Consider the following 96,432-nt stretch of genomic DNA (forward strand, 5'->3'; position numbering starts at 1 on the left):
CCGACGGTTCCCCCGGCTGAGGCCCGGTCGGTGGCGGCGTGGAGGCCGCCGGCGGAGCCAGTACCGCCGCCGCCTCCTCGATCGCCGCGACCAGCACCGGGTGCAGCCAGGTCCCCGGCGTCAGCGGCATGACTCCCTGGGAGACGGCGAGCTGCTGCGGCGTCGGCCGGTCTCCCGGGGCCTTGGCCAGGCAGGCCGCGACCAGCAGCCGTACCCCGCCCGGCATCGCCGTGAGGTCCGGCTCCTCGCTGACCACCTTGCGCAGGACCTCCAGTGCATGCCCGCCGTCGAACGGCCCGGTCCCGCCGGAGGCCGCGAACGCGAGGGTCGAGCCCAGCGAGAACACGTCGCTCGCCGGGCTCACCAGGTCCCCCATCACCTGTTCCGGCGACATGAAGGCGGGCGAGCCGATGATCGCGCCCTCTTCGGTCAACGCGGTGCCGTCGGCCGCCCGGGCGATGCCGAAGTCGATGATGTGCGGCCCGTCCAGCGCCAGCAGCACATTGCTCGGCTTGAGGTCCCGGTGGGTCAGGCCGACCGCGTGAATGTTCCTCAGCTCCTCGGCGATTCCGGCCGCCAGGATGCGCAGGACATGCTCGGGGAACGCGCCGACCAGCCGCACGGCCTCGTCCAGCGCGACCCCCGGCACGAAGGCGGTGGCCATCCACGGGAGGGGCGCTTCGGTGTCGGCGTCGACCACCGGGGCGGTGAAGGCCGACGAGGCGGCCCGGGCCGCCGCCACCTCGGCCCGGAAGCGCGCACGGAAGCTCGGGTCGTCGGCCAGCTCCGGCCGGATCAGCTTGACTGCGACGGTCCGCCCGCCGGCCGACCGGCCGAGGTAGACCGTCCCCATGCCTCCGGCGCCCAGCCGGCCGAGCAGGGCGTACGGGCCGATCCGGGCAGGGTCGGTGGGATCCAGCCGGCGCATGTTCAGGCCCCCTTCGCGGGTAGCGAGGTGATCGTCTGGGTGGTGGTGTCGGAGACGCAGAGCCGCCCGGCGCCGGCCGTCCAGGCCAGCTTCGACGGGTCCTTGCCCTTCAGCCCGGAGTACTTCCAGCGGGCCTTCCCGTTCGCCGGATCGAGGGCCCACAGCACAGCGTCCGCGCCCATCCGGTAGACGTTGCCGTCGGCGCACAGCAGGCGGGCGCCGGCGGCGCCGCCGGCCGGGCCGTCGAGCACCAGGGGCGTCCTTGGGCCGGTCCGGCCGTTCGCCGGATCCAGGGTGCCCAGCGAGAACCCTCCGTCCGCGTCCTTCCATAGGCAGTACAGGACGCTGCCGTCCTCGCTGGTGGGGAAGCCGTCGCCGCGCAGGGAAGCCCCGAGGACGCCGTTCACGGTCCACGCCGGGCTGCCGTCCTTCGGATCCAGGGCGATCAGTGCGCCGGCCGTGTCGGGGGCGAGGAAGTACTGCCCGGCGGCGGCGACGCCGAACGCCGCGAGCTTGCGGGTCCAGGCGACCTCGCCCTTGGCGTCCAGGGCCTTCAGCTGGTCGAGATTGGAGATCACGACGCGGTCGCTGCCCGGCAGCAGCGCGGCCTGGGCCACGAGGGCGTCCTCGCCGTGGAACCAGAGGGTCCGGCGGGCCGTGAGATCCACCGCCCAGACATGGCTCCCTCCCGCCAGGAGTCCACGGTCCGAGCCGTCGCCCATGCCGAGCAGGTAGGCCTTGCCGGCGCGGATACCGGTGAAGGAGATCTCGCCCAGGGAGTTCTTCTGGTTCTGCGCCACCTTCCAGTCGAGCTTCCCGTCGGCCAGGTCGAAGCTCAGAAGTTCGGGCGCCAGCGCCGTCCCCCCGGAGACGTAGAGCCGGCCGCCGTCCAGCTGGGCGACGGGCCGTGGGGTGTTCGGGTCGATCGCGAAGACGCTGCCGGCGGCGGCCCCGTCCACCGTCCACTTGGTCCGGCCGCTGTCGTCCACGCCCCAGATCTGCTGGATGGAGACGCACACCACCACGCCGTCGGCGGAGAGCACCTGCGGGCAGGGCTTCTGCTGGGTCACCTGCCAGAGCGGTCGGGCCTCGGGGACATCGGTGCCGGACGGGCGAATGAGGGGAGCCGACGTGCCGCTGGTCGCGCCGGTGTCATCGCTGCCGGTCAGCAGGGCGCTCGCGGTGGCGGCCCCCGCCGCGAGCACGCCGCCGCCCATGCCCAGCAGCACCGCCCGGCGGCTCGGGCGGCGGCCGGGCGCCACGTCCTCGGGTGGGCGGCCCCCCGGGAACGGCGGTGGCGGGCCCTCAGGTGAGTCCTTCGGCGGGTCCTCCGGTGGGCCCGGCGGCGGTTCGGGCAGCGCGGTCAGGACGCCCCGGAGGACGACCACGTCGGACGCGACGGCCGGCGGGAGCCAGCCGCCCGCGGGGGCCGGGCGGCCGATCCGCTCGACGAAGTCGACGAGCTGGTGTGGTTCCGGGCGGTATGCCGGATTCTTGGCCAGGCAACCGGCGACCAGGTGCCGGACGCTGTCCGGCAGTCCGCTCAGGTCCGGTTCGGTGTTCACCACGCGGAACAGCACGGCCGCCCCGGCGCCGTCACCGAACAGGCGGCTGCCGAGCGCCGCGTAGGCGACCGTCGAGCCGAGCGAGAACACGTCGCTCGCCGGGGTGAGCGGCTCCCCCAGCGCCTGCTCCGGCGACATGTACGCCGCCGAGCCGATGACCGCCCCGGTGGTGGTGAGCCCGGCGCCGTCGGCCGCGCGAGAGATGCCGAAGTCGATGACGTGCGGCCCGTCGAGCGCCAGCAGCACATTGGCGGGCTTGAGGTCACGGTGGATCAGCCCGGCCCGATGCACCTCGGTGAGTGCCTCCGCCAACCCGGCCGTCAGCGCCCGCACGGTCTCCTCGGGCAGCGGGCCGTGCCGGGCCACCGCCTGCTGGAGCGAGACGCCGACCACGAACGCCGTCGCCATCCAGGGCGTCGGCGCCTCGGTGTCGGCGTCCACCACGGGCGCGGTGAACGCGCCGGAGACCTGACGTGCCGCCGCGACCTCCTGCCGGAAACGCGCGCGGAAGGACCCGTCCTCGGCGAGATCCGGCCGCACCACCTTGACCGCGACGGCCCGCCCGCCGACCGACCGCCCGAGATACACCGCACCCATGCCACCGGCCCCGAGCCGCCCGACGAGCGTGTACGGACCGACCTGTCGTGGGTCCGCGGCCCCAAGTTGCTCCAACGCTTCCCCCTCGAGTGAGCCCTCACAGGCTAGGGCGAACACAGCGGGTACGGCAGGCGATCACCGCATTCCCGTGCCAAGCCCGACGGGGAGGGGAGCCGGCCACCCAGACCTGTCCGCCCGGCCCAGTGGCCGTCACCGGTGAGGGCCGCCCGGCCGTCGCGCCGGTCGCACCACCGGTGGCCCTGGGCGGCGGCCGTGCCCGGGGCACGCATCCGGCGGGTCGAGGGACGAACGACACGGGTGGTGAGGGCGCACCGGCCGTGCCCGGCCACCAGGGGCGATTGCTCACCAGGGGCGTTCGGTGCCGCAGACCAGGGCCCACTCGTCCCCGTTGAGGTTCGCGCACCACAGCCGGCCGTCGTCGAGTCCGTGCTGGTACCCGGCGAGGCTCCTGTTCACCGGTGCGCAGTCGGTGGGCCCGGCCGGATCGAACGCGGGACACTTCCCGTTCTCGTTCACGAGAATGTGGGCGCGCCACGCGTCCACACCCATGTCGAGCACGCCCGGGTCGGTGCTCGGCATGAAGCGGTCGGCCGACCAGGAGGCGCCCATCGCGGCGAACAGCGCCACGGCGCAGACCGCCCCGGCCGCGAGCCGATCGGTGACGGCCGGCAGCACTCGGATTCCGGCCTGTGCCTGCGGCGCCGCCCGTCCGCCGGCCTGTGCCTGCGGCGCCGCCCGTCCGCCGGCCTGTGCCTGCGGCGCCGCCCGTCCGCCGGCCTGTGCCCGGACTCCGGCCTCGGCCTGCTCCGCAGCCTGCTCGCCGCCGTCCCGCAGCAGCGTCCCGGCCCAGGCGATGGCCCGGTCCGCGGCGAACATCAGGCCGAGCACCGCGAGAATCATCAGGCTGTACAGGATGAGCCAGGTGGTCCGCGGGAAGAGCTGGACGGCCTTCTCCTGTGCCATCTGCGAGGCGAACCAGAAGCGCAGCAGCCAGGCGCTGATCAGGGTCGCCGCCACCGTACGCACCGCGATGCTGCTGCGCAGCCCCAGGCCCAGCGCCAGGGCCGCCCCGGCGAGCAGCAGCAGCGTGTAGGCGCTCTGCCCGGCGAGCTCGCCGCGCCACGGCCAGTCGTGATACGTCAGCCGGCCGGCCCGGTCGGAGGCCCAGCCCATGATGTAGGCCGGGTCGACGTACGCCGAGATGTAGGCGTACCGGTCCTTGGCCTGGGCGCCCAGGTGCACCAGCTGGTACAGCAGTGGCGCCGCCACGACACCGGCGCTCAGCAGCGTCGTGCCCGCGAAGAGCAGCGCGGGCCTGAGCAGCGCGGCGCCCTTGTGCCACGGGATCAGCAGGAGTGTCAGCACGAGGACGCCGGGTGCCGCCCAGACGAACCAGCCGGAGTACCAGAGGAACATCAGGCCGAGTGAGACGCCGAAGCCGGTACTTCGCAGCAGATTCGTTCGCAGCGCAAGCTCGTCCGCCCGGTGCAGCTCGCGCAGGCAGGCGGCCAGCAGCGGGACCATCACCAGCAGGGTGCCGTGACTGTAGGGGCGGATCGGGTCGAGGAAGAGGATCGCGCTCGGTACGGCGATCAGCAGCGCCCAGAACGGGCGCAGCAGCAGCCGCCAGGCGAGGTAGGCCATCGGGCCGACCAGCGCGCTGCAGATCAGCTGGAGGTCCTTCATGGCGTAGCCGACGCCGCCGATACCGCCGTGGAAGAGCTTGCCCCAGATCGCCAGCGCGGCGGGGAACCCGGGCGGGTAGACGCCGGGCAGGCCCTTGCCGCGCAGCATGTCGTTGGCCATGCCGATGAGGTTGCCCGGGTCGCCCTCCTGGCCGCCGAGGCCCCACTGGGTGCCGTTCAGCGCGACGGCGATGCCGCCGGCCACCGCGCCGGTCGCGAACCCCGCGACGGCGGCGCAGACCAGCCGCTGGACGAGCTCGTGGCGGCGCAGGTGGCCGCGGTACGCGCTGTACAGCAGTACCGCCAGGATGGGCAGGCCCACGAGGGCGGCGTACTGCTGGAGCGCGGCCAGTCCGCTGACCTGGCCGATCCGGTTCAGCGGGTTCACGTTGATCCGGGTGCAGAGCAGCGCGAAGCCGAACGCCGCCGCGACCGACACCGCGGCCTCGATCGAGCGGACCAGCAAGGGCTTCGCCAGTAGGCCCCTGCTCGCGGAGTCCGACGCGTCGGCCGGGTTCTCCTCCGGATCGGAGTCGCCGACCAGACGGGGAGCCAGATCAGTCATGTCAGTTCACTTCCACGAGGTGGCGCCGATTGCCCCGCGAGCACGCGGCGTCGGCTCTGGCGCGAGCCGGTGACGTCCTGGAGGGTCTTGGGGAGCGGTGGTGCGGTGCGGGTGAGGTCCGGCCCGGTCGCGACGGCCCGACGATTCAGCTGCCCTGGCCGGCCGGGGGTGCGGCCGGTTGGCCTGAGGCGAAGCGGGGTGCGCCGGCGGAGCTGATCGGGACGGAACGCGGCCCAACGGCTGGAGCACCCGTAGGTAACCACGTCGACCGCTTCGATCCGAGCCCTGTCCTCGGCCAGGTCATGCGGTCCTCGGCCGAACGGGTAGCGAGTCCACCCGGCTGGCGGAGGTCAGGCCCTCGGCGGACCAGCCGGGATCCGGGCGGGTGGGCGGAGCCTCACCGCCTGGACGAACGGCGCCCTCGGACGCGACTCCTGGCGCGGCCCGCGCGACACGGCACGCGCCACCCTCACCGTCCCACCTGCGGCGCTACGCTCACCGGATGGGCCGACCCGATGAGCGCGCCGAAGGCGCCGGACCGTTCACCACCAGGCTGACCTGGCGTCCGGTCGGGGGCGGTTCGGCGATCTGGGAGTCCCGCCTCGCCCGCAAGCGGGGTGTGCTCCGGATCCGTACCGAGCGGGGCGGCGAGCACCGGGCCGAGCCGGCCGACACCGCGACGCTGCGGCGGCTGGGCCGGCTGAACGCGATCGCCGCCGCCGCGTTCACGGTCGGCGGCGCCCTGTTCGCGCTCGGCGCGGCGCTCACCCAGCTGGACTCGGTGAGTGCGCGGGAGAGCGCCACGATCTACTTCGCCGGGGGTCTGTTCTTCAACACCGGCGGCTACGTCTCACTGCTTCAGGCGGTCAACGCCCCGCGTCCGGGCACCGGGACGGACGCGCTGGTGTCCGCCGGATGGCGGTGGTGGAGCTACGAGCCGATGCGGATCGACTGGCTGAGCACCTTCGTCCTCTTCGCCGGAACGCTGGTGTTCGGCGTCAACCTGCTGGACTCCTTCCTCACCGGGCTCACCACCCAGCAGGTGAACCGGCTGATCTGGGCGCCCGACATCATCGGCTGCGCGCTGTTCCTGATCTCCGGGCACCTGGCGATCACCGAGGTCTGCCACCGCGGCCCGTGCCGGGGGCCGCGGAGTCTGGCCTGGTGGATCGTGATGGTCAACCAGCTGGGCTCGGTGCTCTTCCTGGTCTCGGCGCTGGCCGCGTTCACCCGCCCGGAGACCGGCAGCCTGGTGAACGAGGGCATCGCCAACTGGGGCACCTTCGCCGGGGCGCTGTGCTTCTCGGTCGGTGGTGTGCTGCAGTTCTTCGAGCGGCCTTAGCTCCCCGGGGAGGGGGACAGATCGGGTGCCGTCAGGTGCCCGTGCTCTCGGCGGAGGATGACAGGGCGACAGTTGGTGTGCGGCGCTGCACCCCGCGCGTGATCACCACATCAACCACGCAGCGCAGGGGACCGGGGTGTCCGCATGAACGACGAAGCACGGGCGGGTGAACCCGGACCTGACCGGCGGATTCGCCGCGACCGGCCGGGTACGCCGCCGGCCCTGGCCGCCTGCGGTATCGGCGTGGCCCTGCGCGTCGGCCGACCGGACGGCGCCGCCGGCTCGCGGCAGACCATCCCACCCCGATGACGGAGCCGGCCGGGTCCGCGACCTGGTGCGGCGTCACGGCAGGAGCGCCACCCGGTTCTGGTGGGGGCTCGGGCCGGGCGCAGGAGCGGCCTCGCCGGAACGCAGGCAGGCGTGGGCCGCTCACGGGGGCGTGCCGCCCCGCAGTGACCATCCGGGTGTGAGATCCGCCCGCACAGGTGTGACGGCCCCGCGGCGGGAAGAAGAGAGGCATGCCCGGTGTACGCGAAACAGTGACCGAAAGAGTCCGCAAGGGTCTCAACGACCCGGTCGTCCACCTGACGATCCGCGCGACGGCGGCGTCGACCCTCGCGTACGTCGTCGCGCTCCAGCTCAGCAGCGAACCGGCGCCGCTGACCGCCCCGCTGACGGCACTGCTCGTCGTCCAGGTCACCCTGTACTCCACCCTGACGACGAGCATCCGCCGGGTGAACTCGGTCGTGGTCGGCGTCATCATCGCCATCGGCTTCAGCTCCGTGATGGGCCTGTCCTGGTGGAGCCTGGGCCTGATCATCCTGGCCTCGCTGACCATCGGCCAGTTCGTCCGTGTCGACGAGTTCGTCAACGAGGTCGCGATCAGCGCGATGCTGGTCCTCGGGGTGACCAGGCTCGCCTCCCAAGCCTGGGACCGCGTCCTGGAGACGCTCATCGGGGCGGGCGTGGGGCTCCTGTTCAACCTGCTGTTCGCCCCGCCCGTCTGGGTGGACACGGCGGGCGAGTCCATCGAGGACCTCGCCCGCCGCGCCCGCCACCTCCTGGTGCGCATCGGCGAGGAGCTGAGCGGCCCCACGCCGGTCGAACGCGCCGCCGCCCGCCTCCACGAGGCCCGGGAACTCGACCAGGCCATCGCCGAGGTCGACGCGGCCCTCCGGCAGGCGGAGGACAGCCTGCGGCTCAACCCCAGGATCAGCGAGGGCCTGCTCTCCAGGCTGGTCCTGCGCACCGGCCTGGACACGCTGGAGATCTGCGTCGTGGTCGTACGCGTCCTGGCCCGCTCGCTCACCGACCTCGCCAAGCGCCGGGAGCAGGGCGAGGAGCTGTTCGAGCCCGCCGTGGCCCTGGCGCTGGAGGAACTGCTCACGCACGTCGGCGGAGCACTCGTCAGCTTCGCCGTCCTGGTGACGACCCAGGTGAGCAGCAACGCGGAGGAAGCGGAGAGCCGCCTCACCGCGGAGCTCTCCGCCGCGCTGGCGAGCCGGGACAAGGTCGCGGACATGCTGCTCCGGAAGATCCAGGAACATCCGCGGGCGTGGCAGCTGCACGGCGCGCTGCTGGCGGAGGTCGACCGCATCCTGGACGAACTCGACCTGGAGCACCGCTCCAAGCGTCTGATGGAGGAACTCGACCGGGCCTCCGCCGCCAACCAGGAGCGGTTCACCCGGCTCGGCAGGCTCCGGAGGTTCGCCCGCGGCGAGCGCCTGACCGGCGTCGACGAGTCCTGAGGCCGGCCAACCCCACGCCGCGCGGCGGGGGCCGTGCCGCCTCGCCCCCTCTTCCTTCTCCTCCCGCCTCCGGCGTCATCCCGATGGCCCTGGCCCGGCCGCGCCGGCCCGCGCCGGACCGGTGGTACGCACCGTCGCCGAATGCCTGCACGCCGTGGTGTGGCAGGGCGCCGTCGGCATCCCTGACCGACTACCCGGCCAGCCGGGTCGTCCTGGCCTGGCCCGCGGCCGCCCCCGACCCCACGGTGCTGGCCTTGGTAGCGGCCGCCGTCACCGCTGCGCCCCCCGCGCGGCCGGCCGCCGGCGAGATCGCCTGACGGTGAATAGGTGGACGGCACCGCTCGGGGGGTCCGTCTGACTCCTCGCCTCAGCGGCAGTCCTCAGCCCCCCGTCGCCTGTAGGTGCAGGTGCCGGGCGAGCGCCTCGGCGTACGGTTGCGGGCGGCGGCGCCCGGCGCGGGCGATGCCGAAGTGCCGGGTCGGGCGCGGTGGCCGGACCGGCACGACCTGGGTGCCGGGCAGCGCCGGGTCGAGCGCCACGTACGGCACCAGGGAGACACCGACACCGGCGGCGACCAATGAGCGGGCGAAGAAGTAGTCGGTGGTGGAGCCCGCCACCTGGAGTTCGAAGCCCGCCAGGGCCGCATGCCGGCGCAGGAACACCTCGGTCTTCAGGCAGCCCAGCACCCAGCGCTCATCGGCGAGTTCGGCGAGGTCCACGGCCTCCCGCCCGGCCAGCCGGTGCCCCTGCGGCAGTACCACCGAGAGCGGGTCGTCCATCAGCGGCGTCCAGTCGAGCCCGGAGCGGTCACCGGGGAGCACCGGCAGCGGCCCGTCGAAGTGGTACGCGAGCGCCAGGTCGGCGACGCCCTCACGGACCATCGGCAGGCTGTCCTCGGGTTCCCGCTCCAGGATGCGCAGTTCGACCTCCGGGTGCTCGGCCGCGAACCGGGCCAGCGCGGCGGGCAGCAGATGCCGCCCGCCGCTGGTGACCGTGGCGAGCGTGAGCAGGGGACGGGCCGCGCCGAGCCGGCCGATCTGCTCCTGTGCGTGCCGTAGTTCGGCGGAGATCGCGGTGGCCGCCTCCACCATGAGCCGCCCGGCCTCGGTGAGCCGCACCCCGCGGGTCGAGCGCTCCACCACCGGTGTGCCCAGACCCCGCTCGAGCGCCGCGACCTGCTGTGACACGGCGGAAGGCGTGAGCAGCAGGGCGGCCGCGGCCTGGTTGAAGCTCCCGTGCTCGGCGACCGCCTGGAGCACCGTGAGGCGTCGGATGTCGATCACGGCACTCTCCGGTCAACAGCTGTTCTGATGACGTGTTCAGTAGATCGGTAGTTCTGCTGATGACGATACGCCAGCAGAGTGAGGGCCATGAGAAACGTCTGCGTCATCGGCGGAAGCCGCTACTTCGGCCGGCACCTGGTCACCCTGCTGCGGGACTCCGGCACCCGCGTCACCCTGGTCAACCGCGGCTCCGCAGCGCCGCCGCCCGGCGTCGAGCACCTGCTCGCCGACCGCTCGGACGAGACGGCGCTGACCGTCGCCCTCGGCGGCCGCACCTTCGACGCGGTGATCGACCAGGTGCTCTACACGCCCGTTCAGGCCGCCGTGGCCCGCACGGTGTTCGCCGACCGGACGAATCGGTACGTGATGACCTCGACGATGGAGGTGTACGACCCGGCGACGTCGCCTCTGGTGCGCACCACCCCGGGCGTGCCGGTGGCCGAGGAGGCCGTCGATCCGTCCCGCTGGCCGGTGGACCCGGCCCTGCCGTGGCAGGACCCGGAAGCGCTCGCCCGCCGCTTCGACGAGGCGACCCGGTACGCGGAGGGCAAGCGGCAGGCCGAGGCGGTACTCGCCCAGGACCCGCCGTTCTCCTGGGCGAGCGTGCGCAGCGCCCACGTCCTCGGCGGCGGCGCCCGGGACTTCACCGGCCGGCTGGCCCACTACGCGGAGCGGATCGCGGCCGGCCGCCCGGTCGCCGTACACGCGAGTCCCCAGCCGACGTCCTTCGTCCACCACGAGGAGATCGCAGCCGCCCTCGCCCACGCCGCCGGCTCCGACGCCGTCGGCGCGGTGAACGCCTCCTCGGGCGACACGCTGGACGCGGTCGCGCTCGCCGAGCTGGTCGCCGACCGCCTCGGCATCACCGCGCGCTTCGTGGTGACCGAGGGTACGGACGTCTCGCCGTTCTCCTTCGACCGCTGGTACCCGATGGACAACCGGCGCGCCACGGCTCTCGGCTTCCGCTTCTCGCGCCCGGCCGACTGGCTGCCCGCCGCGGTTGCCGAGGCCGTGAGCGGAGCCGTGACCGAGGCCGGGTCAACGACCACCATCGTTGGAAAGGCGGCCTGACATGCGACAGCGCACCATGGGCGGTCTTCCATCGGATCGCCGCCGAGCGCGGTGTCTCACCCCAACAGGTCGGCCTCGCCTGGCTGCTGGCCCTTTCGCCCACCGTCATCCCGATCCCCGGCGCCCGCCGCGTTGCCAGCATCCGTGACTCCGCAGCGGCCGCCTCGCTCACACTCGACCCGGCGGAGCTGGCGGCGCTCTCCGAACCGCTCAGCCAGCCGCGTACCTGATCGCCCGCCGGACCGCGGCCCGTGTCACCGGGCCCGGCGTCCGCACCACCGACCTGATCGCCGATCAGCCAGCGTCGGCTGCTGTCCCCCACGTGGAACGGAGTTGCGCGTGGACGTCGCCGGCTTGGCGCAGACCCGCCTGGTAGGCCGGTTCCCAGGCGGCCAGGTCCCCCAGGTCCGAGCCGAATGCGAGCACCGACGCCGGATCGGGGCCGATGGTCACCACGGTGTCCGCCCCCACGGCCGCCAGCTGGCGGTCGAGTGGCTCGCGGGGAGAGAGGTGAGCCATCGGCTCGACCACGACCAGCGTGCGGGCACCGGCCGCGAGATCGGCGTTGGGGCCCGCACGCAGCGCGCCGTCCATGTACCGTCGGCCGTCGATGGCAACGGGCGGCGCGGCCCCGGGGAAGGCGCTGCTCGCCGCCACCGCGTGCACCAACGGCACGCCGCTGTCGCGGTCCCACGCCACGGGCTCACCGGTGGTCGCGTCCACGGCGGTGATCACCAGTCGCCGTTCCGGCCACGCGTCCGCGCGGATCAGGGCGGCGCGCCCCGCAATCAGCGCCTCATCGGCCTCCGGGTCGGTGCCGTCGAGCGCGAGCCGGCCGACGCGGCGCCTGGCCTCACCGGGTTCCAGGCTGCGGTCGCCGAGCACGGCGAACACCGCGCCCATCCGCGCGGGGTCCGCCTTGGGCCGGTGAGCGGCCGGGCGAGCCGAAGTCGCGAGCCGCCCCGGGTCCTGCCCGGTGGCGAGCAGCGCTCCGACGATCGCGCCGGCCGACGTGCCGACGGTCAGGTCGGCTTCGCCCAGATCCACGCCGTCGCGGCGCAACCCGTGTGCCAAACCGGCCATCCACGCCGTGCCGGCGTGGCCCCCGGGGCCCAGGACGAGTGCTCGGTCGAATGTGTGCATGGTGTCTCCCCCTCGTTGTTGAAACAGTCGTACCATATACTCGCTGGCGCTGTTCAGGTCCGAGTTCCCGAGAGGAGATCCACCGTGGGGCGACCCGCAGATCCCGCCCGGCGCGAGCGCACACTGGCACGGGCGACCGACTACGTGCTGGCGCACGGCCTGGCCGGGCTGAGCCTGCGACCGCTGGCCGCGGCCCTCGACACCAGCCCACGGATGCTGCTCTACGACTTCGGCAGCAAACAGGAGTTGGTCGCCGCTGTCCTCGCCGAGGCCCGTCGCCGAGGTGCGATGCGCCTGGCCGGACACCCTCCGCCGCACGCGGCCTCCGTGCAGGAGCGGCTGCGCGGCATCTGGGCGTGGATCAGCGCGGACGAGCGTGCGCCGTTCGTCCGGCTGTTCTTCGAGGTGCACGCCGACGGCCTGGTCCACCCGGAGACCTACCCCGACCAGGGCGAGGCGATCACGGACTGGTTCGACACTCTCGGTGCCACCTTCCGCGACGTCTCCACCGGCCCCGACGACACCGTCACGCCCACGTTGGTCATGGCCGTGGTCCGGGGCCTGCTGTTCGACCTCACAGCCACCGGGGACCGCCGGCGCACCGATCGCGCGCTGGACCGCTTCGCCGAACTCCTGGGGCAGTGAAGCCGCTCAGCTTCCACAGCAGCGCTTCGCGGGTGGCGGTCGAGATCCGCGTCCTTCGGCCTGCCCCCTCGCTGCCCGGACGCACGACGTTGCCCTGACCCAGGACCGGTGACCGCGCACCCGCCCGCTTCCACCCGGGCGGGTGCGCGGTCACTCCGGTGGGCGGTCCGCACGCCAGGCCTCTGCCCGGTGCGCGGACCGCTCACAACCTCGCGCAGGGCGGCCACAGACGACGGCTGCCAGCGGGTGGTCCCTGCTCCGCCGACCCGCGTGGCGGTGCCGGTCCTACCCGGCCGCGACGGTGCTGTCGGTCCCGTTGTACGAACCGACCGCGTTGTCGCCGCCGACGTTGAAGATGTCGCCCCCGGCGAGCTGGTTCCCGTCGCCGATGACGATCGCCCAGGGCGCGGGCGTGGCGTAGTAGTTGATGTCGGCGACGGCGACCCCGGACAGAGCGGCCGTACCCGCGGCGGTGGCGGCCACGACCAGAGCCAGCTTGATGATGTGCTTCACGATGTTCCCTTCGTCGACGGTGTCACGGTGACAGTAGGGTTCACGCCGCGCACCGCCAGGGAACCTCCCCGCCTGGCGTGTCGACCATGATCGGCACCCGCAGGACGTCAACGCGCCTTTCCTCCCAGGGGTGTTCACCCACTGCTCCGCTCCACGTCGGGGGCCGCAGGGCGAGCGCGACCACCCGCCCGGCCGACGTCCCGCGCGCAGGAAGACGCATCCACGGCCGGCGGAGGACCCGGGAGTTCCGGGTCCGTCCCGGGCGGAGCAGGAAGCACGGACCCCGCGCTCCTCGGTCACGGTGGCGAGAGCCCGTTGCTCTGGGCGGTCCTCCCGGGGCGAGGCCTACCCGGTGCGGCCGCGGGTACGGCCGTCATCCGACCCCACCGCGCCAGATGTTGTCGAAGGCCGCGTCCTCGATGGCCCGGCGCCGCCGGACGGCGTCCAGTTCCCTGACCGCGTCGTTGACGGCGGCGAGCACGGTCGCCGCGGCGTCGTCGGTGACGTCCGGCGAATCGCCGGTTCGGGTGTCGTCGATTCCGGCGGCTGCCGCGAGTGCGGTGAGGACGGGGTCACGCGACGTCCAGCGGTCCGCCGCCGCGCGGTGGGCGGGGGCGTCGGCGGGCACCCCCTGACCGGCCCTGAACGGCATCCTGTGGCGGCGTTGCCGGCTGGGCTGTCCTTCGGCCGCAAGGGCGTCCAGGTAGGCCGCTGCCAGGCCCCGGCCTCGGCGCCACAGCCATTCGTCGACCGATTCGTACGGCGCCTGTCTGACGAGTGATGACGCGGCTTGGTCAAGGAGGCGGTCCGTGATCGTCGGCCGGTAGCCCGGCACGATGTGATCGTCGTCGTCCAGCCGGACGGCCTGGGCACCGAGAAGGTCGATCAGCTCGGCCCCCGCGAGCGCGAGCGACAGCTCGCCTTGTTCAGGAGGATGACCGGACTCCGCGTCCAGGGCGACGATCAGCAGATCCTGCGGTGTGGTGGTCATGGGCGGCCCAACGTCCGGGGCATCAGCGGTGATGTGTCGACGAGTGGCGGTCCGGCACCCGGTTGTGTGCCGCCGAGGGCTGGCGCACATCCTCGGCCCGCGCTCCCGTGCCCGCCGCGCGCGGGACGTGGCAGGCCTGCCGCCGCCGTGGCGAGCGGCCGCAATCCGTGCCGCTGAGATCGGACGGCCACGTTCGGACGGCCGGCATGTTGCCAGGCTACGACCGCTCGGGCCGAGCCGCAGGCCGGGCGGGCGGCGGCACTGCCGGCAGGCCCCGGGCCACCGGGGTCATCCGGCACACCGGTCACCGTGCTCGACACCGGCTCCTTCGCGACCGTCCGGCAGAGCGAGGTCACCGGTCACCCGACGATGTCCACCGACGGGATCGGCTTCGTCCTCGGCGCGGCCGGCAGGGTCTCCCGGAGCACCGTCACCGGCAACACCGGCCGCCGTTCGGACAGCCGGTGCGGCCCGGGCCCTGGCTGACGATCAGCATCCCGGGGCGAGCTGCCGGTGCCGGTGATGAACGTCGCCGGGAAACCCGCTCGACGTGACTGCCTCGTTGCGGAGATCATGCGGGCATGGAGTTCTTCGCTCACCACCGCGACCGGCCCGGCTCCGAGGGGCTGCGCGAGGAACTGCTGGAGGATCACTGGTCCTACATGGACCGGTACGCGGCGGAGATGATCGCCCGCGGCCCGACCCTTGCCGACGACGGCGGCACGCCCACCGGCAGCGTGCACATCGTCGACCTGCCGGATCCCGCCGCCGCCCGCGCGTTCGCCTTCGACGAGCCCGGCTACCAGGCCGGCGTCTACCGGGACGTACTCCTGCGGCGGTGGCGCAACCTGCTGGGGCGCACCATGTGGGACTTCCCGGGTGGCCGAACCGGCGGCAAGCGGTACCTGGTGCTCGGCCTCGGTTCGGGGCGGGCCGCCGACCTCGCCGTGCCGTCCGACCGGGACGAGTTGATCGCCTACGGCCCGCTGCTGTCCGACGACGGCGCGACCTGGCTGGGGACGGCGGTGTTGGTCCGGGCGCCGGATCCGCTGACGGCACGCGCCATCCTGACCCCCGGTCGGTATGCCGACATCGAGGTGCACAACTGGCAGTTCGGCGGACGGCCGTCCTGATCGGAGAATGTCCGGCCGCCGTCGCCGAGGCCGTTCGGGTGGCTCAGCATCCTGTTTGACCCGGACACGCGGATGCGTCGGCGTGACGCGTGGCAGTGGAAGGGTGGGTTCGCGCGCTGAGAACCGCGGTGAAGACCGCCTCGGGCACGTCACGGTCGGCGGGTGGCCGGCGCGATGTCACGAGTGGATCAGGAACGCGGGCTGCCACCTCGTTCGCCCCTGCCTCGTTCCGTGCTTCCATCCTGCCCCGCGTGCGGCGCTCCGGCATCGGTCCACGGCCCACAGGTCCCCTCCGGACTTTCGGGATCTCCCGGCCCCGGCGAGCATGGAAGGGAGCGAGAACGCGCCGAGTCGGTGCACCCGAGCGTGGCCAGGGGCGCCCGGTGACGTGCTGCTCAGGAGGTGATCGCCCATGGTCGCGACCGATTCGCCGCCGGTCCGGGTCGAAGCCCGGCTCGACGCACCGCTCTCGCGATGGCTCTGGCTGGTGAAGTGGATCCTGGTCATCCCGCACTGGATCGTCCTGTGCTTACTCTGGGTGGCCTTCGTCCTGCTGACCGTGGTCGCGTTCTTCGCGATCCTCTTCACCGGGCGGTACCCACGCGCGATCTTCGACTTCAACCTGGGCGTCCTGCGCTGGTCCTGGCGCGTCTCGTACTACTCGTACGGGGCCCTCGGCACCGACCGCTACCCGCCGTTCAGCCTCGGCGAACACCCCGAGTATCCGGCGACGTTGGACATCACCCCACCGAAACAGCTCTCGCGCGGCCTGGTGCTGGTGAAGTGGTGGCTGCTGGCGATCCCGCAGTACCTGGTGGTGGCGACCTTCGTCGGGGGCTTCCACGAGGGCTGGGGCGGTGGCGGCCTGATCGCGCTGCTGACGTTGTACGCGGGTGTGGCCCTCGCCGTCACCGCCACCTACCCGGCCGGCATCTTCGACCTGCTGGTGGGCATGAACCGCTGGGTGTTGAGGGTAGCCGCCTACGCCGCCCTGATGACCGACGTCTACCCGCCGTTCCGCCTGGACCAGGGTGGCACCGAACCGGTGCCCGGAGCGGTCGGCCGACCTGGCCCGTGAACCCGCCGCGCCGTCCCGGCCGGACGTGGCGGACATGCGCCGTCCCGGCACAGCGCCCGGCGCAGGCCTGGGGCAGGGCCGACCCGCGCCTCGGCCGAGCAGCACGACCTCCCGCCGGTGCCCGGTGCGGCCGAGGAGATGGAGCGCCTGCACGCCTGTGGGCCCGTCACCTTCGGCGGCAGCGTCACGGCCGGGGCTCCCGGGTTCACCGCGCACAGCCTGGTACGGCACGGGAAGGGCGGGGCTTCCGCAACCCCGAGCACATCCGCCGCTGGGCCCACGAAGGCGCCGGCCGACCCGCTCTGTGCCGGGCCCGCGCCGTCACGGGCGCCGGCCGGCAGCCCCGGGGCCGTCCGCGCGGATGACACGGCCGGTGATCGAGCGCGGGCTGATCCGGACCCAGATGTCGCGGGCCTCGTCCCCCACCCACGGGCGGGGGTCCGCGTGCCGGCCGAACCAGACGACGGACTCCGCCTCGGTGACCTGTCTCGCCGGGCCGACGAGGAGCACGCTCCACCCGTGGCTCAGCGCCTCGTCGAGATGGTCGACCTCGAAGGCGACCGTGTGCCCGAGGGCCCTGGCCGGAGTGCTTCCCGCGCGTGTGCGGTAGAGCACGGCGCCGTCCAGGGTCCGGTAGTTGACGGGGATCACCCGAGGTCCGTCGGGCGTGGTGAGAGCCACCCGCCCCACGCCGCCGGGGGCCAGCTTCGCCCAGCATTCCCAGGGCTCCAACTCCGCGAGCACGGGGACGGCAGCCGGCGCGCCCTGCCCCGGCGGACCGTCGAGGCCACCGCCCAACAGATACCGGACGGACGTGTCCAGGGCGCCTGCCAGCCTGGTGACCGTCCCGGTCTCGACGGTGTCCGGGCACGACTCCAGGTACTCGATGTAGTTGGCCGCCATACCGGCGCGGTCCGCCACCTCCGCAGCGGTCAGGCCCAGCTGCTCACGGCGGTGAGCGACCCTGCGGCCCACATCCCCCGGACCGGTCGGTCCGGCCTGCGGGTATCTGCTCCCCGTGCTGAACATGAACATGTCGGCCTCCCGTCGAGCCGCCGCGGAGCCTCCCGCTGAGCCGGCGCGGACTCCTTCTCCACCCACGCTGGTACGTCCGCAGGGGCAGGGGGAGGGCCGAACGGACCCTCCCGTGGGGTCTGCCGGCCCGATCGCCGGCGGGTGGGCAGGCGCGCGGTCCGGTCGGCCCGGCCTTGCGGGCCGACCGGCCCTGTCCACGGCCCCCGATGGAGGTGAGCCTGGAAGCCACGAGGTGACCAGGGTGCCCGGCGTCCCCTGGCCGGACCGAGGGAGCGCACGATGCCCACCACCGAGTACCCGCCGCCCACCGCCGAGGCGCTGCTGGCCGACGGCACCACCGCCATCATCCGCCCACTCGGCCCGGCCGACCGCGACGCGGTCCTTGAGCTGCACTCCGCCCGGATGTCCGAGGCGAGCCGCCGCCTGCGGTTCTTCGGTGTCAGCCGCCGCGCGCCGGAGCTGGCGGCCGACCGGCTCTGCGGGCCACCACGGCCCGGGCTGCTCGCCCTGGGCGCATGGGTGGGAGCCGACCTGATCGGCGAGGCGGACTGCGAGACCACCGACGGCCGGGCCGACACCGCCGAATTGGCGCTCGCGGTCGCCGACACCTGGCAGCACCACGGAGTCGGGACCCTGCTCGTCGAGCATCTCGTCCACGCCGCCCGCGAACGCGGAATCCGCGAACTGGAGGCCGACACACTGGTCGGCAACCGGGCGGTCCACAAGCTCTTCTCCGACCTCGGTCTGCCCGTCCACCGCCATCTCGACCAGGGTGAGCTCAAGGTCCGCGTCCCGCTGGACGAGAACGACGAGCACTACCGCGAGGCCGTCGACGAACGCGGCCGGGCCGCAGGCGTCGCCAGCCTCACCGCGTTGCTGCGGCCCCGATCGATCGCCGTGATCGGCGCCTCCAGGCGGTCGGGGTCCGTCGGGCAGGCCGTCCTGCTGAAGATCCGCGAAGGCGGTTTCACCGGGGAGCTCTGGGCCGTCAACCCCTACGCCGACGAGGTCGCGGGCGAACCGGCCTTCCCCGATCTCTCCAGCCTGCCCGGCACGCCCGATCTCGCCGTGCTCGCCGTGCCGCCCGTGGTGGTCCCGGGCGCGGCACAGGAGTGCGGCCTGGCCGGCGTCCGCGCCCTCGTCGTCCTCACCTCGAACCTCGACGGCGGCCAGGCACGTCAGCTGATGCACGCCTGCCGCCGCCACAGCATGCGCCTGGTCGGCCCCAACAGCCTCGGCATCGCCCAGACCGACCCGGTGGTGCGGCTGGACGCCGAGTTCGGCGGAGCCCTCCCACTGCCGGGCACCGCCGGGATCGCCGTGCAGTCCGGGGGCGTCGGCATCGCCCTGCTGGAGCGGCTGGCCCGGCTCGGCATCGGCGTGTCCAGCTTCGTCTCGCTCGGCGACAAGTTCGATGTCAGCGGGAACGATCTGCTCCAGTGGTGGGAGAGCGACGGCCGCACCGACCTCGCCCTGCTGCACCTGGAGTCCTTCGGCAACCCGCGTGCCTTCTCGCGTACCGCCCGCCGGGTCACCCGGCGCATTCCGGTGCTGACCGTCGACGCCGGACGCTCCGTCGCCGGCCGCCGGGGCGCCGCCTCCCACACCGCGGCGGCGGCGACCCCGACCGTCACCCGGGAGGCGCTGTTCCGGCAGGCCGGCATCACCGCGACCCGCAGCATCGCCGAACTCGTCGAGACCGCCGCCCTCCTGCACGCACAGCCGCTGCCCCGCCCACGCGGGAACATCGCCGTGCTCTCCAACGCCGGCGGCATCGGCATCCTCGCCGCCGACGCCTGCGCCGAGGCCGGCGTCCCGCTGCTCGAACTCCCCTCGGAGCAGGCCGAAGAACTGCTCGACCTCCTGCCGGACGGCGCGAGCACCGGCAACCCGGTCGACACCACGGCGGCAGCCACCGCCGAGCACCTCCGCGCGTGCGTCGACCTGCTCGCCCGGAGCCCGGCCATCGACGGCCTGATCGTCTGCCTCGTCCCCACCGCGCTGGCCTCCGAGGACGGACCGGAAGCCATCCGGGCGCTGCTGGAGGGCCCCGCGCGCAGGCGCATCCCCGTCGCGATCGTCCAGGTCGGCCAGGAAGCGCCCGTGCGGTGTCTGAGCTGCGCCGACGGTGGCACACTGCCGTCCTACTCCGACCCCGCCGCCGCGGCCCGCGCCCTGGCCCACGCCCGCGACCGTGCCCGCTGGCTCGCCGAACCCCACCCCGAGCACGGCACGACCGCCACCGCGGACACCCCCTCCGCGGACACCCCCTCCGCCCGGCGCCTGACGGCGGACTTCCTGCGGAGCCGTCCGGAGGGTGGCTGGCTCGACCCGAAGGCCACCGCCGACCTCCTCGCCTGCTACGACGTTCCGCTCACCACCTCGATGTGGGCGCGGAACGAACAGGAGGCCCTGCACGCGGCCCGAACGCTGCGCCCCTACGGCCATGACGGCAGGGTCGTCCTCAAGGCCTACTGGCCCGACCAGGTCCACAAGAGCCGGGCCGGCGCCGTCCGTACCGGCCTGGCCACCGATGCCGACGTCCGCACCGCTTACTCCGGGTTCACCACGAGGTTCGGCGCTCGCATGGACGGCGCCGTGGTCCAGCCGATGGCCGCCCCCGGACTGGAACTGCTCGCCGGTATCGTCCAGGACCAGGTGTTCGGGCCCCTGGTCGTCCTCGGGCTCGGCGGGACCACGACCGACATCCTCGACGACCGCTCCGCCCGGCTCGCCCCACTCACCGAGCGCGACCTCACCACCATGGTCACCGAGCTGCGCGGAGCAGCCCTGCTGACCGGCACCCCCGTGGTGCCACCGGTCGACACGCAGGCGGTTCGGCACGTCCTCGCCGCGCTCTCCCGGATGGCGGCGGACCTGCCGCAACTCACCGAGGCGGACCTCAACCCGCTGATCGCCTACCCCGGCGGCCTCATCTGTGTCGATGCCCGCGTCCGCCTCGAACCCCGGCGCCCCTTCGACCCCTACCTGCGGCGGCTGCGCCGCCCGGCGATCAGCGAGGAGCCCTGAGATCAGCGAGGGCCCTGAGATCCGTGAACCACAGCTCCTCGACGACGCAGAGGGAGGAATGGAGGGATGACCACCGCTCGGCGGGCACGCCGACCGGCCCACCCGGGGCCGGCGGCTCTGATCGACGCCCGCCACACCGAGGGCGTCGTCATCGACACCGATGCCGTGCTCACCGACGCCCTGCCGCTGCGCAGCGCCGCCTGGGCCGAGACCATGCAGGCCTTCGCGGTGCAGTACGCCCACGTCACCGGCGACCGGCGGGCCCTGCGCCGCCCCGCGCAGCTGCCTGCCGACCGGATGGGCCAGCTCGACCGGGACATCGCCGCATCCCTGCTCCGGTTGCAGGGCGGCCGCATCGACCTCGCGGCCCAACACCTCGGCCCGTCCGAGGAAGACCTGATCTCCCTGTTGGCAGCTGAGAGCGACCGGCGTCTCCTGGACCTCGCGACCTCCCGTCCGGTGCGCTGCCGGCCCGGTGCCCGGCGCCTGCTTCGGGCGCTCCGCGCCGAGGCGGTGGCCGTGGCCGCGGTCTCCACCACCCGTCAGGGGGCTGCGTTGCTGCGTCGCTCCGGCCTGGCGGAGCTCGTCACGGTCTGCGTCGACGCCCGGGACGCCGAACACTACGGCCTCGCCGGACCACCTGGTCCCGCCATGCTCCGCTTCGCCCTGACGCTGCTTCACGCGCGGGCCGTACACGCCGTTTCGCTGGCCGGCACCTCGCTTCACCAGGCGGCTGCGCAGGAGGCCTCGTTCAGGCTCGGCATCCTCGTGCAGCCCGGCGACCGTTCGCCCTGCCCGGGCCCGGATCCCGCCGGTCGCGCGTGGGTGGAGCGACTCGACGAGGTCGTGGTCGGAACCCTTCGGTAGCAGGCGGCTGAACCTTGCGACCGAACCCGCGACGGTCCGGTTCAGCCGATCGGGACCACGGTCACAGACACTCCGCGTGCTGCACGACAACCTGGATCGCCGAACCGCAACCCGGCGGAGCCGCGACCTTCCGGGTGACTGCATGGCGCTCCGGGGCGGCCCGCGCACCGGTGCGGGACTGCCCGGGGCCGCGCAGAATCGAAGGAGACCGCATCTCCGCATCAGGGAGCCACCGATGGAACCGACTCGCCCCGGTGCACCCGAGGAGCCCGTGCGGGTCTTCCTCCTCGACGACCACGAGGTCGTGCGGCGCGGCGTGCGGGACCTGCTGGAGGCGGAGCCCGACATCGAGGTCGTCGGAGAGGCGGGTACCTGCGCCCAGGCGCTGGCGCGGGTACCGGCGCTCAGGCCGACGGTGGCCGTGCTCGACGTGCGACTGCCGGACGGAGACGGTGTGGGCGTCTGCCGCGAGCTGCGTGACCGGATGCCCGGGCTGGCCTGCCTGATGCTGACGTCCTTCGACGACGACGACGCCCTGCTGGACGCGATCATGGCCGGCGCGGCCGGGTACGTCCTGAAGCAGGTCAAGGGAGCGGACCTGGTCAGCGCCGTACGCACGGTGGCGTCCGGGCAGTCGATGCTGGACCCCGCCACCACCAGGAAGCTGATGGAGAGCCTTCGCCACCACGAGGAGAGCGACACGGACGCCCTCGCGCACCTGACACCGCGCGAACGCGAGATTCTGGCCCTCGTCGGTGAGGGGAAGACCAACCGCCAGATCGGCCGGGAGCTCTACCTGGCCGAGAAGACCGTCAAGAATCACGTCTCGCGCCTGCTCGCCAAGCTCGGCGTGGAACGCCGGCTCCAGGCAGCGGTGCTCGCGGCTCACGCCGACACCGAGCATCCGCCCAGGGGGGCGCACTGAGTCCGTCCGGCCCGGCGGAACAGCCGTTCGGCCCCTCACCTCCCACGGTCGTCGGCGCGGGGGCGGGCGTGCAGGCACGGGCGCCGTGCCGTCCGCGACGTCCTGGACGTCAGCGGTCCTTGAGCGGCACCCGCCACACCAGCCGGGTGCCGCCGTGCGGCAGCCGCTGCGGGTCGAAGGAACCCCCCAGAGCGGTGGCCCGATCGGTGAGGTTGGCGAGCCCGCTGCGCCGGCCCCCCGCCGGCAGTCCCACGCCGTCGTCCGTCACGGTGACGACCAGCTCCGGTCCGGCGTCCAGGGTCACGTCGACGCGGTGGGCGTGAGCGTGCCGGGCTGCGTTCGCCAAGGCCTCCTGGAGGACGGCCAGCGCCTCGTCCGCGACGTCCGGCGGCACCGCCACGTCCAGCAGTCCCGTCATCCGCAGGGCGGGGGAGAAGCCGAGGGTCGCGGCGGCCCGCTCGACCGCCTCCACGGCCCGGGCCCGCAGGCCCTTCGCCTGCGGGCCCCGCTCGTGGACCCGCAGGCCGAAGATCGTGGCGCGGATGGTCTTCGCCGTCTCGTCGAGGTCGTCGATCGCCCGCAGCACCCGGTCGGCGGCCTCGGGGTGGTCGATGAAGCGGGTGGCGCCCTGCAGGGTCATGCCGGTGGCGAAGAGCCGCTGGATCGCCAGATCGTGCAGGTCACGGGCGATCCGGTCGCGGTCCTGGAGGAGCCGGACCTGCTCCGAGTCGCGGCGCCGCTCCGCCAGCTCCATGGCGACCGCCGCCTGGGCCGCGAAGCCCGCCAACGGAACGGACTCGTCCTCCTCGAACAGCGGCCGGCCGGATGCCCGGGCGAGCATCAGCACGCCCCGGACACCGCCCTCGGCGGTCCCGATCGGTACCGCCACGGCCGGCCCGAGACCGGCCCAGCGCGGCGGCCCGGCGGTGATCCGTGGGTCCTGCTGCACATCGGTGCTCACCACCAGCCCGCCGCCGCGGACGGCCGCGCCGACGAAGGAACCGTCGACCGGCAGGACGAGGCCGCCGTGCTTCTGCGCATCGAGGCCGACCGCGATGCTCACCTCCAGCTCCTCGGCGCCGGGGACCGGCAACGCGACCACGGTGAGGTCCGCGTCGGCGATCTCGCCCGCACGCGCCACCAGGAGGTCGAGCACCTCCTGCTCCTGGCTGCCGGCGAGCAGCCGGTGGGTGATCTCGGCGCTCGCGGTCAGCCAGCGCTCGCCCAACCGGGCCCGGGAGTACAGCCGCGCGTTCTCGATGGCGACGCCCGCGGCGACGGCCAGGGTGGTCAGGACGGCCTCGTCCTCGGCGTCGAACTCGCGGCCGCCGCGCTTCTCGGTCAGGTAGAGATTGCCGAACACCCTGTCCCGTACCCGGATCGGCACACCCAGGAAGCTGTGCATCGGCGGATGACCGGCCGGGAAGCCGTAGGACGACGGGTGCTCCGTGATCTCCGCCAGCCGCAGCGGCTCGGGGTGGCGGATCACCTCGCCCAGCAGCCCGTGCCCGGACGGGAACGGACCGATCCGGCGTACCTGCTCGGCGCTCACCCCGACCGGGACGAACTGCGACAGCCGCCGGTCCTCCCCGATCACCCCGAGAGCCCCGTACTCGGCGTCCACCAGCGTCACCGCCGCCTCCACGATGTGCCGCAGCACCTGGGACAGCTCCAGATCCCGTCCGACCGACAGCACGGCCTCCAGCAGGCTGTGCACGCGGTCCCGGGCGCCCCTGGCGGCGTCCAGCCGCGCCTGCAACTCGTCCAGCAGATCATCCAGACGAAGCTGCGGCAGAGGCATCGAACCTTCTCCCGACGTGCTTCCCACCGGCTCCTCCGAGGATCGCCAGGTACTGGTCACCATCGCCAAGCCTAGATGCCGCGACGAGGACAGGACCGCAGCCGCGAGCGAGGTCGGGCCCGTCGGCCTGGGCCCATCGGCCCGGCCACAGGCCCGGCCGGCCCATGCGGCGTCGTGGCCCGCGGCGCACCCTGGAAGAGACCGGAGCAGCGGAGCCCAACCCGCACCGGGGTCGGACGGGAGTGAACGCCATGAAAGCCCTCACCTATCACGGCCCCGGACGCCGGACCTGGGGCGAGGTGGCGGAGCCCGACATCCGCGACCCCGAGGACGCGGTCGTCCGGGTGGACGCCGTCACCATCTGCGGCACCGACCTGCACATCCTCAAGGGGGACGTCCCCGAGGTGACCGACGGACGCATCCTCGGGCACGAGGCCGTCGGCACCGTCACCGCCGTCGGCCCCGGCGTGCGGACCCTCGCGGCGGGCGACCGCGTGCTCGTCTCCTGCATCTCCGCCTGCGGCCGCTGCGCGTACTGCCGCACCGGCACCTACGGCCAGTGCACCGGGGGCGGCGGCTGGATCCTCGGCCACCTCACCGACGGCACCCAGGCCGAGTACGTCCGCACCCCCTTCGCCGACAACTCCCTGCACCGGCTGCCCGACACCGTCACCGACGAGAGCGCCCTGCTGCTCGCCGACATCCTCCCCACCTCCTACGAGGTCGGCGTCCGCAACGGCCGGGTCGGCCCGGGCGACACCGTCGTGATCGTCGGTGCAGGCCCGATCGGGCTCGCCGCCATCACCACCGCCCGCCTCTTCAGTCCGGGCCGCATCATCGCCGTCGACCTCGCTGCCGCCCGCCTCGACGCAGCCGAGCGCGCCGGTGCGGACGAGGCCCTCGACGCCTCCGGCAGCACCGCCGACGCCATCCGGGCAATGAGCCCCGACGGTCTCGGCGCCGACGTCGCCATCGAGGCCGTCGGCATCCCCGAGACCTTCGAACTCTGCACCCGCGTGGTCCGCCCCGGCGGCCGCGTCGCGAACGTCGGTGTCCACGGCAAACCCGCCACCCTCCACCTCGAGGACCTCTGGATCAAGAACGTCACCATCACCACCGGCCTCGTCGACACCCACAGCACCCCGCTGCTCCTCGGCATGCTGGCCGCCGGACGGCTGGACGTCGCCGGACTCGTCACCCACCGGTTCGGCCTCGACGAGATGCCGGACGCGTACGACGTCTTCGCCGCCGCCGGCGATACCGGAGCCCTCAAGGTCGCACTCTTCCGAGCCTGATCGTCACTGTCGAGCCCGATTCGTCACGAGCGCAGAGAGGAAGCCCGCCATGGTGGCGAACCCTCACTCCGGCATCCCTGCCGAGCAGATCGACATGCGGGCGGTCCGCCGGCGGATCGCCGACCGGCGCGATCAGCTCGGCCTCAGCGAAGCAGCCCTGGCGAACCAGGCCGGCATGTCCCCGCTGTATCTGAGACATCTCACCGAGGCCGGGCCGCCGTTCGACGCCGGCGGCCTGATCAGGATCGCCGCCGTCCTCCGGATGACGTACCGCGAACTGCTCGACGGCCCGGCCGACGCGCCGCCCGGGCAGTCCGAGGCCCCGGCACACCCCGCTCTCGTCCACCTCACCGAGACCGAATGCTGGGAGAAGGTCGGCGCCCGTGGGGTGGGACGGATCGCGGTACCGGCCGAACCCAGCCCCGTCGTGGTCCCGGTCAACTACACGGTCGACGCCCGGACCTTCGTCTACCGCACCGCCCCGCACGGTGTCGCCGCCGTACCGCACGGCTCGCCGCTCTCCTTCCAGGTGGACCGGATCGACGACCGGACGCGCGAGGGCTGGAGCGTCCTCGTCACCGGTACCGCCGAACACCTCACCGACCCCGAAACCATCCGACGGCTGGAAGACCGGCCCGGGGCCGAGCCGTGGGCCGGCGGCAGCCGGCCCCTGTGGATACGCATCCGCCCTGAGGGCATCACCGGCCGCCGTATCGGCACGATCGCCCCGGACGGTCACGTCCACTGAGGACGGAGGTGCTTCAGGCAGGTGCATCCGGGGGTTCAGGTGCCGTGCGAGGGTGCTGGGCGAGCCGGTGAGCCTCGGCCGTGACCTCGGCGTCGACCTGCGTCGGTGCTCGGCCGCCGCCGTAGTCGAGGCTGTCGTACTCGTCGTCGAGCTCAGCGAGCCGTTCAGTCAGGGGAAGCTCGTATCCGAAGCGCTTCTGGATCCGGCAGGCGAGCTCCCGGGGAGTCAGCTCACCGGCCAGCATCCGGCGTGCGAGTGCTCGTACGACGGCTTCCTGGCCGGCCACGCTGTCGACCGGGTAGTAGTAGAAGGTGAGGTTCAGCTCGTCGAGTGCCGCAGGCAGAATCTCGGGCACGTCGTGGTCCGCCTCAGCGCGTGTGCGTGCGGCCAGTGCCCGCAGGGCCGGACTGTCGAGTCCGGCCACGAGTGCATCGCAGGCTGCTCCGACGACATCGCCTGCCCGGATCTCGCCGATGCTCCAGAGAACGGCGTGATCTTGAAGTCTGCGGGCTGCTGACTCGGTGGACTGCATCCGCCCATGATCTCGTCGCGGAGGTGGTCGGGGCGAGTGGTTTCACAGCTGGTGCTGCTCATCGGCCCGTTCCGGGAGGCGGCGGTCACTCGTTCGGTGCCCGGCCGTTGGCGGGCGGCTCGTTCCCCGCGACAGGCCGCAGAAGAAGGCGTCACGGGACCTGGCCGCTCGGGCCTGACCAGGATTCACACCTCGACACCTGACCAGGATTCACACCTCTACAACCCGGTGGGCCACCGGGCACCTCACCGCCTGCGTGAGGACGCGGTCAGGCCGGCTGCCACAGCTCGATCCGGTTGCCCTCGGGGTCGGTGACCCAGCCGAATCGACCGACACCCTCCATGTCCTGCGTCTCTTCGGCCACGTCCGCTCCCTTGGCGCGCAGTTGCGCGAGCATCGCATCCAGGTCGCGGACCCGGAAGTTGAGCATGGTCTGCTGGGCGCGGGCCCCGAAGTAGTCGGTCTCGGACTCGAACGTCGCGAACACGGTCGGCCCGGCTCCCTGACGCCACAGGCCGTTCTCATCGGCGTCCAGGCCCAGGCAATCGCGGTACCACGCGCCCAGGGACCCCGGGTCGGCGGCCCGCATGAAGTATCCACCGATTCCAAGCACACGTTCCATGCCGTCATCTTGCCAGGACGGCGATCGGGCCGCCCGCCACCGGCTCCCGCTTGTTGCGCCCGGCCTCCGGCCGCCGCCCCTCCGTCAAGGGGCGTCAGTCTCGGCGGGACACCATCGGCCGCAGCACGGCCACGTCAGGCCCGAAGGCGACCACGAAGCGTCCGTCCGGTGCGGCCGCAAGCGTACCGACGGGGAGCGGAAGCAGGTGGCTGCTGCGCGCCTCGGACTGCACGGCCAGGTCGAGGAACTCCACCGTCCGCCCATGGCCCACGGCCGCGACCGGCCGCCCGTCGTTGCCCACCGTGACAGCCAGTGCCGCGTTCGAGCCCGGCTCGGCGGTGTGGACGCCGATCTGCTTCATCCTGGTCAGGCTCCACTGCCGGACGGTCCCTTCCCGGCCCCTGCTGATCGCGACGGGTTCGCCGTCGATTGTGGTGGTGGCCAGCGAGGTCACCCAGTCGGTGTGGCCGGTCAGCGGTGCGCCGACCTGCCGACCGGTCGCGAGGTCCCAGACGCGTACCGTCTTGTCCCAGCTTCCTGTGACCACCACGGGCCGTCCCTCCACGACGACGGTGCCGACGGCCGTCACACGGCTTGAGGGACCGACGAGAGGCTCGCCGAAGGGCTGCCCGGTGGCGAGATCCCAGGCACCCACGGTGCGGTCGCTCCCCGCCGTGACGGCGACGGGCCGGCCGTCCACGGTCGCTGCGGCCATGGACAGCACCCTGCCGTGGCGGCTCAGGACAGGGCGGTGGATGCCTCGGCCGGTGGCCGGATCCAGGACCTGCACGGTGGCGTCAGGGCCGGCGGCCACCACGACGAGCCGTCCGTCCAGCACCGCCGTCGTCATGACGGACACCTCGGCTCCCAGCCCCTCGGCGACCTGCTGACCGGTGTCCAGGTCCCACGCGCGCACGGTGTGGTCGGCGCCCGCGGTGAGGGCAACCGAGCTGCCGTTGAAGACCGCCGCGGCGATCGCCAGGACGGAGCCGGTATGCCCGCCCCGGTGTCGGCCGGCCGGGGCGGGGGAGAGGTCCCAGCTGCGCACCGAGTGGTCCGCACCTGCGGTAACGGCCACGGGACGTCCGTCCATGAGCGTGGCGGCGACGTCCCATACCCGCCCGGTGTGGCCGGTCAGTGGTCGGCCCCCGGGCGATCCGTCCGCCGTGTCCCGTACGGTGATCGTGCCGTCCTCCTCGGCGGTGAGGGCGACGGTCCACCCCCGCGGGTCGAGGGTCCGGGCCCCGGCCTCGGCTTCCACCGTGCTCCCGGCGTCGAACCGGCCCGCGCGACCGGAGATCAGCTCCCACAGGGATGCCCGCCCGCCCACCTCGGGGGACAGGGAGAGCAGTTGCTCCCCCGGGCCGATGGTCCTGATGGTCCGTACGTCGTCAGGCTGCTGGGCTGTCAGATCCCAGACGCGCAGTGTCTGATCCACTCCGACGGCGAGCGCGACGCGACGGGTGCCCAGGACGGCGGTCTGCCATCCGCGGATGGAGGTGCCGGCGGCGCGGCCGGCGGCAAGATCCGCGACCAGCTCCGGTTCGTCCTGGTGGTCCAGCGTCATGGCGACGACACGATCGCCGACCACCGTCAGAGCTGACAGACCCGAGAGCGGCCGGGCATGCGGCGGCCGCGGGTCCGCCAGGGCGGCGGGCCCGACCGGGTGGCCGGTGCTGAGGTCCCAGAGGGAGGGCACCTTGCCTTCCCGCCCGGCGAGGGCGAGCGGCTGCTGCCCTTCGAGCAGGAACGAGGCCACGACCGGCAGGCACTCGCCGACCTGGAGGTTGGCGGCCAGATCCCACACCTGAACCGGTTGGTCCGGCTCGGCGGTGACGGCGACCTGGCGCCCCTCCAGTACACCGATGTCCGCAACCGATGCGAACGCGCCGAGTCGGCTCCCGGTGGCCAGGTCCCACACCTGCAACGCCCGGTCGGCCCCCACGGTCAGGACGGCACTGCGGCCGTGCAGGGCCGTGCACGCCACCACCCTGACGAGTTCTCCTGCCGAGCGTCCCGTCCGGGGATCCCACACGCGCACCGCCTCGTCCGCATGCAGGGTGAGGGCCAGGGCACGCCCGTCGACCTCCGCCGTGGCCAGGGAGACCAACTCGGGCGTCATCGACGACAGCGGGTCGGTACGGCCTGCCACCAGCTCGTGCAGCTGTCCTCCCGTCGCCAGGTCCCACACCCGCACCGCCGTGTCCCGGCTCCCCGAGATGACAACCGGTCGGCCGTCGACGACCGCCGTCGCCACCGCGATCACGGGGGCCTGGTGACCGATGAAGGAGCGCAGGAACCGAGGGTCGGTCGTGGCCCCGCTCGCCCAGTCCACACTCCACCGCGCGCCGGGCTGCCCGGACACGTCGGCGCTCTCGAACCACGCGGCCAGCTCCAGGTCTCCCGACCGGGCGGCGTCCATCGCCAGCACCTGCCGACGCTGCACCGGCGTAGCTGCCCGGTGCACGGACGCCGAAGCCCGGTACACCGAGGCGACGGACCGGGCTCGCGCATCGTTCGCCCGATCCAACAGTTCGAGAACCCGGTCCTGTTCGGTGGCGAGGAGGAGCCCGGGATCTGACAGCAGGGAGCGGATCTGGTGCTGCACATCATCGTGTGGTTCGGTCACGGTGCCGAGACTACGAGCCGGCACTGACAAGGCTGCTACTGCGCATCGGCGCGGGTGCGTGCCGGTGCGGGGTGCGAGGAGGTCTCCGGCGCAGCGGCCCCGTCGGCCTGTACGACACCGCGAAGGCGTCCTGCCGCGGACCCTTGCGGGCCATGACGGAGGGTCGGGCCCGCCCACCCGGGCCGTGGCAAGCTTGACCCGCCGACGAAACGAAGACGGCGTCGCTCGAACGTCCGGAGGAGAGCAACGATGTCCCCCACCGACTCGGTGCATCTGCTGGCAGAACTCTCCGCATGCATCGCTGGTGCCTCCCCCGAGCAGCGCGGTGCACTGTGGCGGCTGGCCGAGCCGGGGCGGCAGCTCGACGCCAACCTGGTCCGGCTGCCGGCCGACGCCGCCGTCGAGGAGCATTCCGAGCACGACCTGGACGTCCTGCTGCTGGTCGCCGGGGGCAGCGGCACCCTGCTCGGCGGCGCGGAGGAGGTGGCGCTCGCCGTCGGCACGCTGGCCTGGCTGCCCCGCGCCGCCCCGCGCGGCCTGCGCGCCGGGCCCCAGGGACTGGTCTACCTCACCGTTCACCGTCGTCGTCCCGGCCTGACCGTCCAGCGCAGCCGGACGGCCGAGCCCGTCGACGAGGGGGGTGAGGCCGCCTGCCTGCTCCACCGGACCTGCCCGGCCTGCGGCATGGTGCCCGACGGCGCGGCCCCCGCCTACTGCAGCCACTGCGGTGCGCAACTGCCGACCGACTGACGGGCCGGGGGATCGGGCACCGAACGCGGGATCAGGCCACGGTCGCTCCGCACGGGGACGGCGGTGAGCCTCCTCACGGACCTCTTCACGGACCTCCTCCACGGGCCCGTTTCACGGGCCCTGTTCCTGGCCGGTCAGGGCCCGCCAGGTGGTGTCCGCGAGTTCCTCGACGTCGGTGTCGGTGAGATCGCCGGAGACGAGCCACCGGTAGAAGATCGGGCCTGCGAGCAGGTCACGCGCGGTGGCCGGAGACGTGTGGGGTGGGAGGTCGCCGCGGTCGACGGCACGGGCGATGACGTCGGTGATGGTCTCCAGGCGGGGACGCAGGTACAGGTTCCGCAGCGGCACGGCGAGGTCCTGGTGCCCGAAGCTGTCGGCGTGGACGGCAAGGATGATCCGTGCCAGGCCGGTGCGGATGAGCCGGTCGACCAGGCCGCGCGCCAGGTCGTGCAGATCGGCGCGGAGGTCGCCGCTGTCCGGCGCGGGTGCGACGGGCACCGTCTGGGCCAGGGCGTCGACGACGAGGTGCGCCTTGTCGGGCCAGCGCCGGTACACGGTGGGCCGGGTCACGCCGGCGCGTGCCGCCACAGCCTCGATGGACAGAGCACCGTAACCGCTCTCGCCCAGCAGCTCGACGGTGGCCTGGAGGATCCGCGTGTCGGTCTCCGGCCGTCGCGGGCGACCTCGACGGCCGCTTTCGCCGTTCACGTCGTTCACGCCGTTCACGCCGTTCCTCTTCTCATTTACGATCCGACTCGTAAACTATATCCCCATGACGCCGAATCAGAGCGGGAACCTCCCCGCATCCGCCACCTGGGGCCTGCTGGCAGCCTGGGCGATCCACGACAGCGAAGAGTTCGTCACGATGGGCGGCTGGCTGGACCGCGCCCGGCCACGCCTGCGGAGCCGGTTCCCCCGCGTGCCCGAGTACGTGTGGGAGCAACTGCGGGTCAGCCCGGCGCAAGCGCGCATCGCCGTCGGAGCGATGGGCGCCGTGATCGCCGCCGCCGCGGTGCGAGGGGCACGTACGGGCGGGAGCAGCCGGTTCTACCAGGCGACCGTGGTCGGGTTCGGTCTCCACGCGGGCGGCCACATCGCCCAGGCCGTGGCCACACGCGGCTACACCCCAGGGGTGGTGACAGCGCCGTTGGTGGCCGCCCCGTACTCACTGTGGGTCTGGCGCCGCCTGCGCGCGGCCGGCGTGCCCCTTGACAGCCGCGCTGCGGTGACCGGCGCCGCCGTGCTGTTACCCGTTGCCGTAGTGACCTGTCAGGCGGGGGCCCGCGTGCTGGCACCGCACCGAACACACTGAGAAGGAGGACACCACTGTGCTGACGATGAAGCAGCGGTGCGAACGCTGCAACGAAGGCCTTCCCGTAACCGCCGAGGCATACGTGTGCAGCTACGAGTGCACGTACTGCCCCAGGTGCGCCAAGGCCCTCTCCGTCCGCTGCCCGAACTGCGGAGGTGAACTGGTCCGCCGCCCGCGCCGTACGACCGGACTCCCCGCCATCGCGGTGCGCACCCCGGGTCGGATCGTCCGGCTGCTCCGGCGACCCGCCAGGCGGCGATCCGGGCAGGCTCGCTGACGGTGCCGGCGGAGCTGGTCCGTGCCCCGTCCTGCATGCTTCCCCGCTTGCTTGCCGCGATCCGGGCGTCGAAGTCCCGGTGACCCGTCCGCGGATGGTTTCGTACACTGCGGCTGATCCATGCCGAGCGACGGGGGACGACGACGTGGACACACCCGAGGAGCTCACCCTGGACCAGCGGTTGTCCGTCCGGTTCCGGCTCAACTGCTTCGCCGCCCTGCTGCCCAGGGAGCTCCGCCCGGCCGCACTGGACGCCTGGGCCGGCCTCGATCCGGCGCTGTTCGTCCTCGGCCTCCACGACCCGCCGGCCCGGGTGAGCGAGAGCGTGCTCGCACTGGGCAGCAGCCGGGTCCGGGCGGCGCTGGCGACGGCGGTGCGCGACCCCGAGATCCCGGACGCGCTGGTCGATCTGGACGACACCGCCGTCGACGTCGCCCTCGGCGACAACGCCTGGCGGTCCTACGAGCTGGAGTGCCGGGTGCGGCTGCGGAACCCGGTCGCCCTCACGACAGGCCGCTGGTACCGCAGGGACCATCCCAGCCGGGCCCTGCTGTCGGCCGATCCGGACCTCGCGGGCGCGGCGCTCGTCGACCCGACCGAGGCGGGAGAGCCGACCGTCCGGGCCGCCGCCTGGAGCACCGTCCTGCGCCACGGCGGGATGTCCCAGGCCCGCGCCGTGGCGTCCGCCCTCCCGAGGGATCCGGACCCGGTCGGCAAGGAGGTCCTGGAGGCTCTGGCCGAGGCCATGCCGGAGCCCTTCCTGGACACCGCCCTGGAGCGCCGCATCGGTACGGGAGCCCTGCTGCGACGGCTCAGGGCCCTGCCCCCGCAGTCGCCGTGGGGCGCCTTCCGGGCGGTGCGGAAGGTCCTGGACGAGCCGTACCGGATCGACTGGGCGCTGCTGGCCGCGGCCCGGCTCGGCTCGGCGGACGGCTGCCGCGCGCACGGCTGCGCTCGTTCTGGCCGGGCGTGCGGACTGCCCGCCCGAGGTGGCCGTGGTGCTGCGGGCCGGGCGACCCGCGCGAGCCGGCCAACCCCTGCCCCCGCCCCGGCCCGCGCCGGTGCCTGCGCCGGACTCCACTCCCCGCGCTGCGCCCCGGCGGCAGGCTGCGCGCCGGTCGCCCGAGTGGCGACCGCCCGGCCCGACCGGTCCGCTGGGGGACACCGCGTGTTCCGCGCGCCACGCCCTGCGCACCGTGCCGGTGTCCTCGCACCGCACCCCGGGCACGGTGACACTCGATCACCTCGCAGCGATCACCGAACGCGGGCAGCTGGCTGCGGCCGATGGGCGCAGCTTGCGCACCCGGCGCACGTGGTGGTCTCGTGGGTGGGCGAGGAGGCGGGGTGCGCCGACGTGGCGCGAGCGTCATGGCGCGGGCGCGCCGCGCTGCACGTGGCGGTCTCCGCCCTGCTGGCGCGCTGGGCCGCGGGCGAGGTCCCGGCCGAGCGCTGGGCCGTGATGTACCCGCTGATCCGGCTGTTCCCGGGCTCGCTGCCGGAACTGCTGGACGCCGTGGACGCGGCTTCGCCGGAGTCGAGCCGTGTGCGGCGGGGGAAACATGAAGCGCATAGGCGCGACCGCGATGGTGAGCCTTTCGATCGCCTTGCTGTTGGCCGGGCGCGGCGGTCCTTCGGCGCCGGGTGCGACGGCGGCCACCTCCGCTTCCACGACGTACGGCTGCCTCACCGAGGAGCAGGGCCGTAAGGGTGCTGTGACCGTGCAGGACAGGGAGCACGCGAACAAGGCGTACTTCCAGGACGCGGACAGCGGTGGTGCCGAGGTGGCGCTGATCTTCTGGCACCAGGACGGGGGCTCCCTGTGCGACTGGGTGCCTTACCTCGGCAGCTTCACCAAGGCCGGCTACGCCGTTCTCGCCTTCACCAGCAGCGGGGACTTCTTCAATGATCTCGGTCCGGCCGACCATTTCCTGGCGGGCAGGGGCTTCTCCAAGATCGTCATGGTCGGCGCCGCAGGTACGGCTACGGCACTGCTGGACAGGATGGCTTCACCGGTCGAGGGCCCGGTGAAGTCGGTTGTCGCGTTGAGCCCCCTCCCGGCGCTCCGGCAGTTGGGATGCGGCCAGGATGGTCCCGCTCGGCAAGCTGCCCGCGTTCTTCGCCGCGGAGAGCGAGGACCTGTCGGCCGGAAAGGATGCCCAGGCGCTGTACGAGGCGTCGTCGAGCCGCGGTAAGCAGCTCAAGATCTACCCGGGCGACCGGAAGGGCGCGGATCTGCTCAAGGAAGGCGCACTGCCGGATGTTCTGGCCTTCCTCGCCACGTACACGCCTCCGAAGAGCTGACGCTCCAGGGTCGCTGCCCGCCCGCCACGGACCACCGCGGTGGCGCCAGCCGCGCCCGCAACCAGCAGAAGAACCGGGATCCACCAGTGCGCGAGCAGCCCCCGGAGCGGCGCGAGCGGCAGGCCGGCCACGATCACGGCTCCGGCCGGCAGGTCCAGGCCGCGGCGCCCCGCGCTCCCGGTTGCTGCGTCGATGCCGGCTCATGAAGAGGTGACGGCCTGCTCCAGCAGGCCGTGAAGGACGCGCTGCTCCTGCGGGGTGAGGCCGGACAGCGGGGAGTCCACGGCGAGGAGCTCCAGGAGGCGTTCGCGCAGTGCGGTGCCCTCGGGAGTGAGGAGGAGGTGCTTGGCGCGGCGGTCGGTGGGGTGCGGGTGGCGCTCGATCAGGCTCTGCTTCTCCAGCTTGTCGACGACGAAGGTGGTGTTGGAGGGCTCGCAGCTCATGCGTTCGGCGAGGTCCCGCATGGTCATCGGCCCGCTCATCTCCCGCAGCGCGGTCGCCTGGGATGCGGTGAGGCCCAGGGTGGCGGCGCGCTCCCGTACGTGCTCGGCGATCCGCTGGGCCAGTCCGTTCACCAGACCGCACAGCTGTCGCTCGGCGATGGCCTGCGGCTCGGGGAGCGTCGTCATGCCACCACTCTAGCAAGTCCGTGAAGACAGAATATTTACAGCTTGAATGATTTGAACTTGATGCTTATGGTTGGCGTCGTCGCCGCAGGAACGCGGTGGCGACCTGATGACGACTCACAGGAGAGAACTCATGGCTGACCTGACGGTGGACCAGGGCGTGCGACTGCGCCGGCCGGCGGGAATCCGCTCGATACGGCTGGGCGAAGCGAAGGTGTCGTACGTGCCGGACGGCGACGTGCGGCTCCGGCCGCTGCAACTGCTCCAGGACACCACCGACGAGGTGTGGGCCGCGCACCCGGAGTACCTGGACGCCACGGGCCACCTGGTGGGGAGCGTCGGCGGTCTGCTGGTGGAGCACGGCGACCGCGCGCTGCTGATCGACGCGGGCTTCGGCCCGCAGCAGCACGAGGCTCCGGACGGCCCCCTCGGCGCGATCCACGGAGGTGCGCTCACGCACAGCCTCGCCGAACTCGGTCGCCGCCCCGAGGACATCGAAGCGGTGGCCTTCACCCACCTCCACGCCGACCACCTCGGCTGGGCCTGCCATCCCGCCCCCGGCGGTGACGAGCCCGTGTTCGCCCACGCCGACTACCTGATCTCCGAGCCGGAGTGGGACCGGCGCGACCTCCTGGAGGACCAGGGCATGACCGAGCAGGTCGCGGCCCTCGCACCGCGCGTCCGTACGATCACGGACGGGCAGGAGATCTTCCCCGGCGTACGGGTGCGGATCACCCCCGGCCACACCGTCGGGCACGCCGAGTACGTCATCACCGGGGGCGGACGGCGTCTGATCGCCTTCGGCGACGCCGTGCACTCGCCGATCCAGATCGACCACCCGGACTGGTCCTCGGCCTTCGACCACGACCGCGCCCGGACCGCCGACCACCGCCGCCGCCTCGTCGCCGAGCTGGCGGAGCCCGGCACGATCGGCTTCGGCGTCCACTTCGCCGACGTGGTGTTCGGACACGTCCAGCAGGACGGAGCCGGCCCGGCCTGGCGGCCCCTGGACGCCTGAACCGCCGGGGCCGGGTGCCACCGGCGGACCGGACGGCGGCGTCCTGCCGATCGCCCGGCGGCTCCTCGAAGGGACCGCCGTACGCCCCCGGTCCCCGCTGCCGGTCGCCTCCGCCGGTGATGCGGTTGTTGGGCTGTCGACGATCCGCTGGGTCAGCGGCGGTGGACGAGGGGGCGGTGGGCGCCGAAGTGCCGTACCTGCTCGATGTCGCCCGGGACTGCGCGCGGCAGCGACTCGTTCGCCCGGGCCCACAGCCACGTCTGCCGGGACAGGCTCACGCTGCCGGTCATCGTGAGTCGGCCGGTCCCGTCGGGCTGCTGGCTGACCGCGGGCCGGTGCCGCAGCGTGTCGTCCAGCCGTCGGTCCCACCGTAGGTGATGTGGCCGAACGACCGCAGGGCCTCGTACCAGAACTGGGCCTCGTCGGGGAACAGCAGGGGCTTCATGGCCGCTCCTCGGAGTGATCGGAGTGTGAGGGGTGTCCGGCACCCCGGGGGACGAGCCGTGAGCGTCCCCCGGGGTGGGTGGTGGTGTTCAGTCCTGATTCCCGTCGAGAGCGGTGTCGGGGATCCAGGAGCCGTGGAGTCCGGCGCTCACCCGGTGGGGCAGGTGGACGGTGGCGATCCGGTCGAGGCCGGCGGCGTCGAGGACGAGGAGCTGGGAGGCGTCCTGCTTGAGGTCGGAGATCACGGTGAGCAGGTAGCCGTCGTCCTCGCGGGTGGCGTCGGCGGCGGGGACGTAGACGGCCTCGCTGGGCATCCGGGCGTCGCCGACCTGGTGGATGCGGCGGGCGCCGGTGGTGCGGTCGTACTTGACGACGCCGTAGCCGCCGAAGCCCTTCTCGTCGGGGAAGGAGATGGCGTAGTGGTAGCGGTTCTCGGCGCCCAGGTACTCCTCGTTGAGGGTGGGGAACTCCACCGGAAGGTCGTCGACGATCTGCTCGTCGACGGTGCCGGCCGCCGTGTCGAGCACCCAGCGGCGGGTGTACGAGCGGGCGACGGGCTCGGTGCCGCGCCCGGGGGCGCCGATCCACCAGTTCCAGGAGAGCCGGAACCCCTCGTGGTCCACAGTGGGGCCTTCCAGGACGATGCGACCCCGGCCGTCCTCGTAGGCGTTGGCGACGTGCAGCATGCTGCCCGGTTCGATGGAGAACCAGCGGACGCGCCGGGCTCCGTCGCCTCCGCGCGGCACGACGCCGATGCGGGCGGGCTGCGCGTCGCTCCAGCCGTAGGGGATGCCGGAGTGGTCGGTCGGGTCGAAGGTGACGCTGCCCTCGACGAAGACCACGTGGTGGCGGGTGATCGCGAAGTCGTGCTTGAGTGAGGCGCTCGCTCCCGGGATCTCGGCGCTGTGGACGATCTCGCCCTTGGCGTCGGCGACGTAGTACACCAGGTGGGGCGGGAAGGGCGAGGAGCCGAAGAAGTGCAGCTCGCCGGTGACCGGGTCGGTCTTGGGGTGCGCGGTCATCGCGGTGCGGAGCTTGCCGTGGAAGTCGTGGGCGCCGACCGTTTCCAGCTCCGGGGTGAGTTCGAAGGGGAGGTTTGCCTCGCAGAGGGCGAGCAGGCGGCCGGCGTGCTCGATGACGTGGGTGCCGGCGGTGCTGGCGGTGAGGTCGGGGCCGTGCTCGGTCATGTAGGGGGCGCCGTCGAGGGCGGGGGTGTGCACCCAGCGGTTGCGGTACCACTCGGCGCGGCCGTCGCGCAGGCGGATGCCGTGCACCATGCCGCTGCCCTTGAACCAGTGGGTGGGGGTGATGCCGGGCTTGGGGTTGTGGCCGTTGCGGATCAGCCGGCCGGTCAGCTCCGGGGGCAGGGAGCCCTCGACGGTCAGCCCGGTGGCGGTGATCTCGTCGGCCACGGGGGTGAAGTGGCCGGTCAGGTACGGTTTGGCGGTCATGATGAGTGCCTCGTTTCCGGTGGTTTCTTCGGGTGTTTCGGGTGGTGTTCCGGCGGGGGCCGGTCGGGGGCGGGCGCGCGGGTCGCGGTCAGCCCTTGTGGATGGCGGCCGGGACCGACCCGACGGTGACGGCGCCGGTGCGCTGCTTGCCGAGGCAGCGGGTCAGGCCCCAGGCGAGGACTGCGGTGCCTGCCAGCACCGCGGCCGAGACCGCGAAGGCCGTTCGGTAACCGGCGGTCAGCGCCTCCAGGTGGGGCTCGTGAGTGGACGCGTGGGCGGTGACGGTGCCGGCGAGGGTGGCCAGGGCGGCGAGGCCGATCGCGCCGCCGACCTGGCGGGTGGTGTTCACCAGACCGCCGGCCAGGCCCGCGTCCCGGGGCGGGACGCCCTCCACGGCGAATGCGGTGAGCTGGACGAAGGCGATGCTCAGGCCGAGGCCGATGAGGAGGCTCGGACCCAGGACGTCGGCGAGGTAGCTCCCGGTAGGGCTGATCCGTGACAGCCACAGCAGTCCGGTGGCCTCGGTCAGCAGGGCGACGGTCACGGTCGCGCCCGGACCGAGCCGGCGGACGACCCGGGGCGCGAGCGCGGACCCGAGTATGTTCGCCCCGGCGAGGGGCAGTTGGCCCAGGCCGGTGACGAGTGGGCCGGCGCCGAGGACCTGTTGCTGGTAGAGCGGCAGGAAGAAGAACAGGGCGATCCAGACGGAGCCCAGCAAGGCCATCAGCAGGTTGCCCGCAGCCACCCGGCCGGTGGTCAACAGCCGCGGCGGTATCAGCGCGTTCGGCTGGCGGAGCTCGATCACGGCGAAGGCCGCGAACAGCGCGGTGGCGCCACCCAGGGCGCCGACCACCCGGACGTCCGTCCAGCCGGCGCCGCGTGCGGTGGTCAGTCCCCAGACCAGGCAGGTCAGGGCGAGGGTCACGGTGGCGGTGCCGAGCAGGTCGAACCGCCCGGCCTCATGGTTGACCGCCCGTGGGAGGAGGGCCGCCACGGCGGCCAGGACCAGTGCCGCGCCGAGCGCGACGGAGTAGAAGATCCATGGCCAGCCCCACGCCTGGGTGAGCACACCGCCCAGCAGGACGCCGCCTGCTCCTCCCGCGCCGGACACCGCGCCCCACACCCCCAGTGCCCTGCCGCGCCCGGCGCCGGACGGGAACAGGCCCATGGCCAGGGCGAGCGCGGCCGGGGCGATGGCGGCGGCACCGAGGCCCTGAACCGCGCGGGCCGCGATCAGCACGCCGGGGGAGGCCGCCAGTCCCGCTGCCAGCGAGGCAGCCGCGAACACCGCCAGGCCGGTGATCAGCACCCGGCGGCGACCGAGCAGGTCGCCCGCCCGGCCGCCCGCCAGCAGCAGTGCTCCGAACGCCAGACCGTAGGCGTTGACCACCCAGGTGGTGCCGCTGTCCGACAGGCCGACCCCGGCCCGGATCTGCGGCAGCGCGACGTTCACGATCGAGGTGGCGAGCATGACGGTGAACTGGGCGGCGGCGAGCACCGCGAGGACGGCTGCGGGTCGAGGGGCAGGCGGCGCGTGCCCCGGCTGTGTGCGGTGGAGGTTCATGGCGCACAGCCTCGTGCCCGGCGGTGTCCACTATCCAGGCCCGGCAGGGGCGGTGACTGTCCACTCCTGTCCGCACCTGCCCACCCGCTCCGGCCGCAGTCGTGCGCGCCGTCCTCATCGGGGGCCGTGCAACTCCTGCTGCCAGAGAGCTTCACAGATCAGGTCCAGGCCCTGGCGCAGGTGACGCCGGTAGGTGCCGTACGGAAGGCCGAGCCGGCGGGCGGCGGCCTCCTGGGTGGGCGCGCCGGAGAAGTAGCCCGCCGTCAGGGCCTCGCGGGCGCGCACGCCGCGCGGGTCGAGGGCGAGGTCGTCCACGGTGTGGCGCAGCAGGTCGCGCAGCTCCTCGACGGGATCGGCGAGGTCGGCCCCCAGGCGGGTGCGGGTCAGGGCGCAGACCGCGAACGCGGCCGGGTCACGCCAGTGCGCCAGCGCCTCGCGTACGGCCTGGTCGAACACGGAGCGCGAAACGGCCGACGGCCCGGGCGGGGCAGGGACCTCGGTGGCCGATATGAAACGGCCGATCCAGGTCTCGACGGGCACCTGGCGCCAGTCGACGCCGAACAGCCCGTAGGTGTGGTCACCGACCCGTGGCCGCGCACCGGTGTCACTCAGGCTCCCGTTGACGCGTTCGGCCCAGGCATCGGCGTCCCGCCAGACCGCGAAGCCGTAGGCGCGACCGCGGGCACGGGCGGCCTCCGCCTGCGCACGGGAGCTGCTGAGGTCGATGACGCGCGAGGGGACCTGGTAGTGCTCGGGGTAGACCGAGAAGCGGCTGATGCCGATGTGTTCGCCGGGGCCCACCGGCGCGGTGGCGTCGATGTGTTCCCAGGCGGCCGCGACGACGGGGTCGACGGCCACATCCCGGGGGTCGGCAGGGACCGGCAGGACCAGTCGGGCCGTGAACGCCACGGTCCGGCCCGTACCCACCAGACGGTAGACGCTGAACGCCTGCGGCTGCCGATCGATCCAGTAGCGGACCAGCTCCGCGGAAGCCGGCCCCTCGGTCTCCTCGGCCATCCGCAGCACACCATCGATGTCGTCGGGCCGCAGGGGGCAGTCGTGCACCTCGTCCTCGCGCGACCACGTGCGCATCCGGGCCAGGCTCTTCAGCTCCCGGAAGAGGTAGAACAGCTCGTCGGTGACCGTCCACACCCGCTCCTCGGGCGCCTCGCGCAGCATGCGCAGATACTCCTGCGCCAACCGCCGGCGCATCGTCACGAAAGCGTGCGGAGCCCGCCAGCGCAGATCCGCGGTCAGCGTCTCGCGTGCGGCATCGTGCGGGTAGAGCCCCTGCGGAGCGGACTCCATGAAAGGGAGGTCCCTCAGCCAGCCGAACAGCAGGTGGGCGTCCTCCTCGGGCAGGACCGCGGCAAGCAGTTCCTCGGAGGTCGAATGCGCCTGCGCCGCCACCTCCAGGGCGCGGCGGTGGGCCGCCGTCGGCACCTCCCCGATCAGCCCCGTCAGCAGCGTCCGCAGGAGATCGGCCGACGGCGCCCACACCTCCTCCCTGCTCCAGCCCGTCGAACCCGCCGCCGCCGCGAGGGACAGCGCCAGCGGATTGCCCCCGGCGAAACGCAGCACCCGATCCCGCAACTCGGGCCGGACCCGCGCCGTGGTCAGCAGGCTCCGGGCCTGCTCCTGCGAGAACGGCCCCAGTTCACGTACGGACAGCACCCCGGCCCAGGCCGGATCGGCGGTCCACTGCGGCTGCGGCGCGAGCCGGCCGGCCAGCACCACCAAGGCGTCCTCCGCGGCGCGGGGCAGGAAGCGCTGCCACAACCAACTCTCCAGCCACTGGCAGTGCTCGAAGGAGTCGACGAACAGCACCGTGCCGGGGACATCGAGAAACGGACCGGCCGCACGCTCGAAGTCGGCCGGGTCCCGGCTGACGAAACGACCGTCCAGTTCGAGGAGCAGCCGCCCCGCCGCACGGGCCTGCTCCGCCAGGCATCGCAGCAGCGCCGACTTCCCGATGCCCCCCGGCCCGAAGACATAGAACGCGAACGGCGCCTGCGGATCTCCGGCCAAGGCCCGCCCGAAACAGCCGAGTTCCTCCTCCCGGCCTATGAAAGCCCGCTCACGCGCTCTGCTCAGTCTCTCTCCCACGGACGCCACGCCGACTCCCATCCCCACTCTCCAACGCCGGGCAGCCCTGCCCGGAGATCCTTCGAGCCCCGCCGGCCGCGACGTCGCGGGCGCGGGCGGCGCCGGCCCGGCTCCCCCCACCGTGCCGGCCGTAGCGAGCAGCGCGCAGCGGCAGCGGCGCGTCACACTCCGGCCTGATTCAAACATCAGGCGGCCGAACTCTCCGAACAGGGTTCGAAACCTCCCCACCGATGGGAACTCAGGAGCGTACCTCGGGCGGGGTCCCAGGCCCCCGACAGTGCGTCGGCGGGTCCCCGGGGAGGCGTCGGCGAGGGCGCGGACGGCCGTGGCGATCCGGCGGCCGTCCTGGTCGATCTGCTCGGGCCCCTTCCGCGCCCGGGCTCAGGCGGTGGCTGCGCCGTCGACGACCAGGTCGTGGCCGACCATGAAGCCGGCGTCGTCCGAGGCCAGCCACAGGACGGCGGCGGCAACCTCGGCGGGGTCGCTGACGCGGCCTATGGGGACGGCGGCCTTGACGCGTGCGTCGCGGTCGGCCCGGGTCTCGCCGGGGCGGTAGGACATGGGGGTGTCGCTGGCTCCGGGGCTGACGGCGTTGGTCGGGGCGGCGCCGGCCGTTCCGCTGCCGCTCGTAGGAGAACTGACGGCCCTTCCGGCTGCTTCAGCCTCCACTCCCGGTCCCGACGGTGCCCACGGCGTGGCGCAGCACGAACTCGCGTGCCAGGCGTGCGGCGGGCTCACGGGCCTCGAAGGTGATGCCGTGCCGCGTGCGCGGCAGGATCACCAGACGGGCGTCAGGGATCTCCGCTGCCAGGCGTTCGGCGACCTCGGCGCGGATGATCGGGTCGTCCGCGCCGTGCAGCACGAGGGTGGGAGCCGTGATCTCGTGCAGGCGGGTGGTGCAGTCGTGGTTCTGGAACGCCGTCAGGCGGCGGGCGGCGGCGTCCGCGGGACGACCGCGCAGGGCGCGCTCGGTGTCGGCGACGAGTTGCGGGTCGTTCGCCCGCCCCTCGGGGGTGAGGACCAGGTCCAGTATGAACTGCGCCCGTGCCTCCGGCCCCATCGCGGCGATGCGCGCACCGAGGTTCTCGGCCATGGCCCCGCTCGGGGTGGTGCCCGACAGGATGAGAGACGCGACCCGCCGCGGGTAGCGGATCGCCAGCTCCATGGCGATCGTCCCGCCGTACGACACTCCCATGACGTGCGCGCGCTCCAGCCCCAGCGCGGTGAGGAAGTCCACGCAGTCGGCGGCTTGGCGGGCCATGTCGTACGGCTCGGGTCCGTTGGACGTGTCGCCGGTGTCACGCTGGTCGAAGCCGATCGCCCGGATGCCAGAGCCCAGCAGGGGGCGGAAGGTGTCGAACTGCCCCTTGTGACTCTCTCCGCCGTGCAGCAGAACCAGCGGCTCACCCCGGCCGGACTCGACGTAGGCAATCTCGATGCTGCCGGCCTTGACGCGCTTGAACGCCTCGGAACTCATGCGGTCACCTCCACGGGCGTGCGTCCTCGCCACGGCGGGGACGGATCGGCACAGCACGACGGGCTCGCCGCCACCGACGCGAAGCGCGGTGGGGACACGTCGATCATCGGGTCACTCACTCTCCGCGCCTCGAAGCCGAGCACAGAAGGGGAACCGGGTGCTGCCCGGCCGCTGCTTCACCTCTGCCCCGACCGCCGCTCCACAAACGGACCGGCGGCTCGCCGGCCGGTGCAGCCGCATCCCAGCGGGCAATGCCTGCAAGCACGTTGGGAACACGACGCAGCAGGGCGCCGAACGGCCGCGCCGCAAGTGGGCCGCCGGCGAACGGGTCGAGCCGGCGTACCTCCTGGCGGCGGGCGGTACTCATACCCTGGGCGGGATCAACGCTGAGTACGACCACCCATGTGGCTGCGCCCGTTACCCGACGGCAGGTCCGTCAACGGCCAGGGGGAGCCGTACCTGCCCCGGCCGGCCGCACCCGCGCAACTGCGCGGACGGTGATCGCGCAGAGCTCGCCGGCGGCCCGGCCGGTGGTCATGCGCCGTGTGGGCCCCGGTAGGGCAGCGTCTGGCGGTAGACGACGTTGGTGTTCGTGCTGCCGAAGGCCGCCAGCTCGTTCACGATCTCCTCAAGTCGCCCCATGGACGGGGCCGCGACCTTCAGCACGTAGCAGTCGTCGCCGGTCGTACGCAGGCATTCCAGGATCTCGAACCGCTCCGTGAGCAACCGGTGGAGCGGGTCGTGCCTACTGCCCGGGTACTTGAGCCGGACGATGGCGAGCACCGCGTACCCCACCTTCTCGAGGTCGACCTCCGCGCGATAGCCGGTGATCACCCCGGCCGACTCCAGCCGCTTGACCCGCTCGGTCGTCGCCGAGGCGCTGAGGCTGACCCGTTTCGCGAGCACGGTGAGCGGAAGGCGACCGTCCTTCTGGAGCTCGGCGAGGATCACCCAGTCGGTCGCATCGAGAGTCTCGGCCATTCGGCCAGGATAGCGGCAGATCCACGGCCGATACGCCCTGACACCGGGAATGATCACTTCCCGGCGGTGAAGCCGCTGGATAGCCTTGAAGCATGCGTTTGGGCGTGAACATACCGAATTTCGGCCCCGGGACCGATCCCGGAATCCTCCGCGGCTGGGCCCGCACGGCCGAAGGGCTCGGCTACGACCTGTTGATGGTCTCCGACCACCTTGCCGTCACACCGGACGTCGCCACGCAGTACCCGGCGCCGTTCTACGAACCCTTCACCACGCTGTCCTGGTTCGCCGGGATGACCGACAAGGTCCGGCTGGGCACCACGGTGCTGATCGTGCCGTACCGGCATCCCCTGCTGGTCGCCCGGATGGCCGCGAACCTCAACGACCTCAGCGGGGGCAGGTTCGTCCTCGGCGTCGGAGTCGGCTGGGCCCGCCAGGAGTTCGAGGCGCTGGGCGTCCGGTTCGACCGGCGCGGGAGACTCACCGACGAACACCTCGACACCATCCGCGCCGCGTGGCAGGACGACACCGACTACAAGGGTGGTCGGATCCCGATCTGGGTCGGTGGGAACAGTGACGCGGGACGGCGCCGGGCGGTTCGCCTCGGCGACGCCTGGCATCCACTGCGGCTCACGATGGACGGGCTGCGCGACGGACTCGACCGGGTGAAGGCGATTGCGGACGAGCAGCACCGACCCGTCCCCGCGTTCGTGCCGCGCATCGCCCTGCGGCTCACGCCCGAACCGGTCACAGCGGCAGGACGTCTCGCCGGCGAGGGCAGCGCGGAGCAGGTCCTGGCCGATCTCGACGAGCTCCGCCTGCTGGGAGCCGAGACCGTCGTGCTGGACCCGTTCTCCGGAGACCCCGAAGAGACCCGCCGTCCCGAGATCGCGTGGCAGGCCCTCGCGACCGTTACCGCCCACCGGGCATCGAGAATGGAGCAACCGTGACCGAAGAGGACGAGACCTTCCTCCGCCGCGCGATCGAACTGGCCGCCAGGTCGCGGGCGAGCGGGGACGCGCCGTTCGGCTCGCTGCTGGTCGGCCCGGGCGGGATCGTGCTGGCCGAGGACCACAACACCGTGCTCTCCGACTCCGACATCACCGCCCACCCCGAGCTCAAGCTCGCCAGGTGGGCGGCTCGCGAGCTGGAACCCGCCATGGCGGCCGCGACCACGATGTACACGAGCTGCCGGCCCTGCGGAATGTGCGCGGGCGCCATCGACCGCTCCGGCCTCGGGCGGGTCGTGTTCGCCCTGTCCAACGAACAACTCGCCGCGCTCAAACCGCCCGTCACCGGACCGGGGGTGCAGTCGGCCGGGCCCGCGCTGTACGAGGAGGCCCGGGTGCCCGTCGAGGGCTACTACACCTGACGGGGCCCTCGGGCCCCGGGGCATTGCGGTGGCCCTGCTGCCGGCCGCGTTCGTCCCCCGTTTCGCTAGGGTGCATGCGACCGGGGTGGAGCGGGGGAGGCGTGGTGCTGGCGTACGACGAGCTGACGGAGGCCGAGCGGCTGGTCTGGGACGCGTTCCCGACCGGGAGGGCGGTGCACCTCGGGCCGCCCGACCCCGCGGACGACAGCGCCTGGGGCCCGGAGCGCACGGTGCGCGCCGAGCTGCTGTCCGGGCTGCTGCTGGGCGGGCGGAGCCCGGTGCCCGGGGCGGTCGCGGCCCTGCGGCTGACCGGGGCGCACATCTCCGGCCGGCTGGACCTCGCAGGGGCCAGAGTGGAGCACGAACTGGCCCTCACCGGGTGCCGGTTCGAGGAGCCGGTGAGACTGCGCGGCGCGGCGATGCGTTCGACCGCGCTGCTCTCGTGCCGAATACCCGGACTGGACGGGTGGCTGCTGAACCTGGACGGCAACCTGTTCTTCGAGAACTCCGTGATCGATGGCCGTCTCACCCTCACGCGGGCCCATGTCACCGGTGAACTGCGGCTCAGCGGCGTCCGGCTGACGGCCACCGAGCTGCTGGACGCGGCCGCCGAGCCCGAGCCGGCCTGGGCAGTGTGGGCCGGCGGGATGGTGCTGGACGGGGGCTGCTTCGCCCGTAAGGGATTCACCTCCCGGGGCGGATTGCGGCTGGTCGGCGCCCAGTTCAACGGAGGCTTGTTCATGGAGGGCGCCCGGATCGACAACCCGGGCGGCGACGCGCTCAGCGGGGACGACCTCAGCGCCTCCTCCATGGCGCTGTCCGAGGGATTCACCGCCAACGGAGCGGTCCGGCTGCCCGGCGCCACTGTTCGAAGCCTGCTCACGTTGGCCGGAGCCGTCCTGACCGGCACCCCGGTCTCCCTGGGCGCGAGCCGACTGCAGGCCGGAGAGCTGCGGTTCACGCCCGCCGTCGCCCCGCCGGGCGGTGTCGACCTGCGGGACGCAACGCTGTCCGCCCTGTGCGACAGCGAACTCAGCTGGCCGCCCGACACCCGTATGGACGGCCTGACCTATGCATCGCTGCAGAGCACCGCACCCGCGTCCCGGGCGCGGCGGCTCGACTGGCTGGCCGAGCTGCCCGGGTACTCACCGCAGCCGTACGAGCAACTGGCCGCCTGGTACCGGAAGTCCGGTGAGGACGACGCGGCGCGCCGGGTGCTGCTGGCCAAGCAACGCCGTCGGCGGCAGACCCTGCACCCGCTCGGGCGGCTCTGGGGCCGGGTGCTCGACGCGACCGTCGGCTACGGCTACCGCCCGTGGCAGGCGGGCATCTGGCTGCTCGCCCTGACCGCGCTGGGTACCGTCGTCTTCAGCGCCGGGCGCCCCGTGCCCGCGCAGGCCGAGCAGGGCGCCCCGTTCAGCGCGGTGATCTACACGCTCGACCTGCTGCTGCCGATCGGCGGCTTCGGCCAGCGCACCGCCTGGTACTGGACGGGGCCACAACAGTGGTTCGGCTACGGCCTGATCGCGGCGGGCTGGCTGCTCACCACCGCCTTGCTGGCCGGCGTCAGCAGAGCGCTCAATCGCCAGTGAGGACTCGCCGCGCCGTGGAGCCGTGGAGCCGTGGTGCCGGGGAACCGGGGAGTCGGGGAGTCGGGGAACCGGTGATCGTCAGAGCGTGATGCCCTTGATCCGCGGGAACGGCTTCTTGGATTCCCAGTTCTCGAAGAAGCCGAGGAGCAGGCTCCACTCGGGATTGACGGCCATCCAGTTTGCCAAGGGAATGAGCCCGGCAGGAGTCTGCACCTTGGTGGCCTTCACCTCCGCGGCGAACGCACTGACCTCCCCCGGGCCTGCTCGCTGGGCCAGCTTGAAGATTCCGAGAGCGACGCTGCCCGACAGGTACGGCCCGATACGGGCCCGCTCGGTCTGCAGGAATCGCCGGGCAGCAATGATCTGCTCGTGCGTCGGCGGGTCGGAGATGGTGGTGAGCCCGGCAAAGCCTGGTTGGGGGAGCAGCTGCCCGGTTGTCCCCTGAACGGTGGGATCGAAGCTGAGTTTCCGCTTCTTGAAATCCTTCAGGATGTTCGGGGTGGCGTCGGCGCTGGCCTGGATCCGGGAGTGCAGGAGCACGGAGTCGCTGTTGTCCTTCACCCCGCCCGTGACCGCGGATTCGATCTGCTGAGACGTGCGGCCCTTCACATAGTCCCGAGGATCCACCGTGACGCCCTCCTGGGAGAGCAGGCCGACCTCGGTGATGGCCAGCGTTCGCAGGCCGGTGGCTGCAAGTACCTGATTCACGGAGGCGAGGGCCGCCGTCGTCCGGTTGCCGTCAGACGTCCAGAAGTGGCTTCTGAAGCCGGGCGTCCGGAACCGGCCGGTGCCGTGGGCGATGACATCATCGATATAGCCCCGGTTGCTCGCCGGGATGGATTCCCAGGTCTTCTTCTGTTCTGCCTCGCTGCGGCCCTTGATGAGGGCATCACGGATGGCCCACTCCGTCTGGAGGATCTTCTCGGCGCGCTCGGCGGTCGTGCCCTGCAGGAAGATGTGCTCGTCCGTCGCATCGTTCCAGTCGTAGGCATGGTTGCCCAACCAGTGCCCGGCCGCGGCCATGTCGAAGACGATGCGCCAGTTCTCGCCCTGGACGACTCTCTTGCCGACCACGTAGAACGTCGCCCGCGCCCCGGCGTCCTTGAGGGCATCCAGAATGCGCCGGGTGTTGCCGGCTGTGTCGGGGCCGTCGTCGTAGGTCAGCTGCACCAGGGAGACCAGCGCCGGCGAGGTCGTCAGGCTCGGCAGGAGCGGGCGTGGGCGGCGATCGGGCGTCGTCTCGACGTCGGTCGTCACGCGGGAGTACGCCTCCTGCATACCACCCCAGCCGAAGGCGGCCGAAGCCGTGTGGGCCTCGACCTCGGCCGCGTCGTCGGGGCCGGAGCGGTAGAGCTTGTCCGTGCCGGCCCGGTGGTACTGGACGACGTGCGCGAGTTCGTGGGCGATCAGATGCTGGCCGCGGCTTGTGTGCGGTTGATAGCGCCCCGGTGCGAAAGTGATGTCGGCTCCGCTGGTGAAGGCGGCGGCTCCCTGCCGCTCGGCGGACCTCCCGGCCGCCGGGTCGGTGTGGACGCGCACCTGGCTGAAGTCATGTCCGAAGCCGGCCTCCAGAACGGTTCGGATGCCGCTGTCCAGCGGGCGGCCCGGCGTGCGGGATTCCGGCTCGGGCGTCCGGGTCGGGCTTGCGACGGCGGTGCTCTCGGCCGCCGCCTTCTGCCCGTTGCGCCGCTCAGGAGCCTGGAATTCGGCCATGGCATGCTCTCCCGTGCTGTGCGACGAAGGATCCCTGATGAGAGTAGCGCGAGTTCATTGACAGTGCGTCAGAATGACCTGTGTCTCCAAAGGCGCCGCTGATACTTCTGATACTGACCATAGCTGATGATGCGTCAGGGAGAGATGGTCTCGGCCCTGCGGATGGGAGGGTCAGGAATTCCTGATACTCCCGGTCAATGCGCTGGCCCGGCGCATCGCCGCGTTGCGGCCGGGGGTGGCTGCTGCGGACGCGATGCAGGCCGGCCGCCTTCGTGGACTGGGCGCCCGGCCCCACCGAGTTCTCCGCTGTCCACGGGGGCGTGTTCGACCGCATAATGCAGCGGTGGAGAGCAATCAGGTGGTTCTCGGCTCGGCGCGGCCCATTGAGGAGCGGATCGGGCAGCTCGTCGAGGTGTGGATTCGCGATGGTCGTGGCCGCGATCATCTGGTGACCGGCAAGGCGTTCTACGCGGTGTACTGCTGGCACCTCAGGCACCGGACGGACCGTGAGATCGCGCGGGCGGAGTTCGTCGCCGCCTCGTACGACGCCATCGGTGGCAGCGCCGGCTGGGGGGCCATGCTGCGTGAGCGCGCGGCCTGCGAGAGCTGCGGGGACAGGTATCGGCTGGAGAACATCGGGTTGTGCACGGGTTGCATGCGGTACACCTGCTACACCTGCGGCGCCCACGGCTCCTGCCTCGGTGAGATTGTCTGAGCCGTACTGTCCCGGTCCCGGTGCAGGGAAGTCGGGCCCCGGGGCCGCTCGGCGGCGGCCCCTGGGCCCGGACTCGTGCGGTGCCACCGAGCACCTCGGACACACCCGCCGGGCCTCGGAGGCGGCGCGGTTCCGCGCTGCTGCTCCGCTCGGGGCGGGTCAGGTGTTCCGGCGCGCAGTCAGGGAGTTCAGCAGGGCGGCGCCCCGCTCGGCGTCGTCAACACTGACGGCGAACTCGGCGCCCTTGCGGGAGCGGACCACCAGGCACTCGCCGCGGCGGAGCATCACGGTCGTGCCCCGGCCGCTCAGTCGGTAGCCCCAGCCGCCCACCTGGGCGGGAGCGCGGTCCTCGGCGCGTGCGGAGTCGACGTCGTCGAGCGGCCAGTGCCGTACCGGCCAGCCGAGCGGGCCGAAGGCGACGTCCAGACCGTCCGCAGTCACGCGCGTCTGCACCGACGAGCAGCCGAGTACGACCACCGAGGTGACCGCGAAGGGGGCGGCCAGGGCCCACGGCGCGCCGATCAGGCCGCCGGCCGAGGCGAGAGCGGCTGCTGCTGCGGCCAGGCCAAGTACCGCGGAGAGCAGGCTGAGCCACGGGTTGGCGGTGCGGGACAGCCAGACCATCCGCTCACCGGCGGGGACGTCGATCGTGGGCCCGTCGGCCGGTGTTCGGGGTGACGGTCGGGCGCCGCCCCGGCGGCCGGCGAGGTGGCCGAGCAGGCCTGCGGCTGTCGCGGCCCCCAGGACGAGCACGACGGCGGCGTCGACCGGGGCGGCGTCGCGCCAACTGGGCCGGTCCAGGTTCGCGTGCACGATCGAGGCCTGGGCGCCCGTCAGGAGGGTGCCGCCGAAGGCCAGCGCCGCGCCGGCCCAGGCCCTTGCCGGGGTGGCGCCCCGCCGGTGGACGACGAGGGCGGCCAGGAGCAGGAGCACCCAGATCAGCCCGGGGAACAGTGCCGCCGCCCAGAGCGGCATCGAGCCGTCCGGCACCTCGCCCCCCCAGTGCGTGGCCAGCGGTTGCGGCAGTCGGCCGCGGGCGGCCCACGGCAGTGCCAGGAGCAGTATCAGGACACCCGCGGACCAGACCGCTGCCCCCCACGCGCCGCCCTTGATCCGATGCACCCGGTCGTTCACGATATCCCCCTGATCATCTCGATGAGATCGGCCCTGCTGTAGCCGGCGCGCGCCGCGTCGGAGATCAGTTGGCGCGCCCGGTCCAGCAGTTCGGACCGGTGGTCCGCGCCCGTCGCGACGGTGATCCCGCGGCCTCGGCGGAACTCCAGTACCCCCTCGTCGCGCAGCGTACGAAGCCCGCGCAGGACGGTGTTGGTGTTGACGCCGAGTGCACGGGACAGGTCCCGTGCGGGCGGCAGTCTGTCGCCCGGTCCGCACTCGCCCTCGGCGATCGCGCGCCGGATCGCACCGGCCACCTGCTCGTGCAGGGGGCGGGTGTCTCCGATGTCCAGCCTCAGCAGCATAGTGCTAATGAAGATAGCACCATGGGATCTCTCGGGTCGCGTGGCCGCCCACGGTGGCCGCGTCGGGTGGGGTCCGGTCAGCGCCGGCAGGTGTAGGTGAAGGAGGCCGCGGCGGTGTGCGGCTGGGGGGCGCGGATCTCGGTGGTGGCCGTGGCCTGCATGGTGCCCGGACCGTCGAAGGTCCAGCGCAGTACCAGGTCCACCCGGCGCTGCCCGGCCCGCACGGGCTGTACGAGTTCGCCGGAGGCGGTGCCGTCGCTGCGCAGCCACCGGTAGCGCAGGTCGCCCGCGTTGCCGTTGGTGGTGACGGCCGCCGTGAGTACGGCCGTCCCGCCGCAGGAGGGGCCGGAGGCCGGGTCGGCCGACACGGTGACGCCGGTGACTTCGAGCGGCCGCTCGGAGTGGCAGCGGGTGAGGAAGGCCAGCAGGGTCAGCAGCACGGCCGCCGGCACCAGCCAGCGGGCCGTGCGGCGCAGGCGCTTGCGCGGCCCGGGCCGCGCGGGCGTGCCGCGCCAGGCCGCAGCCGCCTGCGGCGGCACCCCGGGGCCGAAGCGGCGCACCTCCCGTTCCCCGCCGGGCGCCGGGTCCGAAGGCGGACTCGGCGGTGCAGCGTCCCACGGGCGGTCGGCGGGCCCGCGCCGGGGGGGTCCGGGCGCGGCGCGCGGGGTCTCGGCCGGCCGGGTAGTGGCCGGCCCGGTCGTCGCGGGGCCGTCGGAGGACCACGCCGCAGGGTCGAGGAAGGTCGCGCTCATGGCGTCGTCGTCGGGCGGCACCGGTCTGCCGGGCGACGCGGACCAGCCGGGCGGGACGTGGGCGAGGGGGGCGAGGCCGGCTGGGACGTGGCCTGGCGGGACGGTCCGTGCGCCGTCGTCGCTGATCCTGACGGTCTCGTCGTCGGAGCCGGGCGCGGGCTCCGGCCCGGGTGTGGGCAGGGGCGTGGGCATGGGCATCAGGTCTCCCCGAGGTGTGGCGGACGGCGGGCTCAGCCCGGTGCGTAGCAGTCGGGTCCGTACAGCTCCCGGTAGGTGGTCTCCGGGCTGCCGGCCACCGGGCTGGTGGCGATCTGGAGGCCCCACCGGTACTGCTCGCCGTACTCGCCGAAGATCTGGTGCCTGGTCAGATCGGTACGACCGGTGCCGAGCGTGACGGTCTCCTGGTACACGGTCTCGTCGGGGGTGCCGCGGCCGGCGTTGTGCTTCCAGGTCAGGGTGAGCCTGGCACCTGGCGAGCCGGAGGTGACGACGGTGATGTCGGCCTCCATGCCGGTGCGGCCGTAGCAGCGCACCGCCTGGAGGTTCAACGACTTCACCTGCGCGGGCGGCGGTGTGGTGGTTGCCGGTGCGGTGGTGGGTGGCTTGGTGACCGGGGGCGGCGGCGGTGGGACGGACCGCGTGGAGGTGGGCGATGTGGTGAGCCGCGGCGGGGTGGTGGGCGGCGTGGTGGTCCGGGGCGGAGAAGTCGTCGTCCGGCCGGGGGAACTCGGTGTCCGGGGCTGCGAACCGCTCGGCGAGGGCGAGGGCGAGGGCGAGGGCGAGGGCGAGAGCGACGGAGACGGCGAAGGCGAGCGCGAGGGGCCGGGCGAGGTGGGCGGCCGTACGGACGTGGAGCGCGAGGAGGAGGACGTGGGCACGGCGCCACCCGTGGGTCCGTCCACGGGCCCGAGGGTGGTCGTCGCGCTCGGCACGGAGTCACCCAGTACCGTCCGGCCGGGTCCGTCCCCGGCACCCGCGAGCGCGACCCAGGCCAGCGAGGCCACCGCGAGCAGACTCGCCGTCACCCCCACGACCACCTGGGCCCGCCGGGACAACCGTCGGCGGGCCGTCGTCCGCCGGGACAACCGCCGACGCGCGGCCGGTCTTCGGACGGGGTGGACGACCGAGGCGTCGGCGCCCGGGCTGCCCCGGGCCAGCTCGGTGTGCGCCAGCGCGGTCGCCCCCTGGTCCGACGGGGCGGCCGCGCCGCGCCGCAGCAGCAGCGCGAGCAGCGCCACCAGGGCGGCCAGATCACCGCGCCCGCGCTCCTCCCACTGCTCGCCGTAGCCGGCGACCGCGGTCTCCTCCAGCATCGCGAGGAACTGCGCTGCGCCGGGCGGACGGTGCGCCGGGTCCTTGGCGAGGCCGGCCAGGATCAGCGCCCGGACGGGCTGCGGAGCGAGTTCGTCCGGGACGCGGTCCCGGGTGTGCTGGACGGCGAGCTCGTGCTGCGAGCGGGCGGTGAAGGGACGCTCGCCCGTGACGCATTCGAAGAAGGTGACGGCTGCGGCGTAGACGTCCCCGGCCGGTGAGGCCGGCGCCCCGGCCCACATCTCGGGTGCGAGGTAGGCCGGGGTGCCGGAGACGTCACCGTCGTCGCCGGCCGGCACGGCGATGCCGAAGTCGACGAGCTTGGAGATGCCCTCCGAGCTGATGAGCACATTGGCCGGCTTGTAGTCGCGGTGGACGACGCCGAGCGCGTGCGCGGCGGCGAGGCCGAGCAGTGAGCCCTTGAGGACGACCAGGGCCGCCTCGGGCGTGGTCGCCCCCTCGGCGTGCAGCAGGGCGCGCAGGGGGATGCCGTCTACCAGCTCCATGACGATGGCCGAGTCCTGGCCGCATTCCAGGTACTCGTAGAGCCGGGTGATGTGCGGGCAGTCCACCAGGGCGAGGACCTCGGCCTCCTGACGCAGGGCGAAGCCCGCCACCGAGGGGAGCAGGTACTTGATCGCGACGGGCGTGTCCGTGGCGTCGTGCCGGGCCTGGACAACCCGCCCGCTGGCGCCGGAACCGAGTTCGCGCCGGTAGGTGTAGCCGGGGGCCTGCCAGGGTTCGGGGCCGGGCCGGGCGTCCGCCCGGTGGTCGTCGTGATGGTGGCGGTCATGGTGGTCGTTGCCGGGCTGATGGCTGTCGTGCCTGTGGATCCGGTCGTTCGGGTGGCCGTCGTGTTGCTCCCGCGCGTGCTCGTCCCGCGCCATCCTGCTCCCCCTCGTGAGGCGTTGCGCTCGGCCGCTGCGGCCGGCTCCTCGGTGGAGCGGACCGATGCGTTCGACGACATGACGCACCGACAGGTTCCGGTGCGGGAAGGGGACATGTGGCCAGGTCGGACGGGTCGTACACGGCCCTCGGGGATCCCGCAGGCCAGGGGTGTTCCCCGGTCGGGACGCCAGTTGGGACGTAGCGGCGCGCGAGAGGGTCGTGCACCGGCGCTGTCCGCCCTCCGCACTCCTGCGCACCACCGTGTCCGCACCGGAACGAGCCCCCCGGCGGAACTCCCCGGCGTGGTCTCGGGCTCGGCCGGCGGGCCCGCGACGGGATCAGGCGCAGCGGTGGGTGGACCATGCAGCGGTGGTGCACGGCTGCCGTCGGGGCCGAACGGCGAGCATCCGGCACTCCGGGGGTTCGGCTGAACCCCCGGAGTGCCGGTGCCTGCGCCTGCGCCGGTGTCTCACGTGACCGCACGGTGACGTGGACCCGCGCATCTCCATCGATCCCACGCCCGGTCCGATGCCCCGCCAGCCGATGCTCACGTACCCGGCCCGGCCGGCGGCGGATACCGGCCCCGCCGCCGCGCCACCCGCGCACGCACTGCTAGTTGGTCGGCCGTTACGGAGGTCAGTTCGCGTCGCCGGGGGCCTGTGCCGCACCGAGGCGGGTACGGCGGCGCGCGGTCATCGCCCAGGCGGCCGGTACGGTCGCGGCGAGCAGCGCGCCGGCCGCCCCCAGTGCGTGCTGCGCGCTGAGGCCCGCGGCCTGCCCGGAGCCGTCACCGTTGAGGTAGAGGCCGCCGACGATGGCGACGCCGAGCGTGCCGCCGAGTTGCTGGACCGCGTTGAGCAGCCCCGCCGCCGAGCCGGTCTCCTGCGGGTGGATGCGGCGCAGCGCGTCGGTGAAGAACGGTGGAGTGAACAGGCCCACGCCGAGGCCGGCCAGAGCGAGGGCGAACGGCAGGCCGAGCGGGTAGTGGCCGACGGGCGCGGTCCGGTAGGCGAGGGCTGCGGCGGCAAGGCCGGCGGCGAGGGTGGCGATGCCGCTGTACAGGACGCGGGTGCCGTAGCGGGGGACGAGGTGGGTGCCGGCGGCCCAGGAGGCGACGGCAAGGCCGGCGGACCACGGCAGCAGGGTGAGTCCGGCGGCGAGCGGGCCGGTGTGCAGGCCCAGTTCCAGGTGCAGCACCACGGTGATCATGACGCCGTTCATGACGGCGAAGAACAGGGTGGAGGTGGCCAGCGCGGCGGGGAAGGTGCGGCCGCGCAGTAGGGACGGCTCGACCAGCGGGGTGCGGCCGGCGGCGGCCGCGCGGCGCTGGTGGGCGGTGAACACGATCAGGACGAGCGCGCCGAGCGCGGCGGCGGCCCATGCGGTGGCACTCGGCGCGCCGGTGCCGGCGGCGAGCGGGCACACCAGCAGCGCGGTGCCGGCCATGGCCAGGGCGGTCCCGGTCGGGTCGAGGTGGGGGCGTACGGGGGCGCGGTCCTCGCCCAGGCGCGGGGCGATGGCCAGGACGACGGCCGCGAGTGGCAGGTTGACCAGGAACACCGCGCGCCAGGAGGTGCCGAACAGGTCGGCGTGGGTGAGCGCGCCGCCCAGGACGGGGCCGAGGACGGCGGACAGTCCCATGACCGGGCCGATGGTGCCCAGTGCCTTGGGGAGCTCGTCGCCGTCGAACATGGCGCGGATCAGGCCGAACGTCTGGGGGATGATCAGGGCGGCGGCGGCGCCCTGCGCGGCGCGCAGGCCGATGAGGGCGGCGGCGGTGGGCGCGAGCGCGCAGGCCAGCGAGGCGAGGGCGAACGCGGTGACACCGACCCGGAAGACGCGGCGGCGGCCGGCGATGTCGCCGAGGCGGGCGGCGGTGAGCAGACCGAGGGCGAAGGTGAGGGTGTAGGCGGCGCTGTACCAGGGGATCCCGGTGGCGGGCCCGCCGAGGTCGGCGTGGATGACGGGGCCGGCGACCTGGACGATGGTGGCGTCGAGGAGGTTCATGGCCTCGGCGGTGAGCAGCGCGATCAGGGCGGTCCACCGCCAGCGGTACGCGGCGGTGGCCGGCCGGTGGGGCGTGGCCGAGGTGTCGTGGGTGGTGTGGCTCGCGGTGCGGGGGGCGGCGCCCGCTGTGGCGGCGCCGCCGGGCGCGGTGGAGTGCTCGGTCATGGGGTCCCCCGTGGGTGTGGTGTGTCGACCTGCGGCCTGCCGGGCCGTCGTTCGGCCTTTCCGCCTGACCACCACCCTGGCCCCGCCCTGCCGTCTGGTTCCACTCATGTCCGCCAGATCGACGATTTCATCCATCCTGGTCGGCTACCTTGAGGGATGAGCTCGAACTGGACGACCTGGACCGTGGCTTGATCCACGCCCTCCATGTGGAGGCGCGCGCCCCTTTCACCCTCATCGCCGACATCCTCGGCTCCTCGACCCAGACGGTGGTCCGCCGTTACCGCCGCCTGCACGCGGAGGGCGGCCTGCGCGTGGTCGCCCTGCCGACCCCGCGCAGCGCCCGCGCGCACCAGTGGTTCGTCCGCCTGACCGCCGCCACCCGCACCGCCCACGACATCGCGCTCGCGCTGGCCCGCCGCCCTGACACCTCGTGGGTCCGGCTGACCTCCGGCGGCACCGAGATCGTCACGATCATCCACGCTGCGCCGAGCGGCCCGGACGCCCACTCCCTCCTGCTGCGCGACATCCCGCGCACTGCCGGCATCACCGCGGTCTCCGCGCACTACCTGCTGCACACCTACCTGGGCGGGCCCACCGCATGGCGCGGCCGGGTCGGCACGCTCACCCCCGAACAGGAGGCCCGGCTGCGCGCCCACGACATCCCGGCCGGCGGCGAGGGCGGAGCCAAGGGTGGAGTCGAGCGTGATGACCCGTACACGCTCACCGATGCCGACCTGCGCCTGCTGGCCGTGCTGCGCGAGGACGCTCGCGCCAGCTACGCGGACCTGGCCGCCGCGACCGGCTCGACGCCTTCCTCGGTCACCCGCCGCCTGACCGAGCTGCGTACGCGCTGCGCGCTGTTCTTCGACGTCGACCTCGAACCGGCCCTCCTCGGCGCCACCGTGTCCGCGCTGCTGTGGATGCAGGTCGCCCCCAGCCACCTCGACGAGGTCGCCACCGCGCTGGCCGCCCACGACGAACTCGCCGTCGTCGCCGCCACCACCGGCCCCACCAACCTGGTCGCCCACGCCCTGTGCCGCGACGCGGAGGCCCTGCACCACTACCTGACCCGACGCGTCGCCCTGGACGCCATCACCCGCATCGAGACCGCGCCGGTCCTGCGCACCTACAAGGCCGCCGCCACCTTGCGTGGCTGACGACCCGCCGCCGGCGTCACCACCGCGGGGGACGGCTCGGTCACAGCCATCCTGGCCAGCCGGGTCATCACCGCACAGGCAGGACAGTGACCACCCAGGAGAAGGAGCCCCCGTCCCCGGGTGCCCCGGCGAGGCGTCGTCAGGGCCGTTGGGTCAGGAGCCGTGCGCGGCGCCGCGATCCTCGATGAAGTGCTTGAAGCGGCGCAGGTCGCCCCGCACCTGGCGATCGAGTACACCCATCTTGTCAGCGGCCTTCTCCGCGAAACCGGTGGGCTGGAAGTCCATGGTCATCCTGACGCGCGTGCGGGTCGCGTCGATCGGCTGGAGGGAGACCATGCCGGTGTGCTTCACGCTCCCGCCGCTGGTGCGCCACGCCACGCGCTCGTCCGGGACCCGTTCGACGATCTCGGTCTCGAACTCACGGGACAACCCGGCGATCTTCGTTCTCCAGTGGGCATGGCGGTCGTCCAACTGCCTGACCTCCTCCACGCCCTCCATGAACTGCGGGAAGTTCTCGAAGCTCGTCCACTGGTCGTAGACGACGCCGACCGGCACATCCACGTCGATCGACTCCTCCACCCTGCCCATCGCTACACCCACCTCCACGCCGCCAAGACGGTCGGTGCGCGAACAGCCTCCCGCGTGGGAGGATCCGCATACAGCACCACCCCTCAATCTCGGCCCTCCGGCGGGCTACGGCAAACCGGCTCGCCCGACTCGTACGCCTGAATACGCCGGAGAGTCCAGCGGGCTCCGCGACCCCGCCTCCGACATGAGCCTGCCGTCGGCCAGGCCCGCCCGTCCCGGCTGGGCGGGTGCGCAGTGCGCAGGCCGGAACCGATCTCGGCGATGCCCCTCTCCGAGCCGGGTCGCGCCGGCCGTCCGGGCCCACCTCGCCGGGGCTCGGCCTCGGGCGCCCCCGAGGACGCTCCGCTCCGGACCACGCCTGCGGCCGTCCGGTCACGCTCGGGGGCCATCCCCCGGCAGCGTTCGCACGGGGCACTCCTGCGCGCCCCCTCCGGCGGCCTGCTGTATCACCATCAGTCGACGACGAAGAGCCGGGCACCCTCCCGTGTGCTCGAACGGTGCGGCTCCATGTCGTTCCCGACCCGGTAGCTGCTGCCCGCCTTGATCGTGACGGCCTCGCCGTTCGCCAGCTCGGTGGTGAGCGTCCCTTCCAGGACCAGCACATCGCACAGTGAGCGGTTCGCCCTCCGTGCCCATCTGAGAGAATCGCCCGGCCGGCAACGACGAGGAGGCTCGCATGGGCGGGGACGAGGTGCGGTCGCGGATCCCGCAGCTGCGGCTGGATGAACTGCTGGAGGAGCTTCAGGCGCGGATCGATGCGGCCCGCGGGACGAGGGACCGGGTGCACAGCCTCCTGGAGGCGGTGCTGTCGGTCGGGCGGGAGCTGGACCTGACCCAGGCGCTGCGGCGGATCGTGGAGGCCGCCGCGATCCTGGTGGACGCCCGCTACGCGGCGCTGGGGATCATCAGTCCGGACGGGGAGAGGCTGTCGCAGTTCCTGACGGTGGGCATGTCGGACGAGGAGGTGGCCGCGATCGGGTCCTATCCGACCGGCAAGGGGCTGCTGGGTGAGCTGATCAGTCACCCGGAGGCCTTGCGGCTGGGTGATCTGTCGCAGCACCAGGCTTCCTACGGATTCCCTGCCAACCATCCGCCGATGAGGACCTTCCTCGGGGTGCCGGTCCGGGTACGGGAGAAGGTGTTCGGCAACCTCTACCTGACCGACAAGCGCGGTGGTGAGGAGTTCGACGCCGACGACGAGTCGGTGATCGCGACGCTGGCGGTGGCGGCGGGGGTGGCGATCGACAACGCACGGCTGTACGAGGAGGCGCAGCGCCAGCAGCGCTGGCTGAGCGCGAGTGCGGAGATCACCCGCAGTCTGCTGTCGGGCAGTTCGCGGTCCCAGGTGGTGGAGCTGATCGCGCAGCGGGCGCGGGAGATCACCGGCGCGGAGCTGGCGGATGTCGTCGTGCCGGAGGGCGACGGCGAGACGCTGCGGGTGGAGCTTGCGCTCGGCGGGGACTCGGGCAGGAGGACGGGCCTGGTGGTCTCGGGGGAGGGAACGCTGTCGGGGGCGGCCTGCACGGAGGGAGCCCCCGTCACCACCGTTGATCTCGCCACTGATCCGCGCCTGACGGACGATCCGCGGCGGGCCGAGCGGCTGGGTCCGGCGGTGGCGGTGCCGCTGGGGCGGAACGCGGGGCACATGGACGCGGTGCTGCTGCTGGCCCGCCGGTCGGGGGAGGCGGTGTTCACCGAGCGGGAGATCGGTCCGCTGCTGGGCTTCGCGGACCAGGCCGCGCTGGGGTTGGAGCTGGCGGGCCGGCGCCGGGACGCCGAGCAGCTGGCGATGCTGGAGGATCGCGACCGGATCGCCCGGGATCTGCACGACCTGGCCATCCAGCGGCTGTTCGCCACCGGGATGACCCTGCAGAGCGCGGCCCGGTTCATCGAGCACCCCGGGGCGTCGGACCGGGTGTTGCGTGCGGTGGGGGATCTGGACGAGACTATCAAGATCATTCGGTCGACGATCTTCGGGCTGCGGGCGCGGGAGGAGACGGTGGGGCAGGGGCTGCGGGCCCGGGTGGTCAAGGTGGTCGAGGAGGCGCAGGCGGCGCTGGGCTTCGCGCCTCGGCTGAGCATGGAGGGCCTGCTGGACACCGACGTGTCCACGGCGGTGGCGGACCACGTGGTGGCGGTCCTGGGCGAGGCCCTGAGCAATGCCGTACGGCATGCCAGGGCCGGGCGGGTCGAGGTGGTGTTGCAGGCGACGGGGACGCAGGTCGTGCTGACGGTCCAGGACGACGGCGTGGGCATCCCGAAGCAGGGCAGGCGCAGCGGTCTGCGCAACCTGGCGGAGCGCGCCGAGGGCCTGGGCGGCGCTCTGGAGCTCGCCGTCCCGCCGGGAGGTGGTGCGCGGCTGGTGTGGTCGGCTCCGCTGGGCGGCTGAGCCCGTCACCGGCCGGCGGCGAAGGGCTCAGGGCATCATGTCCGGCAGGTCTGCGCGGCCGGGAGGAGGCGTCCGGTCACCAGCTCCGGCCGGATCCGGATGGACACCTGGCCGGGGTGCCGGGACGGGGCGGGGTGGCGGAGCGGCTCCTCGGTGACGTCGGCCAGGCCGAGGACGGTGACGCTCCAGCCGCTGCCGTCCGCGGCGCTGACCTCGCCCGCCTCGAACGCCACCACGGCGCCGGACACGGCGCGGACCAGCTCGGATCCTGCGGCGGCGCGCAGCAGCACGCTGCCGTCGTCGCCGAGACGGTAGCGGGTGGGCAGGACGGCCGGCAGGGCGCCGACCGTGTAGACGACGCGGCCGACCGATGCTCTGGCCAGCAGGTGCAGGCATTGCTTCTCGTCGAGCGGAGTGTGATCGGTCGGCGGGATCTGATCGGGCTTCATGTCATTGATGTTCGACTAGGACGGGTTCCCGGGCGAGGGGCCGATGGTCCTGGGAGCCCGTCGGGTGGTCCCGGAGCGGGTCCGCCGTGTGCGCGGGCCCCGGGCGGGTTCACGGGTGGAGGCGGCCGCCCGCGCGGTGGCCGGCGCCGAGGGCCTGGGTGGCGATGACGGCCGCCTGGACGCGCCGCTCGACCCCGAGTTTGGCGAGCAGACGGGAGATGTGGTTCTTGACGGTCTTCTCCGCGAGGTAGAGCCGCTCCCCGATCTGGCGGTTGGTCAGACCCTCGCCGATCAGCGCGAGGATCTCGCGTTCCCGGTCGGTGAGTTCCGGGAACGCCGGGGCCTGCGGGTCGGCGTCGCCGCGCAGCCGCGCCATCAGCCGGGTGGTGGCGCCGGGGTCGAGCATGGACTGCCCGGAGGCGACGGTGCGGACGGCGGAGACCAGGTCGGTGCCGCTGATCTGCTTGAGGACGTACCCGGCGGCACCCGCCATGATGGAGTCCAGCAGTGCCTCCTCGTCGTCGAAGGAGGTCAGCATCAGGCAGGCGAGGCCGGGCATCCGCGAGCGCAGTTCCCGGCAGACCGTCACGCCGTCGCCGTCGGGCAGTCGCATGTCCAGCACGGCGACGTCCGGGCGCAGCGCGGGGACGCGGGCGATGGCCTGTTCGACGGTGGCGGCCTCGCCGACCACGGTGAGGTCGGGCTCGGCGTCCAGCAGGTCGTGCACGCCGCGGCGGACGACCTCGTGGTCGTCGAGGAGGAACACCTTCACGGGGGTGCTCACCCGGGCTGCCGCGCTGTCCGCCATCACGTCTCCGTACTCGTGGACCCGCCGGGTCGGCGGGTCGGATGAAACCTGTGGGGAGTCTGACGGATGAGCGGCGGCGGCCGGTAGGGCCGGACGGCCCTATTCGCGGACGGGGGAGGTGCCGCGGTGGTCGGGCGGTGCGGTGGTCCGACGGTGTGGCGTGGGGGCGAGTAGGTGCGCCGCCTGCCGGCCGAACAGCCCGACGCCGGTGCCCTGTTGATCCTCACCGACGTCACACGCGTCCATACCCGCTGCGGCGCACGACCGGCACTCCGGCCTCCGTCAGTCGTGCGGGACCACGGCGACCGGTGCCTTCGCGTGGTGGAGTACGGCGTGGGCGACCGGTCCGATCCGCATCCCCGCTCGGTGCGGGCGCCGGCGCCGTCCGACCACCACGAGGGCAGCGTCTGCGGACAGATCCACCAGGGCCGACGAGCCGGTGCCGACGCGGCAGTCCTCGATCAGGACCACCTCCGGGTACTTCTCGCGCCAGCCGGTCAACGCGTCCGCGAGCAGCTCGGCCTCGATCGCGCGGAACTGGTCCGCCTCGGCCTGCGGGGGTACCCAGCCGGCATACCCCCAGACCGGCGGCGGCGCCCAGCCGTGGACGGCGCGCAGCACCGCTCCGTGTCGGGAGGCCTGCTGAAAGGCGAAGTCGATGACGTCGTCGGAGGGGGAGCGGGTGTCGACGCCGAGGACGATCTCCCCTCCGGCGGGGCCGCCCGGGCGTTCGTTCCCGGTGTCACGGACGAGCACCGTTGGCACCTCGCAGCGGGCGGCGACCGCGAGGCCGACCGAGCCGATCAGCAGCCCTGTGAATCCCCCGTAGCCTCGCGAACCGAGAACCAGCAACTCGGCCGCGCTGGCGGCTCCGGCCAATTCGTCGGCCGGGTCGCCGGCCGGGTCGCCGGTGCCGATCACCTCGGCCAGGACCTCCAGGCCGGGGTGGGAGCGTCGGACGTCCTGCTGCGCGTCCGAGAGCATGCGTAGGGTGAGGGCGCGCACATCCGTCGGCTGGGCCGGGCCCGCGTGGATGTCGTCGAGCCAGGTCTGCGCGTGGACCAGCCGCAGGCCGAGTCCCCGGCGGACGGCTTCGCCGGCCGCCCATCGGGCGGCTGCGGTGCTCTGCGGGGAGCCGTCGATACCGGCAAGCAGGTACTTGGTCATGGGAATTGTTCTCCGGGATGTGATGGGTGAAGCCGATCGGCATGCCCCGCCAGCCTCCGCCGGCCCGGGAGGGGTGGGTAAGGGCCGGGTGGCCTCCGGACCAGGGCCGCAGGTCCCGGACTGCGCCGCCCGCCCTGGTACTGGGCGCGTGAACCGGAACGCCGGGGACCATCGGGGCGGCGGCGAGGCTGAACGGCCCCTGGCCCGGGCCGCGGCCACGGCCGGAGAGTGGCGAGGAGGGACGGCGGCCGCGCGAACCCGCGCCGCGGTCGCACAGGACGATGGAGGTCAGCCATGAACCACTCCGTAGTGGTGGGAATCGACGGATCGGCGCAGAGCGCGGCAGCCGCCCGCTGGGCCGCGGAGGAGGCCCGTCGAAGCGGCCGGGCCCTGCGGATGGTGCACGTCGTGGACGAGGAAGGCGGCGCACTCGCACGGACGGGGCAACCGGTCGACCGGCTGCCGCGGTCCGTGACCGCGATCCGCGACCGGATCGCGGCCGTGCTGCCGGAACTGGAGATCGCCTGCGAGCGGATCCCCGGAAGCCCCGCGTACGCGCTGGCCGCAGCGGGGGAGCGGGGCGGCCTGCTCGTCCTCGGCTCCCGAGGACTGGGCGGCTTCACCGGTCTGCTCGTCGGCTCCGTCGGGCTTCGTACGGCGGCCCACGCCGGCTGCCCCGTCGTCCTGGTCCGCGACGACGCCGACGGCACGGCCGGAAGCCGGGGCGAGGTCGTGGTGGGCGTGCGGGGTGACCGGCCCTGCGACGCGGTGCTGGCCTTCGCCTTCGACCAGGCGGTCCGGCGCGGCGCGGTTCTGCGGGCGGTGGAAGCCCGGACGTCTCCCGCCGGCCCGTACGCAACACAGGCTCCGCTGGACCAGCGGTCCATCAGGGAGTCGCTGGCGACCGCTCGGCTCGTGCACCTCCAGGACGCGCTGGGCCGCTGGCGGGAGAAGTTCCCCGAGGTCCGTACCCAGGCGGAGGTGGTGGGCCGTGGCGCGGCCGACGCGTTGCTGGAGGCTTCGCGCGGCGCGTCCCTGGTCGTGCTGGGACGGCGGGCACCCGGGCACCCCATGGCCACGCCCCGCCTGGGGGCGGTGGCCCATGCCGTGCTCCACCACGCGCACGGCCCGGTCGCGGTGGTACCGCACGACTGAGAGCGACCGGCGGTGGCTGTGACGGGGATATCGCCGGTCCGGTGACGGTCACCGCCCGCCGCACCGCCGCACCGCCGGACGGGACCAACCACCCTGCGAACGCGGGACCTTCGGCCCGAAGCCCTGCCCCGACCGGCAGGGCCCCCGAACGCCTCCGCGGAGGAAGGCTGTGTGCAGGGGCGCCAACGACGACCGGACGCGCCCGACCCCGGACGACGACCTGAAAGGTGGTCCACCATGCCCCGCCGCCCGCAGACCGCGAGCAACGCCGGACCCGCGAGCAACGCCGGACCCGCGAGGACTCCCCTCACCGCACCCACCAGCCGGGCCACCGCCGACCCGGCCGTGGCTGCCGCGCCCGCCGCCGTGGACCGGCTGGTCCGCGACGCGATGACCTCCCTCGGGGAGTACGCCTCGTTCACCCAGGAGCAGGTCGACCGCATCGTCCGGAAGGCGTCCCTGGCCGCGCTGGCCCGGCACACCGGACTGGCCGTGCTGGCGGTCGAGGAGACGGGACGCGGGGTGTTCGAGGACAAGGCCGTCAAGAACGTCTTCGCCTGTGAGAACGTCACCCACGTGATGGCCCGGACGAAGACGGTCGGGGTGGTGCACCGGGACGAGATCGACGGGATCGTGGAGATCGCCGAGCCGGTCGGCGTGGTCGCAGGCATCACACCGGTGACGAACCCGACCTCCACCACGATCTTCAAGTGCCTGCTCGCGCTGAAGACCCGCAACCCGATCGTCTTCGCCTTCCACCCCTCCGCGCAGCGCTGCTCCGCCGAGGCGGCCCGGACGGTGCGGGACGCCGCGGTGGCGGCCGGCGCACCCGCGCACTGCATCCAGTGGGTCGAGCAGCCGTCGATGGCGGCCACCGAAGCCCTGATGAACCATCCGGATGTCGCCACCATCCTCGCCACCGGCGGCAACGCGATGGTCAAGGCCGCCTACTCGTGCGGCAAGCCCGCCCTCGGCGTCGGCGCCGGCAATGTGCCCGCGTACATCGAGAGGAGTGCCGACCTCAAGCGGGCGGTCAACGACATCGTGCTCTCCAAGTCCTTCGACAACGGCATGATCTGCGCCTCCGAGCAGGCCGTCATCCTCGATGCGGAGATCCGTGACGCGGCGATCGCCGAGTTCCGCAGGCTGAAGGCCCACCTGGCCACGGATGAGGAGAAGGCGCTGCTGGAGCGGCATCTCTTCGGAACGGGTGACGGCACCGCGTGCGCCGGGGGGCGGCTGAACGCGGCGGTGGTGGGCCGGTCCGCCGCGCAGATCGCCGAGGCGGCCGGCTTCGAGGTGCCGGCCGGCACCTCGGTGATCCTGGTGGAGGCGGCGGGAGTGGGGCCGGCGGAGCCGCTGACCAGGGAGAAGCTCTGTCCGGTACTGGCCGTGCTGACCGCCGACTCCCGCCGGGCCGGTGTCGAACTCGCCGCCGCCATGGTGGCGTTCGACGGACTGGGGCACTCGGCCGCCGTGCACACGGAGGACGAGGCGTTCGCCGAGGAGTTCGGGCACGCGGTGAAGGCCTGCCGGATCATCTGGAACGCGCCCAGCTCCCAGGGGGGCATCGGGGACGTCTACAACGCCTTCACGCCCTCGCTCACGCTGGGCTGCGGCTCGTACGGCCACAACTCGGTGGCCGGCAACATCTCGGCGCTGAACCTCGTCAACATCAAGCGGATCGGGCGGCGCAACACCAACATGCAGTGGTTCAAGGTCCCGCCGAAGATCTACTTCGAGCGCAACTCCGTCAAGTACCTGGCCAGTATGCCGAACGCCCACCGGATCGTCGTCGTCACCGACCGGACCATGGTCGAGATCGGCCACCTTGAGCGGATCCGCGGCATCCTGGACCGGCGCCGGGAGCCGGTCGAGGTGCGGGTGGCCGACTTCGTCGAACCCGACCCGAGCATCGACACCGTGCGCAGGGGCGCCGAGCTGATGCGCGCCTTCCGGCCGGACACCATCATCGCGCTCGGCGGCGGCTCGCCGATGGACGCGGCCAAGGTGATGTGGCTGATGTACGAGCACCCGGAGGTGGACTTCGCCGACCTGAAGGAGAAGTTCTTCGACATCCGCAAGCGCGCCTTCACCTTCCCCGACCTCGGCGAGAAGGCCAGGCTGGTCTGCATCCCGACCACCTCGGGCACCGGCAGTGAGGTCACCCCGTTCGCGGTGATCACCGACACCACCACCGGCCAGAAGTACCCGCTCGCCGACTACGCGCTGACCCCGAGCGTGGCGATCTGCGACCCGGCGCTCACCACCCACCTGCCGCGCGCCGTCACCGCCGACACCGGATTCGACGCGCTGACCCACTGCATCGAGACCTATGTCTCGGTCTATGCCAACGACTTCACCGACGGTCTGGCCCTCCAGGGCATCCGGCTGATCTTCGAGAACCTGGAGCGGGCCGTGGCCGACGGGCCGGACGACCCCGTCGCCCGCGAGAGGATGCACAACGCCGGCACCATCGCCGGCATGGCCTTCGGTTCCGCCTTCCTCGGCGTCGTCCACGCCATGGCGCACACCCTGGGCGGCACCTTCCACATCGCCCACGGCCGCACCAACGCCCTGCTCCTGCCGCACGTGATCCGCTACAACGGCGGGGCGCCGGCCAAGGTCACGGGCTGGCCCAAGTACCGGAGCTACGTCGCCCCCGAGCGCTACCAGGACGTCGCCAGGATGCTCGGGCTGGCCGCCGACACCCCCGAGCAGGGCGTCGAGTCGCTGGCGTCCGCCGTCGAGGAGCTGCGCGACCGGGTGGGCATCCCCCGCTCGTTCAAGGAGGCCGGGGTCGACGAGGCCTCCTTCCTGGCGGCCCTGCCGCAGCAGGCGATGAACGCCTACGAGGACCAGTGCGCCCCGGCCAACCCCCGAATGCCGATGCTCGACGACATGCGGCAGCTGATGCGCCAGGCCTACTACGGCCACCGGAGCTGAGAACCGACGGTCCCGCACCCGGGACCTTCCCAGGCCGTGCGGGAACCGCCGGCCGAAACCACCGCGGTGCCGAGGGGCATCGAGAGGGGAACGGCGACCATGACCACCGAGCAGGCGGAGACGACCGGCCACAGTGCCTGGGCCGGATTCAAGGGCGGCCTGTGGCGCGACGCGATCGACGTCCGCGACTTCATCCAGCACAACTACACCCCGTACGAGGGCGACGGCGGCTTCCTGACCGGCCCCACCGAGCGGACTTCGGCGGTCTGGAAGAAGATCACCGACCGCTTCCCCGAGGAACGGGCCAAGGGCGTGTACGACGTCGCCCACGACATCCCCTCCACCATCACCGCGCACGCCCCCGGCTGGATCGACCGGGATCGGGAGCTGATCGTCGGCCTGCAGACCGACGCCCCGTTGAAGCGCGCCATCATGCCCAACGGCGGCTGGCGGATGGTGGCCGGAGCCCTGGAGACCTACGGCTACCCGGTCTCCGCCGAGCTGGCGAGGACCTTCACCGAGTACCGCAAGACCCACAACGCCGGAGTCTTCGACGCCTACACGTCCGAGATCCTCGCCGCTCGCAGGGCAGGCATCATCACCGGCCTGCCCGACGCCTACGGCCGCGGGCGGATCATCGGCGACTACCGCCGGGTCGCCCTCTACGGCGTCGACCGCCTGATCGCGGCCAAGCGGCAGGAGAAGGCCGAACTGCACGCGCTGCCAGGCGACCCCGCCCGTCTGGAGGAGGTCATCCGGCTGCGCGAGGAACTCGCCGAGCAGATCCGCGCCCTGTACGAGCTCAAGGAGATGGCCTCCGCGTACGGATACGACATCTCGGGCCCCGCGAGGACCGGCCGGGAGGCCGTCCAGTGGCTGTACTTCGCCTACCTGGCGGCGGTCAAGGAACAGAACGGTGCGGCCATGTCGCTCGGCCGTACCTCCACCTTCCTCGACGTCTACCTCCAGCGGGACATCACCGGAGGCCGGCTGACCGAGAGCGGAGCCCAGGAGCTGATCGACGACTTCGTCGTCAAGCTGCGGATCGTCCGCTTCCTGCGGACGCCCGAGTACGACCAGCTGTTCTCCGGCGACCCGACCTGGGTCACCGAGTCGATCGGCGGTATCGGCGAGGACGGCCGTCCGCTGGTCACCCGCACCTCGTTCCGCTACCTGCGGACCCTCTACAACCTGGGCCCGGCGCCCGAGCCCAACATGACGGTCCTCTGGTCGCCGGAGCTCCCGCGCGGCTTCAAGGAGTTCTGCGCCCAGGCGTCGATCGACACCTCCAGCATCCAGTACGAGTCGGACGAGCTGATGCGCCCGCGGTTCGGAGACGACACCGCCATCGCCTGCTGCGTGTCCGCGATGGCCGTCGGCCGGCAGATGCAGTTCTTCGGCGCCCGGGTCAACCTCGCCAAGACGCTGCTCTACGCGATCAACGGCGGCCGCGACGAGGTCTCCGGCGCCCAGGTCGGCCCGGAGACCGGCGTGATCACCTCGGAGGTCCTCGACTACGAGGAGGTGCTGGAGCGGTTCGACCGGCAGCTGGAGTGGCTGGCCGAGACCTACGTCCACGCGCTGAACGTCATCCACTACATGCACGACAAGTACGCGTACGAGCGCCTTGAGATGGCCCTGCACGACCGCGACGTCCGCCGCACCATGGCCTGCGGCATCGCCGGACTCGCCGTCGCGGCCGACTCGCTCGCCGCGATCCGCTACGCGAAGGTCACCCCGGTGCGCGACGCGACGGGCCTGGTCACCGACTACCTGGTCGAAGGGGACCACCCCGCCTACGGCAACAACGACGACCGCGCCGATTCCCTCGCGGTGCGGCTGGTCGAACAGTTCATGGCGAAGGTGCGCAAGCACCCCACCTACCGCGGCGCCGAGCACACCCAGTCCGTCCTGACCATCACCTCCAACGTCGTCTACGGGAAGAGGACCGGCAACACCCCCGACGGCCGGCGGGCCGGTGAACCCTTCTCGCCGGGCGCCAACCCGATGAACGGCCGGGACCGGCACGGCTATGTGACCAGCGCGCTGTCGGTCGCCAAGCTGCCGTACGAGCACGCCCAGGACGGCATCTCGCTGACCAACACCGTGACACCCGAGGCACTCGGCCGCACACGGCGGGAGCGGACCGCCAACCTCGCCGGGGTGCTGGACGGCTTCACGGCCGTGGGCGGCTTCCACATGAACGTCAACGTCCTCGACCGAGCCACCCTGCTCGATGCCATGGAGCACCCGGAGAACTACCCGCAGCTGACCATCCGGGTCAGTGGCTACGCCGTCAACTTCGTCCGGCTGACCCGCGAGCAGCAGCTGGACGTCGTCAACCGCACCTTCCACGGCTCGCTGTAGCCGGCCCCAGGAGGACTCCCCATGGCCGTCACGCTCGGCACCGCCATCCCGCTCGGGCCGCCCGGGACCGTCACCGGCTCGGTGCACTCCTGGGACGTGTCCACCGGCGTGGACGGCCCCGGCACCCGGTTCGTCGTGTTCCTGGCCGGCTGCCCGTTGGACTGCCTCTACTGCCACAACCCGGATACCCGCCGGATGTCCAACGGCACCCGTACGACCGCCGACGCCGTGGTCGCCGAAGCCTCGAAGTCCGCGGCCTTCATCCGTGCCGCCGGCGGCGGAGCGACCGTCACCGGCGGCGAGCCGCTGCTCCAGCCGGCCTTCACGGGAGAGCTGTTCCACCGCTTCAGGCACGAGCTCGGCCTGCACACCGCGCTGGACACCTCCGGGTTCCTCGGCGCGCGGGTGGACGGCGCCCTGCTCGCCGACGTCGACCTCGTCCTGCTCGACATCAAGTCGTGGGACCGTGACCTCTACCTGCGGCTCACGGGACAACGCCTGGAGCCCACCCTGGACTTCGCCCGCCGGCTGGCCGACCTCGGCAAGGAGGTCTGGCTCCGGTTCGTGCTCGTCCCCGGACTGACCGACGAGCCCGCGAACGTCGAGGGCGTCGCGCGGTTCGCCGCCTCGCTCGGCAACGTCGCGCGGGTGGACGTCCTGCCCTTCCACACGCTGGGGGCCGCGAAGTACCAGGCCATGGGGAGGCGGTTCCCACTCGCGGGGACCCCGTCACCCACCCCGGAGCAGCTGCACGCCGCCCGGTCGGTGTTCGCCGGCCACGGCCTCTGTGCGGTGTGATGCCGACGCGGTCGAGAAACGACAGGAACAGGCTGAATCGGCCTATTCCGCAACGGTTTCCGCACATTGGTCCACCAGTCCCCGCGCTCTCACTAGCGTCCTCTTCCATGGTCACCCCTCGCAGTCACCAGGTCGAAGACTCCTTGCACCGAGGTGCCGCCGGTACTGCGGCGATCCCGCGCCAGAGCGCCTCCGACCGGGACATGGACGAGCTGCGGGCCGCCGAGGAGCGTTTCCGGGGGCTTCTGGAGTCCGCGCCGGACGCGATGGTGATCGTGGACGACCGCGGGGTCATCAGGCTGGTCAACGCACAGACCGAGGCGCTGTTCGGATACCGCCGGGACGAACTGCTCGGCAGACCCGTGGAGACCCTGCTGCCCCAACGCTTCCGCGCCCACCACCCGCAGCACCGCGGCGGCTACACCGTCACCCGGCGCACCCGGCCGATGGGCTCCGGGCTCGACCTGTACGGGCTGCGCCGGGACGGCACCGAGTTCCCCGTCGAGATCAGTCTCAGCCCGCTGGAGACCGCCGAGGGCCTGCTGGTCTCGGCCGCCATCCGGGACGTCAGCGACCGCAAGGCAGCGGAGGCCAGGATCAGCGAGCTCGCGGCGCTGGTGGAGTCCTCGCAGGACGCGATCATCACCCACACCCTGGACGGCAGGATCACCTACTGGAACGCGGCCGCCCACCGCCTCTACGGCTACAGCCCCGAGAACGCGATCGGCCGCCACATCGCGACGCTCGCCCCGCCGGAACGCAAGGACGAGGTGACCGCCCTGCTGGAGCGGCTCGCGCGCGGCGAGCGGGTGGAGAACCACGAGTCGCTCCGGGTGGCGTCCTCCGGCCGGCTGCTCGACGTCGACGTCACCCTCTGGCCGACCCGGGACCAGTACGGGGCGATCCGCGGCGCGTCCGCGATCGTCCGCGACGTCGCCGACCGCAAGCGGGCCGAGCTGGAGCTGACCCGGCTCTACGAGCAGCAGCGGCACATCGCGCTCACCCTGCAACGCAGCCTGATGGGCTCGCCACCCGACATCCCCGGGATGCGGACCGCGAGCCGGTATCTGGCCTCGACCGAGGGGGCGGGCGTCGGCGGCGACTGGTTCGACCTGGTGCCGCTCGGCGCGGGCCGCATCGGCGTCATCGTCGGCGACGTCATGGGCCGGGGGCTGGAGGCCGCCGCGGTGATGGGACAGCTGCGCTCCTCCGCGCACGCACTGGCCAAGACGGGCATGCCGCCGCGGCAGCTGATGCAGGCACTGGACGCCGTGGTCGCCGACCTGCCGGACCAGCTGGTCACCTGCTGCTACCTGGTGATCGACCCGGACGCCGGCGAGGTGGCGATCTGCTCCGCCGGCCACCTGCCGGCCCTGCTGGTCTCGCCGGACAACACGGTACGCGAACTCCGCGCGCCGGTCAGCGTTCCGCTGGGGGTGGGTGACATCCCACACCAGCAGGCGACGCTCGCCGTCCCGCCCGGCTCCACCCTGGTCCTGTACACGGACGGTCTGGTGGAGACCCCCGAGAGTGATCTCGGTGCCCAACTGGACGCACTGGCCGATGAGCTGGAGCGATCCTTCATCCAGACACCCGACCTGGAGGTGGTCGCCGACCGGGTGCTCCGGGCGATGCTGCCCCGGACGGACCGCTACCCGGACGACGTGACGCTGCTGCTCGCCCACCTTCCCGCCCCGCCGCTGGCGACCGCCGCCGTCGAACTGCCCGCGCTCTCCTCCTCGGCGGCGGCCGGCCGCCGCTTCCTGCGGGCCGCCCTCCGCGAGTGGGACTGCTCCGCGGCCGAGGACACCGCCTGCCTGCTCAGCTCCGAGCTGGTCGCCAACGCGGTCCGGCACGCCCGGGGGCCGATCGGGCTGCGCCTGCACCGCACGGCCAGGGAGCTGACGGTGGAGGTCTCGGACACCAGCCCCTCGCTGCCGGTGCCCCGGCTCGCCGACCACGCCAGCGAGGACGGCCGGGGCCTGTCCCTGGTGGAGGGGCTCGCCCGAGGCTGGGGCGCCCGCCCGACCGTCACCGGGAAGACCGTCTGGTTCACCCTGGTGATCGACTGACCGTGTGCCCGGCCGACGTACCGTCAGCCGACGGGCACCGCGGCCACCGGGTCCCGCCGCCGCCCAGCGGGAGCCGCCGGGCTGAAGGTCCCGGCACCGTGGCCCGAACGGACCGTGGTGGGGGCCGCCCGCCCGATGCAACGCAAACACGCTCCCGCCCCGGGCCGACACATCCGCGTGGGGTGCGGCCGGGGCGGGCCCGGTGTCGGTACGGTGAGCCGGTGAACCGCCTTCTGCCGTGGCCGCGGCGACGTGACCGGGCCGGTCGTCCGGCGTCGCGGACGGACTATGCGGGGGCCCTCTACGGCTCGCTCCTCGCCGCCTCCGTGATTGCCACGGCCGGTGCGGCCGGCGACTTCCCACGGTTCCAGCTCGTGGCGCTGCTCCTCGTGACCGGCCTGGTCTTCTGGGCGGCCCACGTCTATGCGCGCCTTGCCGGGGAGCGCCTGACCGGCCAGGGCATCAGCGGGGCCGAGGTACGAGCGGTCGGGAGGCACGAGTGGCCCATCGTCGAGGCAGCCGTGCTGCCGGCCGCCGCCGTGGCAGTCAGCCCCCTTCTGGGGCTGGGGCTGAGCGGCGCCGCCTGGCTGGCGTTGGCGGTCGCGGTGGCACAGCTGGTGGCCTGGGCCTTCCTCGGGGCGCTGCATGCCGGTGCGTCCCGCTCCCAGGCGGCCGTCGAGGGCGTGGTCAACCTGTTCCTGGGGTTGGTCCTGGTGGCGGCGAAGGCTGCCATCGGGCACTGAGCCTCCTCGGGGGCCGACGCCGATCGGGTGACGACCGGACGGTCAGCGTGAGGGGCAGAACGAACGGGGTTCCCCGGCAGCCGGGTGAGGACTCCGCCGACACACCGGACTTGATCGGCGCCCAGGCAGCGTGCCGGCGGGTGCCGGTTCCGCGCTGCCAGGACGCACCTGGTCAAAGGGGCTGGAGCCGGGTGCGCAGGAGGCAGAACTCGTTGCCTTCCGGGTCGGCCAGGACGTGCCAGCTCTCCGTGCCAGTCTGGCCGATGTCCACGGGCCTGGCGCCGAGAGCGAGCAGCCGCTCCAGCTCGGCGTCCTGGTCGCGGTCGGTGGCGTTGACGTCGATGTGCAGTCGGAGCTTCCCGGTCCGCGGGGCGCTGCTGGGGCTGATGACGAGGGTGGGCTGCGGGCCGCCGAAGCCAGCGTCGGGCGGCCCGATCTCGATGCTTCCGTCGTCCTCCCGGCCGAGTTCGACGTAGCCGAGGACCTTGCTCCAGAATGCGGCGAGCCGGTCGGGGTCGGCGGCGTCGATGACCAGCTCACTGATGCGGCATGCCATGCCCGTCAGTGTACGTAGAATCCGGGGTGGGTCACAGGAACGGGGTACCCGGTCGGGTCGGCGCCGAGGCAGTGCGCGCGGCCACGCTGGGCGTCTGCTGCGGCCGGATCAGCTGAGCTGTGTGTCACCGGTGGTGCCGGGGCTGCGGAAGGAGCGGCCGGTCCAGGCCGGCTCTAGCCGGGTCCAGGAGTCCTGCCAGCCCCGGGCGGCCCTGCGAGCCAGCCGGTTCAGCCGCAGGCCGAGGGCCGAGGCGATGAGGACCGACAGGAAGCCGAGGGTGAGCAGGCCGACGTAGGCGGCGCCCGCGGCGAGGTCGGTGGAGCTTGCCGGGGCGGCGGAGAGCCGGCCGGTGTCGGTGACCCAGATGCCCACCGTGGTCCCCGGTGCGGTGTGCCGGGCGACGCCGATCGTACCGGTGTTGAGCCGGCCGGCCGGGTAGGTCCAGGACGCCTTCGCCTGATGGCCGACCCTGCCCGGGGCGGTGGAGGGAGGCGTCCGCCGGGCCGGGGTGAGTACGACCGCGTCGAGATGGTGCAGGTGAGCCGACGTCACCGCGGTCTGCCGCTGCGCGGAGGTCAGCTCGGCGAGGGCAGCGGTGGTGGCCAGTGCGGCGGCCAGTGCGAGGCCCAACGCCGCGAGCAGCAGCGCCCGGCTGCGGGCCCGGTCCAGAGGGCGGCTCAGCTGGTTCCGCTCGGCGCCGAGAGCCCGGCGCAGGTGCCGGCGCCACGGTCGGACGGCGGGGCGGGGCGTGTGCGACATGTCGGTTCTCCTCTTTCGGGATGCGGGCCGGCCGGCAGGGCTGCCGCCGCTCCTTCGCCCCCATCACCTTCTCGGCCGGGACCAGGGCGGGCCCAGGGACCGACGGGACCCTGGGGGCGGCCGGTGGTCCCTGCGGTCGTGTCAGCCGCTGCTCGCCCGGCGGACCGTCAGGCGGCACGGCGCGGGCGGACTGCCGCCCGAAGCACTCGGTGGGGCCGGGTGCGGGCGGCCCGCCGACCGGTGGATCCACCTCCGGCGGGCGCCCGCCCGGGACCACCGGGGCGCAGGAGGGAGGACCGGTGGCGACGCAGGAGGGGCCGACGGTCCCTGGGACGGCACACCACCGCGACCTGAGGATCTTCACCGTGGGCAGCGAGCACAGCGGTGCCCGACCCCGAACTTCCAGCACACGGCGAAGGAGCCCCTCATGTCCGGACACGACCGCGCAAGACCGCCGGCGAACGCGGCGGACGGCGACACGCAGCAACCGGGAAGGGAGAGCGGCACGTTCGGGCTGCCGACCGCGACCGCGCTGGTCGTCGGCAGCGTCATCGGTACGGGAGTGTTCGCGCTGCCGTCCGCGTTCGCACCGTACGGGCCGATCGCGTTGGTGGCGTTCGTGGTGGTGACCATCGGAGCCCTGGCGCTCGCGGCGGTCTTCGGGCGGTTGTCCAAGCGGGTACCGGGCAGCGGCGGACCGTACGTCTACGCCAGGCAGGCCTTCGGCGAGTTCGCCGGGTTCCTGACCGCCTGGTCGTACTGGATCACCGCCTGGGCCGGCAACGCGGCGATCGCCGTGGCCTGGGTCGGCTACGTCGAGGTGTTCGTCAACAAGGGACACCAGACCTGGGCGTCGATCGCGATCGCGCTGACGGGCCTGTGGCTGCCGGCCGCCGTCAATCTGGTCGGAGTGCGCAGCATCGGCGTCTTCCAGGTCGTCACCACCGTACTGAAGTTCCTTCCGCTGGCGTTCATGGCCACCGCCGGGCTGCTGTTCATGAAGTCCGCGAACTTCGGTGCGTTCAATGCGAGCGGTACCTCCGCGCTCGGCGCGGTGTCGGCGGCCGGCGCGATCGCGCTGTTCAGCTACATCGGCCTGGAGACCGCTTCGGTGGCGGCCGGCCGGGTGCGGGAGCCGGAGCGCAACGTGCCCCGGGCGACCATGTACGGCACGCTGGCCTGCGCCGCGATCTACCTGCTCGGCACGCTGGCCGTCCTCGGTACCGTTCCGCACGCCCAACTCGGCTCCTCGGCCGCACCGTTCACCGATGCGATGAACCACATCGCGGGCGGCCACTGGGCCGGCAACCTCGTCGCGGCGGCGGCGATCATCTCCGGCCTCGGCGCGCTCAACGGCTGGACCCTGATCTGTGCCGAAATGCCGATGGCCGCGGCCCGCGACGGGCTCTTCCCGGCCACCTTCGCCAAGGTCCGGGGCCGCGGCGAGGTTCCCGCCTTCGGCATAGTCACCGCCACCGTCCTCGCCTCCGTCCTCACCGTGGTCAGCTACACCCGCTTCACCAAGGTCTTCACCGAGATCGTGCTGCTGAGCGTCCTCACCGCCGTCATCCCGTACCTGGTCTCGGCGGCCGCCCAGCTGTACTGGCTGGTGCTGCACGGCCACGAGGAGCTCGACCGGCGCCGCCTGGCCCGGGACACCACCGTCACGGTGCTCGCGCTGGCCTTCTCCTACTGGTCCATCCAGGGCAGCGGCTACCAGACCGTCTACTACGGCCTGTTCACCATCCTGCTCGGCATCCCGGTCTACATCTGGCTCAAGCGCCCGCATGCCGAGCACGCCACCGCAGCCCTCACCGCGGCCGCCGACCCGCCCGCCGCGCCGCCCGTCCCGGCCGTCACCGCGCCGCAGCCGGGGGCGGCCAGGGGCGCCCGCTCCGTCGGCCTGTCGACCCTCCTGCGCCGCGCCCTCGCCCCGCGCCGCCAGCACTGAGAGCCAATCCCACGAGCACCGAGAACGAGGAGCACCAACGATGTCCACCCTTCGTGTCGATTCCGAGGCCGGCCGCCTGCGCCAGGTCGTCCTGCACCGCCCCGGCCTGGAACTGTCCCGGCTGACCCCGCGCAACGTCGACGGACTGCTCTTCGACGACGTCCTGTGGGCCAAGCGCGCCCGCGAGGAACACGACGCCTTCGCCCAGGTCCTGCGCGACCACGGCGTGCGTGTCCACCACTACGCCGACCTGCTCGCCCGGACCCTCGAACTCCCGCCCGCCCGCGCCTGGTTGCTCGGGCAGGTGGTCACCCCGGCCACCGTCGGCCCCGTCCTGGTCGACCCGGTCCGGGAGCTGTGCGAGGACCTGGACGCGGAGACCCTCGCGGAGTACCTGATCGGCGGAGTCCTCAAGGACGACCTGCCGTTGCGCAGCCCGCACAGCCTGGTCTGGGACACCGTCGGCCAGCAGGAGTTCGCCCTCCCCCCGCTGCCCAACCACCTGTTCCCGCGGGACAACTCCTGCTGGATCGGCAACCGGTACAGCCTCAACCCGATGGCGCGCCCGGCCCGCCGCCGCGAGACCCTGCACACCGCGGCGATCTACCGCTTCCATCCGCTGTTCGCCGAGACCGCGCCCGCGTTGCTCGACGGCACCGAAGTCACCCCGGGCCTCACCCTGGAAGGGGGTGACGTCCACGTGATCGCCGAGGGCGTCGTCCTGGTCGGGATGGGGGAACGAACCACGCCGCAGGCGGTCGAGGCCCTCGCCCAGAGCCTGTTCCTGCACGGCACCGCCCATCGGCTGATCGCCGTCCGCCTGCCCTCCAGCCGGGCGTTCATGCACCTCGACACGGTGATGACGATGATCGACCGGGCCACCTTCGCGCTCTACCCCGGCATCGCGGACTCGCTGCGCTCCTGGACGCTCACCCCGGCGCCGGAACAGCCGGCAGGCTTCGACGTCGCGCCCGACACCGACCTCGCGGCTTCGCTCGCCGAGGCCCTCGGCACCGACAAGGTCAGGTTCCTCTCCGCCGAACAGGACGCGCGGGCGGCCGAACGCGAGCAGTGGGACGACGGCAGCAACTTCCTCGCGCTCGAACCCGGCGTTGTCGTCGGCTACGAGCGCAACACCGCCACCAACACCTACCTGCGCAAGCAGGGCATCGAGATCGTCACGATCGCGGGCTCCGAGCTCGGCCGCGGCCGCGGCGGCCCGCGCTGCATGAGCTGCCCGATCCAGCGCGACCCCGCCCACTGACGACCGATCCCCGCCATCCGGCGACCGGTCGGCGACAGCCACCACCGGCCACCGAGCGCCCGCGGCACCCCACCCACCACCCGAAGGAGCACCCGTCATGACCGGTACCCTGTACGGCCGCCACTACCTGCGCGAGCTGGACTTCACCGCCGCTGAGATCCACCACCTGCTCGACCTCGCCGCCGAGCTCAAGGCCGCCAAGAAGGCCGGTACGGAGGTCCCGCGGCTGACCGGCCGCCGGCTCGCGCTGATCTTCGAGAAGAACTCGACCCGGACCCGCTGCGCCTTCGAGGTCGCCGCCGCCGACCAGGGCGCCACCACCACCTTCCTCGGTCCTGACAGCTCCCACATCGGGCACAAGGAGAGCGTCGCCGACACGGCCCGCGTGCTGGGCCGGATGTACGACGGTATCGAGTACCGGGGCTTCGCCCAGGAGACCGTCACCGAACTCGCCCACCACGCGGGCGTCCCGGTCTACAACGGTCTGACCGAGGAGTGCCATCCCACCCAGAGCCTGTGCGACGTCTTCACCATGCGCGAGCACAGCCGCAAGCCGTTGGAGAAGATCTCCTTCTGCTACCTGGGCGATGCCCGCAACAACACCGCGAACTCGCTGATGGTGATGGGAAGCCTGTTGGGCATGGACGTGCGGATCGCCGCGCCGCGCGCCCTGTGGCCCGACCCGCGGCTCGTCTCGCGGTGCCTGCTGCTGGGCGAGCGGAGCGGGGCCCGGTTCACCCTCACCGAGGAGGTCGAGGAGGCGGTGCGCGACGCCGACTACCTCTACACCGACGTGTGGGTCTCGATGGGCGAGGACCACGATCGGTGGTCCGACCGCATCGCGCAACTGCTGCCCTACCAGGTCAACGCCAAGACCCTCGCCGCCACCGGCAACCCCGCCACCGCCTTCCTGCACTGCCTGCCCGCCCTGCACGATCACCGCACCGACCTCGGCGCCGAGCTCGCCGGCCGGCACGGGCCGGAGGGCCTGGAGGGTCTGGAGGTCACCCACGAGGTCTTCGAGTCCACGGCGTCCCTGGTCTTCGACCAGGCCGAGAACCGCATGCACACCATCAAGGCCGTGCTGGTCGCCACCCTGGGAGTCTGAGCCGTGCGCATCGTCGCCGCCCTCGGCGGAAACGCCCTGCTCCAGCGGGGCGAGCACCCCGACGCCGCCGTCCAGCAGCACCACGTCCACCAGGCCGCCGCCTCGCTCGCCGAACTCGTCCTCGCCGGCCACGAGCTGGTCATCACCCACGGCAACGGCCCCCAGATCGGCCTGCTCGCCTCGGAGAGCGAGAGCGATCCCGCCCTCACCGCCCCCTACCCGCTGGACGTGCTCGGGGCCCAGACGCAGGGAATGATCGGCACCCTGCTGGTGCGCGAGCTCACCACCCGGCTGCCCGGTCGGGCGGTGGTCGCCCTGGTCACCCACACCGAGGTCGACCCGCACGACGACGCGTTCCGGCACCCCGCCAAGTTCATCGGCGGGCAGCTCACCCGGGAGCAGGCCCGGAGGATGGAGCGCGAACGGGGCTGGACCACGGCCGACGACGGCCCGCTCCCGCGCCGCGTCGTCCCCTCGCCGCGGCCCCGCGCGGTGCTCGAAGTCCCCGCCCTCCGCGAACTCCTCGCCCGGGGAACGGTGGTGATCGCGGCGGGCGGAGGAGGAGTCCCCGTCACCCGGGACCCGGAGACCGGCCGGGTGCGCGGCGTCGAGGCCGTCGTCGACAAGGACCTCACCGCGGCCCTGCTCGCCGAACAGCTCGACGCCGACGCCCTGTTGATCCTCACCGACGTCACCCATGTCTTCACCCACTACGGCACCGCCCACCCCGGACCGCTCACCAGCGTCACCCCCGAGCAGCTGCGCGAGCTCGACCTGCCCGAGGGGTCGATGCGCCCCAAGGCCGAAGCCGTCGCCGCCTTCGCCGAGCGGACGGGTGCGCCGGCCGCCATCGGGCCGCTCGACGACGCCCTCGGCACGATCCTCGGCACCACCGGCACCACGGTGCGGGCGCTGCCGGCAGCAGGCGAGAGGGACCCCAGGCCCCCGACGACGGGACCTTCGGCCCTCGGTACGGCACCACGGCACACGGCAGTCTGAACCCACCGGGACGGGACCGCAGCTGATGCCCCGTCCCATCACTCCCGCGGCGACAGAGGGCCGCGGGTACGGGCCGGCCGACCGTGGGGGTGGCCGGGCCAGGCGTGCGGAACCGGGGACGGGTGGGGCTGTCCTCGGTTCCGCGCCATGACCGGCACGACGACGGACAACAGCCCGCCGGGAAGTGGCCGCTCGTGCCGGGGGAGCGGCCGTCCCGGATCGGGCGAGTGCCGGGCCCCGCCCGGCTCTCTCCTTCCGCCCGGTGCAGGACCCGACAGCCCAGGACCCGGCAGCCCGAGGGAGCAGGGCCACAGGTCCCGGCCGCGCGGCCGTACCGTACCCCGGTCGGCCCTGTGCGCGACCGCCTCCGCAGCGTGACGATGGGATCGGCCTCAGCTGCCGAGCACCGCACCCGACGACTCCGAGGAGACCACGATCATGCCCAGGACCTCACGTCCGGCGCCCGCCGCCCTGTCCGACCGGGAGCTCCGTACGCTCGACGCACACTGGCGAGCCGCGAACTACCTGACGGTCAGCCAGATCTACCTGCTGGACAACCCGCTGCTGCGCGAGCCGCTCCTGCCCGAGCACATCAAGCCGCGTCTGCTGGGCCACTGGGGTACCTCGCCGGGCCTCAACCTGGTGCACACACACCTCAACCGTGCTGTGAAACAGCGGGATCTGGACGCGATCTGCATCTGGGGCCCGGGCCACGGCGGCCCGGCCGTGCTCGCCAACTCCTGGCTGGAGGGCAGCTACACCGACACCTACCCGGACATCACCCGCGACGCCGACGGCATGGCGAAGCTGTTCAGGCAGTTCTCCTTCCCCGGCGGTGTCCCCAGTCACGTGGCCCCCGAGACGCCCGGCTCGATCCACGAGGGCGGCGAGCTGGGCTACTCGCTCGCCCACGCCTACGGCGCGGCGCTGGACAACCCCGGCCTGCTGGTCACCTGCGTGATCGGGGACGGTGAGGCGGAGACCGGGCCGCTGGCCGCATCCTGGCACGGCAACAAGTTCCTCGATCCGGTGCACGACGGCGCCGTGCTGCCCGTCCTGCACCTGAACGGTTACAAGATCGCCAACCCGACCGTGCTGGCCCGCCTGCCCGAGTCCGAGCTGGACTCCCTGCTGCGCGGCTACGGTCACGAACCGCTGTACGTGACCGGCGAGGACCCGATGACGGTCCACCAGGCGATGGCCGCAGCCCTGGACAGCGCGTTGGAGAAGATCGAGGCGATCCAGCGGGCCGCCCGCGAGGGCGACGCCACCGCACGCCCGGCCTGGCCGATGATCGTGCTGCGCACCCCGAAGGGGTGGACCGGCCCGGCCGAGGTGGACGGCCTGCCGGTGGAGGGCACCTGGCGCGCCCACCAGGTGCCGCTGGACCAGGTCCGCGACAACCCCGCCCACCTCGCCCAGCTGGAGGCGTGGCTGCGCTCCTACCGACCCGAGGAGCTCTTCGACGGGCATGGCCGGCCCATCGAGCAGGTCCTCGCCTGCGTCCCCGAGGGGCAGCGCCGTCTGGGCGCCAATCCGCACGCCAACGGCGGTCTGCTGCTGCGCGAACTGCCGCTGCCGCGGCTGGAGCGCTACGCCGTCCCCGTCGACAAGCCGGGGGCCACCCTCCACGAGCCGACCCGTGTCCTGGGTGACCTGCTCGCCCAGGTGATGGCCGACACCGCGGAGCGCCGCGACTTCCGGCTGGTCGGCCCGGACGAGACCGCCTCCAACCGGCTCCAGGCCGTGTACGACGCCACCGGCAAGAGCTGGCAGGCGGACGTCCTGCCCACCGACGAGCATCTCGCGCACGACGGCCGGGTGATGGAGATCCTCTCCGAACACACCTGCCAGGGCTGGCTGGAGGGCTACCTGCTCACCGGCCGGCACGGCCTCTTCTCCTGCTACGAGGCCTTCGTCCACATCGTCGACTCGATGGTCAACCAGCACATCAAGTGGCTGCGTACCACCCGGCGGATCCCCTGGCGCGCCCCGATCGCCTCGCTCAACTACCTGCTGACCTCGCACGTCTGGCGCCAGGACCACAACGGCTTCTCGCACCAGGACCCCGGCTTCGTCGACCACGTGCTCAACAAGAGCCCCGAGGCCGTGCGGGTCTACTTCCCGCCGGACGCCAACACCCTGCTCGCCGTCGCCGACCACGTACTGCGCAGCCGCGACTACGTCAACGTGGTGGTGGCCGGCAAGCAGCCCTGCTTCGACTGGCTAGGCCTGGACGAGGCCCGCGTCCACTGCGCCCGGGGCGCGGGCATCTGGCCGTGGGCCGGCACCGACGACGGAAGCCGTGAACCGGACGTCGTCCTCGCCTGCGCCGGTGACGTCCCCACCCAGGAGGTGATCGCCGCGGCAGGGCTGCTCCGCCTTCATCTGCCCGACCTTGCGGTGCGGGTGGTCAACGTGGTGGACCTGGCCCGGCTGATGCCGGCCGAGGAGCACCCGCACGGTATGCCGGACGCCGAGTTCGACGCGCTCTTCACCCGGGACAAGCCGGTGATCTTCGCCTACCACGGCTACCCGTGGCTGATCCACCGGCTCGCCTACCGTCGCACCGTCCACCCGCACCTGCACGTGCGCGGCTACAAGGAGTCCGGCACCACCACCACACCCTTCGACATGGTGGTCCGCAACGATCTCGACCGCTACCGCCTGGTCATGGACGTCATCGACCGCACCCCCGGCCTCGCCGTGCGCGCCGCCGCTGTCCGCCAGCAGATGGCCGACCAGCGCACCCGCCACCACGACTGGATCCGCGAACACGGCACCGACCTGCCCGAGATCGCCGACTGGCACTGGAACGCCTGACCCGACCCGGACGCCGCGGCCGCGCGCCGGACCCGACGGCCACCTCCGAACGAGTGGACTCGCCGGAACGCGTACCGGACGGGAGCCACGGGGCCTGGATGGTGACGTTGCCATCTGAGTCCCCGACCTGGAGGCAGCACCCCGGCATGCGGCGCGACCCCTCCCGCCGGCTGTGCGCCGCAGCGCTGCTCGCGGCGTCCGTGCTGGCCACGGACGTCCGCTCCCAGGGCCAGGAGCCGTCCACGCTGCTCGCCCAGGCGATCACCGAGATCGTGACCCCGGACAACGTCTACGACCGCCCGGTCCCCCCGCGCCGGCGTGCCCGTCACGCCAGGGGAGCGGCAGCGATGACGGACGGAGTCGGCAGCTCAGGCAGGGCGACCGCCTGACGGGGGCGCCGACCCGTGCGGGGATCGGCCGTGGGTGGCGAAGCAGGTGGCCGGACCGGTCAGGAATCGAGAAGCGCGGGTCACACGGTCGTGCCTAGCATGATCGTCATGGACATCACCATTCACACGGCCTTCCTCCCGCATGACGACCCGGACGCGTCCCTGGCCTTCTACCGCGACGCCCTCGGCTTCGAGGTCCGCAGCGACGTCGGGCAGGGCAAGATGCGCTGGATCACGGTCGGCCCCGTCGGCCAGCCCGGCACGTCCATCCTCCTGGCGCCGCCGGCCGCCGACCCCGGGGTCACCGAGGACGAGCGCCGCACCATCGTCGAGATGATGGCCAAGGGCACCTACGGCTGGATCCTGCTGGCCACCCGGGACCTCGACGGCACGTTCGAGAAGGTGCAGGCCGGCGACGTCGAGGTGGTCCAGGAGCCGACCGAGCAGCCGTACGGCATCCGCGACTGTGCCTTCCGCGACCCGGCGGGCAACCTGGTCCGGATTCAGGAGGTTCGCTGAGCCGCCCCGTCGATTCGGCCGTGACGGCCGGCATCGTGACCACCTGAGAAGAAGGACACGGGCGGGCGGCACCTCCGGACCGCTGCCCTCGACCACGCCTCGGCGGCCGCACCATCGCAGCGGTACTCGCGATGTCGGCCGCCGAGGCCCGAGGCCTGCTCGACCGGCTTGTCGACACCGGCAAGCCGGTCATCGCCATCGAGCACCTCGCCGCCGCCCACCTCGGCGGGCAACCCCGGTGCTCGCGGACATCAACGAGAAGGAGATCTTCCATGTGTCACCCCTCGTGGGGGCGCGCACGCGCCGCGGCGCACCGTCTCAGCGACCTCAGGCAACTGCGCCGGGTCCGCGACCGGATCGACCGGGAGTACGCGCAGCCGTTGAACGTCGAGGCGCTCGCCCGCGGCGTGAACATGTCCGCCGGGCACCTCAGTCGACAGTTCCGGCTGGCCTACGGGGAGTCCCCGTACGCGTACCTGATGACGCGTCGCATCGAGCGGGCCGCGGCCCTGCTGCGCCGTGGCGATCTCAGCGTCACCGATGTCTGCTTCGCGGTCGGCTGCTCCTCGCTGGGCACCTTCAGCACCCGCTTCACCGAGCTGGTCGGCATGCCGCCCAGCGCCTACCGGCGCGGCGCAACAGGTGCTGCGGCGGGGATGCCCCCGTGTGTGGCGAAGCAGGTGACAAGACCGGTCAGGAATCAAGAAGCGCCGGTCGCCGAGCCGCAACTAGCGTGATGGCCATGGCATCCATCGAATTCATCACCCTCGACGTGGCCGACCTCGCGGCCGCCGATTCCTTCTACACCGCCGCCTTCGGCTTGGACACCCAGATCCGCCTGCGGGCCTCGGAGACACCCACCAGCGGCTTCCGTGGGTTCACGCTCGCGCTCACGGTGTCCCAGCCGGCCACCGTCAACAGTCTCATCGGCTCCGCCATCGACGCCGGCGCCACGGTGCTGAAGCCTGCCGCGAAGTCGCTCTGGGGCTACGGCGGTGTCGTACAGGCCCCGGACGGGACGGTCTGGAAGGTCGCGACCTCGGCGAGGAAGGACACCGGCCCCGCCACCCGGCAGGTCGACGAGATGGTGCTCCTGCTGGGAGTCGCGGACGTGGCCGCGAGCAGGCGGTTCTACGTCGACCAGGGCCTTGCCGTGGCGAAGAGCTTCGGCCGCGTGTACGTCGAGTTCGCTGCCGGGTCGAGCCCGGTCAAGCTGGCGCTGTACAGGCGCCGTGCCCTTGCCAAGGACGCCGGCGTCTCTCCCGACGGCACCGGATCGCACCGGCTCATGATCGGCGGCAATGCCGGGCCCTTCACCGACCCGGACGGGTTTGCCTGGGAGGCTGCATCGCCGGCGCTCACGTCCTGATCCGACACGGCTGCCCTGCCCGCCCGGCCTTGCTGCCCGGTCGCCGAGCACGAGACGGCCGCCTCTTCACACTCGGGCCGAGGATCCGGCGGACGTGTTCAAGGTGCGCGAGCCGGCGGTGGTGCAGCCCGGCGCCGGGCTCCACCCCTGGTTCGGCGATCGGGCGTGGCCACCCGGACACCGGCGGCCGTTCCTGGCCGGTGGCGTCGAGCAGCAGCTTCGCGGCTCGGGCGCACCGCGGCACGGCTCCAGCCCGGGGGCGACGTCCGTCCGGCCGTAGTCCACGCCGCCCGCGCTGTGGCGGGCTCAGCCGGCCGCCCGCCGCCGACCGGCCCGGCTCCGCCGAAGTGCCGCGGAGTGACCATGGCTCCCCGCGTCGCCTTCGACCCGCGTCGCTTTCGACTCGCGCCACGGCGGCTACGAAGGGCTGCGGTCACAGCCGGACGATGACCAGGGCGGTGTCGTCGGTGGCGCCGCCGGGCGGCAGCAGCTCGGCCAGGACGGCATCCGCGAGGGCTTCGGGATCGGCGGCCCGATTGCGGCGGAGGGAGTTGGCCAGGCGGGTGAGGCCGGTGTCGATGTCCTCGTGGCGGCGTTCGATCAGGCCGTCGGTGTACAGGACGAGGGAGGCCCCTTCGGTGAAGGAGGTCGTGGCCTGGGGGCGGGGCACGTGTTCGGGGCGGGCACCGAGCGGAGGGTCGGTGGCCTGGTCGAGGAAGGTGACGGTGCCGTCGGGCCGCAGGAGGGCCGGCGGGGGGTGGCCGGCGCTGCTGTAGGTGATGGTGTGGGTGTCCCAGTCGATGCAGGTCTCCACGGCGGTGGTGTTCTCGGCGCCGTCGACCGAGCGGGCGTACAGGCCGAGGACCTCCAGTGCCTCGGCGGGGCCGTCGGTGGCACGGGAGGCGGCGCTGAGGGCGCTGCGGAGCAGGCCCATGACGCCGGCGGCCTGCAGACCGTGCCCCACGACATCGCCGACGGCGACGCCGATGCGGTCGTCGGGCAGGTCGACGAGGTCGTACCAGTCACCGCACACGTTGAGCGAGCCGACGGCGGGCCGGTAGCGCACGGCGGCCCGGTGGTGTCCCACGTCTGCGGGGGCGGGCAGCATCGCCTCCTGCAGGGCGAGGGCGACCTCGCGTTCGCGGGCGTGGGCCTGGCGCAGGCGTTCGTTGATGTCCTGGAGTTCGTGGGCGCGGGTGTAGAGCTCGGCCTCCAGCACCCGGGTGCGGCTGCCCTCGGGTCTGCCGCGCGCGCGGATGAGTTCCGTGACCTCCTCCACGCGGTGCACGAGCAGGACCACGTCGCCGTCCGGGCCGTGGACGGGGGCGTTGACGGGGCTCCAGTAGCGTTCCTCCCATTCGTCGGGGTTCTCCGGCGATTGCACGTCGTAGCGTTGCAGGGCCATGGCGTCGCGCTCGCCGGTGGTCAGGACCCGTCTGAGCGAGGCCGCCAGGTTGCGCATACCACTGGCGGAGGGGTCGTTCGGGTTGTCGGGGAACACGTCGAACAGGTAGCGGCCGACGACCTGGTCGCGGGTGCGGCCCGACTGGCGCAGGAACTCCTCGTTCGCGTCCGCGTACACCAGGTCCGGGGTGAGCAGCGCCACCATGCCGGGCAGCGCCTGGAACACCCCCGCGTAGTCGATCACCGCGTCCGTCATTGGTTCGCCGCCTCAGCGTCCGCCGTCCTCACGTGATCTCCACGATAGGCGCGCGCCGGGCTCGGCCTGGAAGCCGCGCCCGCGTCCTCCCGACAGCCTCGATGACCTCGCGGTCGGCGGGCTGACGCCATGAGCTCGGGGGAGACCGGGACGCGTGAGGGGGCGACGCGCCCGGCGGCGCAGATCGGCAGGGTGAGGCCACCGCGACGCCCGACCGACATCGTACGGCGGCGCTGCGCCGGCGGCTCGCCGCGCAGCTGATGTTCGAGCTCGTCCTCCCGCTCGGCTCGTACTACGGGCTACGCGCGGCCGGCGCCGGCCAGTGGCTGTCGATGGTCGTCGGCGGCCTGCTGCTGCCGTGGATCGGCTACGGCATCGTGCGGCAGCGGCGCGTGGAGGCCATGGCCGTGTTCACACTGAGCCCGGTGGTGGCCGGACCGGCACGGTTTGAAGCTGTAGGGCGCAACCCGGTGGCCGGCCGGCCCCCGGTGCCCCCGGCGCGCTTGTCCTGCGGCCGGGGGCATCGGTGCTCGCGCCGTTGGCACGGCGGCTGGCCGTCGCGCTACGGCTGCCGGTCGGGCGGCAGCCCGCCCGTACTACGGCTGACGTTCGGGCGCCGCCTCGTCCGCGCTGCGGCTGACGTCGGCCCAGGCGTCCAGTTCCCGCAGGCGTGCGGTGAGGGCCTCGCGGAGGCCGTCCTGCGCCGCGCGTCCGAGGGCGAGGCGCAGCGGCGGCTGCTCGGCGTCGACGGCGGCCATGACGGCCGCGGCGACCCGGGCGGGATCGGCGAACGCGTCGGGCGGCAGTTCGCCGAGCGAGCGCTGGACGGCGCGCACGGTCCCGTCATAGTCGGGGGTGGGCTCGGCGAAGACCAGGTGGGACAGGAAGCCCGTCCCCAGGTAACCCGGTTCGAGCATGGTGACCTTGATGTTCAGGGGGGCGAGCTCGCCCGCCAGCGCGTCGGAGAGTCCTTCGAGCGCGTACTTGCCGGCCGCGAGCAGTCCCACGCCCGGGTGCGCCGACTGCCCGTAGAGCGAGGACCCCTGGAGGATGTGGCCCGAGCGCTGCCTGCGCAGCACGGGCAGTGTCGCGCGCAGCACGTTCAGCGGGCCGAACAGGTTGGTGTCGAAGACGGCCCTGGACTGCGCGTCGGTGGCCTCCTCGACGGCGCCGAACAGTCCGTAGCCCGCGTTGTTGGCGACCACGTCGATCCGTCCGAAGGCGGAGACGGTCTGCTCGACGGCGCGGTGGGCCGCTTCCTCGTCCCGGACGTCGAGCTGGAGGGCGATGGCCTGTCCGGGGTAGCGCTCGACGAGGTCGGTGATGGATTCGGGGCGGCGGGCGGTGGCCGCGACGCGGTCGCCACGGTCGAGGGCGGTGAGTGCCAGTGCGCGGCCGAGGCCCTGGGAGGAGCCGGTGATGAACCAGGTGCGGGAGGTGTCCGGGGTCTGTTCGATCTTCGTCATGGTTAGGACCATATGCTGTTAGCGCCTAACTCACAAGCCTCGGTGTGCTCGGATGTCTATGCGCCTGATGGGTGGCACCTCTCCAGGTTCGGGTATCGTGGCCCCATGGCCATGGATGCGACCAGGACGACCCTCAGCCCCTCGGCGGCGGCCGAGGCTGTCCTCGCCTTTGTCAACACCCGGGCGATCGACGGCAGTCGGGAGCAACTCGGGGACGGGGTGTCCTTCGCGCAGTGGCTCGGGCAGGAGGGCCTGGTCGGCCCGGGTTCGCTGGTCACCGACGCCGACGCCGCCGCCGCCCGGGAACTGAGGGACGCTCTGGTGCTCGTCCTGCTCGCGCACGCGGGGGAGGAGGACGGCGAGGGCCGGGCCGGAGCCGAGGAGCACCTGCGCCGCAGCGCCCAGCTGTACCCCCTGGCGCCTGTCATCACCGCCACCGGCGTCCAGCTCCTGCCCACCGGGGGCGGCGTGCCGGGCGCACTCGCAACCGTGCTCGCGGCGGCGTCCGACGTCGCTCTGCGAGGCGCCTGGATGAGGCTCAAGGCCTGCCGGAACCCCCCGTGCCACCTCGGGTTCTACGACCGTTCGCGCAACTCATCGGCGGCGTACTGCAGTCCGAACCGCTGCGGGGCGCAGGTCGCCATGCGGACCTACCGCACCCGCAAGGCACAGGAGGACGGCAGGTAGCGCACCAGCGACGCCGTCCCGGGTGTCACCCCTGCGCAGACCTGCACAGCGCCCCCGGCCCGGACCCTTTGAACTCGCCGGCTCAGGCGCCTGCACTATGCCGGAGAGGACGTCCACGACCCCCGAAGTCCACCGGCGATGGCCTGTCCCGGTACGCATCAGGCCGCGATCGCCGCTACCTGCCGTCCCCAGGAGGCGTCGTTCGGCGGCACAGGGCCGTGTCCACGACACTCTCGATATGCTTCATGGTTGCCTCGTCGGCCGGCTGGTCGGTCACCGCGACGTTGGCGGCTCGGCCGTCGTCGGTGACGCCGCCCCGGGTCTCGTATCCGGTGATGCTGCCGCCGTGGCCCCAGTAGACACCGCCGCACGACAGCGGCTTGCTCACGAGCCCCAGTCCGTAGCGGGCGCCGGTCCCGAAGGGGCGTCAGCGGGGACGGTGGTGCGCATCTCGGCGAGCTGGGCCGCCGGGAGGAGACGGCCGGCGAGGAGCGCGCCGAAGAACCGGTTGAGATCGGAGTTGGTGGAGATCAGCTGACCTGCCGCCCAGCCCCAGGACGGGTCCAGCTCCGTGCCGTCGCGCCGGGGCGCGCCTGCTGAATCCTGGTAGTAGCCCTTGGGGTGGGGTTCTCGGATGGTCGCGTCACCGGGGGCCGGGAAGCAGGTGTGGCGCAGCCCGATGGGTTCGATGATGCGCCGGTCCATCTCCTTGGCGAGGGCTCGGCCGGTGACCTTCTGGACGATCAGGCCGGCCAGCAGGTGGTTCGTGTTGCTGACTCCCATTTCGCCCCGGGGGCGAAGCCGGCCTTGTGCTGGAGCGCGAGGTCGAGGAGTTCGCGGGGTTCGTAGTACCGGACGTCCTCGCCGAGGTACCTGGTGTAGTTGGGAAGTCCGCTGGTGTGCTGGAGGAGCTGACGGACGGTGATGTGGCGTCCGTCGATCCCGTCCCCGCGCACGAGGCCCGGCAGGTAGGTGTCGACCGTGGCGTCGAGGCCGATCTTCCCTTCGCCGACCAGTTGCAGCACGACCACCGCGGTGAACGTCTTGGTGTTGCTGCCGATCCGCACCTGGCCGTCGACCGGTACCTTCGCGCCGGTGGCCAGGTCGCCGACCCCTGCGGTGTAGGTACGGATGCGGCCGGTACGGTCCTTGACGCTGGCCAGCGCGGCGGGCAGGCCGTCGGTGCGCACCAGCGCCTCCAGGCCCTGCCGGACGGCGTCCGGCCTGGCGGCGGCGGAGGCCACGGGCGATGTCAGGGCTCCCATCGTCATGACGCCCACGGCCACCGCGCCCGCGGCCGGCACGGCCCTGCGCCGACCACCCGGCTGCCGCCCGGAGGAACGAAACCCCTGCCATGCCTGCTCACGCACGGGCCAACTCCTATGGATCGTTGGGAAACCAGCGGTATGTGCCGGGCCCAGCATGTCCGGATGCGGCCGCCCGGGACGATCCTGCCAACCCCCAGCTCCAGGTGGGGCTACCCCCCGTTGCGCTCAGCCGACGGGGAACGGGGTGGGGACGCCCTGCCCGTGGGTGGCGGCGTCCGGAGAGCAGACGCGACGGGAGCCTGGAGTGCCGGCCCCCGCCGCCGCCGACCCGTCGGACACGCCCTACCTCTGCGGGACGTCCTTGACGAACAGGATCCCGTCGCTTCCGGCGAGGTGGGCCGGGTCCAGCGGGGCGTAGCCGAAGTAGGGGGAGGCCCGGAGGGCGGGCCGGGTGTCGCCGAGGGCGGCGGCCAGCCGGCGGGCGTCGACGACGTAGTGGCCCTGCGGGAGCGCGTACAGGAGTCCTTCGACGGTGTCCGCCGGCGGCGTGTCCACTCCCTGGTGCCGGATCGTGCCGAGTGCCGTGGCCAGGAAGGCGTACTCCTCGCCCAGGCGGGCGCTGACGAGCGCGCCGGCGCTCCACCACTCCAGCGGCAGGCCGCCCATCCGCATCGTGCTCTTCTCCCGCTGGAGATGGGAGTTGTGGGCGTGGACCAGTACCGGGCCCCGCGCGGCTACGGCGAGGAGGTTGTCGGCCATCATCTGGTCCCGCAGGCCCACCAGTCGGGTCATCCGGGCCGGTGAGGTGTCGGCCATCCAGAAGTGGTAGCGCAGCAGGCCGGTGGCGGTGCGCCCGTACAGGCGCGCCTGGTCCCAGTCCTCCCGCGAGGTCGCCGAGATCAGGTGCGGCGTCTGCGCGTCGAGCAGCGCCACCAGATCGTCGGCGAGCAGCCGCAGCTCCCTGGCCTCGGCCGACTGCCCCACGGACCGGGTCGGGTCCATCATCGCGGCGGGATCGGTCCACCGGTCGTCGGCGCCGAGCAGCCGGTCGAGCGCATCTGCGGAGCAGGGGAGCAGGTCCACGCCCACCGTGGCCGAGAGGTAGCCGTGGAGTGCGGTGAGGGACTGCCGGGGGCTCGCGGCGCCGGTGATCTCCAGCGGGCCGTCGAAGCCGGCGAAGCGGAGCCGCTCGGACGCGGGCCGGCCGTCGTTGTGGGCGCGCATCCAGCGCACGAGCTCGCGGTTGGCCGCGGACGCGCCGAACCCGTGGCTGAACCCGTGCTCCATGACCTCGTCGAGGGTGCCCGCGCCCGAGCTGATGTGGTCGTCCACGACCAGGCCCATCATGCAGTCGCTCTCGATCGCGATCGTCCGGTACCCCTCCTGCTCGACGAGCTGACGGAAGAGCTCGTTGCGCAGGTCGAGCAGAGTGTCCTCGCCGTGGGTGGGCTCGCCCAGGGCGAGCAGCCGCGGCCGGCCCGGGAGCAGCCTCATGACGGCGGCGGCCTCGACGGCATGGGCGGTGTCCTTGATGTCAGTAGCCATGCATTCAACGGTATCGTTGAACTCTCGGTTGAAACTTTCCCAAGATATCGGCAGGCTCATGGGGCAGAACCTTCAAAGTGATCGGCGGCTCAGGCCGGTCGATCTGGCGCGCGGGCACGGCCTGTCCACGCAGGCGGTCAGGAACTACGAGGAGGCGGGCATCCTTCCGGCCGCGGGTCGCACACCCCACGGCTACCGCACCTACACCTCGCTGCACGCGGGGGCCCTGCGCGCGTTCCTCGCCCTGGTGCCCGGCCACGGCCACCGGACGGCGACATCGATCATGCGGGCGGTGAACGAGGGCGCGGTCGACGAGGCGTTCCGACTCATCGACGAGAGCCACGTCCAGCTCCTCGACGACCGCCGGACCCTCCAGGCCGTGGAGAGCGCCCTCCGCGACCTGGAACCCACCACGGTGTCCGGGCCCGGTGCGGAACAACCCGGACCGGCCGCGGTGTCGGAGCCGGCCGCGGTGTCCGGGCCCGGCGGCACGTTCATCGGGCCGCTGGCCGGGAAGCTCGGGATCCGGCCCGCGACGCTGCGCAAATGGGAGCGCACCGGGCTGGTGCGCCCGCGCCGCGACCCGCGGACCGGGTACCGCGTCTACGACGAGGCCGACGTACGGGACGCCCGGCTGGCACACCAGCTCAGGCGGGGCGGCTACCTGCTGGAGCAGATCGCCCCGCTGATCGCCCAGGTGCGTGCGGCAGGTGGGCTGGAGCCGCTGGAGGCCGCCCTGTACGACTGGCGCGGCCGGCTGTCCGCCCGCGGGCGGGCCATGCTGACCGGGGCCGCCGAGTTGGAGGCGTACCTCCGCGAGCGCGCAGCTGACACTTCGGCCGCCCGCTGACGAGCGACTTCCGGTCCGGCTGGTTCGGGTGCCGAAGGGTGGGTGCACAAAGCCGACACAACCCCTCGAAGTGAGCGTCGACACCGACCAGTATGGTTGGCATCCGTGCCCTTCACCTTCAGTCATCCCGCTGCCGTCATACCCCTCCTGCGGCGCGGCCGGTTGATCGGATCGGCGCTGGTGTTCGGAACGGTGGCACCGGATCTGCCGTACTTCGCCGGGGCGTTCGCCCTCGGCGACACGGCTCACGCCTGGTGGGCGGTGCCCACCGTCGACATCGCGATCACACTCGCACTGGTCGGGGTGTGGCACCTGGTGCTCCGCGGGCCGCTGGTGGGCCTGCTTTCGCCGCGTTGGGCCGCAGCCGCGGAGCAGTTGACGAGATCTCACGACCGGCGGATCGGCCTCTCCAGGGCACTGTGGTTCGCGCTGTCGGCGGGGATCGGAGCGGCCACGCATGTGGTGTGGGACGCCTTCACCCATCCGGGGCGATTCGGGACGCGGCTCGTCCCCGCCCTGGAGACCGCCCGGCTCTTCGGCAAGCCGCCGTACGACTGGCTGCAGTACGGCTCCTCCGTCATTGGGCTGGTCGCGCTCGGCTGGTACGCCACGCAGGAGTTGCGTCGCGCCGAGCGGGCCGGTGGCGCGCCGGTGGCCGGCGCGAGCGCGGCGACCCGTCGGCTGGTACTGGGCCTGACGGTGGTCGCGGCCATGCTGGGCGTGGCGTACCGCATCGCCGGCTGGAGCCGGCCGGGCCTGCCACTGCTCTCCCTGATCCCGGTCATCGCCTTCGGCGCGATCGCGGGGGCGGGCGCCGCACTGGTGATCTACGCACTGGTCGCCCCCCGGCGGGGCTGAGCGCCCATGCCGGCGGGGCCGGGCCGACCGCATACGCTCCGCCGCGGTGATCGACGCCCTGCCCGGCCTGGGCAAGACCACCATTGCGCACCTGTTCGGCCGCACCTTCGACCGTGCCCAGATCCGCCGGCGCGGCCCGGTCACCGAGCTCGGACACGAGCGCGTCCCGGTGTTCGCGTCGGGCTGACGTCGAACACCACCCTGCGGACCCTGAACCGGATGATCTGCGAGTTCTACGGCCACCCACGACAGGGCAGGCTCACATGTGTCCGGCGACGCGACGCGGCCTGATCCCGGTGTCCGCCGCCTGCCCCCGGCGCGGATGCCGCCGAGGATCCGTTGGAGTCGATCACTTGGTGGGCCGTGTCCTGCCCGCGGTGGTCAGTTCGCCGGGCCTGGTCCGGTGCGGGTTCGCGCCGCCGTGACCACCACCGCGGTGTAGCGCATCGTGAAGGTGCCGCCCTGCGCGTCGATGACGGCCCCGATGCCCGCCAGGAGTTCTTCGAGCTTGGTCGGCGGGGTCTGGCCGGCATCGCCACCGGTGCGCAGCTGATCGAGCCACTCGTCCCGGAGGTAGGGCCGCTCCCAGGTGAAGTGCCATTGCTGTGGGTCGTCGAACGCCGTGGTCTGTCGTATCCCGTCGGCCGCCTTGGTGAAGAGCGCCGAGTACTCCTCGACGGCGGGCTTGGCCCAGGGGTTGCGAGGGGAGTCGGGCAGGACTCGGTTGTGGACCTCGGAGAAGGCCTTCGCCATCTCGGGGGACGGCCGGAAGACGTTCCAGAACACGGCCAGTCGGCCGCCCGGCCGCAGTACCTCGGCCGCCTTTGCCGCTCCCGCGACCGGGTCGATCCAGTGCCAGGTCTGCCCGGCTGTCACGGCGTCGAAGGTGCGGCCGGCCGGGTCCCAGGCTTCGAAGGCGGCCACCTCGGCGTGGAGTCCGTGCCGGCGTGCGAAGGCGGCCATGCGCGGGTCCACGTCGACACCCAGCACCGTGCAGCCGGCCGCTCGGAACGGCCGGGCCGATATGCCGGTGCCGATACCGACGTCCAGGAGGTCGGGTCCGGGGCTTGCGGCGATGATCGCCTCCACCATGGCGTCGGGATAGCGGGGCCGGGCGCGATCGTAGCGTTCCGCATCCGAGCCGAACGACTCGGCTGCCAAGCGGTGTTGATGTGACTCACTCTCGGAGAACGGTAAAGTGGGCATGCGCCCACTATGAGTGGGCGCATGCCCACTCGTCAATCGCGTGGGCCCTTGCGGACCGAAGGAGGCGGGGCGCCATGCCGACGGGGGTAGCCATCCGCGATGTGCGAGAGCAGCTGTTCGACGCCGCCGAGTGCGTCCTGCTCCGGGACGGTCCGAGTGCGCTGACCAGCCGGGCGGTCACGACGGAGGCGGGCTGCGCCAAGGGCGTCCTGCACCGTCACTTCGCCGACTTCGAAGGCTTCCTCGCCGAGCTCGTACTGGACCGCATCGCTCGGATCGACAGCCGGGCTGCCACCCTCCGCGGCCTGGCCGGGACCAGCACGGTCGCCGACAACCTCACCGGCGCGCTGACCGAGCTGTTCGGCTCGGTCGCGGTCGCGATCGTCAGCCTTGTCACGTCCAGGGACGACCTGCGCGCCCGACTGCGCCTGGCCAGGCCGACCGGCGTTCCCGTTCTGACGGACGCTGCAACCGTGATCGCCGCCTACCTCACCGCCGAGCGCGAACTGGGCCGCATCCCGGCGGACGCGGATGTCGACACGCTCGCCCCCACCCTGATCGGGGCCGCGCACATGCTGTTCGCCGACCGGAAGGGCACACCGCCGGAGCCCGGAGCCGTCCACAAGGTCGTGACCACGGTACTCGCGCTGCCGGCGACGACCGGCCGGGTCGCCGAGCAAGATGCCGGGACGCATCGGACCGAGAGAGAGTGACCGTCCGGCCCGCCGTCGCGCCGGCTGGGCGCCGGCCGGTCTGCCTCTGCCGGGCCGGCCGGCCGGGCGTCATCGTCATGGGAAAGCGCGACCGGCAGAGGCAAGGCGATCGGCGCCGCGGTCGACCTCCGCCGCACTGTCCCGGCGCGATCCAATTGATCGTCAGGAACATTGCCAGGAACGCTAGGTCCGCCCGACCCGGGTTGTCGGATGCTCGCGCGTGCGGGATATTGGATCTTGGTTCCGAGGGAGCCTCTGTTTCAAGTGACGAAATGTCAGGGGGGATTCTTCTTATGGCACGTATTGGATCCGTGCGTTTGCTGGCCGTGGCCGCGGCCGGCGTGGTGATCGTGGCCACGGGGGCGACGGGTGCCGCCGCGGCGCCGGCACCGGCTTCGGCGGTGCCGGACACGGCCGGGGTGCGGGCCGCGCTGCAGAGCGCGGTGAACGCGGGGGCGCCGGGTGCCTTCGCGGTGATCAGGGATCACGGCGGAGCGGAGACCAAGCTGTCGCTGACGGTCGGCAAGGCTGATCTGGACGGGACGCCGATGAACGCCGACTGGCAGTTCAGGGTCGGCAGCAACAGCAAGATGTTCGCCGCGGTGCTGGTCATGCGGCTGGCCGAACAGGGGCGTATCGACCTGGACAAGCCGCTGCGGGACTACCTCCCGGCGGGCACGCTCCCGGAGGGCTGGACGATGACCGGCCGGCAGGTGATGGAACACCGCGCGGGAATCTACGACCACACGAACGATCTCCTGGAGCAGTCCGGCGAGGAGACCACGAGCGCCTTCGAGGCGCGTATCCGCAACAACGTCTACGACCCCGCGAAGCTCGTGGCGATGTCCGTCGCGCACGGCCTGCAGTCCACGCCGGGGACGCGCTACGCCTACTCGAACACGGACTTCGTGCTGATGGGCCTGGCGGTGGAGCACCTCACCGGCCGGCCGTACGCCGATGTGCTGCGCGATGAGATCATCGATCCGCTGGATCTGCGCCGGACGTCCTTCGTCGTCCCGGACAAGGAGATCACGGGGCGGCACGTCACCGGCTACCTGACCAACGACGACCGTTCCAAGCCGCTGCTGAACTCCACCGAGCAGACCGCTTCCTGGGTGTGGAGCGCCGGCGGGGTCATCTCCTCCGCCCGCGACATGGACCGCTTCCTCACCACGCTGATGGCCGGCACCGCCGGCGGGCTGGTCTCGGACGACTCGCTGAAGCAGATGACCAGTGTGCTCCCGACCCCCACCGCGAAGGTCAGCTACGGGCTCGGGCTCCGGCAGATCGCGCTGTCCTGCGGCAACGTGTTCGGTCACGGCGGGATCGTCCAGGGCTACCAGACCCAGTCCTTCACGACCCCCGACGGCCGTCGCAGCGTCGTCGTCTTCGCCAACGCCTCCAACAACGGCAGCGTGACGCAGGGTCTGATGAACGCGCTGGAGCCCGCCTTCTGCGGCAAGCAGCCCGCCCCGGCCGCCGTTGCACCCCGCACCATGACGGCGCCGGGGGTCGGCGGCCAGCAGGAGGGCGGCGTGGCGCCCCACGACATCACCCCCGTGGTGGACGACACCCGCATCTGACCGGTCAGGGCCGTGGGGGGGGGGGCGGGCCGGGGGGGGGGGGGGGCGGCGGCCCCCCCCCCGCCCGCCGCCGCCGCCCCCCCCCCCCGCGCCCGGCCGGCGGTCGGGGGTGCGGCCGGGGCCGGGGGGCG

84 protein-coding genes and 2 pseudogenes are annotated in these 96,432 nt (G+C 72.8%); 46 read left to right on the forward strand and 40 right to left on the reverse strand.

Going from position 1 to position 96,432, the window contains the following annotated elements; translation table 11 throughout:
* The 3 genes from ACIBH3_RS07150 to ACIBH3_RS07160 form a co-directional block, all read right to left on the reverse strand.
* On the reverse strand, positions 1-928 hold a 928-nt coding region (locus ACIBH3_RS07150), incomplete at its 3' end, for a serine/threonine-protein kinase (protein WP_396310889.1).
* A 2-nt stretch (positions 929-930) separates the two neighbouring features.
* The gene (locus tag ACIBH3_RS07155; RefSeq protein ID WP_396310890.1) at positions 931-3,207 is read right to left on the reverse strand and encodes a protein kinase; all 2,277 of its coding nucleotides are present in this window, start codon (positions 3,205-3,207) and stop codon (positions 931-933) included.
* A gap of 246 nt (positions 3,208-3,453) precedes the next feature.
* Entirely contained in the window at positions 3,454-5,361 is a 1,908-nt protein-coding gene (locus tag ACIBH3_RS07160) for a hypothetical protein (protein WP_396310891.1), read from the reverse strand.
* A 502-nt stretch (positions 5,362-5,863) separates the two neighbouring features.
* On the opposite strand from ACIBH3_RS07160, the gene ACIBH3_RS07165 reads away from it, so the two are divergent.
* Together ACIBH3_RS07165 and ACIBH3_RS07170 are read left to right on the forward strand one after the other, a co-directional pair.
* On the forward strand, positions 5,864-6,703 hold the full coding sequence (locus tag ACIBH3_RS07165) for a hypothetical protein (RefSeq protein ID WP_396310892.1): 840 nt from the start codon (positions 5,864-5,866) through the stop codon (positions 6,701-6,703).
* 518 nt (positions 6,704-7,221) lie between these two features.
* A complete protein-coding gene (locus ACIBH3_RS07170; RefSeq protein ID WP_396310893.1) occupies positions 7,222-8,451 on the forward strand; it encodes an aromatic acid exporter family protein in 1,230 nt (409 codons plus the stop codon).
* A gap of 380 nt (positions 8,452-8,831) precedes the next feature.
* Here ACIBH3_RS07170 and ACIBH3_RS07175 read toward each other — a convergent pair whose 3' ends face one another.
* Positions 8,832-9,734, reverse strand: a complete 903-nt coding sequence (locus ACIBH3_RS07175; RefSeq protein WP_396310894.1) for a LysR family transcriptional regulator — start codon at positions 9,732-9,734, stop codon at positions 8,832-8,834.
* An 87-nt stretch (positions 9,735-9,821) separates the two neighbouring features.
* Here ACIBH3_RS07175 and ACIBH3_RS07180 point away from each other — a divergent pair, with 87 nt between their 5' ends.
* Together ACIBH3_RS07180 and ACIBH3_RS07185 are read left to right on the forward strand one after the other, a co-directional pair.
* Entirely contained in the window at positions 9,822-10,805 is a 984-nt protein-coding gene (locus ACIBH3_RS07180) for a reductase (RefSeq protein WP_396310895.1), read from the forward strand.
* A 26-nt stretch (positions 10,806-10,831) separates the two neighbouring features.
* Positions 10,832-11,035, forward strand: a pseudogene (locus ACIBH3_RS07185) (aldo/keto reductase); the annotation flags it as partial.
* 64 nt (positions 11,036-11,099) lie between these two features.
* Here ACIBH3_RS07185 and ACIBH3_RS07190 read toward each other — a convergent pair.
* Positions 11,100-11,948: a patatin-like phospholipase family protein gene (locus ACIBH3_RS07190; RefSeq protein WP_396310896.1), complete on the reverse strand. Its 849-nt coding sequence runs from the start codon at positions 11,946-11,948 to the stop codon at positions 11,100-11,102.
* A gap of 84 nt (positions 11,949-12,032) precedes the next feature.
* On the opposite strand from ACIBH3_RS07190, the gene ACIBH3_RS07195 reads away from it, so the two are divergent.
* Positions 12,033-12,593, forward strand: coding sequence for a TetR family transcriptional regulator (locus tag ACIBH3_RS07195; protein WP_396310897.1), 561 nt, complete (start codon positions 12,033-12,035; stop codon positions 12,591-12,593).
* A 285-nt stretch (positions 12,594-12,878) separates the two neighbouring features.
* On the opposite strand, the gene ACIBH3_RS07200 is transcribed toward ACIBH3_RS07195, so the two are convergent.
* Positions 12,879-13,106: a hypothetical protein gene (locus ACIBH3_RS07200; protein ID WP_396310898.1), complete on the reverse strand. Its 228-nt coding sequence runs from the start codon at positions 13,104-13,106 to the stop codon at positions 12,879-12,881.
* 373 nt (positions 13,107-13,479) lie between these two features.
* A complete protein-coding gene (locus ACIBH3_RS07205) occupies positions 13,480-14,097 on the reverse strand; it encodes a GPP34 family phosphoprotein (RefSeq protein WP_396310899.1) in 618 nt (205 codons plus the stop codon).
* Between the two features lie 309 nt (positions 14,098-14,406).
* Here ACIBH3_RS07205 and ACIBH3_RS07210 point away from each other — a divergent pair, with 309 nt between their 5' ends.
* The 3 genes from ACIBH3_RS07210 to ACIBH3_RS07220 all read left to right on the forward strand — a co-directional run bounded on the left by ACIBH3_RS07210 (position 14,407) and on the right by ACIBH3_RS07220 (position 16,308).
* Positions 14,407-14,583: a hypothetical protein gene (locus ACIBH3_RS07210; RefSeq protein ID WP_396310900.1), complete on the forward strand. Its 177-nt coding sequence runs from the start codon at positions 14,407-14,409 to the stop codon at positions 14,581-14,583.
* A gap of 95 nt (positions 14,584-14,678) precedes the next feature.
* On the forward strand, positions 14,679-15,230 hold the full coding sequence (locus ACIBH3_RS07215; protein WP_396310901.1) for a YciI family protein: 552 nt from the start codon (positions 14,679-14,681) through the stop codon (positions 15,228-15,230).
* A gap of 412 nt (positions 15,231-15,642) precedes the next feature.
* The gene (locus ACIBH3_RS07220) at positions 15,643-16,308 is read left to right on the forward strand and encodes a DUF4389 domain-containing protein (protein WP_396310902.1); all 666 of its coding nucleotides are present in this window, start codon (positions 15,643-15,645) and stop codon (positions 16,306-16,308) included.
* 321 nt (positions 16,309-16,629) lie between these two features.
* Here the strand turns inward: ACIBH3_RS07220 and ACIBH3_RS07225 are convergent, their stop codons facing one another.
* Positions 16,630-17,343, reverse strand: a complete 714-nt coding sequence (locus ACIBH3_RS07225) for a helix-turn-helix domain-containing protein (protein ID WP_396310903.1) — start codon at positions 17,341-17,343, stop codon at positions 16,630-16,632.
* Positions 17,344-17,622: 279 nt separating this feature from the next.
* Between ACIBH3_RS07225 and ACIBH3_RS07230 the strand changes: the two genes are divergently transcribed.
* The 3 genes from ACIBH3_RS07230 (at position 17,623) to ACIBH3_RS07240 (ending at position 22,165) form a co-directional block, all read left to right on the forward strand.
* Complete coding sequence (locus tag ACIBH3_RS07230) at positions 17,623-20,373, forward strand: GNAT family N-acetyltransferase (RefSeq protein ID WP_396310904.1); 2,751 nt, start codon at positions 17,623-17,625, stop codon at positions 20,371-20,373.
* 66 nt (positions 20,374-20,439) lie between these two features.
* Positions 20,440-21,240, forward strand: coding sequence for an HAD family hydrolase (locus tag ACIBH3_RS07235; RefSeq protein ID WP_396310905.1), 801 nt, complete (start codon positions 20,440-20,442; stop codon positions 21,238-21,240).
* A 235-nt stretch (positions 21,241-21,475) separates the two neighbouring features.
* Positions 21,476-22,165 (forward strand): response regulator, encoded by a 690-nt coding sequence (locus ACIBH3_RS07240; RefSeq protein WP_396310906.1) that lies wholly within the window; start codon positions 21,476-21,478, stop codon positions 22,163-22,165.
* A 109-nt stretch (positions 22,166-22,274) separates the two neighbouring features.
* Here the strand turns inward: ACIBH3_RS07240 and ACIBH3_RS07245 are convergent, their stop codons facing one another.
* Positions 22,275-23,966: a GAF domain-containing protein gene (locus ACIBH3_RS07245; RefSeq protein WP_396310907.1), complete on the reverse strand. Its 1,692-nt coding sequence runs from the start codon at positions 23,964-23,966 to the stop codon at positions 22,275-22,277.
* Positions 23,967-24,217: 251 nt separating this feature from the next.
* Between ACIBH3_RS07245 and ACIBH3_RS07250 the strand changes: the two genes are divergently transcribed.
* Together ACIBH3_RS07250 and ACIBH3_RS07255 are read left to right on the forward strand one after the other, a co-directional pair.
* Positions 24,218-25,261 (forward strand): alcohol dehydrogenase catalytic domain-containing protein, encoded by a 1,044-nt coding sequence (locus ACIBH3_RS07250; protein ID WP_396310908.1) that lies wholly within the window; start codon positions 24,218-24,220, stop codon positions 25,259-25,261.
* 49 nt (positions 25,262-25,310) lie between these two features.
* Entirely contained in the window at positions 25,311-26,009 is a 699-nt protein-coding gene (locus ACIBH3_RS07255; RefSeq protein ID WP_396310909.1) for a helix-turn-helix domain-containing protein, read from the forward strand.
* Between the two features lie 13 nt (positions 26,010-26,022).
* Here ACIBH3_RS07255 and ACIBH3_RS07260 read toward each other — a convergent pair whose 3' ends face one another.
* The 3 genes from ACIBH3_RS07260 to ACIBH3_RS07270 all read right to left on the reverse strand — a co-directional run bounded on the left by ACIBH3_RS07260 (position 26,023) and on the right by ACIBH3_RS07270 (position 29,792).
* Positions 26,023-26,541 (reverse strand): hypothetical protein, encoded by a 519-nt coding sequence (locus ACIBH3_RS07260; RefSeq protein ID WP_396310910.1) that lies wholly within the window; start codon positions 26,539-26,541, stop codon positions 26,023-26,025.
* Positions 26,542-26,809: 268 nt separating this feature from the next.
* Entirely contained in the window at positions 26,810-27,163 is a 354-nt protein-coding gene (locus tag ACIBH3_RS07265) for a VOC family protein (protein WP_396310911.1), read from the reverse strand.
* A 94-nt stretch (positions 27,164-27,257) separates the two neighbouring features.
* Positions 27,258-29,792, reverse strand: a complete 2,535-nt coding sequence (locus ACIBH3_RS07270; RefSeq protein ID WP_396310912.1) for a WD40 repeat domain-containing protein — start codon at positions 29,790-29,792, stop codon at positions 27,258-27,260.
* Positions 29,793-30,041: 249 nt separating this feature from the next.
* Between ACIBH3_RS07270 and ACIBH3_RS07275 the strand changes: the two genes are divergently transcribed.
* Entirely contained in the window at positions 30,042-30,542 is a 501-nt protein-coding gene (locus tag ACIBH3_RS07275) for a cupin domain-containing protein (protein ID WP_396310913.1), read from the forward strand.
* 111 nt (positions 30,543-30,653) lie between these two features.
* Here the strand turns inward: ACIBH3_RS07275 and ACIBH3_RS07280 are convergent, their stop codons facing one another.
* Positions 30,654-31,268: a TetR/AcrR family transcriptional regulator gene (locus ACIBH3_RS07280; protein ID WP_396310914.1), complete on the reverse strand. Its 615-nt coding sequence runs from the start codon at positions 31,266-31,268 to the stop codon at positions 30,654-30,656.
* 46 nt (positions 31,269-31,314) lie between these two features.
* Between ACIBH3_RS07280 and ACIBH3_RS07285 the strand changes: the two genes are divergently transcribed.
* The 4 genes from ACIBH3_RS07285 to ACIBH3_RS07300 all read left to right on the forward strand — a co-directional run bounded on the left by ACIBH3_RS07285 (position 31,315) and on the right by ACIBH3_RS07300 (position 34,432).
* Positions 31,315-31,854: an HXXEE domain-containing protein gene (locus ACIBH3_RS07285; RefSeq protein ID WP_396310915.1), complete on the forward strand. Its 540-nt coding sequence runs from the start codon at positions 31,315-31,317 to the stop codon at positions 31,852-31,854.
* 25 nt (positions 31,855-31,879) lie between these two features.
* Positions 31,880-32,131 carry a DUF1272 domain-containing protein gene (locus ACIBH3_RS07290; RefSeq protein ID WP_396310978.1) on the forward strand — a complete coding sequence of 84 codons (252 nt, stop codon included), beginning with the start codon at positions 31,880-31,882 and terminating at the stop codon, positions 32,129-32,131.
* Positions 32,132-32,276: 145 nt separating this feature from the next.
* Positions 32,277-33,836 (forward strand): hypothetical protein, encoded by a 1,560-nt coding sequence (locus ACIBH3_RS07295; RefSeq protein WP_396310916.1) that lies wholly within the window; start codon positions 32,277-32,279, stop codon positions 33,834-33,836.
* A 380-nt stretch (positions 33,837-34,216) separates the two neighbouring features.
* Positions 34,217-34,432, forward strand: coding sequence for a hypothetical protein (locus tag ACIBH3_RS07300; protein WP_396310917.1), 216 nt, complete (start codon positions 34,217-34,219; stop codon positions 34,430-34,432).
* A 200-nt stretch (positions 34,433-34,632) separates the two neighbouring features.
* Here the strand turns inward: ACIBH3_RS07300 and ACIBH3_RS07305 are convergent, their stop codons facing one another.
* The gene (locus ACIBH3_RS07305) at positions 34,633-35,061 is read right to left on the reverse strand and encodes a MarR family winged helix-turn-helix transcriptional regulator (RefSeq protein ID WP_396310918.1); all 429 of its coding nucleotides are present in this window, start codon (positions 35,059-35,061) and stop codon (positions 34,633-34,635) included.
* 130 nt (positions 35,062-35,191) lie between these two features.
* On the opposite strand from ACIBH3_RS07305, the gene ACIBH3_RS07310 reads away from it, so the two are divergent.
* Positions 35,192-36,076 (forward strand): MBL fold metallo-hydrolase, encoded by an 885-nt coding sequence (locus ACIBH3_RS07310; protein WP_396310919.1) that lies wholly within the window; start codon positions 35,192-35,194, stop codon positions 36,074-36,076.
* Positions 36,077-36,228: 152 nt separating this feature from the next.
* Here the strand turns inward: ACIBH3_RS07310 and ACIBH3_RS07315 are convergent, their stop codons facing one another.
* The 8 genes from ACIBH3_RS07315 to ACIBH3_RS07350 form a co-directional block, all read right to left on the reverse strand.
* A complete protein-coding gene (locus ACIBH3_RS07315; RefSeq protein ID WP_396310979.1) occupies positions 36,229-36,432 on the reverse strand; it encodes a DUF6882 domain-containing protein in 204 nt (67 codons plus the stop codon).
* Positions 36,363-36,521, reverse strand: a complete 159-nt coding sequence (locus ACIBH3_RS07320) for a hypothetical protein (RefSeq protein WP_396310980.1) — start codon at positions 36,519-36,521, stop codon at positions 36,363-36,365. The genes ACIBH3_RS07315 and ACIBH3_RS07320 overlap by 70 nt, the downstream gene beginning before the upstream one ends.
* 88 nt (positions 36,522-36,609) lie before the next feature.
* Positions 36,610-37,971, reverse strand: a complete 1,362-nt coding sequence (locus ACIBH3_RS07325; protein WP_396310920.1) for a carotenoid oxygenase family protein — start codon at positions 37,969-37,971, stop codon at positions 36,610-36,612.
* Positions 37,972-38,059: 88 nt separating this feature from the next.
* Positions 38,060-39,535 (reverse strand): MFS transporter, encoded by a 1,476-nt coding sequence (locus ACIBH3_RS07330; RefSeq protein ID WP_396310921.1) that lies wholly within the window; start codon positions 39,533-39,535, stop codon positions 38,060-38,062.
* Positions 39,536-39,649: 114 nt separating this feature from the next.
* Positions 39,650-41,563: an ATP-binding protein gene (locus ACIBH3_RS07335; protein ID WP_396310922.1), complete on the reverse strand. Its 1,914-nt coding sequence runs from the start codon at positions 41,561-41,563 to the stop codon at positions 39,650-39,652.
* Positions 41,564-42,022: 459 nt separating this feature from the next.
* A complete protein-coding gene (locus ACIBH3_RS07340) occupies positions 42,023-42,379 on the reverse strand; it encodes an SDR family oxidoreductase (protein WP_396310923.1) in 357 nt (118 codons plus the stop codon).
* Positions 42,300-43,118: an alpha/beta fold hydrolase gene (locus tag ACIBH3_RS07345; RefSeq protein ID WP_396310924.1), complete on the reverse strand. Its 819-nt coding sequence runs from the start codon at positions 43,116-43,118 to the stop codon at positions 42,300-42,302. The genes ACIBH3_RS07340 and ACIBH3_RS07345 overlap by 80 nt, the downstream gene beginning before the upstream one ends.
* A gap of 534 nt (positions 43,119-43,652) precedes the next feature.
* Complete coding sequence (locus ACIBH3_RS07350) at positions 43,653-44,099, reverse strand: Lrp/AsnC family transcriptional regulator (protein ID WP_396310925.1); 447 nt, start codon at positions 44,097-44,099, stop codon at positions 43,653-43,655.
* A 92-nt stretch (positions 44,100-44,191) separates the two neighbouring features.
* On the opposite strand from ACIBH3_RS07350, the gene ACIBH3_RS07355 reads away from it, so the two are divergent.
* From ACIBH3_RS07355 to ACIBH3_RS07365, 3 genes are all read left to right on the forward strand, one after another.
* Positions 44,192-45,046 carry an LLM class flavin-dependent oxidoreductase gene (locus ACIBH3_RS07355; RefSeq protein ID WP_396310926.1) on the forward strand — a complete coding sequence of 285 codons (855 nt, stop codon included), beginning with the start codon at positions 44,192-44,194 and terminating at the stop codon, positions 45,044-45,046.
* Complete coding sequence (locus tag ACIBH3_RS07360) at positions 45,043-45,468, forward strand: nucleoside deaminase (protein WP_396310927.1); 426 nt, start codon at positions 45,043-45,045, stop codon at positions 45,466-45,468. The genes ACIBH3_RS07355 and ACIBH3_RS07360 overlap by 4 nt, the downstream gene beginning before the upstream one ends.
* Before the next feature lie 74 nt (positions 45,469-45,542).
* The gene (locus ACIBH3_RS07365; protein ID WP_396310928.1) at positions 45,543-47,060 is read left to right on the forward strand and encodes an oxidoreductase; all 1,518 of its coding nucleotides are present in this window, start codon (positions 45,543-45,545) and stop codon (positions 47,058-47,060) included.
* Positions 47,061-47,138: 78 nt separating this feature from the next.
* On the opposite strand, the gene ACIBH3_RS07370 is transcribed toward ACIBH3_RS07365, so the two are convergent.
* Positions 47,139-48,773 carry a DUF4157 domain-containing protein gene (locus ACIBH3_RS07370; protein ID WP_396310929.1) on the reverse strand — a complete coding sequence of 545 codons (1,635 nt, stop codon included), beginning with the start codon at positions 48,771-48,773 and terminating at the stop codon, positions 47,139-47,141.
* 343 nt (positions 48,774-49,116) lie between these two features.
* Between ACIBH3_RS07370 and ACIBH3_RS07375 the strand changes: the two genes are divergently transcribed.
* Positions 49,117-49,488, forward strand: a complete 372-nt coding sequence (locus ACIBH3_RS07375) for a hypothetical protein (protein ID WP_396310930.1) — start codon at positions 49,117-49,119, stop codon at positions 49,486-49,488.
* A gap of 159 nt (positions 49,489-49,647) precedes the next feature.
* Here the strand turns inward: ACIBH3_RS07375 and ACIBH3_RS07380 are convergent, their stop codons facing one another.
* The 5 genes from ACIBH3_RS07380 to ACIBH3_RS07400 all read right to left on the reverse strand — a co-directional run bounded on the left by ACIBH3_RS07380 (position 49,648) and on the right by ACIBH3_RS07400 (position 56,089).
* Complete coding sequence (locus ACIBH3_RS07380) at positions 49,648-50,622, reverse strand: DUF1648 domain-containing protein (RefSeq protein WP_396310931.1); 975 nt, start codon at positions 50,620-50,622, stop codon at positions 49,648-49,650.
* On the reverse strand, positions 50,619-50,966 hold the full coding sequence (locus ACIBH3_RS07385; RefSeq protein WP_396310932.1) for a GntR family transcriptional regulator: 348 nt from the start codon (positions 50,964-50,966) through the stop codon (positions 50,619-50,621). The genes ACIBH3_RS07380 and ACIBH3_RS07385 overlap by 4 nt, the downstream gene beginning before the upstream one ends.
* Positions 50,967-51,043: 77 nt before the next feature.
* Positions 51,044-51,916, reverse strand: coding sequence for a hypothetical protein (locus tag ACIBH3_RS07390; protein ID WP_396310933.1), 873 nt, complete (start codon positions 51,914-51,916; stop codon positions 51,044-51,046).
* Between the two features lie 32 nt (positions 51,917-51,948).
* Positions 51,949-53,916 (reverse strand): serine/threonine-protein kinase, encoded by a 1,968-nt coding sequence (locus tag ACIBH3_RS07395; protein ID WP_396310934.1) that lies wholly within the window; start codon positions 53,914-53,916, stop codon positions 51,949-51,951.
* Positions 53,917-54,553: 637 nt separating this feature from the next.
* Positions 54,554-56,089, reverse strand: a complete 1,536-nt coding sequence (locus ACIBH3_RS07400) for an MFS transporter (protein WP_396310935.1) — start codon at positions 56,087-56,089, stop codon at positions 54,554-54,556.
* A gap of 149 nt (positions 56,090-56,238) precedes the next feature.
* On the opposite strand from ACIBH3_RS07400, the gene ACIBH3_RS07405 reads away from it, so the two are divergent.
* Positions 56,239-57,246: an Lrp/AsnC family transcriptional regulator gene (locus ACIBH3_RS07405; protein ID WP_396310936.1), complete on the forward strand. Its 1,008-nt coding sequence runs from the start codon at positions 56,239-56,241 to the stop codon at positions 57,244-57,246.
* Between the two features lie 153 nt (positions 57,247-57,399).
* Here ACIBH3_RS07405 and ACIBH3_RS07410 read toward each other — a convergent pair whose 3' ends face one another.
* Together ACIBH3_RS07410 and ACIBH3_RS07415 are read right to left on the reverse strand one after the other, a co-directional pair.
* On the reverse strand, positions 57,400-57,834 hold the full coding sequence (locus tag ACIBH3_RS07410; protein ID WP_396310937.1) for an SRPBCC family protein: 435 nt from the start codon (positions 57,832-57,834) through the stop codon (positions 57,400-57,402).
* A 452-nt stretch (positions 57,835-58,286) separates the two neighbouring features.
* Positions 58,287-58,436 (reverse strand): hypothetical protein, encoded by a 150-nt coding sequence (locus ACIBH3_RS07415; protein ID WP_396310938.1) that lies wholly within the window; start codon positions 58,434-58,436, stop codon positions 58,287-58,289.
* Between the two features lie 74 nt (positions 58,437-58,510).
* On the opposite strand from ACIBH3_RS07415, the gene ACIBH3_RS07420 reads away from it, so the two are divergent.
* On the forward strand, positions 58,511-60,223 hold the full coding sequence (locus tag ACIBH3_RS07420) for a GAF domain-containing protein (RefSeq protein ID WP_396310939.1): 1,713 nt from the start codon (positions 58,511-58,513) through the stop codon (positions 60,221-60,223).
* A 35-nt stretch (positions 60,224-60,258) separates the two neighbouring features.
* On the opposite strand, the gene ACIBH3_RS07425 is transcribed toward ACIBH3_RS07420, so the two are convergent.
* From ACIBH3_RS07425 to ACIBH3_RS07435, 3 genes are all read right to left on the reverse strand, one after another.
* Positions 60,259-60,672: a pyridoxamine 5'-phosphate oxidase family protein gene (locus ACIBH3_RS07425; protein ID WP_396310940.1), complete on the reverse strand. Its 414-nt coding sequence runs from the start codon at positions 60,670-60,672 to the stop codon at positions 60,259-60,261.
* A gap of 109 nt (positions 60,673-60,781) precedes the next feature.
* Positions 60,782-61,480, reverse strand: coding sequence for a response regulator (locus ACIBH3_RS07430; protein WP_396310941.1), 699 nt, complete (start codon positions 61,478-61,480; stop codon positions 60,782-60,784).
* Positions 61,481-61,762: 282 nt separating this feature from the next.
* Complete coding sequence (locus ACIBH3_RS07435) at positions 61,763-62,647, reverse strand: universal stress protein (RefSeq protein WP_396310942.1); 885 nt, start codon at positions 62,645-62,647, stop codon at positions 61,763-61,765.
* A gap of 294 nt (positions 62,648-62,941) precedes the next feature.
* On the opposite strand from ACIBH3_RS07435, the gene ACIBH3_RS07440 reads away from it, so the two are divergent.
* The 6 genes from ACIBH3_RS07440 to ACIBH3_RS07465 all read left to right on the forward strand — a co-directional run bounded on the left by ACIBH3_RS07440 (position 62,942) and on the right by ACIBH3_RS07465 (position 72,728).
* Positions 62,942-63,802 carry a universal stress protein gene (locus ACIBH3_RS07440; RefSeq protein WP_396310943.1) on the forward strand — a complete coding sequence of 287 codons (861 nt, stop codon included), beginning with the start codon at positions 62,942-62,944 and terminating at the stop codon, positions 63,800-63,802.
* A 237-nt stretch (positions 63,803-64,039) separates the two neighbouring features.
* Positions 64,040-66,748, forward strand: a complete 2,709-nt coding sequence (gene adhE / locus ACIBH3_RS07445; RefSeq protein WP_396310944.1) for a bifunctional acetaldehyde-CoA/alcohol dehydrogenase — start codon at positions 64,040-64,042, stop codon at positions 66,746-66,748.
* A gap of 99 nt (positions 66,749-66,847) precedes the next feature.
* The gene (gene pflB, locus ACIBH3_RS07450; protein WP_396310945.1) at positions 66,848-69,115 is read left to right on the forward strand and encodes a formate C-acetyltransferase; all 2,268 of its coding nucleotides are present in this window, start codon (positions 66,848-66,850) and stop codon (positions 69,113-69,115) included.
* Positions 69,116-69,136: 21 nt separating this feature from the next.
* Positions 69,137-69,913 (forward strand): pyruvate formate-lyase-activating protein, encoded by a 777-nt coding sequence (gene pflA / locus ACIBH3_RS07455; protein WP_396310946.1) that lies wholly within the window; start codon positions 69,137-69,139, stop codon positions 69,911-69,913.
* A 107-nt stretch (positions 69,914-70,020) separates the two neighbouring features.
* Complete coding sequence (locus ACIBH3_RS07460; protein WP_396310947.1) at positions 70,021-71,985, forward strand: PAS domain S-box protein; 1,965 nt, start codon at positions 70,021-70,023, stop codon at positions 71,983-71,985.
* Between the two features lie 221 nt (positions 71,986-72,206).
* On the forward strand, positions 72,207-72,728 hold the full coding sequence (locus tag ACIBH3_RS07465; RefSeq protein ID WP_396310948.1) for a hypothetical protein: 522 nt from the start codon (positions 72,207-72,209) through the stop codon (positions 72,726-72,728).
* 172 nt (positions 72,729-72,900) lie between these two features.
* Here the strand turns inward: ACIBH3_RS07465 and ACIBH3_RS07470 are convergent, their stop codons facing one another.
* Both ACIBH3_RS07470 and ACIBH3_RS07475 read right to left on the reverse strand, forming a co-directional pair.
* Positions 72,901-73,284, reverse strand: coding sequence for a VOC family protein (locus ACIBH3_RS07470; protein ID WP_396310949.1), 384 nt, complete (start codon positions 73,282-73,284; stop codon positions 72,901-72,903).
* A gap of 108 nt (positions 73,285-73,392) precedes the next feature.
* Positions 73,393-74,043, reverse strand: a complete 651-nt coding sequence (locus ACIBH3_RS07475; RefSeq protein ID WP_396310950.1) for a hypothetical protein — start codon at positions 74,041-74,043, stop codon at positions 73,393-73,395.
* Positions 74,044-74,470: 427 nt separating this feature from the next.
* On the opposite strand from ACIBH3_RS07475, the gene ACIBH3_RS07480 reads away from it, so the two are divergent.
* From ACIBH3_RS07480 to ACIBH3_RS07520, 9 genes are all read left to right on the forward strand, one after another.
* Positions 74,471-75,994, forward strand: coding sequence for an amino acid permease (locus tag ACIBH3_RS07480; protein ID WP_396310951.1), 1,524 nt, complete (start codon positions 74,471-74,473; stop codon positions 75,992-75,994).
* 40 nt (positions 75,995-76,034) lie between these two features.
* The gene (locus ACIBH3_RS07485; RefSeq protein WP_396310952.1) at positions 76,035-77,258 is read left to right on the forward strand and encodes an arginine deiminase; all 1,224 of its coding nucleotides are present in this window, start codon (positions 76,035-76,037) and stop codon (positions 77,256-77,258) included.
* A 97-nt stretch (positions 77,259-77,355) separates the two neighbouring features.
* Positions 77,356-78,366, forward strand: coding sequence for an ornithine carbamoyltransferase (gene argF, locus ACIBH3_RS07490; protein ID WP_396310953.1), 1,011 nt, complete (start codon positions 77,356-77,358; stop codon positions 78,364-78,366).
* 3 nt (positions 78,367-78,369) lie between these two features.
* A complete protein-coding gene (locus ACIBH3_RS07495; protein ID WP_396310954.1) occupies positions 78,370-79,365 on the forward strand; it encodes a carbamate kinase in 996 nt (331 codons plus the stop codon).
* 438 nt (positions 79,366-79,803) lie between these two features.
* Positions 79,804-82,188, forward strand: coding sequence for a phosphoketolase (locus tag ACIBH3_RS07500; RefSeq protein ID WP_396310955.1), 2,385 nt, complete (start codon positions 79,804-79,806; stop codon positions 82,186-82,188).
* 146 nt (positions 82,189-82,334) lie between these two features.
* On the forward strand, positions 82,335-82,577 hold the full coding sequence (locus tag ACIBH3_RS07505) for a hypothetical protein (RefSeq protein ID WP_396310956.1): 243 nt from the start codon (positions 82,335-82,337) through the stop codon (positions 82,575-82,577).
* Positions 82,578-82,685: 108 nt separating this feature from the next.
* Positions 82,686-83,096, forward strand: coding sequence for a VOC family protein (locus tag ACIBH3_RS07510; RefSeq protein ID WP_396310957.1), 411 nt, complete (start codon positions 82,686-82,688; stop codon positions 83,094-83,096).
* A 272-nt stretch (positions 83,097-83,368) separates the two neighbouring features.
* Positions 83,369-83,833, forward strand: coding sequence for a helix-turn-helix transcriptional regulator (locus tag ACIBH3_RS07515; RefSeq protein WP_396310958.1), 465 nt, complete (start codon positions 83,369-83,371; stop codon positions 83,831-83,833).
* 5 nt (positions 83,834-83,838) lie between these two features.
* Positions 83,839-84,465 carry a glyoxalase gene (locus ACIBH3_RS07520; RefSeq protein ID WP_396310959.1) on the forward strand — a complete coding sequence of 209 codons (627 nt, stop codon included), beginning with the start codon at positions 83,839-83,841 and terminating at the stop codon, positions 84,463-84,465.
* Between the two features lie 433 nt (positions 84,466-84,898).
* Here the strand turns inward: ACIBH3_RS07520 and ACIBH3_RS07525 are convergent, their stop codons facing one another.
* Both ACIBH3_RS07525 and ACIBH3_RS07530 read right to left on the reverse strand, forming a co-directional pair.
* Positions 84,899-86,125, reverse strand: a complete 1,227-nt coding sequence (locus ACIBH3_RS07525; RefSeq protein WP_396310960.1) for a PP2C family protein-serine/threonine phosphatase — start codon at positions 86,123-86,125, stop codon at positions 84,899-84,901.
* Between the two features lie 596 nt (positions 86,126-86,721).
* Positions 86,722-87,591 (reverse strand): SDR family NAD(P)-dependent oxidoreductase, encoded by an 870-nt coding sequence (locus tag ACIBH3_RS07530; RefSeq protein ID WP_396310961.1) that lies wholly within the window; start codon positions 87,589-87,591, stop codon positions 86,722-86,724.
* 105 nt (positions 87,592-87,696) lie between these two features.
* On the opposite strand from ACIBH3_RS07530, the gene ACIBH3_RS07535 reads away from it, so the two are divergent.
* On the forward strand, positions 87,697-88,278 hold the full coding sequence (locus tag ACIBH3_RS07535) for a CGNR zinc finger domain-containing protein (protein WP_396310962.1): 582 nt from the start codon (positions 87,697-87,699) through the stop codon (positions 88,276-88,278).
* Between the two features lie 175 nt (positions 88,279-88,453).
* Here the strand turns inward: ACIBH3_RS07535 and ACIBH3_RS07540 are convergent.
* Together ACIBH3_RS07540 and ACIBH3_RS07545 are read right to left on the reverse strand one after the other, a co-directional pair.
* Positions 88,454-89,549 (reverse strand): annotated as a pseudogene (locus ACIBH3_RS07540) (serine hydrolase domain-containing protein).
* Between the two features lie 339 nt (positions 89,550-89,888).
* Complete coding sequence (locus tag ACIBH3_RS07545; RefSeq protein WP_396310963.1) at positions 89,889-91,091, reverse strand: erythromycin esterase family protein; 1,203 nt, start codon at positions 91,089-91,091, stop codon at positions 89,889-89,891.
* Positions 91,092-91,149: 58 nt separating this feature from the next.
* Here ACIBH3_RS07545 and ACIBH3_RS07550 point away from each other — a divergent pair, with 58 nt between their 5' ends.
* The 3 genes from ACIBH3_RS07550 (at position 91,150) to ACIBH3_RS07560 (ending at position 92,986) form a co-directional block, all read left to right on the forward strand.
* A complete protein-coding gene (locus ACIBH3_RS07550) occupies positions 91,150-91,941 on the forward strand; it encodes a TioE family transcriptional regulator (protein WP_396310964.1) in 792 nt (263 codons plus the stop codon).
* A gap of 105 nt (positions 91,942-92,046) precedes the next feature.
* Complete coding sequence (locus tag ACIBH3_RS07555; protein ID WP_396310965.1) at positions 92,047-92,799, forward strand: DUF4184 family protein; 753 nt, start codon at positions 92,047-92,049, stop codon at positions 92,797-92,799.
* A 46-nt stretch (positions 92,800-92,845) separates the two neighbouring features.
* On the forward strand, positions 92,846-92,986 hold the full coding sequence (locus ACIBH3_RS07560) for a hypothetical protein (protein WP_396310966.1): 141 nt from the start codon (positions 92,846-92,848) through the stop codon (positions 92,984-92,986).
* 194 nt (positions 92,987-93,180) lie between these two features.
* Here the strand turns inward: ACIBH3_RS07560 and ACIBH3_RS07565 are convergent, their stop codons facing one another.
* The gene (locus tag ACIBH3_RS07565; protein WP_396310967.1) at positions 93,181-94,005 is read right to left on the reverse strand and encodes a class I SAM-dependent methyltransferase; all 825 of its coding nucleotides are present in this window, start codon (positions 94,003-94,005) and stop codon (positions 93,181-93,183) included.
* A 74-nt stretch (positions 94,006-94,079) separates the two neighbouring features.
* Between ACIBH3_RS07565 and ACIBH3_RS07570 the strand changes: the two genes are divergently transcribed.
* Both ACIBH3_RS07570 and ACIBH3_RS07575 read left to right on the forward strand, forming a co-directional pair.
* Positions 94,080-94,718 carry a TetR/AcrR family transcriptional regulator gene (locus ACIBH3_RS07570; protein WP_396310968.1) on the forward strand — a complete coding sequence of 213 codons (639 nt, stop codon included), beginning with the start codon at positions 94,080-94,082 and terminating at the stop codon, positions 94,716-94,718.
* Between the two features lie 293 nt (positions 94,719-95,011).
* A complete protein-coding gene (locus ACIBH3_RS07575; protein ID WP_396310969.1) occupies positions 95,012-96,301 on the forward strand; it encodes a serine hydrolase domain-containing protein in 1,290 nt (429 codons plus the stop codon).
* Positions 96,302-96,432: the final 131 nt, after the last annotated feature.

Origin of the sequence: Kitasatospora sp. NPDC050543, from assembly GCF_044457565.1 — a bacterium.
Taxonomy (GTDB): domain Bacteria; phylum Actinomycetota; class Actinomycetes; order Streptomycetales; family Streptomycetaceae; genus Kitasatospora.

Excerpts from the sequence above, each read along its gene's own strand:
- ACIBH3_RS07160 (WP_396310891.1), bottom strand. The coding sequence starts at position 5,361 with ATGACTGATCTGGCTCCCCGTCTGGTCGGCGACTCCGATCCGGAGGAG.
- ACIBH3_RS07165 (WP_396310892.1), top strand. The coding sequence starts at position 5,864 with ATGGGCCGACCCGATGAGCGCGCCGAAGGCGCCGGACCGTTCACCACC.
- ACIBH3_RS07170 (WP_396310893.1), top strand. The coding sequence starts at position 7,222 with ATGCCCGGTGTACGCGAAACAGTGACCGAAAGAGTCCGCAAGGGTCTC.
- ACIBH3_RS07180 (WP_396310895.1), top strand. The coding sequence starts at position 9,822 with ATGAGAAACGTCTGCGTCATCGGCGGAAGCCGCTACTTCGGCCGGCAC.
- ACIBH3_RS07190 (WP_396310896.1), bottom strand. The coding sequence starts at position 11,948 with ATGCACACATTCGACCGAGCACTCGTCCTGGGCCCCGGGGGCCACGCC.
- ACIBH3_RS07205 (WP_396310899.1), bottom strand. The coding sequence starts at position 14,097 with ATGACCACCACACCGCAGGATCTGCTGATCGTCGCCCTGGACGCGGAG.
- ACIBH3_RS07215 (WP_396310901.1), top strand. The coding sequence starts at position 14,679 with ATGGAGTTCTTCGCTCACCACCGCGACCGGCCCGGCTCCGAGGGGCTG.
- ACIBH3_RS07220 (WP_396310902.1), top strand. The coding sequence starts at position 15,643 with ATGGTCGCGACCGATTCGCCGCCGGTCCGGGTCGAAGCCCGGCTCGAC.
- ACIBH3_RS07225 (WP_396310903.1), bottom strand. The coding sequence starts at position 17,343 with ATGTTCATGTTCAGCACGGGGAGCAGATACCCGCAGGCCGGACCGACC.
- ACIBH3_RS07230 (WP_396310904.1), top strand. The coding sequence starts at position 17,623 with ATGCCCACCACCGAGTACCCGCCGCCCACCGCCGAGGCGCTGCTGGCC.
- ACIBH3_RS07235 (WP_396310905.1), top strand. The coding sequence starts at position 20,440 with ATGACCACCGCTCGGCGGGCACGCCGACCGGCCCACCCGGGGCCGGCG.
- ACIBH3_RS07240 (WP_396310906.1), top strand. The coding sequence starts at position 21,476 with ATGGAACCGACTCGCCCCGGTGCACCCGAGGAGCCCGTGCGGGTCTTC.
- ACIBH3_RS07245 (WP_396310907.1), bottom strand. The coding sequence starts at position 23,966 with ATGCCTCTGCCGCAGCTTCGTCTGGATGATCTGCTGGACGAGTTGCAG.
- ACIBH3_RS07250 (WP_396310908.1), top strand. The coding sequence starts at position 24,218 with ATGAAAGCCCTCACCTATCACGGCCCCGGACGCCGGACCTGGGGCGAG.
- ACIBH3_RS07255 (WP_396310909.1), top strand. The coding sequence starts at position 25,311 with ATGGTGGCGAACCCTCACTCCGGCATCCCTGCCGAGCAGATCGACATG.
- ACIBH3_RS07260 (WP_396310910.1), bottom strand. The coding sequence starts at position 26,541 with ATGCAGTCCACCGAGTCAGCAGCCCGCAGACTTCAAGATCACGCCGTT.
- ACIBH3_RS07265 (WP_396310911.1), bottom strand. The coding sequence starts at position 27,163 with ATGGAACGTGTGCTTGGAATCGGTGGATACTTCATGCGGGCCGCCGAC.
- ACIBH3_RS07275 (WP_396310913.1), top strand. The coding sequence starts at position 30,042 with ATGTCCCCCACCGACTCGGTGCATCTGCTGGCAGAACTCTCCGCATGC.
- ACIBH3_RS07285 (WP_396310915.1), top strand. The coding sequence starts at position 31,315 with ATGACGCCGAATCAGAGCGGGAACCTCCCCGCATCCGCCACCTGGGGC.
- ACIBH3_RS07290 (WP_396310978.1), top strand. The coding sequence starts at position 31,880 with ATGAAGCAGCGGTGCGAACGCTGCAACGAAGGCCTTCCCGTAACCGCC.
- ACIBH3_RS07300 (WP_396310917.1), top strand. The coding sequence starts at position 34,217 with ATGGTCCCGCTCGGCAAGCTGCCCGCGTTCTTCGCCGCGGAGAGCGAG.
- ACIBH3_RS07305 (WP_396310918.1), bottom strand. The coding sequence starts at position 35,061 with ATGACGACGCTCCCCGAGCCGCAGGCCATCGCCGAGCGACAGCTGTGC.
- ACIBH3_RS07310 (WP_396310919.1), top strand. The coding sequence starts at position 35,192 with ATGGCTGACCTGACGGTGGACCAGGGCGTGCGACTGCGCCGGCCGGCG.
- ACIBH3_RS07320 (WP_396310980.1), bottom strand. The coding sequence starts at position 36,521 with ATGAAGCCCCTGCTGTTCCCCGACGAGGCCCAGTTCTGGTACGAGGCC.
- ACIBH3_RS07325 (WP_396310920.1), bottom strand. The coding sequence starts at position 37,971 with ATGACCGCCAAACCGTACCTGACCGGCCACTTCACCCCCGTGGCCGAC.
- ACIBH3_RS07330 (WP_396310921.1), bottom strand. The coding sequence starts at position 39,535 with ATGAACCTCCACCGCACACAGCCGGGGCACGCGCCGCCTGCCCCTCGA.
- ACIBH3_RS07345 (WP_396310924.1), bottom strand. The coding sequence starts at position 43,118 with ATGAGTTCCGAGGCGTTCAAGCGCGTCAAGGCCGGCAGCATCGAGATT.
- ACIBH3_RS07350 (WP_396310925.1), bottom strand. The coding sequence starts at position 44,099 with ATGGCCGAGACTCTCGATGCGACCGACTGGGTGATCCTCGCCGAGCTC.
- ACIBH3_RS07355 (WP_396310926.1), top strand. The coding sequence starts at position 44,192 with ATGCGTTTGGGCGTGAACATACCGAATTTCGGCCCCGGGACCGATCCC.
- ACIBH3_RS07365 (WP_396310928.1), top strand. The coding sequence starts at position 45,543 with ATGCGACCGGGGTGGAGCGGGGGAGGCGTGGTGCTGGCGTACGACGAG.
- ACIBH3_RS07370 (WP_396310929.1), bottom strand. The coding sequence starts at position 48,773 with ATGGCCGAATTCCAGGCTCCTGAGCGGCGCAACGGGCAGAAGGCGGCG.
- ACIBH3_RS07385 (WP_396310932.1), bottom strand. The coding sequence starts at position 50,966 with ATGCTGCTGAGGCTGGACATCGGAGACACCCGCCCCCTGCACGAGCAG.
- ACIBH3_RS07390 (WP_396310933.1), bottom strand. The coding sequence starts at position 51,916 with ATGCCCATGCCCACGCCCCTGCCCACACCCGGGCCGGAGCCCGCGCCC.
- ACIBH3_RS07395 (WP_396310934.1), bottom strand. The coding sequence starts at position 53,916 with ATGGCGCGGGACGAGCACGCGCGGGAGCAACACGACGGCCACCCGAAC.
- ACIBH3_RS07400 (WP_396310935.1), bottom strand. The coding sequence starts at position 56,089 with ATGACCGAGCACTCCACCGCGCCCGGCGGCGCCGCCACAGCGGGCGCC.
- ACIBH3_RS07410 (WP_396310937.1), bottom strand. The coding sequence starts at position 57,834 with ATGGGCAGGGTGGAGGAGTCGATCGACGTGGATGTGCCGGTCGGCGTC.
- ACIBH3_RS07420 (WP_396310939.1), top strand. The coding sequence starts at position 58,511 with ATGGGCGGGGACGAGGTGCGGTCGCGGATCCCGCAGCTGCGGCTGGAT.
- ACIBH3_RS07425 (WP_396310940.1), bottom strand. The coding sequence starts at position 60,672 with ATGAAGCCCGATCAGATCCCGCCGACCGATCACACTCCGCTCGACGAG.
- ACIBH3_RS07430 (WP_396310941.1), bottom strand. The coding sequence starts at position 61,480 with ATGGCGGACAGCGCGGCAGCCCGGGTGAGCACCCCCGTGAAGGTGTTC.
- ACIBH3_RS07435 (WP_396310942.1), bottom strand. The coding sequence starts at position 62,647 with ATGACCAAGTACCTGCTTGCCGGTATCGACGGCTCCCCGCAGAGCACC.
- ACIBH3_RS07440 (WP_396310943.1), top strand. The coding sequence starts at position 62,942 with ATGAACCACTCCGTAGTGGTGGGAATCGACGGATCGGCGCAGAGCGCG.
- adhE (WP_396310944.1), top strand. The coding sequence starts at position 64,040 with ATGCCCCGCCGCCCGCAGACCGCGAGCAACGCCGGACCCGCGAGCAAC.
- pflB (WP_396310945.1), top strand. The coding sequence starts at position 66,848 with ATGACCACCGAGCAGGCGGAGACGACCGGCCACAGTGCCTGGGCCGGA.
- pflA (WP_396310946.1), top strand. The coding sequence starts at position 69,137 with ATGGCCGTCACGCTCGGCACCGCCATCCCGCTCGGGCCGCCCGGGACC.
- ACIBH3_RS07460 (WP_396310947.1), top strand. The coding sequence starts at position 70,021 with ATGGTCACCCCTCGCAGTCACCAGGTCGAAGACTCCTTGCACCGAGGT.
- ACIBH3_RS07470 (WP_396310949.1), bottom strand. The coding sequence starts at position 73,284 with ATGGCATGCCGCATCAGTGAGCTGGTCATCGACGCCGCCGACCCCGAC.
- ACIBH3_RS07475 (WP_396310950.1), bottom strand. The coding sequence starts at position 74,043 with ATGTCGCACACGCCCCGCCCCGCCGTCCGACCGTGGCGCCGGCACCTG.
- ACIBH3_RS07480 (WP_396310951.1), top strand. The coding sequence starts at position 74,471 with ATGTCCGGACACGACCGCGCAAGACCGCCGGCGAACGCGGCGGACGGC.
- ACIBH3_RS07485 (WP_396310952.1), top strand. The coding sequence starts at position 76,035 with ATGTCCACCCTTCGTGTCGATTCCGAGGCCGGCCGCCTGCGCCAGGTC.
- argF (WP_396310953.1), top strand. The coding sequence starts at position 77,356 with ATGACCGGTACCCTGTACGGCCGCCACTACCTGCGCGAGCTGGACTTC.
- ACIBH3_RS07500 (WP_396310955.1), top strand. The coding sequence starts at position 79,804 with ATGCCCAGGACCTCACGTCCGGCGCCCGCCGCCCTGTCCGACCGGGAG.
- ACIBH3_RS07505 (WP_396310956.1), top strand. The coding sequence starts at position 82,335 with ATGCGGCGCGACCCCTCCCGCCGGCTGTGCGCCGCAGCGCTGCTCGCG.
- ACIBH3_RS07510 (WP_396310957.1), top strand. The coding sequence starts at position 82,686 with ATGGACATCACCATTCACACGGCCTTCCTCCCGCATGACGACCCGGAC.
- ACIBH3_RS07515 (WP_396310958.1), top strand. The coding sequence starts at position 83,369 with ATGTGTCACCCCTCGTGGGGGCGCGCACGCGCCGCGGCGCACCGTCTC.
- ACIBH3_RS07520 (WP_396310959.1), top strand. The coding sequence starts at position 83,839 with ATGGCATCCATCGAATTCATCACCCTCGACGTGGCCGACCTCGCGGCC.
- ACIBH3_RS07525 (WP_396310960.1), bottom strand. The coding sequence starts at position 86,125 with ATGACGGACGCGGTGATCGACTACGCGGGGGTGTTCCAGGCGCTGCCC.
- ACIBH3_RS07530 (WP_396310961.1), bottom strand. The coding sequence starts at position 87,591 with ATGACGAAGATCGAACAGACCCCGGACACCTCCCGCACCTGGTTCATC.
- ACIBH3_RS07535 (WP_396310962.1), top strand. The coding sequence starts at position 87,697 with ATGGCCATGGATGCGACCAGGACGACCCTCAGCCCCTCGGCGGCGGCC.
- ACIBH3_RS07545 (WP_396310963.1), bottom strand. The coding sequence starts at position 91,091 with ATGGCTACTGACATCAAGGACACCGCCCATGCCGTCGAGGCCGCCGCC.
- ACIBH3_RS07550 (WP_396310964.1), top strand. The coding sequence starts at position 91,150 with ATGGGGCAGAACCTTCAAAGTGATCGGCGGCTCAGGCCGGTCGATCTG.
- ACIBH3_RS07565 (WP_396310967.1), bottom strand. The coding sequence starts at position 94,005 with ATGCCCACTTTACCGTTCTCCGAGAGTGAGTCACATCAACACCGCTTG.
- ACIBH3_RS07570 (WP_396310968.1), top strand. The coding sequence starts at position 94,080 with ATGCCGACGGGGGTAGCCATCCGCGATGTGCGAGAGCAGCTGTTCGAC.
- ACIBH3_RS07575 (WP_396310969.1), top strand. The coding sequence starts at position 95,012 with ATGGCACGTATTGGATCCGTGCGTTTGCTGGCCGTGGCCGCGGCCGGC.